Below are 115,343 nucleotides of genomic sequence, written 5' to 3'. Positions count from 1 at the left end.
GGACTTGGCATTTCGCGTAAATCGACTTTTTTAGGTTGAGGGTGAATAATGACTTTACCATCTTTTAAATAACAAATTCCTGGGACTTCTTCAAGGGGTAGTTCGCCATTTAAGTGGAAAAGGAGTTGTTTAAAAGAATATTCTCCTTCACCCATAATGATATAATCCACGTCATTAAGTCTACGAAGCCAATCATGCACATCATAAGATACTTCAGGACCACCAAGAATGATTTTTGTATTAGGACTAACTTTCTTTAACATTCTAATGACGCGAATCGTTTCTTCGATATTCCAGATGTAGCAGCTAAAGCCCACGATATCAGGTTTTTTTTGATAAATATCAGAAACAATATTAAAAGAAGGGTCTTTAATAGTGTATTCAGAGATAATTGGGTCGAATTCGGGTATAGCAAATGATTTTAAATAGCGCAATGCGATATTAGTATGGATATATTTTGCATTTAAAGTAGCTAGTACTATGTTCATATTTGTGAACTCCTTTGGAAAACAGCGTAATGTAGGCTGTTATTAATGAGAAAGTAACATATGTGTAACCGATATTGATTGTAACAATATTGCGAAACTTCTGCAATATAAGTATAAAGACCTATTCCTATATATTATTTTTTATGGAATAATCTGAATATTATATATAAACGTTTGTGTCTCAATTGTGACCTTTTTATTTTCGATTATATTTGCATACTTTTTTAATAGGATGCATAGGGTTATAGAAGTAAACGAAAGGTGCGGTGAAACAGCGTATGACGAGTAGTACTAATCCAACGTTCGACTATTTATTTAAGGAAATAAAAGACCCGCTTACAATTTTAGATACTAATTGCAAAATGGTTAGGATTAATGATTCTGCAAAGGAAATGTTAGCAATAGATCTAAGCATGGATTTAGAAACTATTGTGGAAGAGTCTTTTAAAGCAGATTGGCAACATTTTATTCATGAATTAATCAATGAAAAGCATGCGGCATGCGTACTTAATTTAAATATAAATCAAAGTATAATTGAAGGAGTTAGAATTACAGGATTCCATTATACTAAATTTAATGTCATGATTGTGCGATTCGAACGATCTACTGTAGAATTGCCAACTTTCAGTTTATTAAATGACAGTGAGAAGAAATTCAATCATGTGTTTAATTATTCTACAAATGGCATTATATTAACGGATAAGAACGGTACCATTGTAGAAGTTAATAATCTGGCCGAAGAATTATTACAAGTGTCAAGAAAGGTCCTTCTTGGCAATAAAATACCTGTTTTAATGGAGATATTCCACGGGGAAACAAATGAGATTCGTCATTTCTTTAAACAGCTATTGACGGCAGGCAAAGCTGAACATACTTTTAATATTCAGTTTGCAAATGAATATACTAGGTATCTTAATATTGTGAGCACCTACGATTCGACATCAGAACTTCACATGACTGTTATTCGTGATGACACAGAAATGATGAACTTAAAACAACAAGTGGAACATCAAGATTCACTAAACATTCTAGGAGAGCTTGCTGCTAGTATCGCACATGAAATACGTAATCCGATGACATCCTTAAAAGGTTTTACCGAATTATTGAAAATAAGTGCGACTGAAGAAAATCGCCGTTATTTATCAGTAATTGATAGTGAACTTGAGAGAATGGAAGCAATTCTCAATGAATTTTTAGTATTGTCTAAACCGAAAGAATGGACAAAAAGTATGCTATCTTTAAGTGAAATTGTAACTAAAGTTCTTGAGTTAATGCTACCAAATGCTTTAATGAAAAACGTTAACATTGTGTATAATAAACCGGATTTTGAACCGGGTTATATATATGCGGATGATTTTAAAATCAAACAAGTACTAATAAATCTCATTAAAAATGCTATAGAAGTAATGCCAGATGGTGGCGATATAACGATTACCCAAACTTTTGACTTTATGGGGCAAATGAAGTTAACAATTAAAGACTGTGGTTCAGGTATAAGCGATCTAGAAATCCAAAAGATTTTCATGCCATTCTATTCTACGAAAAGAAGTGGGACAGGTCTAGGTCTGCCATTCGTATTGAAAACAATTGAAGAGCACGGTGGTAAAATTGAAGTGTCTAGTGAATTACAAAAAGGGACAAGCTTTGAAATTACATTGCCATTAGGAGTAGACCCTTCAATTCCTCAGTATGAACCAAAGCCAGAAAGCCTATACACAAGCTAAAAGGGTGTATGGGTTTTTCATTAGTCTATTTTGACAAAGCTTCAACATTATCGATATAATAGCTTTAAATTAAGATAATGGATATGAAGGATGAATTTAAATGACATCAGAAGAAATAAAACAATCGTTAAAACTATTTATCGTTTTATCGAGAGCAAATAAAGCAATAAATGAATGCACAAATCAATTTTTTCAAGATAATGGACTTAACCCTACAGAATTTGCGGTTTTGGAGCTACTTTTCCACAAAGGACGACAACCATTACAGAAAATAGGGAATAAAATCCTTTTAGCAAGTGGATCAATTACTTATGTAATTGATAAATTGGAAAAAAGAGGTTTCCTAAATCGTATATCTTGTCCTTCAGATCGTCGTATCACTTATGCTGAAATTACTCCTGAAGGTGAAGCTTTTATGGAGGAATTGTTCCCTAGACATGAAGAACAATTATACGAGCTTACAAATGCCCTTTCGCCTGAAGAAAAAGATCAGGCAATTACATTATTAAAAAAAATGGGTCTATCTATAAAAGATTTATCTTATTAAAAGAAAAAAACCAATCGATTTTTGATCGATTGGTTTTTTGATAGTTTAAAAATCAATATAGTGGTAATAATAGGAATAATAGTGTTATCATGACAAGGTGAGCGACAATGATAATTGGCATGCTTTTTTTCCATTCATAAAGGAAACCAAAAATAATGCCAGTTATGAAAGCAGCTAATACGCCTAACCAGAAACCACTTACTGCAAGCGACATTGCAAATAAAATCGCTGCTAGAATAACAGCATAAGGCATCTTCATATACTGTTTTAGTTGTTGTTGTACATAACCACGCCAGAATAATTCTTCCGCGGTAGCAATGATCAAAATCAGTAGTATATAGTGCCACAAAGTACTAGGACCGAATGTTTTGATAAATTGATGTACTGTTTTCAGAAGCTCTTCTGATAAGAAAGGTAGTAAACGATAACCTAATGCAATTAGACCATATAAAATCGTTCCAAAACCTATCCCAAATAGTAAGTATTCCCACGTTTTGATTTTGTCTTCAATTTTTCCGAATGCAAATGCAAAAGCCATACCAACCAGCATTGTAAATGTATAGAGATACCAGAATACAGCTTTTTGATCGAAACTAAAGTATAGCAGAACGTATATGAATACCAATGAAAGAATAAGCACTAAAATATTCGTGTGCTTCTTCATATTAATAATCACCTCCAACTGGATATTTAAAGAAGGTCTTTAACTCTTTTTTTTACATTTTGTAGCATTTGTACAAAAGAGACGCCGCCCTTCAAATTCTGAGGGACGGCGCAGACTCAAATACAATCATTGTAGTGTTTTAAATGCCCAATGTCTAGTAATGTATACTGTTAACGAATAGGAATTGCTATAAGTATGTCGCATATGTTACATATGTAATCATAATGGGCGTGGAACATTTTTTTTAAACTTCGTTACTGTATAATATTTTATAACGTTTGTGATTGACCACTGTTTTTTCTTCAACTTCAAGGCTGTTGAAATTTTCCATATAAGTAAGGTTGACGATTACAGAGTTTTCATTTACTTTCTCAACAATGCCTTGTAGACCGTCGTTAAATTCAATGATATTTCCGATTTCAGCGATTTTCATAGAAATTCAGCTCCTTCACCTACTAATACTTTACAGTTTGCACGAAAATACGTCTGAGGTAAAGTATTTTCTATTATTATTTTTTAAAAAAAGAAAATTTCAAACAAAAAGGAAGTTTTAATAGTGAATTCATATAATGATATGTTAGACGAATTGAAAAATGGTACGCGAAAAGATATCACGATTGATAAAAATGAATTTTATGCCTTTAGAGAAGTACTAGTGAAGAGAGAAGACTTCAAACATTTCCGAGGTGTGGCAAAACAAGGTGGTCAAGTTATTTATCAGTACATGGAAGTTGCGAGGAGTTAGTTTGTCGAAAAGTGTCGAAAGTTTCTTCTCCGAAAAAGTGGGAATAATAGTATAATAATGAACAGAATTTAGCTTGAGAGGAGGATGGTAAATGTCTGATTCCATCTTGAAAAAATTAGAATCTACAAGAGAAATGATGATCCGTTCTGGAATTGAACATGGTTTTTCAAATATTGAAACCATCCGCTTAAGTAAAAAGCTAGATCATTTATTAAATATTTATCAACTTCAGAATGTCGACAAGATGAATGATTATAATTTTACAATGGAAAATGTTAAGCATTAGGAGAAGTTCCTAGTGCTCTTTTTTATTTTCTTAATAAATTTTCTAATTTTTCGAAATAAAAGGTTTAAAATTATGCTGGAAGGAAACAATAATTATGAACACAGCAACAATCTCATTTCCCCCTTTCTTTGGCAGATGCAAAAGCATCTGTCTTTTTTTATGTGAGAATATAGAGAAGACATACAATTCGGAAAATTTTCTGATACAATTAAGAGCATATATATAAATATGGAGGAAATTACGATGGCTGAACAATGGAATATTGGGTTTGTAGGTACTGGGGTAATGGGTTCTAGCATTATTAAGCATTTTTTGCATGCAGGTCATATTGTAAATGTTTATACTAGAACAAAAGAAAAAGCTTTACCACTTGTTGAATTAGGTGCAAATTGGTTTCAGACAGCTGGTGGTGTAGCCAGTAACTCAAATATTGTTTTTACGATGGTAGGTTACCCACAAGATGTCGAAGAAGTATATTTCGATGAAAGTGGAATTTTTAAAAATGGACAAGCAGGTTTAATCGTTGTTGATATGACGACTTCCCAGCCCACTCTAGCAAAAAAAATTGCAGATCATGCAAAATCATTACAAATGGATGCTTTAGACGCTCCTGTTTCAGGCGGTGATATCGGTGCACAAAATGGGACGCTATCGATTATGGTGGGTGGAGAACGTGAAGTATTTAATAAAATTACACCTCTATTTAATCTAATTGGAACGAATATTGTTTATCAAGGAGAAGCTGGTGCAGGTCAGCATACGAAAATGTGCAACCAAATCGCGATCGCAACAAATATGATTGGCGTATGTGAAGCAATTGCTTATGGGAAAAAGGCAGGTCTTGATATAGAAGATGTCCTAGTTTCAATTTCTTCAGGAGCAGCTGGTTCCTGGTCATTAAGTAATTTAGCACCACGTATAGTGAACGAAGATTTAGCCCCTGGATTCTATGTAAAGCATTTTATAAAAGATATGAAAATTGCTTTACAAGAAGCAGAACTCATGCAATTAGATTTACCTGGTCTCTCACTTGCAAAGAAAATGTATGATGAATTAGCTAGTAAAGGTTATGAAGATAATGGTACACAAGCACTGATTCGCTATTATAAATAACACTATTCTAAAACCGCTCTGTGGATTTTTCACAGTAGCGGTTTTTAATTATTAATATCAACAATTCTATCAACATATATATGAAGAAATAATTAGTATATGACATTGTTCGATAATTTGGGTAGTTACTCGACTATTGATTGTAAGGTTTTTGTAAATTTACTTTGAAATACAGGACATTCTTCTTGCGATATGGAATAGTTATAAAGATGGGAGTTGAAATGATGAATGTAGGGTCTCAGAAGTCGATATTAAGAAGTCCATGGGGATTATATTTATCGTTACCTATATTGTCATGGGCATTTTATGATTTTGCGAATACTATTTTTTCATCCAATATTAATACGGTATTTTTTCCGTTTTATATGGATGAAATACTTGGAACGAATGAAGTAAAGCAACAAGTTGCCAGTACATTTATTTCCTATGCAAATGCCATAGCGAGCCTTTTTCTAGTTATATTCTCACCGCTTTTTGGTGTATGGATTGATAATACTGGGCTGAAAAAGAGGTTTATCGTATGGTTCGCATCCATTTCCATCATCTTCACTTTTATGATGGGGGTATTTAGTTACTGGCAAACAGATATTACATTTGGTGGAGTACCCATGAGTTTGTTTTTAGTTGTTGTAAGTTTTGTTATAGCAAAGTTCTTTTTTAATTCAAGCTTAGTATTCTATGATGCAATGATGCCAGATTTAGGAACGAAAGAAGAGATGCCCCTTATATCAGGGTATGGGGTAGCGATTGGTTATTTAGGTACGATTATTGGTTTGCTAGTCTATCCATTTGTTAGTGATGGAAATTTCCATCGAGCTTTTATTCCTACGGCGGCATTATACTTGATTTTTTCATTACCATTATTTTTTATTAATAAAGATAAACCAATTCCAAAGGAACAAAGGAAAGTTAATTCTTTCTTATCGGGCTATAAAGAAATTATAAAAACATTTAAAGAGATGCGTGCTTATAAACCTATATTCACCTTTATGATAGCCTACTTCTTTTTAAATGATGCAATTGCAACAACCATTGCTATGATGGCTGTCTATGCAACTGCAATTGTAGGCTTTTCCTCCGGGCAATTTATTATTCTTTACTTAGTATCTACTGTATCTACTATTATTGGCTCACTTGCGTTTGGATACATTACTAAAAGTGTTGGAGCTAAGAAAGCGATAATTTATGTCGCACTGTTAATGATTGTATCCCTTGTCATTGCAGTATTTGCATTAAAGCAATGGATGTTCTGGATTGCGGGTAGTATGTTTGGCGTTTCCTTAGGGTCTATGTGGGTAACATCTCGAACATATATTATCGAACTTAGCCCAATAGAAAAGCAAGGGCAGTTCTTTGGATTATTCGCTTTTTCTGGGAAAGTATCATCAATTATTGGTCCTGCTATTTACGGAACAGTGACTTTGTTACTAAAGGACTATGGTGCGCTTGCTAGCCGTATAGCTTTGTCAACTTTAATTGTATTAACTATAATTGGTCTGATCATCCATATAAGAGTTCGCCCGAATGTCACTAAATCCACATAGGAGTAATGTCCCCTTTATGTTACAATTGGAATAGAGAAAAGTGTGACTCAAGGAGGCAAATCTAATGGTAAAAAGTCAGGGTATTTTGCTAGAGAGCGGGACAAACGAACTTGAAATTGTTGAGTTTGAAGTTGGTTCCAATAAATTTGGTATTAATGTTATTAAAGTAAAAGAAATTATACAACCAATTCCGGTTACATTTATACCTCATGCTCATCCGCATGTTGAAGGAATAATTCAATTACGTGGAGAAGTATTACCAGTTGTAGATATGAAAAAAGTTTTAGGTTTGTCTGGTACTTTTAATGAGCAACAAAAATATATTGTTGCAGAATTTAATCGACAACGCGTCGTTTTCCATGTTGATAATGTGACGATGATTCATCGTATTTCATGGAATCAAATCGAAAAGCCTACTGACATGTATCAGGGTGGTGGTTCGCAAGTTATCGGAGTAATTAAACAAGATGATTTAATGCTGCTACTATTGGACTTTGAAAAGATTATGGTAGATATTAACCCTGATTCGGGTATTAGTGTAGAGTCTGTAAAAAAACTAGGTGATCGTAATCGTTCAGAGAAGAAAATTGTTATCGCGGAGGATTCACCATTACTTCGCAAATTACTGCATGACACGATGCATGAAGCAGGTTATATGAATATAGAATTCTTCGAGAATGGGAAAGACGCCTTAGATTATTTACTTGCTTTAGCAGACAGAGAAAATGATGTTTCGAAGGTTGTGCAATTAGTCGTAACAGACATTGAGATGCCACAAATGGATGGTCATCATTTAACAAAACAAATTAAAACCCATCCCGAATTGTCGAAATTACCTGTTATTATCTTCTCTAGTCTAATAACAGATGATTTAAGACATAAAGGAGATCAAGTTGGGGCTGAAGATCAAATAAGCAAACCAGAGATTGCCGAGCTCATCTTAAAAATAGATCAGTATATCTTATAAGTATATGAATGCAAAAAACCGGATACCTTAATAAATGAGGAATCCGGTTTTATCATTATAATAGCGTCTAGTGTCCGTAAAAATAACTTGTATTATTAACTAAAGGCTTCTTTTTAGGATTAGAAGTACTAACCGTTTCTTTTTTTACTATTTGTTGGGTTTTTATTCCTAAATAGTCTTTTAATACATTTCTAGCTGTGTTTAAGCTCATTTTACGTTGAGGGTTACGATAGCTGTCATCAAGATGTCCTAAATGGGGTAATGTAGCAAAGTCATCTTTTTTGGGTAGAGTATGAAAATAGTAATCTGCGCATTGAATGAGTACTGATGATTGTTGCTTACTAAAACGAGGGTTTTTCACAAAATGTAAACCAATTTTTTTCGCTCTGCTGTCAAGAATCATTTTCTCAAGTGCAAGGCGTTTCAGCTCGTAAAGAGGTTTGTTGTCTGGTGCAGTTTTTGCGTGTCTATTAACAGTATAGATAGCAGTAGCTAGTTGTTCATCACAATATTCTCTTTGCATAAAATACCGCCTTTCTACTTAAGTTAATGTCTGTAATTGATTGTGTTTAGAAGAAAATTCAGAGCATTCAATTTATAATATACATTATAATACCAATATTACTCTCGGTTGTATAGAGAGACAAGAAAAATTCTAAGGATGTGCCCCAAATGACTTATTTTAAAACAGCTATTATCGATATCGGCTCTAATACAATCCGACTTGTACTTTATACGTATGATCCGCTAAGAGGCTTAAAGGAAGTAGAAAATATTAAATCGGTAACCCGTTTGAGAAATTATTTACAAGTTGATAACGTAATGTCTGAAGAAGGCGTGCAGGAACTTGAAGAAGTATTACTTTTTTTTAGAGACATTTTAAATGATTATCACATAGTAGATCTAAGAGCCATAGCTACTGCTGCAATTCGTCAAGCACAAAATAGTTCTGAAATTATTGAGCATATGTGGAAAAATACAGGGATAAAGATTGAGTTATTATCAGGCGAGCAGGAGGCGTATTTCGGTTATTTTGCTGTGGCTCATACATTAAAAACACCATCAGCTATAACAATCGATATTGGAGGTGGTAGTACTGAATTAACCTATTTTAAAGATAAAGAACTACAGTGTTCTCATAGCTTTCCGTTTGGATCGGTGTCCTTAAAGCAACAATTTATCCAAGGTGACACAATGACAAATGAGGCTGGAGAAAAAATATATGAGTTTGCAAAAAGTAACTTTGAGACATTGCTATGGCTAAAAGGTGCTCAGTTGCCTGTTATAGGTATAGGAGGAAGTGCTCGTAACATGGCAAAGCTAGATCAACGTAAAAAGGATTATCCTATTTCAGGTATCCACCAATATGAGATGACGAAAGAGGACTTCACAATTATTAGCAACGAAGTAACATCTTTGACATTCGAAGAATTAAAGCAACTTGATGGGCTTTCAAGTGATCGTGCAGATATTATTGCACCCGTGATCATAGTATTTCAAGCGTTGATGGATGTTGTGGGTAGTGAGACATTTCAATTTAGTAGAAAAGGATTACGTGAAGGTCTTGTCATTGATCGCATACTAAAAGACAATCCAACTGCTTTTAACAAATACAATGTTTTTGAGAGGAGTACAAAATTTTTAGCTGCAGAATTTGATAAACCTTTAGAAAAGACAGCTCATTTTGTACAACTAACGGAAATGGCCTATTTTGAAGTTTGTAAAATAGGGGCATTTTCGTATAATGCAGAAGATTTACATATGTTGAAGCAAGCCGCTAGATTATTTCATATAGGCGAGTACATTGAAGTTGATGCTGCTAGTCAACATACATTTTACTTGCTGTCGAATCGCTCAATTGATGGGATAAGTCATGGTCAGCGTGTTCGTTTAGCGTTAATTGCTTCATACAAGAATAAAGATGATTTTAGCCGTTATTCGGAACCATTTATGGAGTGGTTTTCGAAGGACGAGTTTAAAAAAATGCGTGACATAGGTGCATTACTTAAATTTGTGTATGCATTAGATGCCTCGAAACGAAATATTGTCGAATCGATTGCAATGGAACAATCGGGTGATAATGTAAAACTGAAGATTTACACAAAAGGAAATGCTATGGCTGAAATGTATCAAGCTAACCGCCAAAAAAAGCATTTAAATCGAATTTTTAAAGGGGAAGTATCCATACACTTTATAGAAAAGGAAGGATAGATAATGGAATTAGTCCAAGTTAAGCATACAGAAATTACAAAACCAGAATACTACAACAACCGAGAGTTAAGTTGGCTAGCATTCAATGAACGCGTGTTACAGGAAGCGGAGGATGCACAAAACCCATTACTTGAGAGATTGAAATTTTTGGCGATATTCAGTTCCAATTTGGACGAATTTTTCATGGTACGTGTAGCAGGATTACAAGATCAGGTGAAAGCTGGATTTCATAAACCGGAGAATAAATCAGGATTAACACCAAAGGAACAATTAGCTCGAATTTCTGAGAAAACCCAAGCACTTGTTTCAAGACAAACAGCGATTTACAAAAAATTAATGAAACAACTATTACCGAAAGAGCATGTTTATACGCGCAAAATAGCAGAGCTAAATGAAGAACAAACTAATTTTATCAATGAATATTTCGAAGAAACGATTTTTCCAGTGTTAACACCTGTAGCAGTTGATGCGTATCGCCCTTTTCCAACATTAATCAGTAAAACTTTAAATATGATAATACTTTTGGAACAAGACAATGTAGAACCAGAGTTCTGCGAAAAAGTAGCGGTTGTTCAAGTTCCATCTGTCTTAGAACGTTTTATTCAAGTACCATCCAAAGGGAATGAGATCTCAGTGGTACTTCTTGAAGATATAATTAGTGCAAACATAAATAAATTGTTTTATGGGTATCATGTTAAATCTGTACAATCTTTCCGTCTAACACGTAATGCAGATTTAACTATTCATGAAGAAGGTGCACGTGATTTACTTTTAGAGATTGAAAAAGAATTGAAAAAGCGTAAATGGGGTGCTCTTACTCGTCTAGAAGTTCGTACAGGAGAAATGGATAAAGGTGTACTACAATTTCTGCTGAACGAATTAGAAGACTGGGAAGCGGAAGTGTATAGCGTAGATTGCCCGCTAGATTTAACTTTTCTGTTTTCATTTGTAAAATTTGTAGGTGAAGGCAGAAAGCATTTAGAATATGAAAGTTTCATCCCTCAACCACCACAAGATTTAGGGTCGGATGAAAATATTTTTGAGAAGGCGTTAACTCAAGATATATTCTTTAATCATCCATATGAATCTTTTACACCTATCGTGGAATTTGTCACAGAAGCTGCGAACGATCCTAGTGTTTTAGCCATTAAACAAACATTATACCGTGTCAGCGGGAATTCACCAGTAATTCATGCATTAAAGCTGGCTGCTGAAAATGGAAAGCAAGTAACGGTTCTAGTAGAGTTAAAAGCACGATTTGATGAAGAAAATAATGTGCACTGGGCAAAAGAACTAGAACAATCAGGTTGTCTAGTTATTTATGGCATGCATAATTTAAAAACACATTCTAAAATCACGCTAGTTGTTAGAAGAAGACAAAGTAAAATAGAGCGTTTTGTACATTTAGGTACAGGGAATTATAACGATGCAACTGCGAAAATTTATACGGATATGGGTATTATCACGACGAAAAAGAAATTTGGAATTGATGCGACGAACTTTTTTAATTTCCTAAGTGGATATACGGAAAAGCCAAACTTCCATCACATTGTCGTGTCACCTAATGATATAAGAGTTGAATTTATTAAACTAATTGATGACGAAATCAATTATCATTTGAAGTACGGTAAAGGACATTTCCGTGCGAAAATGAATTCATTAACTGATAAAGAATTGATTATGAAAATGTATGAAGCTTCAATCGCCGGAGTGAAAGTAGATTTAATTATTCGCGGGATATGTTGTTTGCGCCCAGGTATTAAAGGGATTAGTCAAAATATTACAGTTATAAGTATTGTAGGTCGCTTTCTTGAACACTCACGTATTTATTGGTTCCATCATAATGGAGAAAACAAATTATTTTTATCTTCAGCAGATATGATGACAAGAAATATGATCAAACGTGTAGAGATTCTATTCCCAATTTTTGATACTGAAATAAAAAAACGTATTATGAAATCTATGAAGACTCAGTTCCGTGATAATGAGAAGGCACGCATTCAAGATGAGAATGGTGTTTACTATTATAGCGAGAAAAAAGATGGAGATAAATGTATAAACAGTCAAGAAATCTTCTTGAAAGAAGCCTACCGTGTCCTAATAGATGAAGAGTAAAGCATAATATTATTTAAACTAAGACTTTTGTTAATATGGCGAAAGTCTTTTTATCTTAGTCGAATAATCCCGCGTGAAATATACTTTTTTAAAATTATATATAAATAATATGCCAAAAGATATAAAAGAATAAATAAAATTGTATTCAATCGAATAAAAATCAATTATGATAATAAATAGTAGACTACTTCTGTTAATGGAGGCATTATATGTATAATTCATCTTTGAGTCCTCAACAATATCTAGATTTTATACAAAAATTTTCAAGATTGTATCCTGAATCCATGACAATGTTAATAGAACAAGATTCAAACAATCATTATTGGATTACATATGTTAATGAATCGTTTAAAACTTTTTTTGAATATACATTTGAACATAAAATGCTGGCATCATCATTTTTTACACTTCAAATGGGAACTAATCTAGAAGATTTCCTATTACAAGTAGGTGAAGTGGTGGAACCATATACTAAACAGATAACAATAAGAAAGAAAACAATACAACATACCTTTAATGTTCGTATGATTGCAGATACAACAACACAACACAAAGTAATTTGTTTGACATTATCTAAAGTAGTTAGTAATGAATCGCCTTATCACGACCAATTAACAGGCATTTGGAATAAACGCGCACTTCAGGAGCATTTTAAAGAAGAAGAGAGAATTGCCAAGTGTCGGGGTCATCAGATGGCGATATTACTATTAGATTTGGATCGGTTTAAAAAAATCAACGACTCTATAGGCTTCAATAAAGGTGATGAGTTGTTAAAGAAAGTGGTGCAAAGACTTTCTACTCTTTCTGATGCTAATAGCCAAATCTATAGGCAAAATGGTGATGATTTTATCTTTCTTTTACAACAATCGGATGTTAAAAAAACAGAATATTTTGCAGATAAAGTATTAGCATTATTTAAAAAGCCTTTTTGTATAGATGAGCTAGAATTGAATATATCAGGTTCTATAGGCGGTGTTATGTACCCAGCTGATGGAGCGGAATTAGATGAATTACTAAAAAAAGCTGGCCAAGCACTAAGATACGTAAAAGAGAGAGTACCTTCAACATTTCGTTTTTATCATAGTAAAATGCTTGATACCTCTAATAATGGAGCTGTGATGGAATCTCATCTTAGACGTGCAATCGAAAAAAACGAATTATCGATTCATTATCAACCTCAAGTGGATCTAGATACTGGCAAAATAAACAGTTTTGAAGCATTACTGAGATGGAATAATCCAAAGTTTGGTTCAGTTCCCCCAAGTGTATTCATTCCTATTGCAGAAGATTCTGGTCTCATTTTAGAAATAGGTGATTGGGTTCTAAATCAAGTATGTATCCAGTTAAAAGAATGGCAAATTAACGGATTTATAGATGTGCGAATTGCAGTTAATATTTCATCCAAGCAATTTAAGCAAGAAGCTTTCGCTAATGCAATAAAAAAATATATTTACAAATATGAATTGAACCCGCAATCTTTAGAACTTGAAATTACTGAAAGTTCAATGACAAATATCCATGAAACCCTTGCAATTTTACAAGAATTAAAGAAAATGGGTGTTATTATTTCTATTGATGATTTTGGGACAGGATATTCTTCTCTTAGCTATTTGAAAAGATATCCAATTGATATTATTAAAATCGATCAATCTTTCATTAAGGAAATTGAACAAGATGAAAAGGATGAAGCGATAGCGAAAACAATTATTCATCTTGCACATAGTTTAGGTATGAAAGTAATTGCTGAAGGTGTCGAGAAAAAAGATCATGTAGAAATTTTAAAAAAAGTAAATTGTGAAAAGGCACAAGGTTACTATTTTAGCCGACCAGTTCCGATTGAAAGTATCATCGAAATGTATTTTTGTTAGGGATAATAAATACAAACCTTAATGGCTACCATTGGGGTTTTTATTTTTATCCCGAAATAAAGACAGTAATTCCGAAGTATGGTAAAATTATGAATGAATATTCATTCAAAGGGGGAATCGTAATTGTTAAAGGGGAAAACAATTATTATCACAGGCGGTTCAAATGGAATGGGGAAATATATGGCGAAAACGTTTGTAAAAGAAGGTGCAAACGTTGTCATTACAGGTCGTGATTTAGAGCGTCTAAAAAACGCAAAGGATGAAATTTCAAGCGACGGGAACAATATTGCCATCTTCCAAATGGATGTAAGGCAACCTGAACATGTTACTGGAATGTTAAATTTTGCAGTTGATACCTTTGGGCAAGTAGATGGTCTAGTAAATAATGCTGCAGGAAATTTTATCGTTCGTGCAGAGGATTTATCGCCTAATGGATGGAAATCTGTTATTGATATCGTGCTCAACGGCACATTTTATTGTTCAAAAGAAGTAGGAAAGTACTGGATAGATAACAAAATCAACGGTTCCATTCTTAATATGGTCGCAACCTATGCGTGGGATGCTGGTCCAGGAGTTGCCCATTCAGCAGCAGCAAAAGCTGGAGTATTATCTTTAACTCGAACACTTGCGGTGGAATGGGGAAGACAATATGGTATCAGAGTTAATGCGATTGCTCCAGGGCCGATTGAAAGAACTGGTGGTGCTGATAAGTTATGGCAATCCGAAGAAGCTGCGAAACGCACATTACAGTCTGTGCCACTTGGTCGATTAGGAAAACCGGAAGAAATTGCTGATTTAGCAACGTTTATGATGTCAGACAAGGCAGCTTACATGAATGGGGAAGTTGTCACACTTGATGGTGGACAACACTTAAATCAGTACCCATTCTAAAGACTAAAATAGCCAAGTAATGCACATACTTAGCGAAACAATTAAGAAGGAAGTGACGCTATGGATACGTGGACTTGGCCGTTAATGGCAGTAATATTACTTATTTGCGGTATCGGGTATGCTTATACTAGACGTATTGCGAAAATGGAGCAACAGGCTGTTCATAATAATGATCAACCGATTAGTCAGGCTGTTAAAGATAATCCAACGATGCTTAATCCAATTATTTGGGTATATGGCTTAGCATTTGTTTTTGTATTTATTTTAATTTTTTACAATGTCGTGAAATACAAATGGATATAAAGATGTGATGAGGGATTGTTAGTTCCCTCTTCACATTTTTTATTGTTGTATTTACATAAAAATTCATTTTTATGAATTAATATTATATATCTTTAAAAATTTATTTGTAGAAATGGAAATTTTATGAGGGACTGTGATATGATTAATAAGTATTTTGCTGTTCTAAAACGAGGAACAGAAAAAGGAGTAGAATACTATGATGTCCTTAAGTAGCAGAGAGTTCCTTGAAATGCCAATTACTGATTTTATCATTTCTTCAGAGAAAGTTGCACATGTTCAAATGGGGAATAATGCAGAGCACGCCTTGCTAGTCCTAACGAAAACTGGCTATTCGTCTATACCTGTACTTGATGCAAAATACCGTCTGCATGGCATGTTAAGCATGCGTATGATCACAGAACCGATTTTGGGGATGGATCATATAGAGTATGAGAGATTAACAGATATTAAAGTAGATGAAATAATGGATAAGAAAGTAGCTACATTAAACATTGGCGATAATTTCCAACGAGCACTAGACCTTGTAATTAATCATGCATTTTTATGCGTAATTGATGATGAAGGTACCTTCATGGGGATTATGACACGTCGTGTAATTTTAAAACAACTAAAAAAACACATCTATCAATTCAATTCTTAATATGACAAAATGAAAGAAGGTCGCCATTAATGGGGCCTTCTTTATTTATAATAAATGATTTAAGCCCTATAAGGTCGAACAGGAGGTTACTTTTCAATGACTACAACAGAAGCTCAAATTGTAAAAGTATTGTCTGAGGAAGGCAATATGAGAAAAGCAGCTGAACGTTTATTTTTATCCCAACCTGCCCTTTCTCAACGTTTACAATCCATTGAAAAAGATTGGGGAGCACAGTTGTTTTTACGCTCACAAAAGGGATTAACACCTACACCAGCAGGAGAATTGGTCATACAATATGCGATTGATACAATTGCAAAAAAAGAAGAAATTTATGAAATGATTCAGTCGTTGAATTCGAAAGTACACGGTACTTTGAAAATAGCATGTGCTTCGATTGTCGGACATACATGGTTACCTAAAGTATTGAAAGATTTTATGACACAATATCCTGAAGCTAAAATTTCACTAATCACAGGTTGGAGCTCAGAAATTGTTAAATCTCTCTATGAGGGGGAGGCGCATGTAGGTATAGTGCGTGGACATACAGATTGGAAAGGCTCGAAGATTCATTTATTCCGTGATACGTTGTATTTAGTAGATAAAGAAATTAAAGAGATTGATGAAGTTTTCGAAACAGATCGTCCATTTATTCAATTCAAAAGTGATTCTAATTATTATCAAGAAATACAACAATGGTGGCAACGTCATTTTAAGTCAAATCCTCGTCGACAAATTACAGTAGATCAAATTGAGACATGCAAACAGATGGCATTGAATGGAATTGGATACGCCATTTTACCTTCTATCACATTAAGTGGACATGAGGATGTTAATACCATCCCCCTGACGAATAATGAAGAGGAATTTGAGTTAACACGAGATACATGGCTTATTGGTTATGAATCTTCTTTTGAATTGCGCCAAGTGGCAGCTTTTGTAGATCTTGTGAAAAAACACGCTGAATGTCTTTATGATTATTCGAATAGTACGGAAGAAAAGAAATGACAACACTATTATTTTTCGTGTACAATTAGTCCATATTTTCAGAATAGTAGGAGGACGTAACCAATGCAGAAATTAGACGCACAAGAAATTATTGCTTATTTAGCTAATGCCAAAAAAGCAACACCAGTGAAAGTTTATGTAAAAGGTGAAAAAGTAGCAGATCTTTCATTTGGTGAGGGAAGTAAAGTTTTTGGTGAAGGAAGCTCAGCTGTTGTATTTGGCGAATGGGCAGAAATTGAAAAAGCTTTAGTAGCTAACGAAGCACAAATTGCCGATTATGTTGTTGAACATGATCGGAGAAATTCTGCGGTACCAACTCTTGACTTAAAAGGTATCAACTCTCGTATTGAGCCTGGTGCTATTATCCGTGACCAAGTTACTATAGGAGATAATTGTGTCATTATGATGGGTAGTGTCATTAATATTGGAGCTGAAATTGGCGATCGTACAATGATTGATATGAATGTTGTATTAGGTGGGCGTGCAATGGTAGGAAAAGATTGTCACATTGGAGCAGGAGCTGTGCTAGCCGGTGTAATTGAGCCACCTTCCGCATCTCCAGTTATTATTGAAGATAAAGTAATGATTGGTGCTAATGCAGTTGTTTTAGAAGGCTGTAGAGTAGGAGAAGGTGCAGTAGTTGCAGCGGGAGCAGTAGTTACTAAAGATGTGCCACCGTATACAGTAGTAGCAGGGATGCCAGCAAAAGTCATCAAAGATATTGATGAGAAAACAAAATCAAAAACTGAAATTATGCAAGATCTTCGTAAATTATAAGCAGGTGTATAAGATGAAAAGTTTACTGGAAATTAGACGAGAGTTACATAAAATTCCGGAAGTTGGTTTCAAGGAAGAGAAAACCCAAAAGTATTTACTCACGATCATTGAAAAGTTGTGGAAGCCGTACATTCAAATTGACGTTTGGCGAACGGGCATTATTGTGACGATTAATGGCTCTAATCCACAGTTGAAAATTGGTTGGCGATCTGATATTGACGGTCTACCGGTTTCAGAAAATACAGGATTGGCTTATTCTTCAGAGCATCCAGGTTTTATGCATGCATGTGGCCATGACTTCCATATGACTATTGCATTAGGTTTAGTGCAGGCCTTTTCAGAAAATCAACCAGAAAACACCGTAATTATATACTTCCAACCAGCTGAAGAAGGTCCCGGTGGTGCAAAGCCTATGCTTGAATGGCTACAAAGTGAAAGACCTGATTTAGTACCTGACACTATTTTTGCCTTACATATCGCTCCTGAATATCCTGTTGGGACTATCGCTACTAGACCAGGTATGCTATTCGCGAATACCTCTGAGCTTTTTATCGATTTAAAAGGGGTAGGTGGACATGCGGCATACCCTCATAATACGAGAGATATGACAGTTGCAGCTGCTAATCTAATGATTCAACTCCAAACAATTGTCAGTCGGAATATAAATCCCTTAGATAGTGCTGTAGTAACGATAGGTAAGATGACTTCGGGTACTGTTCAGAATATAATTGCTGAAGATGCACGACTAGAGGGTACAATTCGAACGATGTCGGCAGAATCGATGAAATTGATTAAAAAGCGCATAGAAGCACTTTGTAGAGCTACTGAAATAGCCTATGAATGTCAGGTAAGTATTGATTATGGTTCATCTTATTATCAAGTGGAAAATGATGTGCATTGTGCGTATGAGTTATTACGCTTTGCGGAGCAGTTTCCTGGTGTTGTAGCTTATGAATGCCCACCAGCAATGACTGGAGAAGATTTTGGATTCTTTTTAAAAGACTTACCAGGTGCTATGTTCTGGACAGGGGCAAATACGTCATATGGTCTTCATCATTCTGCTATGCAACCAGATGAAGAACTAATTAATGTTAATATACAATTTGTAGAACAATTCTTACGTTCATTTACTTTTTATAAATAATAAAAACCTATAGTGTAATTCTGCACTATAGGTTTTTTGCGTATAAACAGACCATTTTAAATAATAACAAGAAATATTTCCCTTTTTTTATAAAAATATATATTTTTGTTATTTATGCAACCAAATTATTTTAAAAAACGTACTAGTTAAAAAGAAGAAAGAGGGGGGATCTCCATTGCGAAGTAGGTTAATATTACTGGTCTCATGTTTTTTATTAATATTTAGCTTTTTACCAGGTATTCAAATGGAGGCATTTGCGGCACCGAAGCTTGATGTGAAGACATCAGTTGGATTTGCAAATAAAGGTAAATATAATAGAGGATTGCCTCTTACAATAACGGTCAAGAACACAGGAACAGCATTTTCTGGCGACATCGTTATTGACTCAATGCAGGACTATAATACTGGAAGCGGTATCGCCATCCCTGTAGAGATTGGAGAAAATGAAACGAAGTCGATAGAAGTAGCATTTGAACAGTTTTCAGATGCGTATTTTGGTAGTGGATCAAATCAACAAATGATTCACTTTTACGAAGGTGGTTGGAAAAAGGGGAAATCGATTGAGTACATCGGTAATGCAAATGTCAATCCACAACTACTTGAAGCTGATATTCCAATTGTTTTCACATTAACTAGTAATGCTGATCGGTTATTAGGCTTCACTAAACTTGGCAAAAACAATGCAACTAGAATGGAAGTAATTGATGTTGCACAGTTAACAGACTTTACAATACCTTCAAAAGCAGCGTCTTGGTCAGCGGGGGATGTACTTGTTATTGATGAATATAAATTAGCTGACCTAACAGAAGAACAACAACTAGCCATTATTGAATGGGTGAAAAATGGTGGTAAAGCAATTATCGGGGCTTCTATTAACGTAGATGCCGAAGTTGGTTTATTGAAAGAATATTTGCCGTTGACTTTAGGCGAAGAGCGAACAGTATCTAAAGAGACACTCAAAAAGTTAACAAAAGGCGGCAATTTTAAAGAAAACGTAACAGCTTACGAAGCCAAATTAAATAATAATGCAGAAGTGATATTAGAAGCAAATCAATCTCCGCTTGTTGCTACACTTGCTGTAGGTAAGGGGGAGGTTATTCAAACTGCCTTCTCTCTAGGAAATGCTCCTTTGGCAAAAGAAGATGATTACACAAAACTTCTTGAGAAAATAGTACCTTTGAAAGTTAATAACCAATCATTACAATCAACATTAAGTCAAATGAATTGGGAATTAGTCAGTCAAAATGAGATTTTTCCATCATTCCAAGTTTCCGCTATTTTATTACTTGTGATTGTTATCATATATATCTTCATTTTAGGACCAGTACTCTATTTCTTACTAAAAAATAAAGATAAACGAGAACATGCATGGTGGATTATTCCCGTATTAGCAATTGTGACTTCTTTGTTCATCTTTTGGTACGGGGCAAAAGATCGTCTATTAAATCCACAAATTCAGCAAACAACTGTTTTAAAGGTTAATGATGATAATAGCTTATCAGGTATCTATGCATCAGCATTATTATCAAATCGCAGTGGTGATTTTGAAATTACGGCACCAAAAGATACTTCAATGACTATGTCTACTACATATTCAGGTTTCAGAAACTTAAATGATATACATCAAAAAGCGGTATTAGAACAATATGCCGACCATCAATCATTGACGATTCGAAATAGCCGTTATTGGGCTGTAAGTAACTTGGTTGGCCATACGCAAATTAAAGATGTTGGTCGTTTAGATATTCAGTTAGACGTAGAAAATGGGGCTGTGAAAGGTACAGTTAAAAATAACTTCCCATTTAAAGTGAAGGATGTATCAATTTGGTCAGGTGTTAAGTGGTTGGAACTTGGTGATATTGAACCAAATGAGACTATAAAAGTAACTCAAACAATTAATGGTTCAATATTATTGCCTCCAATGCAAATGGGCATGGTAGGAGTAGAACCAGCAAAAAATAAAAAAGAGCTTCTAAAAAATCGCCAGCAGAGTGCTAGAAACTTAGCTTATCAAATGTTAGGTGATAATGATCAACCAGCTATAGTGGCGTGGGTAGATGAAGCGTTATTACCAATTGAATTAAAAACGCAAAAAGCTGAGCAATCTTCTATGAATTTAATTGTCCAAAATTTTAATCCGAAAACTAATTTATCAGGTGAATTCGTATTACCTGCAAATGCAATGACTAAAGAGATTAATTCAACGATGGGTGGCTACGTTGAACAAACCTTTGAGGATAATAATTCTTGGTATTTAGATGATGGCGAATATGATGTGAATTGGACAATACCAGATTCTATATTAGATAAAAAAGTAAAGTGGACAGAATTACAACTAGCCAATACGGATATGCAAACTTTAACAATCAATTTATATAATGTGAAAAAAGATAAGTTTGAAGAAGTAACCGATGCCAGATTTATAGTTGATAAAGATGTTTCGCAATATATTTCAAAAGATGGTCAAGTTATTTATAAATTAATAAAGAATATTGGGAAATATAATGATTCAAGGACCGTGTTACCAGAATTGCAATTGAAAGGAGAGGTCCAAAAATGATAGAAATTAAAGGGCTAACAAAAAAATACGGTTCCTTTTATGCTTTACAAGGACTGGATCTCTCAATTGGTGAAGGAACAGTATTTGGTTTTGTAGGAGCAAATGGAGCGGGTAAGTCAACGACATTCTCTATTTTGTCAACACTACTGCAACCAACAGCTGGTGATGCATGGATTGATGGGAAAAGTGTAACGAAACACGCTGAGGAAATCCGAAAACTAATTGGATATATGCCTGACTTCTTTGGTGTCTATGATCAATTGAAAGCAGATGAATATTTAGATTTCTTTGGTTCAAGTTATGGTATTCCAGCAGCTGAAAGAAAGAAGTTAATTCCACAACTTTTAGAACTAGTCAATTTAACACATAAGCGCTATGAATATGTTGATGTATTATCACGCGGTATGAAGCAGCGTCTTTGTTTAGCTAGAACGCTTATTCATGATCCTAAAGTTCTCATTTTGGATGAACCGGCATCGGGTCTAGACCCCCGTGCTCGAATAGAAATGCGGGATATTTTGAAACAGCTAAAATCAATGGGTAAGACGATATTAATTTCTTCGCATATCCTCCCTGAGCTTGCGGAGATGTGTGATGAAATTGGTGTTATTGATAATGGAAAATTAATAGCTCATGGATCGGTCTCAACTATTCAAACACAATTACAAGGTGAAAAAGTATTGACTGTGAAGCTGCAAGATGATCTTGAAAAAGCTATAAGTTTCTTTGAGGAAAATCCGTTTATAACAGGAATTGAAACAGGTGAACATCAATTAAGTTTCCGTTATCGAGGATCAGATGAAGAACAGATGGAACTATTGAAAAAAGCAGTATTAGCAAATATTCCTATATTATCATTTGCAGAAGAAGAAAAAGACTTAGAAGATGTCTTTATGGCTATTACGAAGGGAGTAGATGAAGCATGAGGTCGATGTTTACTAATCCAGTGCTTATAAAAGAACTTAAGCTAAGATTTCGTGCCTTTAAAAGCTTTTCAGGCATCATGTTTTATTTACTAGCACTCAGCATATTTGTCTTTGGTTTCATTTTTGTATCTATGGAGTTTAATTTAAGTGGTTTCATAAATTCACAAGAAAGCGTATTGTTATTTAGTTTACTGACTTTTGTTCAACTAGCTTTAACATTGTTTATTACACCAGGTATGACAGCCGGTTCAATTAGTTCAGAACGCGAAAAACAAACGTTAAATATTCTCTTAACTACGGCGCAATCTTCTTTCCAAATCATTTTTGGGAAAATGAGCTCATCTATCGTTTTTTTATTACTGTTATTAATTGCAGGTTTGCCAATTTATAGTTTAGTGTTTTTATTTGGTGGTGTTTCACCAACGCAATTACTTGTTATCTTTGCATTTTTGATTTTGACAATGCTTGCTATAGGAAGTATCGGAGTCATGTTTTCGACAATACTTAGGAAGACTATTCTTTCTATGATTGTGACGTATGGATCGATGCTATTTTTAACAGGTGTTACGGCGTTTTTCTTTTTGATCTCAATGAGGATGAATGTATCAAGCACAACGGGTGTGACAAGCCCATCAATTTTTGCTTATTTTTGGGGTACCATTAATCCAATTGCTTTAATGATGACACTCATTAGCCCTGAAATGTTGGAGGAATTCTATGAAGTAACGAAAATTCATTTTCCAATTTGGGCAGGATATTTAATATTCTATTCAATTGTGACCGTTGTCTGCTTGTTTATTGCTATAAAGAGACTACGTGTTAACATGAAAAAAGCGAGATGAGGAGGGTAATCGATGAACGATCAAAGTCGTTTAGCACACGCAGTGAAAAAGGCAAAAACGAGTCTTGTTCTTGAGCATCTATTTACTAAAATTCAGTTGGGACTACTAGTCGCATTGAGTGTTAGTTTTATATTAATGATCGTTTCTCGGTTCTTTGTTTTTCCTTACTATTCTCAAATTGCACTCATAGTATCTATCATGATTTTTGTTTCTTGGGTACTTTATATTTTGTGGACGAAGCCATCAAAAGAGCATTCAATATATGCACTTGATGGCTATTTTCCACATAATCAATTACGTACAGTTTTTTCGATAGACGATACTTCGACGCCATTGTATCAACATTTACTGAAGCAGACAGATGATCATGCTGAAATAGCGTTGCTTAAGTTTAAAGCAAGAGAGAAGAAAATCGTGCATGTACCCTACATATTAGGTAGTTTTTTTATTGCCGTTGCAATTTTCGCTCTTACTTTATTTCCTGCAACAACACAATTAGCTGCAAAAGATGCCGAGCAAGAAAATAAGATCATTACAGACATGAAAAAAGAAGTGAAAAAGCTTGAGAAAAAGGCAAAGTCAAAAGAAGTGAAAAAGGAATTAGCGAAGCTACAGGAAAAGCTAAAAGAAACTAAGACATCTGAAGAAGCGTTACGTGAGTTCGTGAAAAAGCAAAAGGAATTACAATTAAAAGAGCAGCAATTATTAGAAAAAAAGGAACTAGCTAAAAGTGATGAAAAGGGCGAAGTGAAAGGATTATCAAAGGCGGAAGTGAAAGAATTAACCGATTTGCAAAAAGCGAATGACTTATTGATGAATAAGGCGAAAGATGCACAAACTGCGATGAGTCAACAGGGAAAGCCACTATCGCAATCGCTTCAATCCGCGTTACAAAATCAGCAAGCAAATGGTCAAAATCAAAATCAATCGGCTACTTCAAATAGCAATGCTAGTCAGAGTTTTAATCAAAATGGAAGTAGTTCACAAAATAGTAGTACTTCTCAATCAAATACGCAAAGTAGTCCTAATCAGAACGGAAAGAATCAAAGCCAAGGCCAAGGACAGGGTCAAGGACAGGGTCAAGGACAGGGTCAAGGACAGGGTCAAGGACAGGGTCAAGGCCAAGGTCAAGGCCAAGGTCAAGGTCAAGGTCAAGGCCAAGGTAATGGTTCAGGCTCAGGCACTGGTCAGGGGGCAGGACTCGGTCAAGGCAATCGCAATTTGCTAGCGATCCCAGAACGTATTGGCAGTAAAGGGGAAACATCAGTAGACTCCGGTAAAATGGGTGAGGGTAGTGCTGCAGAAATTCATGAAACAGAAAATGGTCCAGTTCACAAAGGATCAATAAGACCTTATGAAGAAGTTGTTGGAAGTTATAAAGATTCGTATTTCCAAACAACAGATCGACTGCAATTACCAAAAGAATTACAGAATATAGTTCAAAATTATTTTTCTACGATTGAAAACAAATAGAGGAGGAAATCCATGTCATACACACCGGAGCAATATGTAGCGATGAGTGAAAAATTACAAGTTGTTCGAGACGAAATTGGCAGCTTTATCGTTGGGCAGGAAGAGGCAATCGATTATACAATGTTTGCTGTTCTTGCTGATGGTCATGCTTTACTAGAAGGGCTTCCAGGATTAGGGAAAACGATGTTGATCCGAACAATTTCTGAAGTTCTTGACTTATCGTTTTCACGTATTCAATTTACGCCAGACTTAATGCCAACGGATATAACAGGTACGAGTGTTATTGAACGTTCAGCAGATGGAAATCAACGCTTTTCTTTCCAAAAAGGGCCTATATTCAGTCAAATGGTTTTAGCCGATGAAATTAATCGTGCAACGCCAAAAACTCAAAGTGCACTACTAGAGGCAATGGGTGAAAAAACAGTAACTGTTCTTGGTGATACAAAGAAAATGGCCAAACCATTCTTTGTATTAGCTACACAAAATCCAATAGAAATGGAAGGAACCTATCCTTTACCGGAAGCGCAAATGGACCGTTTCCTTTGTAAAATACTAGTCCCGACTCCATCAAAAATAGAATTGATGGAAATCATGAAAAGAACGACAGGCTCAATTTCAATTGAATTAAAAAAAATAATGAACGATACAGAAATTGTTGAATTGCAAGAAATGGTGAAAGAAGTAATGATAGCTGATGATATGCTTTCTTATGCGGTGGATTTAGTTGTCGCTACGCATCCAGATAGTCCTGATACGATTGATGAAGTAAAACAGTTTATCGAGTATGGTAGTGGTCCTCGTGGATTGCAAAGTATAGTAAAACTTGCAAAAGCACGTGCACTAATTAATGGCCGCTATCATGTGTCTATTGCAGATATAAAAACTGTAGCAAAACCAGCTCTCCGACATCGATTAATGCTTAATTATGAAGGAGAGGCTGCGGGCTTACAAGTTGACGATGTACTAAATACTTTACTTGAAAAAATGAAACAAGGGCAAGTTGTATGATGCAATCAAATTTTTTGCTGCCAAATGAATGGGCTAGTAAAATTCGCCGGTTGTCTTTAAGTACAGCAACGAAAATACGTGGACATCATAAAGGAACGCATCGGTCACAGCGCTTTGGTGCATCACTAGATTTCTCTGATTTTAGAGAATATCATCCAGGTGACGATGTTCGACAATTGGATTGGAATGTCTTTGCGAGAACTGAGAAATTCTTTATTAAACGCTTTTTAGATGAGCAAGAGATGCGTGTTCATATAGTACTTGATACAACGAAATCGATGGGGGGGGAAGCAAAATGGCTATTCGCAAGACAGCTAACTACCGCGTTTGGCCTTATGGTGTTAAATAAGGATGATCGATTATCATTTTCATATGTATCAGACAAGCCGACACCACCATTTCGTCGCAAGGGGGCAACTTATCAAAAGGCATATGAAAAGACTGTATCAGATTTATCGGAACCAAAGTTCACTAAATCTTTTGCTGAACATGCTTTACAAACTTTGCCTAAGGATGCAACGATATTGATCATCATTTCAGATGTGCTTGAACCACTTGAAAAGTGGAGTGCTTTTTTAAGTAAAACGCCGAGATTTGCAAAGGATGTTCGACTTCTCCAAATACAGTCTGCTGATGAAAAATTACCAACTTACTCTGGGGATGTACGATTAGTTGATGTTGAGACTTCATCGAGTGTTAATGTATCAATGTCACAAAATGTACTTCGATCATATGAAGAGAAACAACAGAGACATCAATTAGAGCTTGAGACAATATGTAGAAAATATGGTGTACAGCAATTAACTGTGCAAGTGATAGATGGGCTCCAACACGTTCTATTTAATCAACTAGTCAAAGCAAAATGGTTACAGTGAGGTGAAGTAAATGGGATTTAATCAACTACCGTTTCTATTAACAGCAATCTTTCCTCTAACGGTATTAATTTATTATTTTTTCCGTAAAAAATATGTGGTGAAACAAATTTCTTCCACGCTTTTTTGGGACGAAGTAATGAAAGAAACAAAAGCTTCACCTTATTTACAGCATTTACAAAGAAATGCCTTATTTTATTTGCAAATGCTTGGCCTTATTTTACTTGTTATCGCATTATTACAACCGTATTGGAAAACAAAATCTATTGCTGGTAATCAAATTATTTGGGTAGTAGATACATCCGCTACAATGCTATCAGAAAATGAAGGGCAAACGATATTTGAGGCACATCAAAAAGAGATGCTAGATTTAACAAATAAGCTCGGTGGGAAGGCTGTTACAATTATTACAACTGGATTAGAACCACAAGTAGTATTGCGTAATGAAACAAATACTAAGACGATTCAAAATGCCGTAAAATCTTTAGAAGTTACATATGCTAATGAACAGTTTCCAACAATGTTAGATTTTTTACAAACATTCATTAGCAAGAAATCAACAGTTATTTATTTGTTCACGGATGCAATAGAACGTGACCAATTACCATTGGAATTACCAGACGTTAAATGGATTGTTAAAGGGGCACCAGATGACCTACAGAACATTTCATTGCAGCGCTTTGGTGCAACAAAAGTAGAAGGTCAGCTAAAGGCAATTACTCAAGTGAAAAATGATACGAGTAAAGAACAACAAGTAACAATTTTAATTACTAATGATACAGGTAAAGAGTTAACAAAAAAGAAAATTACTATCCCTGCAAATAAAGAAGAACGTGTTCTCTTCGATAATCTCCCTAATCAAACAGCTCTAACAGCTAAGTTAAAGGTCAAGGATGACTACAAAGTAGATAACGAAATGACCATTTTGATACAGCAGAATATATCTAAAATTTTAGTCGATCAAGGGTTACAGCAATTAGTACAAAAAGCCTTTCAGGCGATGGATTTCCCAGTAAGCATAGTACCATCATTACAATTAGGTGATTCGAAGGATGATGCAATCATCGTTACAAACCAAACGAGGTTATTAGAACAACAAAAGCAACCAGTTCTTTTAATTGGGCGTGATGATAAAAAAGCAAAAGAAGTAAAGGGAGAACTGAAAACGAAGGATTCTAACCTCTTTGCTTATGCTCCAATAAAGGATGTATACGTCAATGAGTTGTATCCTGCGTTTACAGATTATAAAACAATTGCAACAATTGGAGATGCGCCATTTATTCAAATTTCACCTATAGGACATATTGCCGTCTTAGCGGATATACAAATGACAGATTGGCCGCTTCACCCTTCATTCCCTTTATTCTTATGGAGTGCAAAAGAAAGCCTTGCTAGTAGTGGTAGTGATATTGGCACGTTTTCACCGAATGAAAGACGTATTATTTCTTTGGCAGGAATAGACGGTGGAGAAAAAGGGTATGAAATATATACTCAAGACGGGGAATACATTCGTAGCTTTGAAGATGGTAACAGTTTTATCGCACCTACTAAACCAGGATTCTATATGATGAAATCGGGTAATGAGGAAAAACGCTTCGTAGTTACATTACAGCAGCAAGAAAAAGTAATTGCTAAAGGGACTTCATTTGAATATGGAGAGACTATGGATAAAAAAGCAACAAATTTTATACAGCAACCCCTAGTGCCATTATTATTATTGTTGATTATCACATTATTACTAGTTGAATGGGAGGTGCAACGTCGATATGGATTTACGCATTGATCACCCTCTCTATCTTTTGTTATTCATACCAGTTCTAATGTATTTTGGATGGGCATGGCTACAAAGTAGCAAGCGTTATAATAAAGAACATAAAATTATTTTCTACATGCGTGTAGTAGCAATCAGTTTACTTATTTTTGCATTAAGTGCCCCTTATATTTTATTGCCTGTAAAGGAAGAACAAGTAGTCTTTTTAGTAGATCGGTCTGCCTCAATGAAAGGAACTGAAAAAGATATTGCAAGTTGGATTCAAGAAAGTATTGAAAGTAGTAAGGATTACCAATCTAAAGGGGTTTATAGCTTTGCTTCAGGAGTACAGACTGATCTTGGCTTAACCGCTGATAACATCAATTTGCCAGTATGGTCAGCTTTAAAAGATAGTGGACAAACCAATTTAGCAAATGCCTTACAGCTAGTATCGAATGTAGTAGATCGCAATAAGGCTACTCGTATTGTATTATTTTCAGATGGAGTAGAAACAGCGGGTTCAACAATGGATCAACTTAGTAGGCTACAAAATAGTAATATTCAAATTGATACAGTAAAAGTAGATAAACCAGTAAAACAAGATGTTGCCATTACATCTTTTGAAACGCCACCAGTAGCATATAAAGGTGAACGGCAACAGTTAACGGTACAAATAGAAGCATCGACAAATACGACTGGTGAGTTACTTTTATCGGCGAATGATAAAGTAATTGAAAAACAAAAAGTCCAGTTAGATAGTGGTTCAAATACAGTTACGTTCCGGCATACGGCAAAAGGTGACGGTCTCATTAAATATGATGTACAACTTAAAATGGCAGAAGATGCCTTACTTGAAAATAATGAATTAACGAGTGTAACCACTGTACAAGGAACCCCACGTATATTATTAGTACACGGAGATGATGTGAAATCGAGTAGTCTATCAAATATCATTGACCAGAGTACGATGAAGGTAGATGACATCTCGGCGATAGAATTACCGTCAATGCAGTCATCTTATATTGGCTATGATGCTATTATTTTTGACAATGTCTCAGGGCATTTAGTCGGGGAAAAGAAAATGACTATGATTGAACAGGCAGTGAAAAACTTTGGAATGGGATTTATGATGATTGGTGGGGAAAATAGTTTTGGTCTCGGTGGTTATTTCAAAACGCCGATTGAGACCATTTTACCTGTTGAAATGGAAGTAAAGGGTAAAGAACAGATTCCTTCTCTTGGTTTAACAATTGTCTTAGACCGTTCAGGGAGTATGAGTGGCAACAAAATTAATTTAGCAAAAGAAGCAGCTGCACGATCAGTTGAATTATTACGTGAGGAGGATACGTTTGGATTTATCGCGTTTGACGATAGGCCATGGGAAATTATTCCCCCAACCCCGTTAAAAGATAAAAAGCAAGCTATTGAGCAAATTTTATCTGTCGCACCAAATGGGGGAACTGAAATTTATACATCATTAAGCTTAGCTTATGAACGTATGCAAGATATAAAATTACAGCGCAAGCATATTATATTATTAACAGATGGTCAGGCAGCAACAAATAATTCTTATGAGCAGCTAATTGCGGAAGGTAAAAAAGCGAATATTACACTTTCTACAGTTGCGATTGGACAAGATTCTGATCGGAGTTTACTTCAATATTTAGCAGAAGCAGGTGCAGGTCGATTCTATGATGTAGCAGATGAAGAAACAATTCCATCTATACTTTCTCGTGAAACGTCGATGTTGACTCGCACATATATTGAAGACAATCCGTTTTATCCCATCATTGGTGGAGGGACAAAATGGCAAAGTCTATTTAAAGATGGCGTGCCGAAAATGAATGCTTACATCGCTACTACAGCAAAGCAAACGGCTAATGTCATTGCTGAAAGTGAAAAGGATGATCCAGTCTTTGCTGAATGGAAATACGGTTTAGGAAAGACAATGGCCTTCACATCGGATACAACAGGCAAGTGGAGTGGAGATTGGGCTCGCTTTCAAGGGTGGTCGGATTTTTGGAACACGACTGTGTCGGAGCTACTCCCTGCTTACAATGAGGTACCCTATAATATCCAACAGCAAAGCGATGGTTCTTTTATCGTTTCAGACCCGACAGCACAATCGGCCTTTATGGACATAGTGGTTGTAGATGAAAAAGGTGAAGAGTTATCAATCAATGAAGAACCTTTAGCGCCTGGTAAAACACGTGTGAATTTTGAACATGGACCTGGATTAGTATTCTTCAGAGTTTCAAATGATGAAAAAGGTATGTATCAAGCGGGATTGACTATTCCTTATAGTACAGAATATAAAATACAGCCTGACAATACAAAGTTATTAAAAGAGCTTTCAACAAAAACTGATGGTAAGGAACTAACAGATCCAGCAGAAGCCTTTCGTAAGCTTCCTACATCAAGTTCAAACGAGCAGAGCATTGCACAATGGTTGGTGTTTACTGCGATGTTATTGTTCTTTATTGATATCACATTAAGACGTTTCGGTTTGACTTCATTACTGAATATTCCAAAGGGACTTCGTAGAACAAAAAAAGAAACTAAACATGAAGACCACCTCAATGTTAGTGAACTATTAAAAAATAAAAAAACACGTTAAAAAGGCGGCTCGAGTATGAGCCGCCTTTAAATATATTTAATTAAGCAAGTGTTGCTTTTTTCTTTGACCAAATCGCAGTTAAGGAGAAGCAACTAACAAGAATAATTGTCCCGAAAACATATGGACTATTCATATTCCAATCGAATAATATTCCTGCAAGTGCAGGACCAATCATATTACCTAAACTCATGTATGCATTATTCATACCAGCAGCAAAACCTTGTTCATTACCAGCAGTTTTTGAAATTAGTGTATTAACAGCTGGGCGAATTAAAGTTGTAGCTGTTGAGAATATAGTTGCTACAAGTAACATGATAAAGAATCCACTAACGAATAATATTCCTAGCATACTTATAGATGCAACTGCAAGACCAAATAATATAATCTTCATTTCGCCGAATTTTTTAAATAACGTATTTAATGCAAAGCCTTGGACAATGACACCAACAAAACCACCAACAGTCATTAATATGGCGATATCAGTTGCAGTGTATGCAAACTTATATGTTAAGAACATCGATAATGTCGCTTGGAAATTTGAAATTCCAAATGAGAATACAAAGACAACAATAAGTAGTACAAAGTATGAGGCATGGAATGAACGGGTTAATTGCTTGAATATGTTATCACCTTTTACAGCATTCTGTATTATAGGTTTTGTCGCTGGTAGTAAGATGAGAGATAGCACTCCTGCGAGTATAGAAGCAGACCCTGCAAAATAGAATGGGAAGTGTAAACTAACATTAGACAAAAAGCCTCCAATTCCAGGCCCAATCATAAAGCCTAGTGAAATCGCTGCACCGATTTGACCCATCGCTTTTCCGCGTTCATCAATGGTTGTAATATCTGCTACATAGGCCATAATTGGGGGTACGATAAAGGCAGATCCGACTCCTGTTAAGAATCGACAAACGAATAGCATCCAAAGTTCTGTAGATAAGCCAAAAGAGATTTGTGCAATTCCGTTTAAAATTAAGCCAAAAACTATTAATCTTTTCCGGCCTATTTTGTCAGATAGATTACCTGCGATAGGAGAGAACAGAAACTGTGCAAAAGCTATAATAGCTATTAAAAAGCCGAGTACTTGTCCTGCTGCACCAAACAGTTTTAAATATGTGGGCATAACAGGAATAATAAGACCAACGGCACTCATCGTGATGAACATATTAAACATTAATAAAATCAATGCCAATTTATTAGAGGATTTCATATATTTCACTCTTTCTCGAAGAAGTATTTCGTGTTGCTAATTAATGTCGCTGTTAGAATTATACAGCTTGTTCAGATGTTAAGCAACAAAAGAAGCTCAGTAAGGTTTACACCTACCGAGCTTCTTTATTTTATCGTATGGACATTTTAAATTTCAAGAAAAACTCATTGTACTCACCGATTTTTTCTTTACCTAAATTTTTATACACATGCAAATTATTTCGAACTTCTTTTGATGGATAGTAGCGTTCGTCGTTTACTACTTCCGGATCCATTAATTTTAATGCAGCTTTATTCGGTGTAGAGTATCCTACATAATCTGCATTTTGAGCAGCCACTTCAGGATCTAACATAAAGTTAATGAATTTATGAGCACCTGTGATGTTTTTAGACGTTTTAGGAATAACCATGTTATCAAACCATAAATTCGAACCTTCTGATGGTACATTGTATGTTAAGTCTTCATTCTCATACATCATATCAGCGGCTTGACCTGACCAAGTTAAAGCTACAGAGGCATCACCATTGACCATTAATTGAGTTACTTCATCTCCGATAATAGCTTTGACATTCGGAGCCATTTTTATTAATTTGTCAGTTGCTGCCTTTAATTCATCAGTATCAGTAGAATTAAGTGATTTTCCCATACTGTTTAAGCTAACACCTAAAACTTCACGAGCACTATCAACTAATATCACTTTGCCTTTTAGAGAAGGATCCCAAAGATCATCCCAACTATCAAAATTTTGTCCTTTTAACATTTTTGTATTATAAACAATCCCTACAGTCCCCCAAAAATAAGGGACAGAGTATTTATTCTTCGGATCAAAATCCAAATCCAAGAAATCTTCATCGATATTCTTGATATTCGGAATTTGTTTGTAATCGATAGGAAGTAGTAATTCACGTTCTTTCATTTGCTCGATTGTGTATTCAGATGGCATCGAAATATCATAAGATGTACCACCTTGCTCAATTTTCGTCATCATCGCTTCGTTTGAATCAAATGTTTCATAAATAACGTGAATACCAGTTTCTTTTTCAAATTGTTTCAGTAAGTCAGGGTCAATATATTCGCCCCAGTTGTATATGGTTAAAATATCTTTCCCTGATTTCCCGGAAGTTTGGTCCATTACACTTGCAGCATACATCAGTACTGCGCAAACAAGAATTATGCCAACTGTATAGCGTACTAATGACTTCATTTAGGAACCTCCGATCCACGAGCGCCTTTACTACGGTTTGTGATGAAGTAATAACCGAGCACAAGTAACATCGTAACAAAGAATACTAAGCCTGAGATAGCATTAACAGTTAAAGACACACCAGCGCGTGCCATAGAATAGATTTCAACGGATAAAGTACTAAAGCCATTTCCGGTAACGAAAAACGTCACTGCGAAATCATCAAGGGAATAAGTTAAAGCTAAAAAGAATCCAGCGAAAATACCTGGTTTGATATAAGGTAAAATAACACGAGTTAAAATATCGCGACGTGATGCACCTAAATCAAGTGCGGCATCGATTAGAGAAGAATTCATTTCTTGTAACTTAGGTAAAACCATAATGACAACAATTGGGATACTAAAAGCAACGTGAGCTAATAATACAGAACTAAAGCCTAAATTAACTCCAACCATTGTGAATAAGATCAAGAAAGATGCCCCAATAATAACGTCTGGACTTACAATTAAAATATTATTAAGCGAAAGAACAGTGTTACGTAGTTTGTGATTGCGTATCGAAACAATTCCAATCGCACCAAGAGTCCCAATCATAGTGGAAATGAGTGCGGACAATAATGCTACTACAACTGTATTAATTAAAATGTTGATCAAACGTGTATCATCAAATACAGCTTTATAATGTTCCAACGTAAATGATTCAAAATTTGTCATCGTTCCGCCACTGTTAAAAGAGTAAAATACTAAAAACAGAATAGGCGCATACAAAACGACAAATACCAAAGCTAAATACAGCTTTGAACCTTTACTTAGCTTTTCCATTTTGTGATGCCCCTTTCTCTTTTTGACCAGTGAGTAGCATGATGATGAACATAAATAGTATTAAGAAAACTGCGATTGTCGAACCCATTCCCCAGTTCTGAGTAACCAAAAACTGTTGTTCAATTGCAGTCCCAAGTGTAATAACTCGGTTACCTGCAATAAGTCGAGTTATCATAAATAGAGATAATGAAGGGATAAATACTGCTTGAATTCCTGATTTAACACCGTTCATTGTCAGTGGTAGTATAACTCGACGGAATGTAGTCAGTTTTGAAGCACCTAAATCACGAGAAGCATAAATAAGTGCTGGATTTAATTTATCCAATGCATTGAAAATCGGCAAAATCATAAACGGAATGAAAATATAAACAGCCACAAAAACAAAACTAGCATCAGTAAATAAGATTTGTTGCTCTGGAATGCCAATTGTTTTCAAAACTGCATTAATCGGTCCACTCATACCGAAAATCCCAATAAATGCGTACGTTTTTAAAAGTAAGTTAATCCATGATGGAATAATAATTAATATAAGCCAAAGTTGTTTTTGCTTTGTTTTAGTAATTAAATATGCCGTAGGATAAGAAACTAATAAAGAAAATACGGTAATCAGAAATGCGTACCAAAATGAACTTAGTGTCATTTTTAAATAAACGCCTGTAAAGAAATTCTGATAGTTAGCGAATGTAAAATTACCATTTAAATCAAGAAGTGAGTAATACACAACTAATATAATAGGGGCAATTACAAAGAGAGCAATCCATAAATAATATGGAACGAGTGTAAATGGGCTGTTTTTGTTATTTCTCATCTTCTTCATCTCCATATGATTCTAAACGTTTGTCAAAGTCTTCCTCTGTCTCGTTTAGACGCATAACGTGAATGGCTTCAGGATCAAAATCTAGGCCGATTTTCGTACCAACTGTTGCTTTTTTTAATGAGTGTACAAGCCATTCATTTCCATCTTTATCATAGGTAGATAATTCATAATGTACACCGCGGAATAATTGTGTATCTACAGTTACTTCTAGCTTACCATTTTCAAGTGACGTAATTTCTAAATCTTCAGGTCGAATTACGATGTCTATTTTTTCATTAGGATTTAAACCTTGGTCAACACATTCGAATGTTTTGCCAGCGAATTTCACGACAAAGTCTTCAATCATCGTACCAGGTACTATATTTGATTCGCCAATGAAATCAGCAACGAATCGGTTAATTGGTTCGTCATAAATATCAACTGGCGTACCACTTTGTTGAATAGTACCCTCGTTTAAAACGAAAATTTCATCCGACATTGCTAATGCTTCTTCTTGATCATGTGTGACAAATACAAATGTTTTACCTAGTCGTTGTTGTAATTCTCGCAGTTCATATTGCATCTCTGTACGAAGCTTTAAATCTAATGCTGATAATGGTTCATCTAATAAGATGATTTCAGGATCATTCACGATTGCTCGAGCGATAGCAACGCGTTGGCGTTGACCACCGGACATTTCAGAAATTTCACGATTGCCATAGCCTTCTAAGTTAACGAATTTTAACGCTTCATTTACACGAGTTGTTATTTCAGCATTTTTTAGTTTTTTAATACGCAATCCAAATGCTACATTTTCAAACACATCTAAATGTGGGAATAGGGCATAGTCTTGGAATACAGTATTTACTTGTCTTTCATTTGCAGGAACATTATTGATTTTCTTCCCATTGAAATAAATCGAGCCACTCGTTGGCTCCATGAAACCAGCGATTAGGCGGAGAATTGTTGTTTTACCACAACCAGATGGACCTAGTAGCGTGTAAAACTCACCTCTTTCTAATTCAAAACTGATGTCTTTTAATACGACAGTGCCATCAGAATAAGACTTCGACACGTTTTCAAAGCGGATAATTGAGTTTTCAGTCATGTGGGGCCTCCTAAACTATAAATAAGATTCGGTTGCGACGAGTAAAAGCTCGGTTTTTCCTGCGTGAGCATTAAACAGTTGATGAGTATCTGAAGCATCGAAATAGACCGCATTTCCTGCAGTTGCGATATATTCTTCTTTACCTAATACAAGTCGAACACGCCCAGTTAAAACATAGATAAATGTTTCAGAGAGAGAAGGCTCAAATTGTTTGAATTCACCGTTTTGTTCAAATGTTAAAATGACAGGTTCAATTTCTTTTTCATTAGAAGTTGGAATAAGCCATTGAATACGATATTTTTTATCTTCGTCTGTAAAGATTGTTTGGTCATCATCTGTGTAAACGACCTTTTGTTCTTCTTGTTCATCATCAAAAAAGTCTTTCGGTGTTGAGCCAAGAACTTCTAGTAATGTGAAGAGAGTTTCAATAGAAGGGGAGTTTAAATCTCTTTCTAATTGTGAGATGTAACCTTTGCTCAAATCTGTTCTTTCACCTAACTCTTCTTGGGTAAGACCCTTTTTTAGGCGAAGTCGTTTAATCTTTTTGCCGATTTGCATCTACCTTGCTCCTCGATTGTTTACTATTCGTAAACTTAAAGAATCGAAAGTTTACTTTAACGAAACTTTTAGTTTACTCAAACGATATCTATTATACAAAATTGACAGCATTTTTCAACCGTTTTTAGAAAAAATAATAGCAGTATTGAAAGTTTATGAGAAAATATATGAAGTTTTAAGATGAAAATGGTTATTCTCTATATTTTCATACCCTTAATGGGAAGAAAGTATTCTATTTATATAGGAGATGATTTCTTCAAATTGTTCTAGTAATAAAAAAACCAAGCATATCTAACAAGAGGTTCTCAATTAACCTAATTCATTAAATTTAAAAAACCGAATGCATCTTCGCATTCGGTAGACATTACTAATATTAATCTCAAAACTCCAGAGCTCTCTTCACATCATTAATATAGGTACTACTGACAGGAAGTTCAGTATTATCTTTCAAAACAATCATTAAATTTGATGAGAAATCTCTAGTTATTTTTTGAATAGAGTGGATATTCACTATATAAGAACGGTGAATTCTTAAAAAACAGTCAGGTAAGCGTCTATGTAACTCTTTTAATGTTAAGTTCGTTTTGTATTGTTCACTTTTAGCATAAAACCAGCTTTTCTTATTTAAGCTTTCAAAATGTGAAACTTTTTCAATTGCGATTGGCGCCCATTCATCATGTTGTTTACCAGTTATAAAGCGAAAAGGTTCTTTTACAGCTAAATGATAATTGGGTGGTAATATGACTAATAGTGCTGCATGTTGCCCTTGTAAGTCGATCGGATAACCAATGCAGTAATAGGGTGTACCCAATATCTCTTCTTCTACAACAGCTTCGATCTTTCTTCTTTCTTGAATAACTCGTTCAGCAATGCTCCCTTTTTTTATCCCTTGGCCATTGTTTAAATGTACATCATAATCGCCCGCCACATAATAGATGTAAGAGTCTCCGATAGCAATCGCCAGCGTTGCCTCCTGTGGAACCCAATCCGCTAACAAATTCTTGTATTGATCAACTAAACCTTTTGCAAAACCAACTTTATCCTCAACCATTTGAAGTGCCCCCTCAATTCATCTTGGAAAAACATTCTTTCATCGTAAAAAAATGGGTTTTTGTCGAAAAACAATAACAAAAATTAGAAACTGTTATATATTAATTTATAACAACGTTGTCTGTTATGCAACACTTAATTCAAGCAGATTTTAACGTAAATTAATTGGAAGGTGTGGATTGTTATGGTATCGAGACAACAACAAGTGGAGCTATTAGAAAAGAATTGGTCTGAAGAAGGGCGATGGTTAGGAATTGAACGTCCATATAGTGCAGAAGAGGTAGTTAAATTACGTGGTTCTGTAATTATTGAACATACATTGGCAAAAAAAGGTGCAACACGTCTATGGAAATCTTTACATGAAGAAAATTTTATCAATGCTTTAGGTGCATTGACAGGGAATCAAGCTGTACAACAAGTTAAAGCGGGGTTACAAGCAATTTATCTAAGTGGTTGGCAGGTAGCAGCAGATGCAAACCTTTCAGGTCAAATGTATCCTGATCAAAGCTTATACCCAGCTAATAGCGTTCCTGCGGTTGTTAAGCGTATTAACCAAGCATTACAACGAGCAGATCAAATTGATCATGGAGAAGGGCGCGAAGATGGCTTTGATTGGTTCGCACCGATCGTAGCAGATGCTGAAGCTGGTTTTGGCGGACCTTTAAATGTTTTTGAATTAGTTAAAGGTATGATTGAATCAGGAGCTTCAGGAGTTCACTTAGAAGACCAATTAGCTTCGGAGAAGAAATGTGGTCATTTAGGTGGTAAAGTTTTACTTCCAACACAAAATGCAATTCGCAATCTAATCTCTGCAAGGCTTGCAGCTGATGTTTTAGATGTACCTACAATTTTAATTGCACGTACTGATGCAGATGCAGCAGATATGGTTACAAGTGATATCGATCCAAGAGATGCAGAGTTTATCACAGGGGAACGTACTCCCGAAGGATTCTTCCGTACAAAAGCGGGTATTGATCAAGCGATTGCACGCGGCCTAGCTTATGCACCGTATGCAGACTTAATTTGGTGCGAAACATCAACACCAGACTTAGAAGAGGCAAAGAAATTTGCTGATGCAATTCGTGCAAAATATCCAAATAAAATGCTTGCGTATAATTGCTCACCATCATTCAATTGGAAAGCAAACTTAGATGATGAAACAATCGCTAAATATCAAGTTGAACTAGGTAAGATGGGTTACAAATTCCAATTCGTAACGTTAGCTGGATTCCATGCGTTAAACCACAGCATGTTTGAACTAGCGCATGATTATAAAAACAATGGCATGGCTGCATACTCTAAACTTCAAGAAGCTGAATTCGCTAACGAAACAAAAGGATATACAGCTACAAAACATCAACGCGAAGTAGGAACTGGTTACTTTGATGAGGTGTCACAAGTGATTTCCGGGGGAACATCATCTACAACTGCTATGAAGGGTTCTACAGAAACAGCACAATTTATTTAATCAAAAGGGGGATGGGCTATGAGTACTAAACAAGTAACTTCTCAAGAAATAAAAATTTTAGGGAAACAATCGGCATCTAGCGAAAAAATTTTAAAAATTGAAGCCTTGCAATTTATAGCTTCGTTACACCGCCAGTTTGATCAAAGAAGAAAAGAATTATTAGAAGAACGTCAAAATAGACAACAGCGCATCGATGCTGGTGAGAAACTGGATTTTCTTCCAGAGACAAAAGAAATCCGTGAGGGAGAGTGGACTATTGCTCCACTTCCTGCAGATCTACAAGATCGTCGAGTAGAAATTACGGGTCCTGTTAATCGTAAAATGGTCATTAATGCACTGAATTCTGGGGCAAAAGTGTTCATGGCATGTTTTGAAGATGCAACATCACCAACTTGGGACAATATGATTGAAGGGCAAGTGAATATGCGTGATGCAGTTAGAAAAACAATTTTCTTTACACAATCATCAAATGGTAAAACATATCAATTAAATGACAATCCAGCTGTCTTACTTGTTCGCCCTCGAGGTTTACACTTACTTGAGAAGAATATAGAAATTGCCGGTGAATCAATCTCTGGAGGACTGTTTGATTTCGGTTTATATGTCTTCCACAATGCGAAGGAGTTAGTGGCCCGTGGATCAGGTCCTTATTTCTACTTACCAAAACTTGAAAGCCATTTAGAAGCACGATTATGGAATGACGTATTTATTTATGCTCAAGAGCAACTAGGGCTTCCGCAAGGAACAATTAAGGCTACTGTCTTAATCGAAACGATTACAGCTGCATTTGAAATGGATGAAATTTTATATGAATTGCGTGAGCATTCAGCAGGTTTAAATTGTGGACGATGGGACTACATTTTCAGCTATTTGAAACGATTACGCAATCAACCAGAAGTTATTTTACCTGATCGTGATCAAGTGACAATGACATCGCCATTCATGCGTGCGTACACTTTGAAATGTGTGCAAACTTGTCATAAACGGAATGCACCAGCTATTGGGGGAATGGCTGCGCAAATTCCAATTAAAGATAATCCAGAGGCAAATGAAATCGCTTTTGGTAAAGTGCGAGAAGATAAGCGTCGTGAAGCATCAGATGGTCATGATGGAACGTGGGTTGCCCATCCGGGGTTAGTATCAGTAGCTATGGAGCAATTCGATGAACATATGAAAACACCAAACCAGATTGATAGTAAAAGGGAAGATGTGCATGTTACAGCAGAAGATTTGTTAGAAGTGCCTGTAGGAACGATAACAGAGGCAGGATTACGAGTCAATTGCAGTGTAGGGGTTCAATATATCGCTTCATGGCTACGAGGTAATGGAGCTGCGCCAATCAACCATATGATGGAAGATGTGGCTACAGCAGAAATTTCACGCTCACAAACTTGGCAATGGATTCGTCATCCGCGAGGGGTGCTTGATGATGGTCGTAACATTAATGAGCAACTATTTATAGAAATATTACAACAAGAACTTGCAGAAATTGAGCAACAAGTTGGCCAGGAAAACTTCCAAAATGGTCGTTATGAGGAAGCGGCAGACATTTTCAAATTCTTGACGTTAAAACCGGCGTTTGAGGAATTTCTAACTTTACCAAGCTATAGTCATATTCAATAACAAAAACGGAGGAGATTACAATGAAAACAACGAAACAAGAAGTAGCAAAAAAACATTGTCGTGAATGCGGATGCGTAATTGTTGAGCGTGTTGAATCAACTCTTTATGAGTGTGAGCGCTGCATCGGCATAAACGAAGAATAAAATCAATATTAAAAGTTAAACTCATTAGTCAACAAAAGGCTGATGAGTTTTTTTGTGATTGTTTTAACCATAATCCATATTGTATTTGAAATATAGATTTCCCGACTTTTTAAAACCGCATTCTACATTCCTCATGCTATGTTTAAATAGTACCATTCCGCCATGAAATTAATATATGTACATATGCAATAGTTCACCGAAATGTTCTTGAAAAATAAAAAGTATTATAGAGAAAAATGATGATGATTTATGCTAAACTAGGTGTCTAAGGAGGCGGAAATATTGGGAAAGAAATTGTTTTTTTATCTAGATCCTAAAGAACGACAGGGTGCGGTGAAAGTCCCAAGTGATCCCGTTTTTGAAGGTACATTCCTAATGGTGAATAATCGTTTAATCGATGCGGTTGCATTAGAAGATTATTGTCCTGAATGTTTAGGGTTATTACGTTATTCAGATGATTATGATGCATTATTTTGTGCAAATTGCAATGAATGGAGAGAAGAGGCATGTGAGGATCCCTCCTGTGAAAATTGTAAAGGCCGGCCCAATCGACCTTTGTAATTGTTATTGTAAAATTGACAGTAATTAATCTGTGGATTACTTTTCCATATATAATACGGTTACATTGACAAAAAAGCCTATAATTATAATAATTTCTATCAAATTAAACTCCATTTATGGGGTTTTTTCTTTTGTTATCATTTTTTTAATATAATTAATAAATTCATACAAAGAATAAATTCTTTATTTCTTGGATGCACAAAATGTCGATTATTTGTCACAATAGGAGATAGATTAGAATAATTATTAAGTGTAATTGATTGATTTCACAATGTTGATTTGCTATTGTAGGAATTGGATTATTGTGAAAATTTTATCTTTTCGCAATAGCATACATAACAATATTTGGAGGGATTCAACATGGCAGAACGTTTAGTAGCAAATCAAGCACCTCGATTTGAAATGCAAGCAGTATTAGCTAATAAAGAATTCGGTAAAGTTAATTTAGAAGAAAACATGAAAAACGACAAGTGGACTGTTTTATTCTTCTATCCAATGGACTTCACATTTGTATGCCCAACAGAAATCACTGCAATGTCAGATCGTTACGATGAATTTGAAGATCTTGATGCAGAAGTAATTGGTGTATCAACTGATACAATCCACACTCACTTAGCATGGATCAACACTGATCGTACTGAAAATGGTCTTGGCCAATTAAAATTTCCATTAGCAGCTGACCACAATCAACGTGTATCTCGTGATTATGGCGTGTTAATTGAAGAAGAAGGCGTAGCACTTCGTGGATTATTCATCATTAATCCAGAAGGCGAGCTTCAATATCAAGTTGTTAATCACAATAACATCGGTCGTGATGTAGATGAAACTCTTCGCGTTCTACAAGCACTACAAACTGGCGGTCTTTGCCCAGCTAACTGGCGCCCAGGTCAAAAAACTCTTGAAGTTTAATTTAGAATTCTAACATCAAAAAGGCCTAACAAACGTTAGGTCTTTTTTTAAAAGATGAGAATATACTATGTACGAATTCCATTATGAGGTGATTAAACATGAAACTACGTGCTCAAATGCCTGAATTAGTAGGCGCAACAGCTTGGTTAAACGGTAAAGTATCAAAAGCAAACTTAATCGGTAACAAACCAACTCTAATCCATTTCTGGTCTGTAAGCTGTCATTTATGTAAAGAAGCAATGCCAGATGTCAATAAATTCCGTGATGAATACAGTAAAGAATTAAATGTTGTTGCAGTTCATATGCCCCGTTCTGAAAGTGATTTAGATTTAGACGTTATAAAAGCAACTGCAGCTGAACATGATATTACACAACCAATCTTTGTTGACGGTGAAATGAAGTTAACTGATGCCTTCGATAACCAATATGTACCTGCATATTATGTTTTTGATAAAGAAGGCCAACTTCGTCATTTCCAAGCTGGTGGAAGCGGTATGAAAATGCTTGAAAAACGCGTTAACCGTGTATTAGACGAAGTTCGTAACGCTGAAGCTTAAGCTATTTCGAATATCATAAGAATTGTCCTGTTTTTATAAGGATAATTCTTTTTTTATTGGAAAAAATAGTGATAGTTGCGTTTGTATGCTTAAATGTATTGTGTTACACTATGTCCATTCTTTACAGTATCGGGGGAAATTTTCATGAAAAAAGAATTTGTTGTCATTGGATTAGGTCGTTTTGGCGGCAGTATCGTTTCGGAGCTGATACAACAAGGTGCTGATGTAATGGCAATAGATAAACAACCAGAAAGGGTGGACGAGTTTGCTCCTATCGCTACGCAGGCAGTTGTAGCAGATACGACGGACGAATCTGTTTTGAAGTCACTTGGAATCCGAAACTTTGAACATGTAATCATAGCAATTGGTGACGACATCCAATCGAGTATTTTGACCACATTAATGTTAAAAGAAATTGGAGTGCAGAAAATTACTGTAAAAGCTCAAAATGATTACCATGAAAAAGTATTAAGAAAAATTGGTGCTGATCATGTTGTCCATCCAGAACGTGATATGGGGATTCGTATTGCGAATAATATGATGTCAAATAATGTACTCGATTACTTGGAATTATCTGATGAACATTCAATTATGGAGATTAAGGCAAATCATTTATTAGAAGGCCATACAATCATTAACTTAGATATCAGGGTAAGATATGGTATCAATATTGTAGCGATTAAAAGAGGGCAAGAAATCATCGTTTCACCGCAAGCAGATGAGGTCATTCATGAAGGTGATATTTTAATTGTTATCGGAGCAGATGTTGATATTAGTCGTTTTGAGAAGAAAATGATGAATTAAGAGTAAAAAATTTTTTAAGAATCATTCATTTTTAAGAGCTAGAGATGAATTATCCTTTGGGGTAATTAATATGAACAACATATTTCGTTTTTTTATATTTTCACAATAAAATTATAAAAAGGGTAGAGATTATTAAATCTCTACCCTTTTGTAATCAAACTTCCATGATGATCGGCAAAATCATTGGACGACGTTTTGTTTTTTCAAACAAGTATGGTCCTAATGCATCAGTGATATCATTTTTCAATTCTGACCACTGAGGTGTTTTGTCTTGTAATGTACGTTGTAAGTGACGGTTCAACATTTGTTGAGCTTCATTAATCATCATACCTGATTCACGCATATATACGAAACCACGAGAGATAATATCCGGACCGGAAACAATTTTCTGTGTCTCCATATTCACGCTAACCACAACGATGACTAGACCTTCTTCGGAAAGGATACGACGATCACGTAATACGATATTACCGATATCACCAATTCCATTACCATCAATGTAAACATCACCAGAAGGAATTCGGCCTGATACAGCAGCCGTATTAGGGCTAAGTGCAAGGACGTCACCATTCTCCATGATGAACGTATTGTCTGGTTCTACGTCACAATCAATAGCTAAATCAGCATGCATACGAAGCATGCGATACTCACCATGAATAGGCATAAAGAATTTTGGTTTAATCAGACGAAGCATTAGTTTTTGTTCTTCTTGAGAGCCGTGACCAGAAGTATGAATATTATTCAGTGAACCATGAATAACTTCTGCACCTGCACGGAATAATGAGTTAATTGTTTTATTAACGCTAATAGTATTTCCTGGGATTGGTGAAGATGAAAATACAACAGTATCGCCAGGTTGAATTTGGATTTGACGGTGAGTCCCATTGGCAATACGAGAAAGTGCTGCCATTGGTTCACCTTGGCTACCAGTACAAAGAATCAATACTTCGTTAGCTGGCAAACGATTTAACGTTTGTGAATCAACAAAAGTTTCTTTTGGTGCAGTGATGTAGCCTAATTCACGACCAATTGTAATGGCGTTATCCATACTTCTGCCAAATACAGCGATTTTACGTCCGTGTCTAGCAGCGGCATCTGTAACTTGTTGTAAACGGTGAATATTTGAAGCGAATGTTGCAAAAATAAGACGGCCTTCTACTTTGCGTAGAATTTCATCAATACTTTCTCCAACTTTGCGTTCAGACATTGTGAAATTAGGAACTTCGGCATTTGTACTATCAGATAGTAGACATAACACGCCATCACGTCCGATTTCAGCCATTTTTGTTAAGTTTGCTGGTTCACCAACAGGAGTGAAGTCAAATTTGAAATCTCCTGTATGAACGATATTACCAGGAGGAGTTTTAACGACAATACCGTATGCATCCGGAATACTGTGGGTTGTTCTGAAGAAGCTCACAGAAGTTTTACGGAATTTAATAATGTCCTCTTCTTGGATTTCAATCATTTTTGTTTGGCGAAGTAAACCATGCTCGTCCAATTTATTACGTAACAAACCTAGTGCAAGCTTGCCGCCGTATACAGGAATGTTAATTTGACGTAGCAAATAAGGAATACCACCAATATGATCTTCATGACCATGTGTAATGAAAAGACCTTTAATCTTGTCTACATTTCTTACTAAATAAGTGTAGTCTGGTATAACATAGTCAATACCTAATAGATCATCCTCAGGGAATTTAATTCCTGCGTCAATCAAGATAATTTCATCTTGGAATTGTACGGCATACGTATTTTTACCGATTTCGCCCAGTCCGCCGAGTGCGAAAACCGCTGTTTGGTCGTTTTTGACAAACTTCATACGTTTAGAGTTTCTCCACGTGGAAATGTTCGCTTGCTTGTTCGTACTCTAAGTAGTTTCCTTCAAGCAACTGAACAAACTCGATATTGTAGTTACGGTCTTTAAGTTTTTGACGAACTTCACGCTCGTCTGCCGCTTCTAAGTATAAGCTTTTAGTATTTTCGCGAACTGGTACTTCAAGCGCATTTTCTTGATAATAAACTTTGTAAATCATAATATGCTCTCCTTTAACACGTTCAAAATAATTGCATTTCCTTTATATTATCACGCTAGTAACTTAAAATAAAGAAAAGCCCTCCAAAATTATGAAGGGCAAATAAACTTAAGCGATTGTTTTTTTTCCGAGCAAGCCATTAAGCCGTTTCAACAATTGTTTTTTAAGGCGTTTAAACATGGCATATCACTCCTCGTGGACATTATACAATATTAAGTTATTACTGTAAAGTTATTTTACTTAACAAACGGAAATACAAGAAAAGAGAGGAAGTAATTTAGTATGCAGAAAAGAATATTATTTTTTGATATTGACGGAACACTTTATAATTCGAAAAAAGAAATTCCACAGACAACAATTGATGCGGTAAAAAAAGCAAAAGATAATGGTCATGAAGTGGTTATTGCTACGGGTAGAGCGCCGTTTATGATTCAGGAAGTTCTTGAAACGCTAAAATTAGACTCTTATGTTTGTTTCAATGGCCAATACGTTGTGTATAAGGGGCAGCCCATCTCATTGAAGCCAGTGCCACTCGAACAACTGAAGGTTCTTGTTAACTATGTGGAGAAACAGGACAAACCATTAGTTTTTTTAGATAATCATGAGATGGTTACTTCTGTTCCAGAGCATCATCAGATAAAGGAAAGCTTGACTTCTTTACTCTATCCTATGCCAAGACTTGATAAAGATTTCTACTTAAATCATCCTATTTATCAAGTATTATTATACGTAAGTGTTGAGGAGGAAGAAGAGTATGCAAAGGCTTTTCCTGAATTGGAGTTAGTTCGTTGGCATACTTATTGTTGTGATGTATTAAATAAAGGTGTTTCTAAAGCGTATGGGATTGAACGATTACTTGAATATACAAATTTTGAAATGCAAGATGCGATAGCTTTCGGTGATGGCTTAAATGACGTTGAAATGCTAACAGCAGTTGGGACAGGTGTAGCGATGGGAAATGGTCATGTGAAAGCGAAAACTGTTGCGAGTTTTGTGACTGATCATGTAGATGAAGATGGATTAGTAAAAGCAATGGAAAAATTACAATTGGTATAAAAAACAATAAAAAAGCCTTACTATGATTTTACGACTCATAGTAAGGCTTTTTGTGTTAATTATTTTCAATTGGTTGAGAATTAGGTACATCCGCGAATGGGTTGGATTCATTAATATGATCATAGAACATGACACCATTTAAATGGTCTAATTCATGTTGAAACGCGATTGCGGGTATTCCTTTTAAGCGCATTTTTTTCTCTTCACCATCGAGTGTATGGAATTTAACTGTAATTCGTGCATGACGTGGTACGTAACCAGCTACATTCCGATCAACTGATAAACAACCTTCACCATTTGTTAAATAAGTATTTTCTACTGAATGACTAACGATTTTCGGGTTTACAGCTACGAAACTGATTTGATTGTCATTGTCATCAGGTAAATGAAGTGCAAACATTCTTTTTGATTCATTTATTTGCGGAGCGGCAATACCTATTCCAGAACGCAAGTTATATTTTTCACTTAACACAGGGTCTTGACTATTAATAAGGAATTCAAGTAAGTCTTGACCTAGCTTTTTATCCTCAGGTGATAGGGGGAAAGTTAGTTCTTTCGCGCGGGTACGTAAAGTTGGATGGCCTTCGCGAATTACATTATCCATTAAAATCATTTTTCGTTTCTTCCTTTCGATACAAAATCTATATCCATAGTATAACGAACAACGACAATCGTTCAATGGAAAAGAGAGTTCTTAAAAGATTATTTGTTTAAGTTTATGACATTTGGGAATATTTAATACGAGGTAAAAAGCTGTTCTAGTAAAGGGTGGAAAAAATAATCTGTTGTATAATACAGTTGTCTAAACGTTTATAGTACAGGTTTTTCTGAATAATAAGAATAAAATAATGTAAGCATTATCATAACAATGATTGACCTATTTATTTTAATTCAGTATACTGAGAACGAAGAAACGTTGTATTACTAAAACGAAAAAAATTTATAATACAGACACAGAGGAGATGTGGTAACATGGCTTCACAAAAATCAAAGCAATTCGATCCAGTTGCAAACTTGCATGAGATTGAAGAAAAATTTGAAATGTTTCAGATTTTGAATGAGGAAGGCGAAATTGTTAACGCAGATGCAGATCCGAAACTATCGGATGCTGAATTAGTTGAATTAATGAGCCGAATGGTTTTCACGCGTATTTTAGACCAACGTTCAATTTCATTGAACCGTCAAGGACGCTTAGGATTCTATGCACCAACAGCGGGTCAAGAAGCTTCTCAAATTGCTTCTCACTATGCGCTTGAAAAAGAAGATTATATTTTACCGGGATATCGTGATGTGCCTCAAATTGTTTGGCACGGACTACCGCTTTATAAAGCATTCTTATTCTCACGTGGACATTTCATAGGTAATCAAATTCCTGAGGATGTTAATGTGTTACCACCACAAATTATTATTGGTGCTCAGTATATTCAAACAGCTGGAGTTGCACTTGGTATGCAAAAACGAGGCAAAAAATCCGTTGCTGTAACATATACGGGTGATGGTGGTTCGTCACAAGGGGACTTCTACGAAGGTATTAACTTCGCAGGAGCGTTTCGTTCACCAGCGATCTTCATCGTTCAAAATAACCAATTTGCTATTTCTACACCACGTGAATTGCAAACTGCAGCGAAAACAATCGCTCAAAAGGGTATTGCAGCAGGTATTCCTAGTATCTTAGTAGATGGAATGGATCCGCTTGCAGTTTTCGTAGCAACTCGCGATGCGCGCCAACGTGCCGTAAATGGTGAAGGTCCTTCGTTAATTGAAACAATGTGTTACCGTTATGGTCCACATACTATGGCTGGAGATGATCCAACTCGTTACCGTACTTCTGATACAGATTCACAATGGGAAAAGAAAGATCCAATTGTACGTTTCCGTAAATACCTAGAAGCAAAAGGTTTGTGGAGCGAAGAAAAAGAAGCAGAAGTAATTGAAAAAGCTAAAGAAGAGATTAAAGCAGCTGTCAAAGAAGCGGATGCGGCACCAAAACAAAAAGTAACAGAACTGATCCGTAATATGAATGATGGCGATTTACCATATAATTTACAAGAACAATACGAAATCTTCAAAGAGAAGGAGTCGAAGTAACCGATGGCACAACTGACGATGATTCAAGCAATTACAGACGCACTACGCTGCGAATTAAAAGATGACGAAAACGTTCTAGTGTTCGGTGAAGACGTTGGTGTCAACGGAGGAGTTTTCCGTGCAACTGAAGGTCTTCAAAAAGAATTTGGGGAAGATCGCGTTTTCGATACGCCACTAGCAGAATCAGGTATTGGTGGATTAACAATCGGTCTTGCGCTTCAAGGTTTCCGTCCGGTTCCAGAAATACAATTCTTTGGTTTCATATATGAAGTAATGGACTCTGTAAGCGGTCAATTAGCACGTATGCGTTACCGTACAGGTGGAGCACTTGGTGCACCTGTTACAATCCGTTCTCCATTTGGCGGTGGTGTACATACACCAGAAATGCACTCAGACAGCTTAGAAGGCTTAATGGCATCTCAACCAGGATTAAAGGTAGTCGTACCTTCAACACCTTATGATGCAAAAGGGTTACTAATCTCATCTATTCGTGATAATGACCCAGTAGTCTTCCTTGAGCATTTAAAATTATATCGCTCGTTCCGTGAAGAGGTTCCTGAAGAGTCTTATACTATTCCATTAGGAAAAGCTGATGTGAAGCGTGAAGGAACAGATTTGTCAATCTTTGCATACGGTGCAATGGTACACGAATCACTAAAAGCTGCTGAATTATTAGAAAAAGAAGAGTACTCAGTTGAAGTTGTGGATTTACGAACTATTCAACCGCTAGATATTGAAACAATTATTGCTTCTGTTGAAAAAACAGGTCGTGCAGTTGTTGTTCAAGAAGCACAAAAACAAGCAGGTATTGCTGCTAATGTAGTAGCTGAAATTACAGAGCGTGCTATTCTTAGTCTTGAAGCACCGGTACTTCGTGTAGCAGCACCGGATACAATCTACCCGTTCCCACAAGCAGAAGCAGTTTGGTTGCCGAATGCAAAAGATATTGTTGAAACAGCGAAAAAAGTACTAACATTCTAATTCGTTTTCGAAACAGAAAGGGTGAAACATATGGCATTTGAATTTCGATTACCAGATATTGGTGAAGGAATCCATGAGGGTGAAATTGTAAAATGGTTCGTAAAAGCAGGTGACAAAATTCAAGAAGATGACGTGCTTTGTGAAGTACAAAATGATAAAGCGGTCGTTGAAATTCCTTCTCCGGTAGAAGGTACAGTTGAAGAAGTCCTTGTTGAAGAAGGTGTTCTTACAACAGTTGGTACAGTTTTACTACGAGTAGACGCACCAGGTTATGAAGATATCCAACTAAAAGGTCATCATGATGAAGAAGAAACCGCAAAAGAAGAACCAACAAAAGCTGCAGTTGAAGAAGCTCCGAAAGCAGAAACAACAACAACAGTAGCATCACAACCATCGGTGGAAACTGACCCGAATAAACGTGTTATTGCAATGCCATCGGTCCGTAAGTTTGCACGTGACAATGACATTGATATTAAACAAGTATCAGGTTCAGGTAAAAATGGACGTATTGTCAAAGAAGATGTGGAATCATTTATGAATGGTGGCTCAGCTCAAGCTGCAACGCAGTCAGTTGATGCACCAGTTGCAGAAGAGACTCCAGTTTCTGAAAAAACTAATGAAAAAGCTTCTGTACAACCAGTATTAGAAGGCGACTTCCCTGAAACACGTGAGAAAATGTCAGGTATCCGTCGTGCAATTGCAAAAGCAATGGTTCATTCAAAACAAACAGCTCCACACGTAACATTAATGGACGAAGTGGATGTAACAGAACTTGTAGCACATCGCAAAAAATTCAAAGAAATCGCTCTTGAAAAAGGTATCAAACTTACTTATTTACCGTATGTAGTAAAAGCTTTAGTTAGCGCATTACGTGAATTCCCTGAATTTAATCGATCACTTGATGATGCAACTCAAGAAATTGTTCAAAAACACTATTATAATATCGGTATAGCTGCCGATACAGATAAAGGCTTATTAGTTCCGGTTATTAAACATGCAGATCGCAAATCGGTATTTGCAGTTTCTGACGAAATTAATGAGCTTGCTACAAAAGCTCGTGACGGTAAATTAGCACCAAATGAAATGAAAGGTGCATCTTGTTCGATTACAAACATAGGTTCTGCAGGTGGCCAATGGTTTACTCCAGTAATTAACCATCCTGAAGTAGCTATATTAGGAATTGGTCGAATTGCAGAGAAACCTGTAATAAAAAATGGTGAAATTGTAGCGGCACCTGTGTTAGCATTATCATTGAGCTTTGATCATCGAATGATCGACGGTGCTACAGCGCAACATGCGTTAAATCATATTAAGCGTTTGTTAAGCGAGCCCGAATTATTATTAATGGAGGCGTAAGAAAATGGTAGTAGGAGATTTCCCAATCGAAACAGATACACTTGTAATTGGCGCAGGCCCTGGTGGATATGTTGCAGCAATTCGTGCAGCGCAAACTGGACAAAAAGTAACAGTTGTTGAAAAAGAACACGTAGGTGGCGTATGCTTAAACGTTGGTTGTATTCCTTCAAAAGCATTAATCTCAGTTGGTCACCGTTTAGAACATGCTAAAAACTCAGCAGACATGGGTATTGTGGCTCCTGAAGTTAGCATCGATTTCAAAAAAGCGCAAGAATTTAAAGACGGCGTAGTTAAAAAATTAACTGGCGGCGTATCAAGCTTATTAAAAGGCAACAACGTTGACGTGGTAAGTGGAGAAGCTTACTTTGTAGATGCAAACACAATCCGTGTTATTAACGAAGACTCTGCACAAACGTATACTTTCAAAAATGCGATTTTAGCAACTGGTTCACGCCCTGTTGAAATCCCAACTTTCAAATTTTCTAAACGCGTAATAAACTCTACAGGCGCACTTTCATTACAAGAAGTGCCTGGAAAACTTGTTGTTATTGGTGGAGGTTACATCGGTACTGAGCTTGGTTCAGCATTTGCTAACCTTGGTTCTGAAGTAACAATTCTAGAAGGTGGCAAAGATATTCTAGCTGGCTTCGAAAAACAAATGACAACGATTGTTAAAAAAGGTCTTAAGAAAAAAGGCGTTACAATCGAAACAGACGCACTTGCTCAAGGCGTTGAAGAAACAGAAACTGGTGTTACTGTAAAATACGAAGTAAAAGGCGAAGCAAAATCTGTTGAAGCTGATTACGTATTAGTAACTGTTGGTCGTCGTCCTAACACTGATGAAATTGGCTTAGAAGAACTAGGTCTTGAATTTGGTGAACGTGGACTATTAAAAGTTGACAAACAATGCCGTACAAATATTCCAAACATCTATGCAATCGGTGATATTGTTGCTGGACCACAACTTGCTCACAAAGCTTCTTACGAAGGTAAAGTAGCTGCTGAAGCAATTGCTGGTGAAAAATCAGTAGTAGATTACTTAGCAATCCCTGCTGTTTGCTTCACAGATCCAGAAATGGCAACTGTAGGTCTTTCAGAAGACCAAGCAAAAGCAGAAGGCTATGAAGTAGTAGCTGGTAAATTCCCATTCGGAGCAAATGGTCGTGCATTAGCTCTAAATGAAACTGAAGGCTTCGTGAAACTTGTTTCTCGTAAAGCAGATGGCTTATTACTAGGTGGTCAAATCGTTGGTGCTGGTGCTTCTGATATGATCGCTGAAATTGGTTTAGCAATCGAAGCGGGTATGACTGTAGAAGATATTGCCATGACTATCCATGCACACCCAACTTTAGGTGAAATCACTATGGAAACTGCTGAAGTATTACTTGGAAATCCAATTCACATCGTAGCTAAAAAATAATATGGCTTTGCCAATTAGTAAACCTCTTGAAGTTATTGGACTTCAAGAGGTTTTTTTATGCGAAAATATCTAAAATAATACAATTGAATGGTTATTATAATTAGTTGGATTAAATAGAATATAAATAGAGAGCGAATTTAAGTTAGTTTATTTACGCATTTCGAAAAATTTCCTTCTATATAATATGCAGGTTTATTAGGTATGTAATATTAATAATTAATTTACAAAGTAGCTATATTTAAATATGGTATAATAATCCTGCGTTTATATATAGTGAGTGATAAGGTACTTTTTTATCCGAATTGAATTTATTTATTCAGAACAACAAAGGAGTGCTGAAAAATGGATTTAGGTTTACTAGGAAAAGTAGCGATTGTAACAGGGAGCAGTAAAGGAATTGGTCTTGCAACAGCTTTACAGCTAGCTAATGAGGGTGCCGATGTTACAATTTGTGCACGTAATGAAGAAAATTTAATACATGCAGCGAAAGTAATATTCTTGGAAACAGGACAGAAAGTACATACAGTATGTGCGGATGTATCTATAAAAGAAGATTGCGAAAGAATTATAAATGAAACAATTGAACATTATGGACAACTAAATATTTTAGTTAATAATGCCGGTACAAGTTCTGCTAACTCTTTTGAAAGTGTAGAAAATGAGCTTTGGCAAGATGATCTGGATTTAAAACTTTACGGTGCTGTGAATTGTTCTAAATTTGCGATTCCTCATATGAGGGCGGTAGGTGGAGGGGCAATTGTAAATGTTACTGCTATAAAAGGAAAAGCCCCTTCGGAATCCTCTTTACCAACATCTGTAAGCCGTGCAGCAGGGTTAGCATTAACGAAAGCTATGAGTAAAGATTTAGGGAAAGAGCAGATTCGAGTAAATACTGTTTGTATCGGATTAATTCGTAGCTCACAAATTGAGCAGAAATGGCGAACGAACGCCCCGGGTCTTAGTTGGAATGCATTTTCTGAAGAAATGGGAAAAAATATTCCTCTTGGTCGGATTGGTGAAACTGAAGAAGCGGCAAATGTTATTACTTTCTTAGTATCTGATGCAGCTTCTTATGTTAGTGGTACTGCAGTTAATATCGATGGTGGTTCAGCTCCAGTCCTTTAAATATGAAAAACATGATTTTATGATTTAAATAATGAATATAAGAAATTTATTAATTTACAATGGAAAAAATTTTGATATAAAAAAATAACTACACCACTTGGATGTTTTGTTTAGGCGAAATTCCTGGTGGTGTTTTTATTTTGCGTATTGTTTAAATGTGATAGTACATTCTTCCTTTAATTAAATTTATAGTAAATATGTAATAATCCTTATTAAGGAAGAGTTGTTAAATATGAAATAAATAGACCAATGTAATTATTGCCAGTACACATTTTGTACAAAAAACGTACATAGAACGTTCATAATGATGTGAAATTCTTATGTTAGTGGATAGGTTTTGATTTTCTTATTAAGAATAAGGAGTTATAATTTCATTTGAATCAAGCAAGAGGTTTGATAGTTCCTCTGAAGAGTCTTAGGCGCGAAAACCTGGGTGCCTAATTTCTCCTATTGGAAACGTGAGAATGTATTTAATGCTTTAACTCAATCAAGTAGGCTATTAAAACATTGAGACTACTATGAATTGTCTCATCGTTGTTCCAAACAAAAGGAGTAACCTTCAATAATCTAGCAAATTCAAAATGTGTTTTTTGTTTTGGAATACTAATATTTTTTAGGAGGACAATTTTTTTAAGAACCATTTAATATTCTAAAACACATTACAAGTAAGTTGTTTTTTGAAGGGAGTACAACATGAAGAAAAAAATGCTAATCTTGCCGGCGTTGATGTCAATCATGGCTTTATTCTTATCTGGCTGTGAACCATTAATGATTTTTGATCCAAAAGGTCCAAACGCGAAGACTTTATCAAATACAATCATTCTATCCATTATCGTGATGGCATTTATATTGTTAGTTGTTTATTTATTATTAGCGAATATGCTTTTGAAATATCGAGCATCTAAATTACCTAGTGATTATGAACCACCGCATGAAGAAGGTAGTACAAAACTCGAAATTATTTGGACAGTTATTCCGATTCTTATCGTAACTGCTCTATCAATAGTTACGATTAGCACAACAACAAAAGTTGAAAGTCAACAAACAGGTTATGACAATACAAAACCTCTTGTAATATACGCAGCATCTTCTAACTGGAAATGGCATTTTAGCTATCCAGAAGAAGGCGTCGAGACGGTAAACTATGTCAACATTCCAACAGATCGTCCAGTTGAATTTAGACTGTATTCATTTGGACCAATTACAAGTTTCTGGATTCCCCAATTAGCTGGTCAAAAATATGCAATGAGTGATATGGTCAATAAACTTCATATGGCAGCAGATGTAGAAGGATCATTTTTTGGTAGAAACTCAAACTTTAATGGTAAAGGTTTTGCACAAATGGAGTTTGAAGCACAAACAATGTCTCAACAGAAATTTGACGAATGGGTATCTGACGTAAAAGCGAAAGAGCCTGAGTTAACAGAGAAAACATTCAATGAATTATTAGATACGGACTTTGTAGGCCGTAAAAGTTTCTCTTCTACACATTTAACATTCAGTCCTGCTCCAGAAATGCATCATGGAAAATCATCAGATATGTCTGATGATGCTGAAGAAATGGATGGAATGGATATGTCTGATGGAGAAATGGACCATTCTAATCACTAGATAGCTAGATTAGATGATTGAAAGGAGTTACAAAAATGAGCATGGAAGAATTATTTGAGCCGATGAAAGAACCAATGATCATGGGTGCGGCCGTTAGTATTGTTGTAGGTGCCATTACAATTGTTGCTGGTTTGACTTACTTCAAGAAATGGGGCTATTTCTATAAAAATTGGTTAACTACAGTTGACCATAAAAAAATCGGTGTTATGTATATCATTGTTGCATTAGTCATGCTATTTAGAGGTGGTATTGACGCATTATTAATGCGTGCACAAACTGCTGTTCCTGAAAATAACTTATTAAATGCACAACACTATAATGAAATCTTTACAACTCACGGTTTAGTCATGATTCTCTTCATGGCAATGCCGTTTATTATCGGGTTAATGAACGTTGTAGTACCATTACAAATTGGTGCACGTGACGTTGCGTTTCCACGATTAAATGCACTTAGCTTCTGGCTATTTGCTGCAGGTGCAGGATTATTAAATGTTTCCTTCATCATTGGTGGATCACCAGATGCTGGTTGGACTGCATACTTCCCACTAGCTGGTATTGAATTCAGTCCAAATGTTGGAAATAACTATTATGCATGGGCTTTACAATTATCAGGATTAGGTACGTTAATGACAGGTATTAACTTCATTACTACAATCATGAAAATGCGTGCACCGGGTCTGAAATTAATGAAAATGCCTATGTTTACTTGGTCAGCATTAATTACAAATGTCATCATTACATTTGCTTTCCCTGTTTTAACAGTGGCACTTGCACTTATGACATTAGACCGTCAATTCGGTACTAAATTCTTTGCAATGTCTGACGGTGGAATGGATATGCTATGGGCTAACCTTTTCTGGGTTTGGGGTCACCCTGAAGTATATATCGTTATTTTACCAGCGTTCGGTATTTTCAGTGAGGTAATCTCAACATTCTCACGTAAAAACTTATTTGGTTACAAATCAATGGTTATGAGTATGATCGTAATTTCTTTACTATCATTTATGGTATGGGCTCACCATTTCTATACAATGGGCCATGGCGTTATGGTAAACAGTATTTTCTCAGTCTCTACAATGTTAATTGCTGTACCGACCGGGGTTAAAATCTTTAACTGGTTGCTTACAATGAGGCATGGTAAGATTCAGTTTACAACTCCAATGCTTTATGCGCTTGCATTTATTCCAATCTTCACTATTGGTGGGGTAACAGGGGTAATGCTAGCGATGGCAAGTGCTGACTATCAATATCACAATACGATGTTCTTAGTTGCCCACTTCCACTATGTATTAATTCCGGGTACCGTATTCGGTGTATTAGCAGGGTACCATTTCTGGTGGCCGAAAATATTTGGCTTCCGCTTAAATGAAAAATTAGGGAAAGCTGCTTTCTGGTGCATTGCAATTGGATTCAATGTTGCATTCTTCCCGTTATTCATTCTTGGTTTAGACGGTTATGCACGTCGTATGTTCACTTATTCTGCAAGTACTGGTTACGGTACATTAAATATGATTTCCTTCCTAGGGGCTCTAGGAATGGCAGTCGGATTTGCGCTTATTTGTTATAACATTTACTACAGCTTCCGTCACAGCCCACGCGACGAAAACGGCGACCCTTGGGATGCGCGTTCTCTTGAATGGGCAACACATAGTCCAGTACCTGAATATAACTTTGCGGTTGTACCAGAAGTTAATCAATTGGATGAATATTGGTATGCGAAAAAAGAAGGTCGCGATATTACGGCAGGCGAATATGAACGTATTCATATGCCTAATAATAGTGGTGCTCCAATGTGGATGGCCGGCGTACTATTCCTATTCTCATTCTTCTTTGTATTTAGTGTATGGACAGCTGTTATCGTATTTGGTATAGCTACTCTTGGATTTATGGCATTCCGTTCATTTGAAAAAGATCACGGTCACTATATTGAAGTGGCTGAAATTGAAGCAACTGAACGTCAATTGAGAGGTGACAAATAATGTCTAAAGAAAACACATCACTTCCATTAGAATATCGTACAGAGGAAAATAGATTAAAGGTTTTCGGTTTTTGGATTTTCCTAGGTGCTGAGATTATGTTATTTGCAACTCTATTTACTGTGTACTTTGTATTAACAGATCGCACAGGTTCAGGTCCTGCTGGTATTGACATCTTCGAAATGCCACCAGTTTTACTAGAAACTTTCTTATTATTAACAAGTAGTTTCTTGATTGGACTTGGTGTACATGCGATGAGAATTGGTCGTGTCAAAGCAATGATAGTGTTCTATATCTTGACATTGCTACTTGGCGCAGGCTTCTTGGCTGTTGAGATTATGGAGTTCGTAACATATGTTAATGAAGGTGCAACAATTACAACAAGCGCATTCTTGTCATCATTAATGACTCTATTAGGTACGCACGGTGCTCACGTAACTTTCGGTTTACTATGGGGTATCGCGATTATCGTACAGGTAGTTAAACGTGGATTAAATGCTCAAACTGCAAACAAAGCATTTATCTTCTCGTTATACTGGCATTTCTTGGATGTCGTATGGATCTTCATCTTCAGCTTCGTTTATCTGAAAGGAGTGTTGGGATGATGAAAGAATTATTTCCAAAAGAACATGTTGTAGGTTTTGTTGGCTCCCTTATTTTAACGCTCGCTGCTCTAAGTGTAATTACATTTGATATGTCTAAAGGTATTGCAATGACTATCTTAAGTGTAACTGCACTAGCGCAAGCTGTTGTGCAACTTGTGTTATTCATGCATATCGGAGAAACAGAAGATAAAAAAACCCTATATACAAGTGTCATTTACGCTGTAGTAGTTGGTCTTGTAACAGTCTTTGGTTCATTGTTAACAATGATTTGGGGATATTAAGATAATAATAGAAAAAGCAGTTCGAAGTTTAAATACTTTGGACTGCTTTTTATTTATGGAAAGAAATATTCTACTACTATTACTCAGAGTCTGTTAGTGCGATAATTATAAGCTAACATACATGTCTATATTGTAAGTTCTTAAAGTGGATAAGGGGAGAGATGAAAGTATAGTTTCTAATAATGACCGTCTAGTCATAAATCTTTTTAAAGTCGAGTATAGTGTTTGGAACAAGTGTTAATTCACAAATAATAAAAAGAGATAGTCGTGCATTGTTACGACTATCTCTTTTGTGTTTATGAAAGATGTACTATATATTGTTTTAGTAATAAGGCTAGCCATTGTAAGTTTTCATATTGTTTAAGGTTCGCCATCATTCCATTTAATAAAGCAGGACGAGGATTTGAAAGTTTTAATTCAGCTTCTATTAAAGATAACGTGTCTTCAATGATAGGGTGTCCTTTATAAGTTTCGATCCAACGATTTACTTCTTCTTGTACTTCTAATGCAGTCACAGAATACTCCTGCATGCAATGTGGTTTTGAATTCCATAATTGTTCAGTAAGGAAAGTGTTTTTTGAATGCTCTACAAGGATATCTACTTTTTCAATAAGAGTAGAACTTAATTGAACGAAATCATATGGTTGTCTATGGAAAAGGATAAATTCTGAATATCCATGCATGATTCCTTTTAAAGAAATGAGAATGTCATATTGGAAAGGAGCAATACGCTTTCCATATACTTCTGTTAATAATGCTAGAGTAGTTTTATCACTAAGATCTCTATAATAATTTAATCTTTGAAGAATTTGTTCATTAATTGGATGCATTTGTTCCTTCATAAACATAGATATTAATGGTAATTTTTCTTCAAATAGTTGAAAATGTAAAAGAAAATAGTTTTTGATCTTTTCTTTTGGAGGCATGTCACTTTCTAATAAATCATTATATTGACCAATAATTTCTCGCAAAAAATGTTCGAATATAGCAATGAATAACTCATCTTTTGATTTGAAAGATAAATAAAAGGCACCTTTAGAAATACCGCATGCATCTGTTATATCTTGAATAGAGGTCGATGCTATACTATTTTGCGCAAATAATTCTACTGCCTTTTCAATAATTAATTGTTGCTTAGATATAAAAACTCACTCCCTATCCTTAGTATTTGACAACTGACTAATCAGTCATTATTATATAGAATAGTGACCAAATAGTCAAAAAAGGCGGTGCAAAGGTGCATTCTACAATTAAATTTATGCTAAAAAACAAGCTAGCGGTATGGTTATTAACAATTATCGTAGCAGTGGCTGGGGTTTATGCAGGCTTGAAAATGAAGCTTGAATCAATTCCTGATATTTCAATTCCAATAGTTACAGTAACAACGGTTTATCCTGGTGCTACACCAGAGCAAGTAACAGATGATATTTCAATTCCCTTTGAGAAGGCAGTTAATAATTTAAAATCAGTAAAATCTGTTTACTCAAATTCATATCAAAATGCCTCAAGTCTTCAAATTGAATTTAAATATGGTGCAGATATGAAAGAAGCAGTTGACAATGTAAAGGAAGCAATTGAAAAAATTGATCTTCCTGAAACTGCGCAAGCACCAACCATTGATCGAGTTAACATTAATGCCTTCCCGGTAGTAGCGTTAAGTGTTTCTGATAAAGAAGAAACAATCGATGAGTTAACAAAAACAGTAGAAGATTACTTCGTTCCTAAAATGGAAGCAATCGACGGTGTTGCTTCAGTATCAGTAACTGGTCAACAAGTTGAAAAAGTTCAATTAACATATGACCAAAAGAAATTAGCACAATATGGTCTAGATGAAGCGAAGGTTAAGCAATACATTCAAGCAATGGATATTAAAGTCCCACTTGGTATGTTCCAATTTAAGGATGCGGAGCAATCAGTCGTAGTTGACGGTAAATTAACAACTTTAAAAGAGCTGAAAGACTTAGATATTCCTGTTCAACCTCAAGCAGGAGCTGGATTAACTCAGCAACAATCTCCAGCTGAACCGTTTGTGAAATTAGGTAAACTCGCTAAAATCAAACTGATTGGTGATGTAGAATCGGTTTCTCGTACAAATGGTGAATCGGCAATTGCAGTTCAAATAGTAAAATCGCAAGAAGCCAATACGGTTGAGGTTGTAAATAACGTAAAAGATGCTTCAAAACAATTTGAAAAAGATAATAAAGGCATGAAAATTGATATCACGATGGACCAAGGTGAACCTATTGAGAAGTCTGTATCAACAATGTTAAATAAAGCATTATTCGGTGCTATTTTTGCCGTTATTATTATCATGCTATTTTTACGTAATATTCGTTCTACAATCATATCTATTATATCAATTCCATTATCACTATTAATCTCTGTATTAATTTTGAAACAAATGGATATTACATTAAATATGATGACGCTTGCTGCTATGACGGTCGCGATTGGTCGTGTAATTGATGACTCTATTGTAGTAGTTGAAAATATTTATAGAAGAATATATTTAGAAGGTGAGAAATTACATGGTCGTGCTTTAATTCGTGAAGCAACGATTGAAATGTTCAAGCCAATTCTATCTTCAACACTAGTTACAGTAGCTGTATTCTTACCGCTAGCATTAGTAGGAGGAATGGTTGGCGAATTGTTTATGCCGTTTGCTTTAACAATGGCATTTGCTCTAGGGGCATCGTTAATCGTGGCTATTACTGTTGTGCCAGTATTAGCACATTCTCTATTTAAAAAAGAGCTGTATGGTAAAAAACAAACGAAAAAAGAAGAACATGGCAAGTTATCACAAAGCTATAAGAAATTACTTAGTTGGGTACTTGACCATAAACTAGTAACTTCAATTGGTACAATTGTTATTTTAGTAGCAAGTCTATTTTTGGCTCCGTTTGTAGGGTTTAGTTTCATGCCGGAAGATGAACAGAAAATGGTTTACTTAACGTATACTCCAGAACCAGGAGAAACACGTGACAGCGTAATTAAAGACGTTGAAGAAGTAGAGAAGATAGTAATGGACAAAAAAGATGTTCAAACAGTTCAAGTATCGATCGGTGGAGCTAATCCTATGATGCCAGGTGCTTCGAATGGTGCTTTAATGTACATTATTTATGATCCAGATACAAAAGATTTTGGTAATGTAAAAACTAAATTAGTAGAAGAAATCGTTGCAGTTAAGCAAACAGGAACTTGGAAAAATCAGGATTTTTCTATGTCTGGTTCAAGTAGTGAGTTAAATTATTCAGTTTATGGTAATACGATGGAAGACATCAAACCAGTTGTCAAAAACATCGAAAAAATCATGAACAAACGCGATGATTTAAAAGATGTAAAAGCATCAATTTCCGAAACTTATGATGAACATACATTAGTAATTGACCAAGATAAAGTGAAAAATCTAGGTTTAACTACGGGACAAATTGCTATGGCGATTAATCCGAACGTCCAATCAGAAGTATTAACTTCAATTGATAAGGATGGCAAAAAAATCGAAGTTTATGTTCATAAAGAAACAGCATCACCTGATGATTTTAATGATGTATTGAAACAAAAAATAAAATCACCACTTGGTATGGAAGTTAAACTTTCAGAAGTAGTAGATGTCAAAGAGGGTTCAACTTTATCTCAAATTAATCGTAGTAAAGGAAAACTTTTTGCGAGTGTAACAGCAACAGTCACTTCTAAAGACATTACAAAAGCGTCTAGTGCTGTACAAAAAGACATTGATAAACTAGATTTACCAAACAATGTTGAAGTGAATAGTGGCGGTGTAGCAGAAGATATGGCTGAAGCATTCACTCAATTAGGTTTAGCTATGGTAGCAGCAATTGCGATTGTTTACTTCATCCTTGTAGTTACTTTTGGTGAAGGTTTAGCACCGTTATCAATCCTGTTCTCACTACCATTTACCGTAATTGGTGCTTTAGTAGCGTTATGGATAACTGGCGAAACAATCAGTGTATCTTCAATGATTGGTCTTTTAATGTTAATAGGTATCGTAGTGACAAATGCGATCGTATTAATCGACCGAGTAATTCATATGGAACATGAGGGTATGACAATGCGTGAAGCAATTTTAGAAGCCGGTGCAACACGTCTTCGCCCAATCCTAATGACTGCACTAGCAACAGTTGGCGCTTTAATTCCATTAGCGATTGGTGCAGAAGGAAGCGGCTTGATTTCAAAAGGCTTAGGTGTAACAGTAATCGGTGGTTTAATCAGTTCTACTGTTTTAACATTAATCATTGTGCCACTTGTTTATGAACTATTGTCTAAGATGTTGAAGAAGAATCGTGCAGCAGAAAACTTTGACGATTAATTATTATTAATAAAAATAGGAAAGAAGCTATCTATCATTACATAGTTAATGAAGGGTAGCTTCTTTTTTATTCCAGTTAGATTCATAGACATCTAGGAAAGATAGGCGTACAATATTTCGTATTACTTTATAAACACGGCATGTGTTAAAAGGGGAGTTTCGAAATGCAATCTAAAGTGGGTAATTACAAGTTAGTCAAACACAAAACAAGCAATTATAAGATAGTTAGTAAAGCGTCCGAAGAAAAAGCGGAAGTAAAAGAGCGAGATGTCAATGAAGCAGCGGTAGATGAGTTGGAAATAACTGGACCAGAAGTGGATGAATCTAAAATAAGTGAAATTGCAGAACAGAAATTAGAAGCGGAAAATCTACCAACAACACAACTAGATTCAACGAAATTGAAGCAGAAAAACTCAATGAAAATTAAATTTATAAAACAAAAATCAATAAAATGGGTACGAATAATTTTCCAAATGGTAATACTATACGTTTTTTCTTTTATTGGTACGACTATCGTGAATTTATTAGGGGTCAAATTTCCCGGTAGTATCGTCGGTTTACTCATTTTATTAGCTCTGTTACTTAGTAAAATAATGCCAGTGTCATTGATTGAAGAAGGAGCAGGATTTATGTTAGCAATTTTACCGTTGTTTTTCGTTCCTGCAACTGTAGGCGTTATAAATTATCCTGAATTATTATCTTTGCATGGTATTTTGTTATTACTCACAGTTATAGCTAGTACGATCTGTACAATTATTATTTCAGGTAGAATTTGTAAAATTATAGAGAAGAAAGAAAAGTTAGAAACTAAAGAACTGAAGGAGGTCGTAAAATGAAAGCTGTAGCCATTATTCTAATAACTATTTTTATTTTTTATCTAATGTCAAAATTATATGCTCGTTTTTCGACTCCATTTTTGCTACCAATTTTAACAACGACAATAATCGGTGTTTTTATTTTAGCATTGTGTAATATTCCGTATGAAACATATATGACTGGTGGTAAATGGATTGATGTAATGCTAGGGCCTGCGGTTGTAAGTTTAGCATATCCTTTGTATACACAAAGGCATATGATTAAAACATATAAATTATCTATAATTTCTGGTGTAATTGTGGCTATGATTTCAGGTCTTATTAGTGTTTTTGCTTTGGCGAAGTTAATGCGTTTTGATAATGAAATGGTGAGATCGTTACTGCCGAAATCGATTACAACACCGGTTGCAATGCAAGTAAGTGATTCATTAGGTGGAATTCCGCCTATGACTGCTGTATTTGTTATGGTGGCAGGATTTACTGGTGCCATTTTAGGGCCGTTTATATTCCGCGTTTGTAAAATTGATACTGCGGTGAGCAGAGGAGTTTCAATGGGAGGAGGAGCTCATGGATTCGGTGTTTCAAAACTTACTGAATACGGAGAAAAAACCTTATCCATGGGCTCGGTATCAATGACACTAAGTGCTGTTATTGGAGCATTTATTTGTCCCTTATTTGCAATGCTTATATTCTGAAAATAGCATGTGGAAATTCTTTTTGAATTTTTCACATGCTGTTTTTATTTCTTGGGAAATAAAAATGAAAAAAGGGTTTCTTTAATATTCGGCGAACCAGTTTAATATAGGAAAACAAAGGGGAGTTGTAACATATGAAATGGAAAACAAGAGTGACAGAATTATTAGGTATAGAGTATCCGATCATTCAAGGTGGACTTGCTTATTTAGCATATGCAGATTTGGCTGCAGCTGTGTCGAATGCTGGAGGATTAGGGCAAATTACAGCTATGAGCTTAGAAAACCCAGAAGCACTACGTAAAGAAATTCAAAAAGTACGCCGCTTAACAGATCGACCATTCGGTGTTAATTATGCTATTGGCCAACATGGTCGCTCATTTGAGCATATGTTAGCGGTAGCAATAGAGGAAAAAGTACCGGTTGTATCAATGACAGGTGGAAATCCTGCTCCGATTTTTAAACAATTAGAGGGAACAGATATTAAGAAATTAGTATTAGTTGCTGCACGTAGACAAGCGCAAAAAGCTGAAGAATTAGGTGCAGATGCCGTTATGGTAGTAGGACAAGAAGGTGGAGGTCATCTAGGGCGGGATGATATCGGAACAATGGTACTAGTACCTCAAGTGGTAGATGCTGTTTCTATTCCTGTGATTGCATCAGGAGGTATAGGTGATGGTCGTGGGTGGATGGCAGCGCTTGCGTTAGGTGCAGAAGGTATTGAGATGGGAACGCGTTTTATCGCGACGAAAGAATGTATTGATGCATCCGTTCTGTATAAAAACGCTTTAATTAATAGCACGGAAGCAGACACGACTGTAATTAAACGATCCATAGGTACACCAGCACGCGCTATTAGAAATAGTTGGACAGATCAAATTCATGATATTGAAAAAGTAACTCCAACATATGAAGCTTTAAAAAATTTCATAAGTGGTCAAGCGAATAAAAAATATATATATGAAGGTAAGGAAAATGAAGGGTTTGGTTGGGCTGGACAAGTAACAGGTTTAATCCAAGATGAACCGACTGTGGAGAAACTTATACAGCGAATGGTTGCGCAGGCAACGGAAATACGCTTAAAATGGGGAGAACAATAAAAAGGCTATATTAGCCTGAATCAAAAGGTAGGTAAGAATATGGAATACTCTTATCCGTTCTCAACGGACTGGTCTACAGAAGAAATTGTAGATGTAATTGCGTTCTTCCAAGCAATAGAAAAAGCATATGAAACAGGTGTTCAACGCGAAGATCTAATGTCAAAATATAGACGATTTAAAGAAATCGTGCCAGCGATGGCTGAAGAAAAAACCATTTTCCGCGAATTTGAAGAAGTTAGTGGCTATGTGAGCTATTCAATTATTAAGCAAATGAAAGATGCTCCAGCTGGTTCGAAAATTAAAGGTGAATCAAGAAAAAGAAAGTAAAAGAACAGGCTTATGCCTGTTCTTTTACTTTTTGTTGACCATAGTATTATAAATAGGGAGTAATGCATCAAATGTTTCTTCAGTTAATTTCTCAAATTCCTCAGCAGTTAATTGTACCGCATTTTCTTTTGGGATTTGTAGACCAACTATAAATTCACCTTTTTTTACATCCCGTAAACGTTCAAGTAAACCGACTAGCTGACCATCTTTCAAAGCATCTTTTATATTAATTCCTTCTGGTGAAAAATGATCACCTGATACATAAAAATTTTTTGGTAGCTTTTTAAATAAATTCTGTTTTTTTAGTAAACGATCAGCAATTTCAACTTTACTTGGTGCTTCATAAATAACGCAAAGAATTATGAATAGATGAGTACCAAATAAGCCAAGCTGAAAGTGAGGAATTGATTTATAGCCGCGTTTGTAAGGAGCAAATGCGACCCAGCTATCTTTTGGGGGATTTACTTTACGACGTGCATGCTTTGCTACATGTGGATAAAATTCATCTGCAGTTTTTGCGGAGAAATATGTAGAAAATGTCGTACCTAATTCTTCAAATTTTGGTCTTACGGTATTGATAAGTGCTTCCATTCGTGGTTCTAAGCCATTGATGGAGAAAACGTCGAAATCTTTTTGTGTCCATTTTGTTTTTGGCATAATAATTTAACTCCTTTTGAAAGTTTATGTTTATTTTATTAGAAATTTGGGAAAAAATCTTGTAGAAGGACTTATCATTTTTCACATCATGCATATAATGTAGTAAGACACTTTAAGTCCTAGCTTGCACAAACAAAATAAAAAGGAGCTGGTTAGTATGAAACAGGTAGTACACATTATTCGCAAAGTTGATTATGAAAAGCAATATGTGAAGGGACTGCAATTAGAAATGGATTATGAACTAGCAACATTATTTGATGCTCTGCAAGATGAGGATGTAAAACAAATTGAATTAAGCAAAATTCGCCTTTCTGAACTTCATTTGGAATTGGAGGCATTTCATGCTTTTGCCTAAAGAGAGAATCAATATTCGCCGGTGAACATCTGCTAATCAAATGAGAAGCAGATGTTTTTTTGCTATAATAGAGATAGGCAAAAAACATTTTGTACTTATAGAAATGATGTTTTTTTTGCTTCGAAAGGTGGGGCTATGTTGGAGATTATAGCAATACATGAATTTACAGTTAAAATTATTCATGAAGCAGGCGAACGAATTCGTCAATCACTTTCTGAAAAGTTAGAAATCGAGACAAAGGCAAATGCGAATGATCTTGTAACGAATATTGATCGTGAAACAGAATTATTTTTTATTGAACAAATTCATTCTTATGATCCCGCATTTAAAATTCTCGGTGAGGAAGGGATGGGGGAACCCCTTGAATCATTGGATGGTGTCGTATGGATAATTGATCCGATTGATGGGACGATGAATTTCATACGACAGCATCGTAATTTTGCAATTTCAATTGGCATTTATGTTGATGGCATTGGAAAACTAGGGTACATATACGATGTAATGCGCAATGATTTGTATTATGCTATCGAGGGACAAGGAGCATATATGAATGATCGTCAGTTAGAACGGCTGCAACCATTACCGCTACACGAAGCTATTATTGGGATAAACGCTACTTGGGTTACACCAAATCGCTACATCGAACACAATAAGATGATTGACCTTGTTCATCATGTTAGAGGGACAAGATCGTATGGCTCTGCTACTTTAGAGATTGCTTCAGTAGTATGTGGACGGATGGATGCTTATATGTCTATGCGATTATCACCTTGGGATATTGCTGGTGGTGCAGTGATTGCAAATGAAGTTGGTGCGATTGTGTCAAACTTAGGAAATGAAGCGATTAATTTGGAAGAACAAGATACATTTATTATTGCAAATCCTAAAATTCATAAGACAATCATTGAACAATACGTTGATTTGAAATAGAATATAGATATAAATAAAAAGAATGAACTCGCAAATTGCCAGTTCATTCTTTTTATTTGAGAAGAGTTACAGCAAACCTTTATCACGGAATTGTCGTTTAGTTTTGAAGCCATAGCCCATAATGGCACAAACCAAAATAATGGCACCAAAGATACCAATTACGCTTTTAAAGGCAACTGCAATTCCTATTGAACACATAGCTAGCACTGCAGCTAATGCAAAAAAAGCCATAACGACTTTAGCATTTTTCATTTTAAATCCTCCAGTTGATGAATTTGTTTGACTTATAAGTGATAATAACTTAATGTCGAACTAATAATTATACTGTGAAATAATAAAAAAATTTGAAATACTAGTTGTTAAGAAAAGACAAAAAACATCTCTTGTGTTATAATAACACAGTTATGGACTCGAAAATAGAATGTGGAGTGGAATAATGACAAATTTACGTCAAGACATTAGAAATATTGCAATTATAGCTCACGTTGACCATGGTAAAACGACATTGGTTGACCAATTATTACAACAATCAGGTACTTTTCGTTCAAACGAAAATGTCGCAGAAAGAGCAATGGACTCGAACGACATCGAACGTGAACGTGGTATTACAATTTTAGCGAAGAATACAGCAGTAAACTACGAAGGTACTCGTATCAATATCCTAGACACACCAGGACATGCCGATTTCGGTGGAGAAGTTGAACGTATCCTGAAAATGGTTGACGGTGTACTATTAGTTGTAGATGCATATGAAGGTTGTATGCCTCAAACTCGTTTTGTGTTGAAAAAAGCATTAGAGCAAAAATTAACACCAATCGTAGTTGTAAACAAAGTCGATAAAGATTCAGCTCGTCCTACAGAAGTAGTGGATGAAGTAATTGATTTATTAATCGAATTAGGTGCTGATGAAGATCAATTAGAATTCCCAGTCGTGTTTGCTTCTGGTGTAAATGGTACTGCATCACTTGATTCAGACCCAGCTAAACAAGAAGAAAATATGAAGTGCTTATTTGAAGAAATTATTAGTCACATTCCAGCACCAGCTGATACTAGTGATGAACCTTTACAATTCCAAGTAGCATTACTTGATTATAATGACTATGTTGGCCGTATTGGTATCGGTCGCGTATTCCGCGGTAAAATCCATGTTGGACAACAAGTTGCACTTATGAAACTTGATGGCACTGTGAAAAATTTCCGTGTAACTAAAATCTTTGGTTTCTTCGGATTAAAACGTGAAGAAGTTGAAGAAGCATACTCAGGTGATTTAATTGCTGTTTCAGGTATGGAAGACATTAACGTAGGTGAAACTGTTTGTCCAACTGAGCACCAAGAAGCTTTAACACCTTTACGTATCGATGAACCAACATTACAAATGACTTTCTTAGTAAACAACTCACCTTTTGCAGGTCGCGAAGGTAAATGGGTAACATCACGTAAAATTGAAGAACGTTTACGCGCTCAATTACAAACAGATGTAAGTTTACGTGTAGAAAATACTAATTCTCCAGATGCTTGGACTGTTTCGGGTCGTGGTGAACTTCACCTATCGATTCTGATTGAAAACATGCGTCGTGAAGGTTATGAATTACAAGTATCTAAACCAAAAGTTATCGTTAAAGAAATTGATGGTGTAAAATGTGAACCATTTGAACGTGTACAAATCGATGTACCTGAAGATTCTGTAGGTTCAATTATTGAATCATTAGGTTTACGTAAAGGTGAAATGTTAGATATGGTGAACAATGGTAGTGGCCAAGTTCGTTTAATCTTCATGGTACCTGCTCGTGGATTAATTGGTTATACAACTGAATTTATGTCTTTAACAAAAGGTTTCGGTATTCTCAACCATACATTCGATAGCTATCAACCATTACTAACAGGTAAAATCGGTGGACGTCGTCAAGGTGTACTAGTTTCTATGGAAACAGGTAAATCAACTACTTATGGTATGATGCAAATTGAAGACCGTGGTACACTATTTGTTGAACCAGGTACTGATATTTATGAAGGTATGATTGTTGGTGAAAATACACGTGATGCAGACATTACTGTTAATATCATCAAAATGAAACAAAAAACAAACATCCGTTCAGCTAACAAAGACCAAACGAATGTTATTAAAAAACCTCGTATTTTAACTCTTGAAGAAGCATTAGAATACTTGGCTGAAGATGAGTACTGTGAAGTAACACCAGAATCTATTCGCCTTCGTAAACAAATTCTAAATAAAAACGAACGCGAAAAAGAAGCTAAGAAATCACGTAGCGCTGAGTAATCATTCGCTAAACGAAAGGAAGGAAAGTCTTGGATATTAAATCCGGTTTTTTAAGTGAACTGAATTTTATTCAACTTGCCGCACCTGATGTATCAAATAATGATGCATTTGTATTTGATAAAATGTATCCGGTAGCCAAGTATGTTTATCAAACTGCATCTGATTTTAGTGTTGCTAGTAATATTTTGTTAGTGGTTATTTTTGCATTGTCGATTGTTGTTTACAATCTAGGATTCGCGAAAAAACTTAAGTTTTGGCAAAATATCGTTATTTATTTCTTCTTGTTTGTTGGCTGTATCTTTTTGACATTCTTTGCAACTTATTTACCTGTAGTAGAGGGATTATTGATTATCGCACTTGTGCTAATCATGTATAAAATTGGTCTGCGTAGAGATAAAAAAGCACAAACAGTACAATAATAATCTAGTAAACCACATAAAAAAGAGCAATTGAGGACAAGCTAATAGCTGAATCTCAATTGCTCTTTTTATTTTTTTTATTTAACCTACATTACATAGAATAACTAGAATTCATCTTCGACAAGTGAGTGTTTTTTTCTAAAGATAAATCGACCAGTTGCTAAACGGGCATTTGTTCTTTCTGAAATGCGATCATGACATATAGGGCACATATACGTATGGATAGGGCGATTTCGCAATTTTTTTGCTTCTGGTGAATAATCGGGTAATTCATTAATAGAATCGCAAATGACACATTTAACTCGCATCGTTTAAGTCCCTCCTATTCTACTCGAATTGCAACAAGACCTTTAATTGGGTTCTCTACATTTGAACCGTCACCGTTGAGTACATAAACAGGACCGTTATCAGTCAGCATTTTACCGTCTTGGCTATATTTTAAGATAAGGGACTCAGCATCTTCTATGGAGAAGTTATATTCAGAGCCATCTCGGCATTCTAGAATAACTGTAGTCGCACCATCTTTAATTTCTGCATTGTTTAGGAAGGGTTTTAATATAATACCGAATGTGCCGGTCATCATATGTTTTCTCTCGAATTTTCGTTCGGATTTTAAAGTTGGTGGAAATGTTGCACCCTCCATAATTTCACGTGACCAGTGTTTACCTGCTTTTTCCATGTACTCTTCGTCAGCGTTTACAATTACTCGTTCTTCAGTAAAATATGTGTCTAGATCTAATTTACGATCATCAAAAATCCAAACAGTTGGATCTAATGTGATAGCAAAATTCACGGCACCTTTAATTTGAATGATAGATTCCATGTTGATTCCTCCTTGAATAGTACATTCCATATCTCAGTATACCGCTAATTTATGTAGTTAATAAAGAAATAAAATTGGTTACACGGTTTACATAGTTATATACTTGCAATTTTACTGCGCAAAAGATAAACTTTATTAAGATAGAATAGAAGAAATATCAGGTAATGGGGGCGTCCTCATGGATACAAAATCGCAAAGTTCATATCAGGAGAAGGCATTGGAACTCCTTATTGCTGACGCAGATAAAATTGCTAAGCTTATTAGAGTACAGATGGAGCATTTAACAATGCCACAATGCCCACTATACGAAGAAGTTTTAGATACACAAATGTTTGGCTTATCACGCGAAATTGATTTTGCAGTTAAGTTAGGCTTGCTTGAACGTGAAAAGGGAAGAGAGATTCTTGATTCACTTGAAAAAGAATTATCTGTGTTGCATGATGCATTTACAGAGAAATAAGTAGAAAACTCAAACACGCTGTTGTTTGGGTTTTTTTGCTACAAGATGAGTAAAAGAGGTATTCGCATGAAAACATACTTAAAAAATTATTCAAGGAATTTCGATTATCCACTGTTTTTTACATATTTATTACTTTGTCTCTTTGGACTTGTTATGATTTATAGCGCAAGTATGGTATGGGCAGTGAATAAATTAGGATATAGCGCTGACTATTTTTATAAAAAGCAAATTATTAACCTTTGTATTGGGGCTGTTGCTTTTGCGGTGGGTGCTTTTATTCCATACAAAATTTACAAAGAAAATAAAGTACTTTTAGTGATGTTGAGTTTTATGTTCATTTCGCTCTTATCTGTTTACTTTTTTGGCTTTAGTCCAGGAAACTCTGGAGCAAAAAGTTGGATTAATCTAGGTTTTGCAAATATACAGCCATCTGAGTTTGTGAAGATTATTGTCATTTTGTATTTTTCTGCAGTATTTACGAAGAAATACGAAAAGGGAAAAATCGATAATATTAATGAATCTATCATTCCACCTATTTTCGTTCTCTTTGCAGCGGCATTTATGGTCTTTCTTGAACCGGATTTAGGGGGGCTTATGATTATATTCTTTATCGCTATTTCAGTTATTGCAGCGAGTGGAATTAAATTTAAAACCTTTGGTAAAATTCTTGGTGTTTTAGGTGTTTGTATGGCAATTGCGTTAATTGGTATTTTCTTCATAAGAGATAGTTTTTTTACTGAAAAAAGAATGGGGCGAATTAACGCTTTCTTTAATCCTTTTGAGGACGAGCAGTTTTTTGGATATCAAATCGTAAACGGTTATTTAGCAATTGGTGCTGGAGGTATTAAAGGACTAGGGATAGGTCAATCTGTACAAAAAATGGGTTATTTACCAGAGCCACAAACAGACTTTATTTTAGCGATTATTGCAGAAGAATTGGGCACATTCGGGGTCGCAATTGTATTAGGTGGTTTAGGCTTTATTGTCATTCGAGCATTGCTTATTGCCTTACGCACAAAGGATCCAATGGCAAGAATGATAGCAGCTGGTATTGCTAGTATGATAGGGTTCCAAACGTTTATAAATGTCGGTGGATTAACAGGGATTATACCGTTAACTGGTGTTCCGCTACCCTTTATTAGTTATGGCGGAACTTCGATAATTTTGTTATCTTTAGCTATGGGGATTCTCATAAATGTCTCTATGTTTGTTAAAAGGGAAAGGAATAAAGTCTAGGGGGTAAGGGAAATGGCAATTAAAAAAATTCTAGTGGCAAACCGTGGTGAAATTGCAATTCGCGTGTTTCGAGCGTGTACAGAGTTAAATATTACAACAGTAGCAATCTATTCGAGAGAGGATAGTGGCTCGTATCACCGTTACAAAGCTGATGAAGCGTATCTTGTTGGTGATGGTAAGAAGCCTATAGATGCATATTTAGATATAGAAGGAATCTTAGCGATAGCAAAAGATGCAGGAGTGGACGCAATCCACCCTGGTTATGGTTTTTTATCTGAAAATTTAGATTTCGCAAAACGTTGTGAAGAAGAGGGAGTTATTTTCATCGGTCCAACTTCTAATCATTTAGATATGTTTGGTGACAAAGTAAAAGCTCGTGAACAGGCAGTTGCAGCTAATATTCCAGTAATCCCTGGAACAGATGGACCTGTTGCATCTATTGATGAGGTGTTGGCGTTTGGTGAGGAGTATGGCTACCCGTTAATGATAAAAGCTGCACTTGGTGGTGGAGGACGCGGTATGCGCGTTGTACACTCTGCTGATGTTGCTTTAGAAGCTTATGATAGAGCCAAGTCAGAGGCGAAAGCTGCATTTGGATCTGATGAAGTGTATGTAGAGAAATTTGTAGACAAGCCGAAGCATATTGAAGTACAAATTTTAGGAGACAAAGAAGGCAATATTGTTCATCTATATGAACGTGATTGTTCTATTCAACGTCGTCATCAAAAGGTTGTTGAAATTGCACCTTCGAACTCAATTACTCCTGAATTACGTGAAGAAATTTGCCAGGCTGCAATAAAACTAATGAAAAATGTGTCCTACATAAATGCAGGGACTGTAGAATTTTTAGTAGCGGGTAACCAATTTTATTTCATCGAAGTAAATCCTCGTATCCAAGTTGAGCATACGATTACAGAGATGGTAACTGGGATTGATATTGTACATGCACAAATTAAAATTGCAGAAGGTTTATCTTTACATAGTGAAGAAATTGGCATTCCTGAGCAATCACAAATCCCACTTTTCGGATTTGCTATTCAATCTCGTGTAACGACTGAAGATCCATTAAATAATTTCATGCCTGACACTGGAAAATTGATGGTTTATCGTTCAGGTGGAGGTTTTGGAGTACGTTTAGATGCTGGTAACGGCTTCCAAGGTGCAGTTATTTCACCATATTATGATTCATTACTTGTAAAAGTTTCAACTTGGGGAATGACATTTAAAGAAGCAGCAGCTAAGATGGATCGAAATCTACAAGAATTCCGTATTCGTGGTATTAAAACGAATATTCCGTTTTTAGAAAATGTTGTTCGTCATCCGAATTTTATAGATGGTAATTTTAATACAAGTTTCATAGATACAACGCAAGAACTATTTTTATTCTCTCCACGTAAAGACCGTGGTACAAAACTATTAAGTTATATCGGCAATGTTACGGTTAATGGTTTCCCTGGAATTGAATATCAACAGAAGCCAATTTTCTCGAAACCCCATAAACCAGATATTAAAATTGTACAATCAATTCCAGCTGGTACAAAACAAATCTTAGATGAACGTGGTCCTGAAGGTCTTGTTCAATGGATTAAAGAGCAAGATGATGTATTGTTAACAGATACGACTATGCGTGATGCACATCAATCATTGTTGGCGACTCGTGTACGCTCACGTGATATGTTCAATATTGCAGATGAAACAGCACAAATTATGCATAATTTCTTCTCACTAGAGATGTGGGGTGGTGCAACCTTTGACGTTGCATATCGTTTCTTAAAAGAGGACCCATGGGATCGTTTAATTAAATTACGTGAAAAAATGCCAAACGTGCTATTCCAAATGCTATTGCGTGGTGCGAACGCAGTTGGTTACAAAAACTATTCAGATAATGTTATTAGAGAGTTTATCTCAAAATCTTCAGATGCGGGAATTGATGTGTTCCGTATTTTCGACAGTTTGAACTGGATTAAAGGTATGGAAGTAGCCATTGATGCAACAAGACAGTCGGGTAAGATTGCAGAAGCGGCTATTTGTTACACAGGAGATATCCTAGATGACTCTAGAGCAAAATATACAGTGCAATACTATAAAGACATGGCGAAAGAATTAGAGGCTGCTGGGGCCCATATTTTAGCTATTAAAGATATGGCAGGCTTATTAAAACCAGAAGCAGCTTATCGTTTAATTTCTGAATTAAAGGCATCGACAGATTTACCAATTCATTTGCATACACATGATACAAGTGGCAATGGTATCTATTTATATGCTAAAGCAATTGAAGCAGGTGTTGATATTATTGATACAGCGCTAGGCTCAATGGCAGGTCTAACATCGCAACCAAGTGCTAATTCACTTTACTATGCGATGAAGGGTAGCAAACGACAAGTAAGAGCAGACATTGACGGTCTAGAAAAACTTTCATTTTACTGGGAAGATATTCGAAAATATTACAGCGACTTTGAAAGTGGCATGAATAGCCCGCATTCTGAAATATACGTTCATGAAATGCCGGGAGGTCAATATAGTAACTTACAGCAGCAAGCTAAAGGTGTCGGACTTGGCGACCGTTGGGAAGAAGTGAAAAGTATGTATTCCCGCGTAAACTTGCTATTTGGAGATGTTGTTAAAGTAACACCTTCTTCAAAAGTAGTAGGTGATATGGCTTTATTCATGGTTCAAAATGATTTAGATGAAGAAACAGTCATTGAACGTGGTAAAACAATTGATTTCCCAGACTCAGTAATTGAATTCTTCCAAGGTTATTTAGGGCAGCCATATGGTGGATTCCCAGAAGAATTACAAAAAGTTATTTTAAAAGACCGTGAAGCGATTACTGTAAGACCGGGAGAATTATTAGAGGCAGTAGATTTAAAAGAACTTCGCGATGAATTATTTAAAAAATATAATCGTCCAATAACAAGTCATGAAGTACTTGCGACAGCTTTATATCCAAAAGTCTTCGAAGATTACATGAAGACAGTAGATATGTTTGGAGATGTATCGGTATTAGATACGCCAACATTCTTATATGGTTTAAGACTGGGTGAAGAAATTGAAGTTGAGATAGAAAAAGGTAAAACACTTATCATTAAGCTAGTATCCATTGGAGAAGCTCAATATGATGGTACACGTGTCCTTTACTTTGAATTAAACGGTCAACCTCGTGAAATTATTATTCAAGATATGACAGTTGAGGTAGATGGAGATCGTAAAGCGAAAGCAGACCCTGCAAATCCAGATCAAATTGGTGCAACAATGCCAGGTACAGTATTGAAAGTAGCTATTTCTAAAGGTAGCCCCGTAAAACGCGGTGAGCATTTGCTGATTACAGAAGCGATGAAAATGGAAACGACTGTTCAAGCACCTAAGGACGGCGTTATTAAAGAGATTTATGTAGCTGCTGGAGACGCAATTTCAACAGGTGATTTACTAATTGAAATGGAATAACTAGCAAAAAAAACACGCCTTTGCATTTGCAAAGGCGTGTTTTATATTGTTTATTGAAAATACTTAGTTACTTTTCTGATTTTGTCGACTTCTAGATAATAATAGAATCATATAGCACAATAAACCAAATAAAAGTGTGATTAATAGTGAATGTAGTAATGCTAATAAGATATTTAAGCGAGAAAGTACTACAGCCATACCCGCTAATACTTGAAGAGAAACTATTATTAGTGCAATAATCCAACCCCAATAGAGGACTCGTTGTTCTTTATAATGTTTAATAGCATGAATTGCAATGAATAAAATCCAAACGAAGATTAATCCAGCTGCAAAACGATGGCCCATTTGAACCCACTCATAGAAATTAGCAGGTAATCCAATATCTTTGTTATTACATAATGGCCAATCTGGACAAATTAAGCTCGCATTTGTATGACGTACTAAGGCACCTGTATATACTACGAGATAAGAATAGATTGTAACACCTATTGTATGTCTCTTTAGTGTATTGCCAATAATGACCTTGTCCGCATCAAATTTTTGGTCAACTTCGAAAATAATTAATGTGAGTAAGAGTACTGCTGCAAATGAAATAAGTGATATACCAAAATGAAGCGCTAATATAAAATCGCCTTGTCCCCATAAAACTTGAGCAGCACCGATTAAAGCTTGCGCAATCAAGAAGAATAATGCCATGAAAGATAAGAATTTCACTTCACGAATATGTCCTAATACTCTCCAAGACCAAACTGTCAAAATCAAAATAAGAAATGACACGGCTCCAGTAACGACACGATGGGAAAATTCGATCAACACTTCTGTAGTTATTTCTTTTGGTATTAGAGAACCGTTACAATCAGGCCAGTTTCTACCACAGCCCATACCACTATCAGTTTTTGTGACGAGTGCTCCGCCCAGTAAAATGAGCAACATTCCAATTGTTGCAGCAACTGCAAACCATTTCATGTATTTACTATATTGCATAATTGCCACCTACTTTATATATAGTAATCACCTTTTGAAAGGTGGTACCTGCCTTTCTGATGATAGCGAAAATAGGACCAAAAAACAACTTGTATAGAATATTGTCAATCTAAAGAGAAAACGATTTCACAAATTGTTCATAATTTCGTATAAGAACCTTCACAATTAAAACAAGAAAATGATTTACTATAGATATGTTGTGTCAGAGAAACTGGTTCCATCAACCCTTCGACATGAAATTTCACTTTCTGTCTAGAAATCAACGCTATTTTTCGTTATAGTAGGGTTAACGGAATATGCTTATCAATCGAAAGGAGGGGGAATATGTCAAATAGTCGTATATTGTCTGCTAATGGAAACTCGGAACCTGAAACAAGTTCGCTAGTAAAAGATTTTTTTGCACTTATCAAAATTGGGATTGTTAATTCCAATTTAGTTACTACTTTTACAGGACTTTGGTTGGCCTTTCAATTCACTGATAAACATTTTTTACAAGAATTGAATATCATGTTCTTTACTTTAGTAGGTGCGGCATTCATTATTGCAGGATCTGGAGCGATGAATAATTATATTGATCTAGATATTGATCCAATAATGAAACGGACAAAGTCAAGACCGACAGTTACTGGTAGATTTAAACCGAGCCTTGTACTGACAATCGCGCTCTCTCTTTTAATTGTAGGTGAATTTTTGTTATTTATGGCATCTTTTGCTGCCGGTGTGTGGGGACTTGCAGGCATATTATGTTACGTAGTCTTGTACTCCATGTGGTCAAAGAGAAGGCATGTAAGTAATACCGTTGTAGGAAGTATCTCAGGTGCTATTCCACCACTAATCGGCTGGGCTGCTGTTGAACCATCACTTGGTTCCGGTGCATTGGCACTATTTTTGATAATGTTTGTATGGCAACCACCGCATTTTTATGCACTTGCTATGAAACGTACTGAAGAATATAGAGCAGCCAATATTCCTATGCTTCCAGTTGTTAAAGGCTTTGCAAGAACTAAACGTTCAATGTTAGTATGGGTATTATTGTTATTCCCACTACCATTCCTGCTTATGAAGCTCGGAATAGGATTTATTATTCTCGCAACAGTATTGAACCTTGGGTGGTTCGCGCTTGCTTTAACAGGTTTTAAAGCGACAGATGATATAAAATGGGCGAATAAGATGTTTATTTATTCATTAAATTATATGACTATTTTATTTGTTTCAATGATTATTTTTTCTGTCTTTGCCTAACTTTGGGATTCTTTCTTTAAAGGAATTCATATAGAATGAACCACAGTCCTAGTTACACATGTAAATACAACAAAGAAAGAGGGGTTTAATTAAGCTATGATGAAAGGGCTTAAAAAATGGCGTCTATTCGGATTGTTAGCAGCACTAACGATTTTCCTTTCAGGTTGTGGCGAAGAGTATTTATCAACTTTAACTCCAGCGGGTCAAGTTGGTAAAGATCAATACAATCTACTGCTATTATCTACTGCAATTATGACGTTTGTTATTATCGTAGTGGTTATCATCTACGTACTTGCTATTGTTAAGTTCCGACGTAAAAAAGTTGGAGAAAATACAATTCCAAAACAAGTAGAAGGTAGCCATACACTAGAAATTATTTGGACAGCAATTCCAATCGTTTTATTATTAATCTTAGCTGTACCTACTGTAAGTTTAACTTACAAATTCGCTGATACTAAAGCGATGGAAGCGAAAGACGCTGACGGTAACGCGAAAGCGGTTACTGTAAACGTTACTGCTAAATTATATTGGTGGGAATTCGAATACCCTGAACAAGGTATCGTAACTTCTCAAGAATTAGTAGTACCAACAGGTCAGAAAGTTTACTTCAATTTAAAAGCTGCTGATGTAAAACACTCATTCTGGATTCCAGCTATCGGTGGTAAAATGGATACAAACGTTGATAACATCAACAAATTCTATTTGACATTTGATAAAGAATCAGACGGTTTGAAAGATGGAGTATTCTATGGTAAATGTGCTGAACTTTGTGGTCCTTCACATGCTTTAATGGATTTCAAAGTTAAAACATTAAGCCAAGATAACTTCAACAATTGGGTTGATAACATGCAAGCTACTAAAGGGAAAAAAGCTGATAAAAATTCAACTGATTTAGGTGAACAAGTATTCGCTAATAGTTGTATTTCATGTCACGCAGTTTCTGGTGAAGGTACTGGAGGCGGAGTTGCACCTAACTTAGCTGCATTTGGAGATCGTAACCGTGTTGCTGGTTTCCTTGAACACTCAGAAGATGGTATTAAAAACTGGATTAAAAACTCACAAGAGCTTAAACCAGGAAACATAATGCCAGAAGAGAAAGCTTTAAATAACGGTAAAGAATTCACAGATGAAGAGCTTGATGCTTTAGCCGCATACTTAATGGGTCTATCTGTAGAAAAATAATTTGATTTAAATCATATTGAGGGAGGTTAAAGTTGTGAGCTCAACTGCAAAGAAAAAGGGCTTTGGCGCAACTATCTGGGACTACTTAACAACAGTAGACCATAAAAAAATCGCCATTCTTTACCTTATTGCCGGTACGTTCTTCTTCGTAGTCGGTGGTATAGAAGCAATGCTTATTCGTATCCAACTAGCAAAACCAGATAATGATTTTGTGAGTGCGGGTCTTTTCAATGAAATTATTACAATGCATGGTACAACAATGATATTCTTAGCTGCAATGCCATTGTTATTCGCATTTATGAACGCCGCTGTACCACTACAAATTGGTGCACGTGATGTTGCTTTCCCATTCCTAAACTCTTTAGGTTTTTGGTTATTCTTATTTGGTGGTATTTTCTTAAACCTTTCATGGTTCTTAGGTGGAGCTCCTGATGCAGGTTGGACTTCTTATGCATCATTATCTCTAGCATCACCAGGTCATGGTATTGACTTTTATGCTTTAGGTTTACAAATTTCAGGTGCGGGTACACTAATCGCGGGGATTAACTTCCTTGTAACGATTATTAACATGCGTGCACCAGGTATGACATATATGCGTATGCCATTATTCACATGGACTACATTTGTAGCGTCTGCTTTAATTTTATTCGCGTTCCCTCCACTTACTGTGGGATTATTCTTCATGATTTTCGACCGTATGTTTGATGCGAACTTCTTTGATCATATTAATGGTGGTAATACAGTTATCTGGGAGCATTTATTCTGGATCTTTGGTCACCCTGAAGTATATATCTTAGTACTTCCTGCATTCGGTTTATTCTCTGAGATTTTCGCGACATTCGCAAGAAAACGTTTATTCGGATACTCTTCAATGGTATTTGCGACTATCTTAATCGGTTTCTTAGGCTTCATGGTATGGGCTCACCATATGTTTACTGTAGGTCTTGGACCAACTGCAAACGCAATCTTCGCAGTAGCGACAATGGCGATTGCTGTACCAACAGGTATGAAAGTATTTAACTGGTTATTAACAATTTGGGGCGGTAACATCAAAGTTACAACACCAATGCTTTATGCATTAGGTTTCATCCCATCTTTCGTAGCTGGTGGGGTTACAGGGGTAATGCAAGCATCTGCACCTCTTGATTACCAACTACATGATTCTTACTTTATCGTAGCTCACTTCCACTACGTTATCGTTGGTGGTATCGTATTAGCATTATTTGCTTCAGCCCATTATTACTGGCCTTTAATGTTTAACCAAATGTTAAATGAAACTCTTGGTAAGATTACATTTGTATTCTTCTTCATTGGGTTCCACTGTACATTCTTTGTTCAACATTTCTTAGGATTAATGGGTATGCCACGTCGTGTGTTCACATTCATGGGCGGACAAGGTTGGGACCAATTCAACTTAATTAGTACGGTTGGTGCTTTCTTAATGGCAATCGGTGTTATTTTACTAGTAGTAAACGTAATTATCACTGCTATTAAAAATGAACCAGCTGGACGCGATCCATGGAAAGATGGACGTACTCTTGAGTGGGCTATTCCACAACCAGTACCATATTATAACTTTAAACAAACTCCACTTGTTCGTGGATTAGATACTTTTTGGATTGAAAAAATGGAAGGAAACAAAGAGGGGATGACATATGCTGAGCCAATTTCAGATATCCATATGCCAAACAACTCATTTATTCCATTCATGATTTCACTTGGTTTATTTGTTGCAGCATTTGGTGCACTTTATCACCAAGATACAGATAAAACTTGGTCAATTCCAGTATTAATTATTGGTTTAGCGATTACATTCGCTTCTATGATTACACGTTCTCTTAAAGATGATTTAGGTTATCATATTCATAAAGAGGAATTAATGAATGAAAAAGGGGGTAAACACTAATGGATTTAAATAAGAAATTTACCCCACAATCTTGGCCAGCACATCCCGAGAACTCTACACTTGAAGGGAAAAACAAAACACTTGGTTTTTGGATTTTCCTTGGTGGTGAAACAGTTTTATTCGCTACTTTATTTGCGACTTTCTTAGCACTAAAAAATAAAGGGCCAGCTGGAATGGAATTCTCAACTCAAAGTCTTTTTGAGTTACCACTTGCTTTCATTATGACGATGTTACTTTTAACTTCTTCATTAACAAGTGTTTATGCTATGTATCATATGAAAAACTATAATTTCAAAGCAATGCAAGCTTGGTTAATCGTTACTGTTTTATTAGGTTTAGGATTCCTTGGTCTTGAAATTTATGAGTTCTATCACTATGTACACCTTGGCTTTACATTTACTCAAAGTGCATTCGGTTCTTCATTCTACACTTTAGTAGGTACTCACGGATTGCACGTAATTATAGGTTTAGCTTGGTTTATCCTGTTAATGCTGCGTAACTCTAAACGTGGCTTAAACCTTTATAATGCTCCTAAGTACTACTTAGCTTCATTATACTGGCACTTTATCGACGTAGTTTGGGTATTCATCTTCACTGTAGTTTACTTGATGGGAGTGTTGGGCTAATGTCACATGACGTTGAAGCACGTACAAGAAGTAAACACGAGTATGAATATGCTCGTAAACGCGCAAACCAAGGTATGCGTAATCAAGTAACAGTATTTGCGATTATGATCTTCTTAACATTCATCGCATTTGCTGCAGTTCAAGCAGGAATGTCTGCTTACTTAGTTGCACCACTTATTTTATTATTTGCGGCTGTACAAGTAGCACTACAATTGTATTACTTTATGCACTGGAGCGAAAAGGGTCATGGAATGGCACAATTCTTCATGTACTCTGCTGCATTCATCGCTTTTACAATGATTCTTGCATTTGTAACAATCATTTGGTGGTAAGAACCAGAGCAAAAAGACCGAGTCTATTACAGGCTCGGTTTTTTGCTTTTTTGCTAGATAGTGTTTAAGGCTGGAAGATGTAATCAAGCATTAAGTATAAAGTTTCACATCGTTTTTTCTCGATCAAAGTCTGGAAAGATGCTTTCGAAAGTTCCAGTGCCGATCGAGGGCCCACAGGATGTGGGTCACGTAACCGTTACGGCAGGACGCCGCGAACTTAGGTTACGTTCCTTAAGTGAGATATCCAGCTTTGTGCGTTAGCGGCTCGAGGTCACTTCCATTTTCTCGGTCAAAGTCTGAAAAGATGACTTTGATTCGAAAATTCCAGTACTTGTCGAGGGCCCACAGGATGTGGGTCACGTAACCGTTGCAGCAGGACGCCGCGAACTTAGGTTACGCTCCTTAAAACGAACGCGCAAAGCATTTAATAAGATATCCAGCTTCAGGCGCTAGCTACTCGCGACGTTTCGGCCGGGCGCTCAAAGTCAAAAGGCGACTTTGGCTTCCGTCCTCCAACGTGTTTCGTAGCTGAACGAGCGCCTTCAGCATTTAGGTATATCCAGCTTTGCGCGTTAGCGGCTCGAGGTCACTTCCATTTTCTCGGTCAAAGTCTAAAAGATGACTTTGATTCAAAAATTCCAGTGCTTGTCGCCGCTGAACGAACGCGCAAAGCATTTAATAAAAAAATTGTCATGATTCGTTCATTGAAGTTCGTGGGGTTGGGACTTATAATGGAGGTATTGAGACTAAAGGAGCGAAATACTATGCCTCTAAGTATATTTGGATTTCAAGCAATGTGGAGCCCTTATTTAATAGGCGTCATTTTGTTTTTAACTGTTCTATATTTTCTTATTACTGTTAAATGGAGAACGGACTTCAAAGTGAGTGAACCTTTGAAGAAACGTGAGGCGATCAATTTCGTAATCAGTATGATATTGCTATATATTGTTATGGGTTCGCCAGTCGATTTAATGGCTCATATTATGTTTACAATGCATATGGTGCAAATGGCTTTACTACTTTTATTAATACCGATTTTCTTGATTCAGGGGATCCCAAATTGGTTATGGAAGTATGTCATTGAATTACCTTATATCAAACCTGTATTTCATTTTATGACTAAGCCCATGTTTGCTTTAGCATTTTTCGTTGCATTATTCTCTTTTTATCATATTCCAATGGTTTTGGACTATATAAAACTAAATGAAACGATACATGGATTGTATACATTACTTCTGTTTGTATCAGCATTATTTATGTACTGGCCACTTATTAATTCTGTAGAGGGACAACCTCGTATGAAGGATCTACACAAAATTGGTTATATTATCGGGAATGCGGTGCTTATCACGCCTGCTTGTGCGTTAATTATTTTTGCTTCAACGCCATTCTATGCTACATATACAGATGGTGAATTGTGGATGAAAGCAATGGAATTATGTGTACCTGTATCAACATTAGCAGGACTATCTTTATCGGGGCCAGAATTATTTACTAATATGGACCCTATGTACGATCAACAGCTAGGCGGAGTCATTATGAAAATTATTCAAGAAATTATCTTTGCAGCTGTATTAGGTAAAGTATTTGTTAAATGGTATCGTAATGAACAAGAGAACGCGGAAGAAATTACGCAAAAAGCTTTATTGGAAAGACAACAATTAAATGCTAATCAGTATAATTAATAACAAAAAGATTGTTAGGAGAAAAACGCATGAATGTACCTATTTTACCTACAATTAGTACAACTTTTATTGCATTAAGTGCTATTTTAGTAGCAATTGGTTGGGCACTAATTAAACAAAGAAAAATTGAAGCGCACAAGAAAACCATGATTGCAGCTGCAATATCTGCAATGTTATTCTTTATTATTTACGTATCACGTACTGTATTTATTGGTAATACAGCATTTGGTGGACCAGATAATTTGAAAATTTATTATACAATTTTCCTTGTATTCCATATTTGCTTGGCAACTACAGGTGCCGTTTTCGGTATCGTAACATTATTAGCAGGATTCAAAAATAACCTTGTACGTCATCGTAAAATTGGACCGATTACAAGTGTGATTTGGTTCTTCACAGCCATTACAGGCGTAGCAGTATATATATTACTTTATGTATTATACAAAGGTGGAGAAACAACCTCAGTTATTAAAGCTATTTTAAGTCAGTAAAGATAAAAAGCTGTTCCCTTATTATTTTTTGGGGAACAGCTTTTTTATTTGATAAATTTACTTAGTAATCCAGCTTCCTTAGCTGTTATAAATACCATGACAATTAATGGACCTATAAAAAAACCTAAGAACCCAAATAATTGTAAGCCGATATACATACTAATTAATGTAGCAAGTGGAGGTAATCCGATTTGAGCACTCATAACCTTCGTCTCTAATATTTGGCGGAGAATTATAATGACAATCGCTAATGCTGCCAATTTGATACCCATTGCCATTTGACCAGTAAGCATAGCGTAAATGGCCCAAGGAGCTAAAATAACAATGGCACCTAAAATAGGTAATAAATCGACGAACCAGATGATTAAAGCCATTATAATGGCGTATTTAGGGACGATGAATAGTAAAGCGCAAAAAGTAACAACTAAAATACATAAGCTAACGATTAATTCTGCTTTAATATAACCAAATAATACAATATGGAGTTTTTGAAAAAGTACTTTCCACTTTTCCGCCTTATTTTGAGAAATATATGAATTAAACTTTTTTTTGAGTTTCGGCATTTCAGACATAAATAAAAATAGAGCAAACATATAAACAAGTAAATTGAGTAAAAAAAACGGTAGCTTAGATACGATCATTTTTAATCTATCGTAGTTAAAGAACTCGATGAATGAGGATTGAAGTCTTTCAATTACTCTGTCAATACCAAGTTGAATCTCAGTAATTACTTCAATAGGTAGATCGTGAGTGATCTTTGCTAATCGATTTTGAAGGTTCATCCAAGATGCGGTTAATTGGTCGAAAAGTTCAGGAGCTATTTTTGATAAATGAGAGACTTGAGTGATAGCATTTGTGATGGAGAAGTACAGGATACTTGATAATACGATTAAAAAGAGAGAGAATACAATGATGACTGAAAAACGTCTGGATTTAATCCATTTTCGTTGTAGAAGTTGTATAAGTGGCTCAAGTAACAGAGCGGTCACAAGAGATAGTAAAATTGGTATAGATGCTGGTATCAAAATGTATAATAGTAATAGAACTATAATGGTTAGTAAGATTTTTTTTAATATACTAAAAAAATTGGATTTAGCCAATCAAATCACCTATCTTTTAAATTTACGCTCATAGTATGGATAAATTTCTAATTTTTATCCAATGAAAAAAGTGCTGAAAGATATCAGCACTTAAATAAAACTATTAAGCATGAATTTCAAATGATTTAATTTGTTTTTCAAGAGATTTCAAAATTTCTTGGCAAGATTTTACTAGATGAGCAGGGAATACTTCACCTTCACCATATTCTACACCGTGTGGAAAGTAGTGTTTACCAAGAGCTGGTTTTAATAGTGTAATCATTGCATCATTAGCGCCGATGTCACCGTCTTTTGTGAAACCGAATACACGTAGGTAGAATGTACCTTCACGTACATCAAAGCGTCTGTCCCAAGTTACGCGTTCGTAGTCCCAGCCTGTAGCACGGATTAAACCATGTTCGCGCATAAGATCATCAAGAAGTGTAATGTCAGCTAAAGTGTTTTCAAGTCCTGTATTTTCGAAATACATAAATTTCGTCCTCCTTTGACTCATCGTACCATATATACGTTCCATTTTATAATAGAGCAAAAATGCATCGGTTGCAATGACAACATTGTGAATACATCACGGCAATTGGTATAATAAAATAACTAAACAAATTGGGGAGAGGCCATGTGAAAGCGTTATTTCGAATATTAATTATATTAGCAGCTATATTAGTTGTTTTCTTCTATACAAATCAGTCCGTAAAGGAAAATGAACTATTAACAGCTCCAAATTCACAAGGAAAAGTAATACCTAATCAAGATGTTCCAAATGTGAATGATAAGGCTATACCTAGACCGAAAGATGGATTATCTACATTAGTAGGAAAGTCTACTAATGCATTAGAAAAATTAGAAGGCAAGCCAAGCCGAGTAGAACCTTCTGCTTATGGTTATGAATGGTGGGTATACGATGAGGGTTATGATGATTATTTAATGGTTGGTGTAGAGGGACGTAAAGTAACACAAGTGTATATTGCTGGTGTTAATGGTGCAGCGACACCTTTTAAAATAGGTCAGTCATTAGATGATATATATCGTTCTACTATTATTGATACGGAAGTCAATGTGCAAATTGACGAAAATATTTACACTTTTATTTTGGATGAAGAAGATATGAAAACACGTATTTTAACGATGTATGATGGTTTATATGCTCAAATGTATTTTGACGCGAAAGATCAAACCTTACAGGCAGTACGCTTCATAGATGGAGAAACACTCGTGAAACAGCAGCCGTATGATATGACATATGTCGGCGACATGATTACATCAAACGTACCTTCATCTTATTTACAAGTTGAAATAGATTTAGCGAATCAGCGACAACTTTTTGATTTGACGAACGTTTATCGGACTCAAAAAGGTTTGCCAGCTTTAAACGCAGCAATTGATTTAAATAGTATAGCTCAAAGTCATGCTGCAAGTTTAGCGCTTGGCAATTTTTCAAAAGAGGGCGTTCAGCCAGATACTTTAAAAGAGCGATTAAAAAATGCAGTTGTTAATTTTGATATGGCAGCAGAAAATATTGCGGAGGATTACCTAGATGCTCCCGAAGCAATTAATGGATTACTTAATTCAGAGAAACACCGAGACACATTATTAAATGAAGATTATAATCAGCTCGGATCGGGTGCTTTTGGTAAACACTTTTCACAGGTGTTTATTCAAAGTATAGATAGTATATCGGATGAGCCATGATGAATAGCAGGTATGATTAGTGTTCCTTGGTCCATAGAAAAAGTATTTCGAATATGCAGTGTGAGATGGTGTTTTTCTGCCGTCTCCGCTGCTTTTTTTTGCACTATTGGATGGTTATCATTGAGTAATTCGTGGAATTCGGGATACGTTAATTTTGAAATTAATTCCGCGTTAGCATTAACTTTAGGATTGTAAGTCATAACTCCAGGAACGTCTTTATAGTATTCAATAAATTGTGCCTTCAAGGCAGCTCCAAGTAGCGCCGCGGTTAAATCACTACCTCCACGTCCTAAAGTAGTAATATCTCCCTCTGCAGTGGAACCTTGAAAACCAGGTACGATGACGCAAGAAGTCTCGCTTAGAGCTTTTTCTATGGCTGTTGTGTGAACAGCATGGATTTCTGCGTCACCAAAGTTATCGGATGTTTCAATGCCAATCCCTTGACCATACAACAAAGTATTATCGATACCACATTGTTCTAATTCAGCTGAAATGACTGCTGCGGCAATCATTTCTCCACATGCTGCAACGAGGTCTTTTGATTTAGAATCGTTTTTAAAAGCACTTGTTAAGGTTAACAAGGTATCAGTGGCATAAGCATCTCCACCGCGGCCCATAGCTGAAACAACGATAACTGCCTTTTCAAATTTATGAATAGCCTTACGTATATGAAGGATGCAATGTTTACGCGAAGCTTCGGATTGCATTGCGATTCCACCAAACTTTTGAATAATCATAGTGAATACTCCCATCTTTCTTCGTGTCATTTTGTGCACTCTCTTCATACGATACAAGTGAATAGCGGATTGTAATAATGTATTCGATGATGTTAAAAACGTGCAGGAGGAAAGCAGTTGATCTTAGCAGAGCTTATTAAGGATTGGCCTTGTGAAGTACAGGGCGGCTCGATACGTGTAGAAATTAGTGGAATAACTGATGTTGCAGAACAAATCCAGCCAGGTAATATTTTCGTTGCAAGGAAAGGAAAACAGCATAATGGTTGGCATTTTGTTTCCGAAGCAGTGGCAAAAGGAGCAGTAGCCATTGTGTATGATCAAGACCAGCCAATTGAACATTTAGAAGTGCCTCATGTTTGGGTACCTGATTGTTCAACCTTTTTATCCTATGCATGTAAAGCTGTTGTAGGGGATAAAATTGAATTATTGACTGTCATTGGGGTGACCGGAACAAATGGCAAGACAACTGTAACGCATTTTATTGGGCAGATATTACAAAAGCTTGGAGCTAAAGTAGCTGTACTTGGCACATTAGGATTATGGATAAATGGTGAGCGTCAGGATCAGAATACTTCTTCTATGACCACACCACCTCCAACCTATTTGTACCCGATTTTTGCGCAATGCGTAGAATTGGGCGTGAAGTATATTATTATAGAAGCATCTTCTTTAGGATTGTCGCAACATCGATTAGATCATTGCCCAATTGATTACGGCGTATATTTAAATATGAGTAGAGATCATTATGACGAACATGGTAGTAAGGAAAAGTATGAATTAGCCAAGAGAAAATTGGCTACTTTAGCAAATAAAATAATTGTTAATGCTGACGATCCATTTTGTTTAAATATGAAACAGCATCATGTAAGATCCTTTACTTTTGGTCGACATCGAACCGCGGACATTAGCGTCATTCATAAAGAGATAAATGGTACTTCCACCGTTTTACTTGTGCAATATTTGGAAAATCCAGTTGAAATAAAGATGCCATTTGTAGGAGAGCATCACCAACAAAATGTATTAGCAGCAGTGGCAACTGTACAACAACTTGGATATCCGCTTCAAACCATTGCTCCAAGTATTCCTTACCTCACATTGCCTTCAGGAAGACAACAAGAAGTAGAGAATGATCTTGGTATACGAATATTCATTGACTACGCTCATACACCGAGTGCTCTTGTAGCTGTTTTACAATCTCTTAAATTAATATCTAAAAAGAAATTAATAGTAGTTTTTGGCTGTGGGGGAGACCGGGACCAAGGAAAACGTCGTGAAATGGGAAAAGTAGCAGATAGTTATGCTCATAAAATATGGTTAACAAGTGACAATCCTCGCAGAGAACAAGCGGATATGATCATTGCCCAAATTGCACAGGGCATTGATCTGACACCATATGCAATTAAAATTAATCGAAAACAAGCGATAGAAAGTGCAATAGCTGAGGCTAATCCTGGGGATACTGTTTTAATTGCGGGAAAGGGGCATGAAACGACTCAAATAATTGGTAATGAAGTCGTCCCATTCTCAGATTATGAAATTGCTAAAGAATATATAAAACTATTAAAAACGCGGCTCAATGACGAAAAATGAGGAAGTTATGAATGAGGCATGTTAGCCAACTTTCTTTTCAATTGAAAATTAGAGTTACCTTAGTACGATTACCTTGATGAATAGATTTAGTTTTGCAATTAATATATTTTGATAGAGGTTTTCACATAATGCAATGTTAGATTACTCGTATCTACACGGTAACCATCTGCTACAAAGTGATTGGCATATGTTTCTATACAAGTTTATCAATAGTAGTTGCAATGATATTAACATTTGGTAGGATAGCAAGTGAAATTGGAATAGAAATTGTTCTAATACTACTATGGCATGTGCTTCTGAAGCATTCGTTAAAATAATGTGAAGTAATTTCCAACTCGCCTATTGAAAGTCTCTTTGAATAAATAATAGTGAGATCCTATTTTTACAGAATACCCCTTATTTTTTAATGTAATAACCGTAGAAAACAGACGTATTCGGCTTTACTTAAAATTTATTTTGCTTGACCTAGATCTAGAAGTACCTGAAATTATTTATGGGAAAACCACAATGCATTAATAACTAGTATCAAGACGGAGGATGGAAATTGACATCCTTCGTTTTTTTATTGTTTAGTAATTGTTTTGGTAAATTGATTTATTTATGGTAAAGATGAAAAATGCTTTAGTAAATAAATGATTAGAGCTAGGTTTAATTATTCTTAGAATTTTCTTTTTTTAAATTGTCGTACAAGTAATGCGCCTTGAATATGATGCAAAGACACTATTATATCGGAGGGGTATTTCATGAATTCCATACTTCCATACTTCTTTTTAGGGGTATCTTTAGCCACACCAATTGGCCCTGTTAAAGCAACTTTATTAAATACAGGTATTAAAAATGGATTTTTCCATGCTTGGTTTTTCGGTCTTGGTGCAGTCGTCACCGATATTTTATATATGGTCATGGTGTACTTTGGCATTGGACACTTTATAGAAATACCTTTAATAAAAACGCTACTTTGGTCATTCGGCTTTTTCGTACTTATGTACACAGGTATTGAGAATCTACTGACATTACATACTATTGAGATGGATTCAAAATTTGGAAAAGTGGTTCGTTTAAGACATTCATTATTATCAGGTTTTTTAATGGCATTGTTAAATCCATTAACAATCCTTTTTTGGTTAGGTATATATGGATCGGTTCTTGTAGGAGGAGCGGGAACATTATCAGGGGTAGAAATAATTCTCTATAGTGTATTCATATTACTGGGCATTTCTTTAGTCGATTTAATAATGGCCTCTATATCAGGGGGGTCACGGAAAGTTTTATCGTCATCTTTTTTGAGAATCGTTTCCGTTATTTCATCTTTATCAATGATCGGGTTCGGTATTTATTTTGGTATTCAAGCTTACCATTCAATTTTTTAATTTGTCTAGATGTTCACAACGCTCTTTTTCCTTAATGTACATAATGTGTATCCAAACGCATAAAAAAAATAAGCAAGGAAATCATACCTTTAATAATTGAAAATAATCTAACAATTAATAGAGGTGTATGGATGGGGAATGTTGGTAATCGTAAAGACAATGTCAGCCTCTGGTGTATAATCAGTTTGGCATCAATTCCATTAGTTATGACACTTGGGAATTCTATGTTGATTCCAGTGTTACCGATTTTGGAGAAAAATGTAGGGATTTCTTCTTTTCAATCAAGTATGATTATCACCAGTTATTCAGTAGCGGCAATTATTCTCATTCCAGTTGCAGGCTACTTATCGGATCGTTTTGGGAGAAAAATGGTCATCTTACCGAGTTTAATCTTAGCGTTAATCGGTGGTCTAATAGCTGGTATAGCCTCTTGGAAAATGGAAAATCCGTATATGGGTATTATTATCGGAAGGATTTTACAAGGTGCAGGAGCATCAGGTGCTATGCCGATAGTATTACCGCTAGTAGGTGATTTATATAAAGATGATGATGAAAAAACAAGTTCATGTTTAGGAATTATTGAAACGTCAAATACGTTCGGAAAAGTATTAAGTCCAATTCTAGGTTCATTGTTTGCAGCTTTCATATGGTTTTTACCATTCTTCTCTATATCTGCTTTTAGCTTAATCTCTATCGTACTAATTTTCTTCTTTGTGAAAGTACCTAAAGAAAAAGACGAACCAGTAAAACTAAAAGAATTTTTGACCAATGTTAAAACCACATTTAAGCAAGAGGGAAAGTGGTTATTCACCGTATTTCTAAACGGGGCATTTGTTATGCTTATTTTGTTTGGTGCATTATTTTTCTTATCTGAAAATCTTGAAAAAACACACGATATTAAAGGTGTTAAAAAGGGATTTGTGTTAGCTATTCCTTTAATGATGCTCTGTATCGCTTCTTTTATTACTGGCAGGAAGATAAAAGGGGATATGAAGCTCATTAAGAAGCTGATGATTATCTGTTTAATTGTTCTTTCTATTAGCGTTGTGTTTGTTGGATATACAGCAGAAAAGTTGGTTCTATTGTTAGTGGTGACCAGTATTGTGGGCATTGCAATCGGAGCAATATTACCAGTGTTAGATGCCATCATTACCGAAAATATTCGAAAAGAGGAGAGAGGTACTGTCACTTCTTTTTATAGTTCAGCCAGATTTATCGGTGTTGCAGCAGGTCCACCAGTCATGTCACTTGTTATGGAGAAATATCTAAATATGAGTTATATTTCAGCAGGTGTTATAGGGCTTATTATCTTGTTTTTAGTATTTAAGTTCATACAAATTGATAAAATCGGGCAAAAAAACAGTGCCACATAATAAAAAGGAGCGATCAGTTAACTTAGCTGAATCGTTCCTTTTTACTTTTTATATGAAAATACATGATGTTTTTACTTACTTGGAATTCAAACTGAAAAGGATGAGGAAAATACCTGAGAATAGACAAACCATTTTGAGCAACGAAACTTTTTCGGCTAAGCCTAATAAACCAATACCAGTCGTAACAATTAAAACAGTAGGTCCAACTAACGCAAGGAGAGTATTGATATAAAATGCTTTTTCTAAATCATTGTACTTAAACATAAAAAGTGCTGCTGTCACCTCAATACTCCCTGAACATAGTCTTAACAAAATCATTAAAAGAAGTGCTTTTTCGATAAAAATGACCACCTTATTTTTTCATATTCATCGTAAGTAGATAACTTAGCTCGTACAGAAGTAGTGAAAACTGGATAAGAGAAATATGTAAATTTAGTTTATTGGTAACTATCATTTTAGCTTTTCTATAGTGTATGTATGCTTTTCCACTATTATCAATAAGTCATGCTTTTTGATAAGATAGTTGCAACAGTTAATAAATGGGATGAGTTGTTCATATTTTTAGTGCAGTCGTACAAAGGAGATTTAGATTTAGTTTGAAGAAAAATACGAAAAAGACTAAGGGGTTTAAGTGAATAACTTTTTTTCAATCGCTAACTTAACAATCAAACAGTAAATCTGTTATGATATTAATGGAATGGAGGAATGAAATATGATGATGACTTCTGAGTGGGCAGAAATCCTTGATGAAGTAGATGTCCTGAGTAAAATGATACGATCCTCCAAAGAAATAGCAACGTTGCAGCATGCCTACAACAGTGTTTATTCCGATGTTGAACTTGTAGAAGAAATTGCTTCATTCCAACGGATGAAAGAGCAATACGAAGATGTTCAACGTTTTGGGAAGTATCATCCGGATTACCAAACAATAATGAAATCGATCCGTTTGCAAAAACGTAAACTCGATTTAAACGATAAAATAGCAGCTCTGAAAGTTGCCGAAAATGATTATCAAGATTTATTAGATGAAATCAGTTTGTTAATTGGCAAAACGGTATCAGAGGCTGTAAAAGTGCCTGTTAGTAACCCGTTCTTAAACTCTAGTTCATCATGTGGTTCGGGTTGTGGAACTGGCGGTAGTTGTTCTTGTTCAGCATAAGAAAAAAGACTTATACGAATTTCGTATAAGTCTTTTTTTTATATAACTCTGTTATTCATTTAATAGTTCAACTGCTAAATCAGGGCGATCAGTAACAATACCTTTGGCACCTGCTGCTAGTAATTGTTCCATTGTTGATACGTCGTTGATTGTCCAATAATGTACTGGAATATTCAAGTTTTCTAAGAAACGTATAAAGTTAGCATTATCTAAAGCAAAAACACCAAATTTCGATGGAATTTGGAATACGTCAACTTTTGGATGATATAGATGGCCAAATTGACTAGTGAAAGAAGTATAAGCCTTTTTTACTTCACCTTGACCAGCACCTAAAGCAACCTTATTTTGAGCATAAAGATTAAATCGATCGATTTGTTCGTCGAAGAAGCTTGTCACAACAACACGATTTTCGACACCTAACTCTTCGATTAAACGCCAAAGTTTTGAAGGCATTAATCCTCCCTCATATGTATCTGGCGCATCTTTCATATCAATATTTACGAGCATTTGAGGAAATTCTTCTAACAATGAACGTAATGTAACAATTGATTGTTTAGCCTCTCGATATGGTAAGTAACCATCCAAATCAACAAAATTATAGCCAAAGTTTAATAACTGTAATTCTTCTAAAGTTAAATCTGCTACGCGACCTGATCCATCACAAGTACGATCTACATACTCATCATGGAAAACAATGATTTCTTCATCTTTTGTTAAACGAATATCGATTTCGAAGCCGTGAACACCGAGTTCTGCTGCTTTACGGAATGCAGCCATCGTATGTTCTGGTGCTAAATGTGAGCCGCCACGATGTGCAAGTACAATAGGGTGGTCATATTGTAATGCATCTTTATCGCTTCGTTTTTGAGGTTTTGAAAGAGCTTTTGAACCTGCCCATGCTGCTGCGCTTGCCGCTGCAATTGCGATTGCAACTTTCGTTTTCTTTCCCATTATAGTCCTCCTCTAAATGCAGACTTCTAATTTTATTATAACGGATAAACCATATCTCTGTCAGCTAAACTTGGTTGCGATTGAATTCCAAGCTATGGTATTCTTGTTTGTAAGAAAAGAGGGAATCCATATGAAAGACCGACAAGGCCTGATTGTGTATGTCCATCATTTAAAACAAGCAAAATCTTTGCGAAGATATGGACATGTACACTATATTTCAAGAAAATTAAAATATGTTGTACTTTATTGTGATCAAGATGAAATTGAAGCGACGATGGCCAAAATGATACGACTTCCGTATGTTAAAAACGCAGTGCCTTCATATCGTCCTTTTGTATCAACTGAGTTTGAAAATGCGAAACCTGATAAGGCAAAAGAATACGATTATAAAACTGATTTATAAAACTTTGGTTATATTTGTCGATAAAAAGAACATCCAGTATATTGTTGTCAAACTGAATGGAAATTGATGAAACGTATCAGTTAGTGCATGGATGGGATATAATGATTGAGACGCATAATACCAATAAGATATTGGTAATAGAGAGTATTTTCTGCAAATTCAGATGAGTGTTTTACGTTTAACGTAATTGCTTGTCTGCCGATTTCAGTTATTTTATTTTCGAATAGTTGAACTCGTTTAGAAGGCTTTGTTTGTGAATGCGAAATACCTTCTCTACAAATATAAAGTGGTGTAAATTTACTTTCACCAACTGGATTAAAAGCTACTGCAAGAGAAGCTACACTTTTGCCGTTATGTTCAGATACAAGTATGAAGGCATTACGATAGCGATGCTGATTTGTTTCTGCAAGTTCGCATAGTTCAAAAACGTCACCAAAACCTTTGCCGAGTTCAATAAATTGTTGAATCATTGTTCGTACACATCCTTTCCTAACACATAGTATCATGATGCAGGAGGATTAGCACATGAAATTTGCTGCCAGCTTATTTTCAATTTTATTATTTTTAAACGGCATAATGTTAACTTTTCAGTACCATGTCTTTTCGGATCAATTGTCTGAGGAGGATAAGGTATTTAACTATGACCAAGAAATAGAAGTGATTTATCGTAAAGGAAAGTTGATAGTGAACCATCACTTTACCGACCTCCCACAAGATAATGTGAAGCTTATTTGGCCAACTAAGAGTAAGAAAAAGGCATGTCTCTTAGACGATGTAAAAAGTTGTGAACGTTTAAATGAGCAACTAACTCAGCTGAAAGCAGGAGATGAAGAGAAACAATCCATCTCTTATGAAATTCCAATATCTAAAAAAGGGCTTACTTCAGGTGAAATTTTACGTAACATTTTTTTAACTCTACAAAATGGGACCCCAGTACATACACAGGTTCACATTTCTGATGAGACAAAATCGGGTGGTCAATGGTTTACTGGTCTACAATTAGTAGGTCAAAAAACACTAGATCTAGTAGATTATTCAATGTATAGCGGTTACGGAGCAGTGACTGATTTATATTGGCAAAAGCAAAAGTTGAAAACTGTCTTTGAAAATGAACAAGTTACTTTATATAGTGACAAGGCGATATCGAAAGATTTAAAAACAGAATTAAATGACTTTTCTTTGGATGGCTTTAATCATGTAGCGATTATGCAAAGTTCAAAGAAAAACTCAGCAACACGAATTTTATTTACACCAGTATTTAATGTTGGGTCTATTGAAAAGAAAATCGTCATGTCTCAGATTGGACAACAATATGACTTCGTAAGTAATAACAATTGGTTGCCAATTGCCGTTGCGTCCTTTATAACGGGGAAAGAAATTGGTTCTGATAAGGCACATGAAATCACTCAGATTGTAAATAAGTACATGACAAACGAACAATCAAAAGTATGGAAAAAAAGTTTGATTGCTCAAAAAGGTGAAGTAATCTCACCAAAAGTACTCGACAAATTGTTGTCAAAAACACTGGATTTACAAACGTCATTTTTTGAAATGAATGACAATGATCGTACTGAGATTGCTCCGTTGTTATTTGAAGATGCGCGACATGTGTATTTGAAAGATAATGAGGATGAAGATACGCAAGTTATTTTCAAAGATGGTCGTATTTTTTTATAAAGCGGTACCGGTATTAAATGGTCTTGGTTATGAAGTAAGTACGGGGAAAAATGGATTGTATATAGAAAGTGATACGCGAAATTTCAGATTCCCAATGAGTGAGTCATTCTATGTATATAATCAAAAACGCTATAATATCATTTCGCAACCTTTCGAAAAATTTGGTGACGATTATTATGTGGAAGAAGCATGGCTTGTTAGGTTATTCTTGGTCGATGTAGAAAAGTCGGATGACAAAATTAATATTGCGCCATCCGCTATTTTGAATTAAAATCGATTAAAAATGTAAGTAAGAGAAGGTTTGGTGAAACAATGAGAGTGATTGCTGGTGACAGAAAAGGGATGCCCTTAAAAGCGGTATCTGGCACAACCACTAGACCAACAACAGATAAAGTTAAAGAATCATTATTCAATATATTAGGTCCGTTTTTTGATGGTGGTACCGTTTTGGACTTATTTGCAGGTAGTGGTGGACTTGGTATTGAAGCCATTAGTAGAGGAATGGATAAAGGTATTTTCATTGAAAAAGATGGACGCGCCTTCCAAAATCTAAAAGAAAATATACAAAAATGTCGTTATGAAGAACAGACTGAGCTTTTTCGAAACGATGCGGTTAGAGCTATGAAAGCCCTTATAAAAAAGGGAGTACAAGTTGACTTAATCTTTTTAGACCCACCTTATAAAAAACGAGCATATTATGATTTAGTAGAAGAAATAGTATCAAATAATGTTATCTCAAGCTCAGGCACGATTGTTTGTGAGCATGATCGTGATACAGATTTACCAGACAACTTCCTGCATTTCGAAAAAATACGTGAAGAGAGTTATGGTAGCATTATTATTTCATTTTATCGCTCGGTGAAGGAAGAAGGAGAATCCATTGAATAAAATAGCTGTTGTACCAGGGACTTTTGATCCAATTACGAACGGACATTTAGACATTATTAAACGTGCCGCCGATATTTTTGATGAAGTTTATGTTGCTGTGATGAATAATTCCTCGAAAAAACCATTATTTAATGTGGATGAAAGAATGGATTTAATTTCACAAGTAACGTGCGACATGCCAAATGTTAAAGTGGATTCATCCTCTGGTTTATTAATCGACTATGCAAAAAAGCGCAATGCAGATGCCATAGTACGAGGTTTGCGTGCAGTTTCAGACTTTGAGTATGAAATGCAAATCACATCGATGAACCGCTTCCTTGACGAGAAAATTGAAACGTTTTTCATCATGACAAAAAATCAATACTCATTTTTAAGTTCTAGTATTGTAAAAGAAGTATCACAATATGGTGGAGATATCCATGGGTTAGTACCAGATATCGTTGAAGTTGCATTAAAAGAAAAGTTCAACTCGAAATAAAAGTAAGGCTGTTCTATGATGTACATCATAAAACAGCCTTTTTTGCGGTGATTTTCATAAGAAAATCACCCAGTATAGTAGAGGGAGTATAGGTATCATAATCAAGCGTAATAAAAAGTATGGAACAAGAGGGATATCAGCGTCCTTAGCTAAAACTGCAACTTGCAAATGAATACTTAAACCTTGAACCGCTAGAATAGTTATGAGCCATAAAGGTAAGTAAGCAGAACTTGCAAATGATTGTGTTGCAATATGTAAGCTAGAAGTCATTTCTAACACTGCATATAAAGAAACGGCCAAAACTGTAGGCAAATCGTGAAAGAAATGAAGTAATGTCTTTGCGATCACATGGCTAATTGTAGTGAAAAATATAACAGTTGTACCAACCAAAAGGACAGTCGGAATACTACCTTTCATACTTTCAATTAAAGGGAATGAATCACGTTTTAATTCCTTTTTTATGGACGTTGTTTCAGTTGGGCGTTTAGAAAACAATATGAAAATACCAAGTGTTACTAAATTTACACTATGTATTAGCAGTAACATTTGCCAACCAATAGAGGCATTTTCAAGTAATTCATAACCAACAAAGCCAATCATAAAGAGTGGACTAGGGGCATGACAAATAGCAAGTAAAAACTTACTTTCTCGCAGTGTTAATTGTTGTTCCTTTGTCATAAAAGCAATTGTAGCAGCGCCAGTCGGAAATCCTCCTAATGCACTTATGCCATATGCTTTTAAGTAAAGAGCAGTTTTAGAAGAATTACTACCGCCTTGATTTGTCAGGCGTAGTAACCATTGGGTCAATATTAAATAGGGCAATAAATAAGGGAAGAGTGCATTCATAAATAATTTGATGCCCACATCTGCCCCTTCATGAGCAATACCTGGTTGCAAAAGTAATAAAGCAATAAGTACCCAACAAATAATGATGTTCATACGAGAAACGAGAATTAGCTCCACCCATTCTTATCTTTTTATAAGTCAAATTCACAAATGCTAAAATTATTTTTAAAAAAATCGAACAAACCTTCTAATGTTTCGTCATATACATAGCTTAAGAGTTTGTTAATTGGAGGTGCATGTCTTGAATATCAAGAAATTTATAGGTTTTATAGTCATCGCTGCAATTGCGGTTTTAGGTTTTGTCTATCCATTACCTTATTATATTATGCAGCCAGGTGGAGCTTATGAGCTTTCTCAATTTGTAGAGGTAGAAAATGCAAAATTAGACAGCGAAGGAACAATGAGTCTCATGACTGTATCGATGTCTAAAGCAACGCCCTTTACTTATGCTGGTGCTAAGTTAAGTAGTCGAAAAGATTTGCTTCCGGAAACGCAAGTTAGAAGTCCGCATGAGAGTGAGGACGAATATAATTTACGTCAATTAAAACTTATGACAGATTCACAATTTAACGCCAAATATGTTGCTTTCAAAAAGGCAAATAAAGAATATGAGATTAAGTATAACGGTGTTTATGTTGTGTATGTTTTAGAAGATGGTGCAAGTGACGGTATTTTAAAGCCCGGTGACGAAGTGATTGGAATAGATGGAAAAAAAATTATTCGTCAAACAGAATTGATTGACTACTTAGCAGAAAAAAAATCCGGTGATAAAGTAAAACTTACTATCATTAGAGATGAAAAAGAGCAAACAAAATCTGTTACTTTAAAAGAAATACCTGGGACAAAAGGGAAAGTAGGTATTGGCATTACTTTCACAGAAAATAAATCAATTACAACTAACCCAAAAGTAAAAATCGAAGCGGATAAAATTGGTGGTCCTTCTGCAGGGTTAATGTTCACTTTAGAGATTATTGATCAATTAACAGAAGGAGATTTAACGAAAGGCTATAACGTAGCAGGTACAGGTGAAATGTTAGAATCGGGTGAAGTTGGCCGGATTGGTGGTATTGATAAAAAAATAATTGCTGCAGATGACGGTGGTATCGAAATTTTCTTTGCTCCAGACGATAAAATAACGGATGAAGTAAAAAAATTAAATCCTGGAATCAAAACAAATTATGAAATAGCTGTTGAAACCGCAAAAAAAATAGACACGAAAATGAAAATCGTGCCTGTAAAAACAGTGGATGATGCTCTAAAATATTTAGATGACTTAAAACAAAAATAATCTTTATACACGAATGGGCGGGGTTTTATAATCCAAGCCCATTCTTTTTGTATTTGCAGGTCCGCTAAGCGCAAGCATGTACAAATCGGTGGCATGGATATCTTGCATTAACATTGCATCGTTAGAGCTCGCTGCACGGCTAATAATAGGTAATGTAAAATCCTTTTTCTTTGTGGATAAATAATTTTGACCATTTCTAGTCATCCCTAACAAGCGAATATATGAAGGCTGCTTAAAGGATTTTAAACACTCCCACGTAAAGCCGGTAAAAATATGTGTAAGCATACGTTGTATACGTGTCCATGTGTAGCGTTTCGATTTAACTTTTTGCATAAACGACACAAAAGATTCACTTTCTCTTGCAGCACGTAGTAGCAAGTATTCAATGCCTTCCGTCACTTCTGCGAAATTTGCGAGTTCTTGTGGTGTATGACGAATGATTGTAAAGCGTAATAATGGCCAGAAAGTCTCCCAACTTCCAAAAGAAATATTTGATTTACGCCATTCTTCTAATCCTTTAAAGGAATCTAAAGGCATGTAGGAGACGATTGCATCTATAGAATTCTCTTCAAAAATGGCTTGTCTAATTCCGGTAGCACTGGCAATCGTTGAATCTGCTTCAATTGCATCATGATAACCAGCTTTAATACGCTGGATTGTTACAGCTTTTATATTTGAATGAATTTTATTTGCTTCTTCAATATAATGAAAACCTAAAATATTATTTGGTTTTGATAAATCTACGAATGACAGTTCATTTGTTGGGATAAGCTGTTTATATGCCGTATTTAACGCTTGAGGATAGCTTATACCTGTTTGAATAGCATCCCTTATCATTTGCTGTAAAGTATCGTTCTGCTCCTGTAACAGGCTATAACTGTTTAAAAACGGTGTTATATTGCCTTCTTCACTACCGAATGAGAAATAGTCACAGCACATAGCGTCTAATATGCTTATACCACCTTTAGCAAAATCGGATGCTTGAGCGGTTGCGTACACATAAGGTAATTCGACAACAAGATCTGCACCTGAAGCTAGAGCCATCTTTGTTCTCGTCCATTTATCGACAAAAGAAGGTTCACCTCTTTGTAAAAAATGACCACTCATCACTGCAATGACAATATCTGCATTTGTCTCTTTACGTGATTGTCTGATATGATGTAGGTGGCCGTTATGAAAAGGATTGTATTCTACAATTACACCGGTTGCTATCAAATCTTCACCCCATTTACACTCTATATCCGTAATTATACGGAGAGTTTGTAGTAGTGACAAGAAAATATCTTGACATCTATAATTTAGCATTATATAATCAACTTTGTTGTCTTGAGGTGATAAACGTATGAAATGGGCAATCCCACAATTATCTAAATATCGCCAAAACGGGATGCCGATTGACGAATTAGTTCAATTGGATGATGTGATGAAACGTAACCCGGACATCCGTCAGATTACACCTGTTCATGTAAAAGGGCACTGTACATTTGGTGCATCCCAAATCACTTGTCATTTTCAATTGACAGGCACGCTAACACTTCCTTGTGCACGAACATGGGAAGACGTTGAGTTTTCATTTGATATCGAGTCCGACGAAATATTCAGTTGGTCAGAAACTGCTAATGAAACAGACTACGATAATCTTCACATTGTAGAAGGTGAAGTAGTAAATGTTGACCCTGTGTTAGAAGAACTAATTTTATTAGAAATTCCGATGCAAGTGTATAAAGAAGATGCGACAATTCCGACACCTAAGAATAACTCTGATTGGAGTTTTTCAACGGAGGACGAGTTAGCCTATCAAAAACAGAATGACACAAAAAAAATAGATCCAAGACTTGCTGATTTAGCAAAGTATTTTGATCAAACAGACGAATAACCGATCTGTAAGGAGGTGCCATCGATGGCTGTACCATTTAGAAGAACTTCTAAAACTGCGAAACGTAAACGTCGCACACATTTCAAACTAGCTCTACCAGGTATGGTTGCTTGCCCAAACTGTGGTGAAAGTAAATTGGCTCACCACGTATGTAAAGCATGCGGTCAATACAAAGGTAAAGAAGTTGTGAGCAAATAATTCAGTATTTGTTCTGGAAAAGACTACTAGAGAGACCATGGCTCTCTAGTGGTCTTTTTTTATTTGTTTTTAATGCTGAAGGCTCTCTTTGAACCGCGATAAGCACTGATTTTAAAAAATATTAAATGTGACATATATAATTGTTTAATCTTATCTTTATTTACAGCAGCCTTCAGGTTGCTGTTTTATTTTTTGGCTATTTTTTTGAAAAAATTCCTTTCGGTAATGTTTGAATTTAGCAGCTCTTTTATACGCTGATAAAGTGAACTGGACTTGTGGGGCTCATTGCATCAGCCAATTAAAACAGGTATGATGATATTATTTCTATTTTCTAATTATTCTAAAAGGAGTAGAGTTAAATGGCGTATCATTTTCAAGAACAAGATGGAGTATTAACATTTACTATTGATCGTCCAGAACGACGTAATGCTATAAATGATGAAGTGATGGAAGGTTTTAAAAAAGTAATTACATATGTACATGATCATGATACCGTACGTTTTTTAGTCATTACGGGAGCAGGGAATCACGCATTTTGCTCCGGAGGGGATTTAGCAGAGTTTCATTCCTTAACAACTGAAAAGCAAGCTTTTGGAATGCTAAGTAAAATGGCTAAAATTCTTTATGATCTGGCGACTTTACCAGTCCCAACAATTGCCTTAGTTAATGGTGCTGCTGTTGGTGGAGGTTGTGAAATTGCGACAGCTTGTGATTTCCGTTTAGTAGCTTCAGAAGCAAAATGTGGTTTCATTCAAGGAACTTTAGCGATTACATCTGGCTGGGGTGGCGGAACATATTTATTTGAACGTGGATTACGTCATGATCGCGCCTTGAAAATGTTAGTAGACGCTAAAGCATATCCAGCTGGACTTTTATATGAAATCGGATGGGCTATGCGTGTATTTGAAGGGGATAAAGAAGCAGCACTTGAGGCGTTTATAGAGGACATGCGTAAAGTCCATCCTTCAGTTCATAAAGCTTATAAAGAAATGGAGCTACGCAAATGGAGAGAAATGGAGCTGTTTGATCGCGTTATGGAGGAAGTTCACACCTGCGCAAAATTGTGGGAAAGTGATGCACATCATGAAGCTGTAAATCGTTTTCTATCAAAATCAAAATAACTTCTAAAATTGAAAAACTCGCATATAGTAATAAAAATGCGAGGTGATTGAGATAGAAGTTAAAAAAAGAAAAGATCAATGGTTAGCTGTAGATGATACACGTTTGGTGGAAATTATATTAATGGCAGTTCGTGAAGGTCGCTCACAGCTTGCAGGTTTTGAAGAAGCAGCTGAAGAGTTAGGCCGTACAAAGCAAGCTTGTGGCTTTCGATGGAATAAAACATTAAGAGCGCAATATGAAGCTGAATTGGAAGATGCTAAAACAAGACCAAAGCAAATGATGCGGTCGCATCTAAAGCAAGCGCTTATGAGCTTTGATCAATTATCTGAAGCTTATCAATCATTGAAGAAATCTCATGAAACATTAAGGCATGAGCATGATGAGTTAGTAAAATGGCTCGAACAAGGTTTAGAGAAGGTTAGACAATAAAAATGCAGTTGAATATTTCGTATGGAAGGTCATTCTAAAGCTATTTTGGAATGATCTTTTTATTGTGAATAAAATAACAAAGATGAAAAAATACTCAATAATACGTAAAATTTGCTAGTTAATAGTTGAAATCGCTTTCTTATTTCGTTTAGACTAATAAGGAAAGGGAGAAACGGTTCAAGCAAAGGGGGATGAATATGCGCAAAGTTCTAATTGCCAATCGTGGGGAGATTGCGAGAAGAATTATCTCGACATGCCACAAGCTAGGTATTGAAACAGTTGCTATCTATTCAGATGCAGATCAAGATTTACCTTTCGTTAAAGAAGCGACAAATGCTGTTCGTATAGGTGGAAATCAGGTTGTACAGTCTTATTTGAAGGCTGATGATATTATTCAACTTGCCATTGAGCATCAGGTAAGTGATATTCATCCAGGTTACGGGTTGTTATCAGAAAATGCGGATTTTGCTAGAAAAGTAGAGGCTGCGGGAATTCGCTGGATTGGTCCAAATGCAAATGTAATCGAGCAAATGGGTGATAAAATTCAAGCGCGCCAAACGATGAAAAGTGCCGGTGTTCCAGTTGTACCAGGTTCAGAAGAAGGCCTAACTTCATTAGAAGAGGCACTACAGTTTGCTAGTCTAATTGGATACCCTGTAATGCTGAAGGCGTCAGCTGGCGGAGGCGGTATTGGCATGGTGTGCTGTGAAGATGAGCAAGCGCTCAGTCAAAGCTTTGAAAATGTAAAAAAACGTGCACAATCGTATTTTAAAAACGATCTCGTGTTTATTGAGAAGTATATTCCGAATGCGCGCCATATCGAAGTGCAAATATTTGGCGATGCTGAGGGGAATATAGTTCATTTATTTGAACGAAATTGTTCGATTCAACGACGTCACCAAAAGGTTATTGAAGAATCGCCATCACCTAATTTTCCGCAAGAGGAGCGCGTAAAATTATTGCAAGCTGCTGTGGATGCAGCAAAAGCTGTTCGTTATACCAATGCAGGAACAGTAGAATTTATAGTGGATGCGGAAAATCACTTTTATTTTCTCGAGATGAATACACGTTTACAGGTTGAGCATCCAGTTACTGAGGCTATTACTGGATTTGATCTTGTTGAGTGGCAATTGCAAGTAGCTGAAGGCAAGACATTACCTGTAAAAGACCAAACAGCTATAAAGTGCACTGGCCATGCAATTGAATATCGTATTTACGCAGAGGATCCAGAGAGGTTTTTGCCATCACCGGGTAAGTTGCAAGTATTGAAGTTCCCGCGAAAAGGTAATTGTCGAATAGATAGTGGTTACGTTGAAGGGAATGCAGTATCACCGTTTTATGATCCGCTTATTGCGAAACTTATCGTGTTTGGGGAAACAAGAGAGCAAGCATTGGCTAATTCTGAAACGGCTATCAAGGGCATAGATATACAAGGGGTAAAATCAAATCTGTTATTATTTGATCGATTATTGCAAGATGTAATGTTCCAATCAGGAGTTTATCATACAAGTTCGCTAACAGAATGGTTAGCCAATCACAAGGGGGATAAGATTTATGGGGGAAATTAAAGCATCAATGGCAGGTACTGTATTTCGTGTAGAGGTAAAAGAAGGAGACGCAGTAACTGCTGGTCAAACTGTCATCGTTTTAGAGTCTATGAAAATGGAAATTCCAGTAGATGCTGAAGTATCAGGCGTAGTTGCTGAAGTGAAGGTCAACGAAGGCGACTTCGTTAACGATGAGGATGTACTAGTCGTCTTAGGCTAATGTAGATGTAAGTGTAGAACACAAAGGGGAGGCCTTGATATGACTGAACAAACAGTATATAACGAACGTCTAGCCAACAAACTTGAGGGAATTTTTGCAGGTGGACATCCGAAATATCATGAAAAACTAAAAGAAACAAATAAATTGTTCGTACGAGATCGTTTAACGCTTCTTTTTGATAATGGAGAATATGAAGAGGATGGACGTTTTGCGAATTGTGAAGCAGTCGATTTACCTGCAGATGGCGTGGTCACTGCAATGGGAAAGGTGAATGGTCAAACAGTTTGCGTTATGGCGAATGATTCAACTATAAAAGCGGGTTCGTGGGGTTCTCGTACTGTAGAGAAAATTATCCGTATCCAAGAAGTGGCAGAAAAAAATCAAGTACCTATGATTTATTTAGTAGATTCAGCAGGAGCACGTATTACGGATCAATTGGAAATGTTTCCTGGGCGTCGTGGAGCAGGACGTATTTTCCACAATCAAGTGAGAATGTCAGGAATGATTCCGCAAATTTGTTTATTGTTTGGTCCTTCTGCTGCAGGTGGAGCATACATACCGGCGTTTTGTGATATTGTTGTTATGGTAGAAGGTAATGCTTCCATGTACTTAGGTTCACCTCGTATGGCTGAGAAGGTTATTGGGGAAAAGGTGTCGCTTGAGGAGATGGGTGGAGCACGTATGCATTGTACTGTTAGTGGGTGCGGAGATGTACTTGTTTCGACTGAGGAGGAAGCTATTTCCGAAGCACGTCGATATTTAACTTATTTTCCAGCGAATTTCGCTGATAAACCAGCAGTAATTGATGGAAAACAACCAAAACAGGGTCGCAAATTAGAAGAAATAATTCCTGAAAATCAAAACGCACCTTTTAATATGTATGAAGCGATTGATCAGTTAATAGATGAGGGAAGTTTTTTTGAAATAAAAAAACTTTTTGCACAGGAATTGATTACTGGTTTAGCGCGTATGGATGGTCAAGCGGTGGGAATTATTGCGAACCAACCGAAAGTAAAGGGCGGCGTATTGTTTGTTGACTCGGCAGATAAGGCGGCTAAATTCATTAATTTATGTGATGCATTTTCAATTCCATTATTGTTCCTAGCTGATGTGCCAGGCTTCATGATTGGTACAAAAGTAGAACGTGCGGGTATTATTCGCCATGGTGCGAAGTTAATTTCAGCGATGAGTTCGGCAACAGTACCTAAAATTTCAGTAGTTGTACGTAAAGCTTACGGAGCAGGACTATATGCAATGTGTGGTCCGGCATTTGAACCTGATGTCTGTATTGCACTTCCAACTGCGCAAATTGCGGTAATGGGTCCAGAGGCGGCAGTTAATGCCGTTTATTCAAATAAAATTGAAGCTATTGAAGATCCGAAAGAACGAATGCTGTTTGTAAAAGAAAAACATGATGAATATAAAAAGGAAATTGATATATACAAAATGGCATCCGAAATGATTGTCGATGAAATCGTAGCGCCATGTGATTTAAGAGCGGTCATTACGAAACGTTTGACTTATTATGACTCAAAACAAATCATGCTGCCATATCGAAAACATCCTGTTTATCCTGTATAATAAGTGTTGCAATTGAGGTCTGCCTGTCTAAGGTGGACCTCAGTCTATTTTTATTGAAAGGAGATATCGATATGCAAATTGTTGTTGTAGGTGGAGGAGCGGTTGGTTTGCTGCTAGCATCCTTGCTACAAAAAGATCACACCCAGATGAATATTCTTGTTCACCGAGAAACTCAAGCAAGTGAACTTAATGACAAAGGTCTACAGCAAATCGATGTCTTGCAACAGTCGCACCATACATATATTAAAGCTTCACATGACTTTAAAGTATTTCCGACAGATGCAATATGGATAATTGCCGTAAAATATCATCATCTAGCAAGTTTACAATCTCTATTTAATTCGTTACCAGAAAGCACGCCTTTACTTTTTATTCAAAATGGTGTGAAACATTTTCAATTTGCAAAGAACTTGAAACAGAAGCATATTGCTTTTAGTTCAGTAGAGTTTGGAGCTGAGAAACTATCGAATTCAAGTGTTGCACACAGAGGGTTTGGCAAGATGAAAATAGCTGTAGAAAGAGGAGATGGACAACCGTTTAAAAAGTTTTTTCAACTATCAGATTCTAAACTACCGATTGAATGGATAGAAAATGCAGAACAAATGTTAATACGAAAAGCACTATTAAATTGTCTTATTAATTCTTTAACGACTATACTAAATGTTAAAAACGGTTATCTTATTACGAATGAGCAAAGTTTAATATTATTAGAGAAATTATATAAAGAACTCATGGAAGCCTTCCCGGAACAACAGGATCAACTTCTATTTGAGGATGTACTTGCTTTATGTACAAAAACAGCAACTAATACATCTTCTATGCTTACAGATCGATTAAATGGAAGGTTAATGGAAGTAGATACGATTGTTGGTGGGATATTAGAGATAGCGCAAAATCGTGGTCACGAAATGTCTACATTAAAAACTCTTTATATTATATTAATGGCAGTGCAACAAGGCGGTGTAGAAAGATGATATATATACTGTCAATTTTTGGGCATTTCATTATACTTTGCCCAGTCATCTTATTTCTCATTATTTATTCACTTCTTAAAAAATTATCTAAGAAGCGAGTAAAAGTATTTGGTAGGGCAGCAGATATGACGACGTTTATACTGTTTTTTTCTGTGCCAGAATCTGTGAGTTTTTTATGGGGATATGATATCGGGTTTATAACTTTTATCGTTGCAATAATAATTGCGATAGTTTTTACGATAATTGAATGGCGCTCGACAAAAGAAATTGAAATACTACCGTTATTCAGGAAAATTTGGCGCTTCTTATTTTTAGCATTAACCATTACTTATGTGGTTATTTGGATTATTATAATAGTCCAAAGAATCATTTTATATGTGACGATGACGTGAGCGTATTTTTTCAATCCAATCGATTAAAATGCTATACTCGAAAGTAGTTAACAATATAGAGGAGTTTATACTAATATGAAACTGGAACAAATAGATGTACCGGTAACGAATCAATTATTGGTAGATTATCGTAATCAAGAATCAACAATCTCGTCGTTTTTTCATTATACAAATGAAGATGAATCTTTCGAAAAACGCTTTGAAGAACTAAAAAATCATCCGATTCGTCGAGCTGAACTCGTAAAAGTTATCCGTGAATTTATGGAACCGCTAGAGAAATCGGTAAAAGTGGAACAACATTTGAAGGAATTAGAAGACAATGCAGTTGTTGTAGTTGGTGGACAACAAGCGGGCTTATTAACAGGACCGTTATATTCCGTTCATAAAGCTATTTCTGTTTTACTATTAGCTAAAGAACAGCGTGCAAAATTAGATATTCCAGTCGTTCCGGTATTTTGGATTGCTGGCGAAGATCATGATATTGATGAAATCAATCATACATTTACAGTATTAAATGGTCGTTTGCAAAAACATATTCATCCTGACCGTTCAAAGAAGAAGACGATGGCTTCAACAACAATTTTAGATATTGAAGATACACGTAAATTTATAAAAAACGTCTTCCAACAATATGGTGAAACTGCATATACAGAAGATTTGTTGGCGAAAATTGATACATTTTTAGTAAAGAGTCATACATATACTGACTTTTTCGCTCAATTAATGCACTGGTTCTTTAAAGAAGAAGGATTACTTCTATTAGATGCAGCCGATCCGAAGCTTCGTGCTTATGAAGCGCCGTATTTCGAGAGATTAGTGAATCACTCGGAAGAGATTGCAGCTGTTGTTTCAAACCGAGAGGCGCTTTTGGCCGACAATGGTTATGGTACGCCAATTGGTGCAACAAAAGAAAATGCCAACCTTTTTTACGTCAAGGAAGGCGAGCGCTTCTTATTAGAGCGTAAAGATGGCAAGTTTATTAATGACGTAGCGAATGTCCAATTTACGAAAGAAGAACTACTACAACTAGCAACAGAACAACCTGCTTGTCTAAGTAATAATGTAGTAACAAGACCGCTTATGCAGGATATGGTCTTGCCTGTACTTGCATTTGTTGGTGGACCAGGAGAGCTTGCATATTGGTCTACATTAAAAGACGCATTCGAGTTACTTGGTATGAAGGTGCCGGTTTTTGTACCGCGTATGAATATGACACTTGTTAATCGCCAGGTGGGACACTTAATAGAAGATCATGATTTAACTATTACTGAAGTATTAAGTGGTAAAGTGGCCCAAATGCATCAGAAATTTGTAAATGAAGTATATGATGACGCTGCAAAAGAGACTATTGAAAAAACAAAAGCGTTGCTACAGCAGCAATATGTGGAATTGCAAAAGCATTTGCATAACAATAACGTACACCTAGATAAAGTAGTCATAAAAAATCTAGATATTCATGAAAATCAATTAGACTTCCTATTGAAGAAAATAGAAGCAGAAGTATTGCTTCAGCATGATGTTACTATTCGTAAATTTACCGAGATGGAAGGCCATCTGATTCCAGAAGGAAATTTAATGGAACGTATATTTAATCCATTCCAATATATGAATGAATATGGCATGACTTTAATTGATGATATTTTACAATTGCCACTAGAAGTTAGTGAATTGCATCAAGTAATATATATATAATTTGGAATAATCCGGATTAAAAAGTGGTATTTTTTAAAAATATAATAGATATAATATTACCCTAATCATAGGGTATTAAAAGCTATCTCAATCGAGATAGCTTTTTTTATTAAAAATATCAAAAAAATACTACTGTTTGGTAATAAAATAATAAAATAATAATAAGAAGTATGAAGTTTTTTAAACAAAAAGGGAAAAATTAGTAGAAATACTGTTGTTGATAAGGACGATTTACGCATTTTAATGTAAACACCCTTATTTTCCAATGAATTAGTGGTGGAATGTGGGGGGATGTGGTACATTAATTTCATATAGTGGGGTGAGTAATATGTTCATGGGAGAGTATCAACATAGTATTGATGCGAAGGGCCGATTGATTATACCTGCTAAGTTCCGTGAACATCTTACGGAAGGCTTTGTAATAACTCGTGGATTGGATAATTGTTTATTCGGGTATCCTATTTTGGAGTGGCGCAAGCTGGAAGAAAAACTGAAGCAATTACCTGTAACTAAGAAAGATGCCAGAGCTTTTACGCGTTTTTTCTTTTCAGGTGCTACAGAGGTGGAAGTGGACAAGCAAGGCCGTATTAATATCCCAAGTAACTTATTAACACACGCTAATGTTCAAAAGGATTGTGTAGTACTCGGCGTTTCTAATCGTATTGAAATTTGGTCCAAAGAGTCTTGGCAAAATTATTTTGCTGAATCTGAGGAATCCTTCAATGACATTGCTGAGAATATGATTGATTTTGATATATAACCAATTTAGAGGAGGGACAAACCTTGTTTAATCATACGACTGTATTATTAAAGGAAACCGTTGATGGATTGAACGTTCGTCCTGACGGCATTTATGTAGATTGTACTTTAGGTGGGGCTGGACACAGTGAATATTTAGTTAGCCAATTATCATCAAAAGGTAGACTTATTTGCTTTGATCAAGATACTTCAGCCATTGAAAATGCTAAAGAACGTTTAGCACCATATTTAGATAAAATAACTTTCGTACATTCAAACTTCCGTTATCTGAAGGAAGAATTAGAAGCATTAGGCATAGATAAAGTTGACGGGATTTTATACGACTTAGGCGTATCATCTCCTCAATTAGATAACGCAGAACGAGGATTTAGTTACCATCAAGATGCACCACTTGATATGAGAATGGATACAACAGCTGAACTTTCCGCATTTCATGTTGTGAATGAATGGTCATTCGAAGATCTTGTACGTATTTTCTATCGATACGGTGAAGAAAAGTTCTCGAAACAAATTGCCAGAAAAATTGAAGAAGCTAGAAAGACTAGCCCTATTGAAACCACGGGTGAACTAGTAGATTTAATTAAGGAAGGTATCCCAGCTGCAGCAAGACGTAAAGGCGGACACCCAGCGAAACGTGTATTCCAAGCCATTCGAATTGCTGTAAATGATGAACTTGGTGCAGCGGAAGATTCGTTAATACAAGCACTTGAAGTCATTAATGTAGGTGGACGAGTTAGTGTTATTACTTTCCACTCATTAGAAGACCGATTATGTAAAACTATCTTCAAAGAAGCATCCTCTTTGCCTGAATTACCACCAGGTTTACCTGTTATTCCCGAAGAATTAGCTCCAGGGATAAAACTTGTTACTCGTAAACCGATATTACCTTCAGAGCAAGAATTAGAAGAAAATAATCGAGCTCGCTCAGCGAAACTAAGAATAGCTGAAAAAATCAAAGAAAAAGGGAAGTGATTAAATGGCATTGCTTAATCGGCAACAACAACAAACGTACATCCAGCAGCCACAGCCAACAGTACCGGAGAGACCCGTCCAGCAGCCAACACCAAGACCTTCCAAAAGAATATTGTCTAAGGGGGAAAGAGTTCTCCTTGTGGCCATGGTGACAATAATAGCATTATTGTCAGTTATGAACTTAAATACGCAATCTGCAATTAATACAACATCTGTTGAAATTCAAAATATCGAAAATAAAATTGATGAAACGAAGAAACAAAATGCGGAATTGTCCATCGAGGTAAGCGAACTCTCTACATATGAGCGTATTTGGAATAAAGCGAAAGAATTAGGCTTGAAGCTAAACGAAAAAAACGTGAAAGTAGTGTCTGGACAATGAAGAGAAAGTTTCGATTTCAATGGGGAGCCTTTCTAATGTTAATCGTTTATGGAGGGCTCTTTTTTGCTATGTTTTTCCGTATATTTGTAATCCAAGCTTCTGGTCAAGTAGAGGGGCAAGCTTTGGCAGCAAAAGCGGCAGCAAAATATGAAAGATCAAAAGTAATTTCAGCCAATAGAGGTAAAATTCTAGATCGGCAAGGACAAGTGATAGCAGAAGATACTATTAACTATCGCTTAGTAGCTGTAATTAGTCCTAAGGCATCTGAAGGAACTAAAACTCTTATGCACGTCGCAGATAAAGAGAAAACTGCCAAAATATTAGCGAAATATCTTTCTATTAGCGAAAAAGATATATTTGATAAATTAAATTCAAAAGCGAAGAATGCACAAGGTAATGAAATTCGCCAAGTAGAATTTGGTGCTGCAGGTCGTAATATTAGCCATGGCGTAATGGAGAAGATTAGTAGTGAAAAGTTACCAGGCATCATTTTTATGGAAGAAACAAAGAGATTTTATCCAAATGGTACCTTTGCATCAAACTTAATCGGCTTAGCACAAAGGGATACTCAGCAAGATGGACAAACTAGAACTGTAGGTAAAATGGGCCTAGAATCCATCTATAACAAAGAATTATCCGGTACTGATGGAAGGGTTCAATATAAGAGTGATTTATGGGGCTATCTGCTACCTAATAGCGATAAGATGGTAGAACCTGCAAAAGATGGTGCGGATGTATATCTAACGATAGATAAAACTATACAAAACTTTTTAGAAGATTCAATGTCTAAAGTTTATAAGAAATATAATCCTGAATCGATGGTAGCAGTTGTTGCCAATCCGAAGACGGGAGAAATACTTGCTGTTTCGCAAAGACCTACATACAACCCACAAGATGGTACTGGACTAGAAAATAGCTGGTTAAACCAGTTAACAGAATTGACGATTGAACCGGGTTCAACAATGAAAACATTTACATTAGCAGCTGCAGTCGAAGAAGAGAAATGGTTCCCGAATGCTACATTTCAGTCTGGTCAGTATACTGTGCTCGATCGAACTATTCGAGATAGTAACCAAGTTGGATGGGGAAATATTTCGTATTTAGAAGGGATCCAACGTTCTTCAAATGTAGGTATGGCTCACTTATTGAAGTTAATGGGCGATGATACCTTTATTTCTTATATGAAAAAGTTTGGTTTCGGAGAAAAGACAGGAATTGATTTACCAAATGAAGCGACGGGGCAAATTTTGGATAAATATCCAATTAATCGTGTCACAACTACTTATGGGCAAGGATCTACTGTTACCCCTATACAATTAATTCAGGCTGTTTCTGCCATCGCAAACGATGGTAAAATGATGCAACCGTATGTAATTGAGAAAATCGTGAATCCTAATACGAAAAAAATCGTCAAAGAGAACACCCCAACAATTAAAGGGCAGCCTATTTCTGGAAAAACGGCTAAGGAAGTTAGGGAGATTTTAGCTTCTACCATTTATTCTGAAAAAGGAACTGGTCAAAACTTTGCAAGTAAAGAATATGAAGTATCTGGTAAAACCGGTACAGCTCAAATTCCGAATGCATCTGGTGGGTACTCTTGGGGGAAAAATGAATTCTTGTATTCATTTTTAGGTATGGCTCCTGCAAATGACCCTCAGTTAGTTATGTACATTGCTGTGGAAAAACCTAAGCTTGGACCTACAGAATTCGGCTCAGAACCAACAGCAACCGTATTTAATACAGTTATGGGAAGTAGTTTAAAATACTTAAATATTAAGCCACAACAAATTAAGAAAACAAATTCTTTAACTATGGAGAACTTAAATGGTCAACTTGTTGAAGAAGTTGAAAAAGAATTTGAAGAAAATGGCATAGAAACGGTTATCATAGGTAATGGCGATAAGATTATAGATCAATATCCTGCAGAAAAATCAGAAGTCTTATCTGGTGGTTATGTATTCTTAAAGACAGATGGGGATTCAAAAGTACCTGATTTTACAGATTGGTCACTCCGAAACGTTCTTACGTATCAAACAATGTCAGGTGCCAATATAGAAATTAATGGTGAAGGCTATGTACAGAAACAAAGTATTAAAGCTGGTACTGTACTAAATGCAAACAAGAAAATTATTTTGAAGATGAAAAAACCAGAGGAAAGTTACAAATAGTTCATATGATTTCGCAAAGAATTTGAATAGTACGGGGAGTCATATCATACTTTGTAAGAAAAAAAGGTGTGATATGTCGAACAATGTGGGCCACTAAAAGTACAAAAAAACGAATGCAGTGGATGTGGATTGTCTTTGTTGTTTTATTCATTATGCTTATAGGGAAATTAGTACATGTACAGTTTATACAACATGATTTGTTAACAAAAAGGGCAGAAGAAAGCTGGGATCGTGAAATACCAGTTTCAAGTTTAAGAGGGAACATAGTAGATCGTAATGGTAAGTTAATCGTCGGTAATAAACTAGCCCCAACATTGTATTTTATGCCAGCTCAAAATGATAAACCTTTAGAGGCTGCAAAAGAGTTGGCATCGATACTAGGGGTAGATGAGCAAGTGTTAGCAAAAAAAATGCAACAAAAAACGTCTATAGTAAAGCTTGCTCCTGAAGCTAAAAACATATCAAAAGAACTTGCTGAAAAAATACAACAAAAAAATATACCAGGAATTTATGCAGGGCTTGATTACATACGTTATTATCCGTATGATCAATTACTCTCTAGGCTAATTGGTTTCACTGGTTATGATCAGCAAGGATTAGCCGGATTAGAGTATCAGTATGATGATTTATTGATGGGAAAAGCTTCAGCAATCCGCTTATTTACAGATGCGAAAGGTGCAGCATTGCCTCATGTCCAAGATAGTTGGAAAGAAGGTCAAGATGGTGCAACAATGGAACTGACCATTGATGTTGATGTTCAAAAGGTCG

General features: G+C 35.8%; 114 protein-coding genes and 1 pseudogene (2 of these 115 cut by a window edge). 86 read left to right on the top strand and 29 right to left on the bottom strand.

Annotation, left to right across the window (positions count from 1 at the left end):
- On the bottom strand, nt 1–488 hold the 5' end (the start) of the coding sequence (locus tag AMD00_RS14020) for a B12-binding domain-containing radical SAM protein (RefSeq protein ID WP_053417635.1). Its footprint begins 1,261 nt before the window's first position; 488 of the gene's 1,749 nt are visible here — the first part of the coding sequence; the start codon lies at nt 486–488; its stop codon lies beyond the left edge, outside the window.
- A 266-nt stretch (nt 489–754) separates the two neighbouring features.
- On the opposite strand from AMD00_RS14020, the gene AMD00_RS14015 reads away from it, so the two are divergent.
- Nucleotides 755–2,212 carry a PAS domain-containing sensor histidine kinase gene (locus tag AMD00_RS14015; RefSeq protein ID WP_211258649.1) on the top strand — a complete coding sequence of 486 codons (1,458 nt, stop codon included), beginning with the start codon at nt 755–757 and terminating at the stop codon, nt 2,210–2,212.
- Nucleotides 2,213–2,312: 100 nt separating this feature from the next.
- Nucleotides 2,313–2,759 carry a MarR family winged helix-turn-helix transcriptional regulator gene (locus AMD00_RS14010; protein ID WP_053417633.1) on the top strand — a complete coding sequence of 149 codons (447 nt, stop codon included), beginning with the start codon at nt 2,313–2,315 and terminating at the stop codon, nt 2,757–2,759.
- 52 nt (nt 2,760–2,811) lie between these two features.
- Here the strand turns inward: AMD00_RS14010 and AMD00_RS14005 are convergent, their stop codons facing one another.
- Together AMD00_RS14005 and AMD00_RS14000 are read right to left on the bottom strand one after the other, a co-directional pair.
- Nucleotides 2,812–3,423: a CPBP family intramembrane glutamic endopeptidase gene (locus tag AMD00_RS14005; protein WP_053417632.1), complete on the bottom strand. Its 612-nt coding sequence runs from the start codon at nt 3,421–3,423 to the stop codon at nt 2,812–2,814.
- A 244-nt stretch (nt 3,424–3,667) separates the two neighbouring features.
- Nucleotides 3,668–3,856, bottom strand: a complete 189-nt coding sequence (locus AMD00_RS14000) for a YkvS family protein (RefSeq protein WP_038183507.1) — start codon at nt 3,854–3,856, stop codon at nt 3,668–3,670.
- A gap of 123 nt (nt 3,857–3,979) precedes the next feature.
- On the opposite strand from AMD00_RS14000, the gene AMD00_RS13995 reads away from it, so the two are divergent.
- From AMD00_RS13995 to AMD00_RS13975, 5 genes are all read left to right on the top strand, one after another.
- The gene (locus AMD00_RS13995) at nt 3,980–4,168 is read left to right on the top strand and encodes a hypothetical protein (RefSeq protein WP_053417631.1); all 189 of its coding nucleotides are present in this window, start codon (nt 3,980–3,982) and stop codon (nt 4,166–4,168) included.
- Nucleotides 4,169–4,259: 91 nt separating this feature from the next.
- Nucleotides 4,260–4,454, top strand: coding sequence for an aspartyl-phosphate phosphatase Spo0E family protein (locus AMD00_RS13990; RefSeq protein WP_038183512.1), 195 nt, complete (start codon nt 4,260–4,262; stop codon nt 4,452–4,454).
- 243 nt (nt 4,455–4,697) lie between these two features.
- Nucleotides 4,698–5,567 (top strand): NAD(P)-dependent oxidoreductase, encoded by an 870-nt coding sequence (locus tag AMD00_RS13985; protein ID WP_053417630.1) that lies wholly within the window; start codon nt 4,698–4,700, stop codon nt 5,565–5,567.
- A gap of 221 nt (nt 5,568–5,788) precedes the next feature.
- Nucleotides 5,789–7,111, top strand: coding sequence for an MFS transporter (locus AMD00_RS13980; RefSeq protein WP_053417629.1), 1,323 nt, complete (start codon nt 5,789–5,791; stop codon nt 7,109–7,111).
- A gap of 64 nt (nt 7,112–7,175) precedes the next feature.
- Nucleotides 7,176–8,078 (top strand): chemotaxis protein, encoded by a 903-nt coding sequence (locus AMD00_RS13975; protein ID WP_053417628.1) that lies wholly within the window; start codon nt 7,176–7,178, stop codon nt 8,076–8,078.
- A gap of 67 nt (nt 8,079–8,145) precedes the next feature.
- Here AMD00_RS13975 and AMD00_RS13970 read toward each other — a convergent pair whose 3' ends face one another.
- The gene (locus tag AMD00_RS13970) at nt 8,146–8,601 is read right to left on the bottom strand and encodes a YkyB family protein (RefSeq protein WP_053417627.1); all 456 of its coding nucleotides are present in this window, start codon (nt 8,599–8,601) and stop codon (nt 8,146–8,148) included.
- Nucleotides 8,602–8,750: 149 nt separating this feature from the next.
- On the opposite strand from AMD00_RS13970, the gene AMD00_RS13965 reads away from it, so the two are divergent.
- The 17 genes from AMD00_RS13965 (at nt 8,751) to AMD00_RS13885 (ending at nt 31,080) form a co-directional block, all read left to right on the top strand.
- Nucleotides 8,751–10,289 (top strand): Ppx/GppA phosphatase family protein, encoded by a 1,539-nt coding sequence (locus AMD00_RS13965; RefSeq protein ID WP_053417626.1) that lies wholly within the window; start codon nt 8,751–8,753, stop codon nt 10,287–10,289.
- Nucleotides 10,290–10,292: 3 nt separating this feature from the next.
- Nucleotides 10,293–12,404: an RNA degradosome polyphosphate kinase gene (locus AMD00_RS13960; protein ID WP_053417625.1), complete on the top strand. Its 2,112-nt coding sequence runs from the start codon at nt 10,293–10,295 to the stop codon at nt 12,402–12,404.
- Nucleotides 12,405–12,613: 209 nt separating this feature from the next.
- Nucleotides 12,614–14,272 carry a putative bifunctional diguanylate cyclase/phosphodiesterase gene (locus AMD00_RS13955; RefSeq protein WP_053417624.1) on the top strand — a complete coding sequence of 553 codons (1,659 nt, stop codon included), beginning with the start codon at nt 12,614–12,616 and terminating at the stop codon, nt 14,270–14,272.
- A gap of 123 nt (nt 14,273–14,395) precedes the next feature.
- The gene (gene fadH / locus AMD00_RS13950) at nt 14,396–15,163 is read left to right on the top strand and encodes a 2,4-dienoyl-CoA reductase (protein WP_083446230.1); all 768 of its coding nucleotides are present in this window, start codon (nt 14,396–14,398) and stop codon (nt 15,161–15,163) included.
- A gap of 60 nt (nt 15,164–15,223) precedes the next feature.
- Complete coding sequence (locus AMD00_RS13945; RefSeq protein ID WP_053417623.1) at nt 15,224–15,466, top strand: hypothetical protein; 243 nt, start codon at nt 15,224–15,226, stop codon at nt 15,464–15,466.
- Between the two features lie 196 nt (nt 15,467–15,662).
- On the top strand, nt 15,663–16,106 hold the full coding sequence (gene cbpB / locus AMD00_RS13940) for a cyclic-di-AMP-binding protein CbpB (protein WP_053417622.1): 444 nt from the start codon (nt 15,663–15,665) through the stop codon (nt 16,104–16,106).
- A gap of 96 nt (nt 16,107–16,202) precedes the next feature.
- Complete coding sequence (locus tag AMD00_RS13935; RefSeq protein WP_053417621.1) at nt 16,203–17,111, top strand: LysR family transcriptional regulator; 909 nt, start codon at nt 16,203–16,205, stop codon at nt 17,109–17,111.
- Between the two features lie 63 nt (nt 17,112–17,174).
- Nucleotides 17,175–17,888 carry a 2,3,4,5-tetrahydropyridine-2,6-dicarboxylate N-acetyltransferase gene (gene dapD, locus AMD00_RS13930; RefSeq protein WP_053417620.1) on the top strand — a complete coding sequence of 238 codons (714 nt, stop codon included), beginning with the start codon at nt 17,175–17,177 and terminating at the stop codon, nt 17,886–17,888.
- A 13-nt stretch (nt 17,889–17,901) separates the two neighbouring features.
- Entirely contained in the window at nt 17,902–19,032 is a 1,131-nt protein-coding gene (locus AMD00_RS13925; protein WP_053417619.1) for an N-acetyldiaminopimelate deacetylase, read from the top strand.
- A gap of 175 nt (nt 19,033–19,207) precedes the next feature.
- On the top strand, nt 19,208–21,592 hold the full coding sequence (locus AMD00_RS13920; RefSeq protein ID WP_053417618.1) for a DUF7408 domain-containing protein: 2,385 nt from the start codon (nt 19,208–19,210) through the stop codon (nt 21,590–21,592).
- Entirely contained in the window at nt 21,589–22,518 is a 930-nt protein-coding gene (locus AMD00_RS13915; protein WP_053417617.1) for an ABC transporter ATP-binding protein, read from the top strand. The genes AMD00_RS13920 and AMD00_RS13915 overlap by 4 nt, the downstream gene beginning before the upstream one ends.
- Nucleotides 22,515–23,360, top strand: coding sequence for an ABC transporter permease (locus AMD00_RS13910; RefSeq protein WP_053417616.1), 846 nt, complete (start codon nt 22,515–22,517; stop codon nt 23,358–23,360). Before AMD00_RS13915 ends, AMD00_RS13910 begins: the two co-directional genes overlap by 4 nt.
- Before the next feature lie 12 nt (nt 23,361–23,372).
- Complete coding sequence (locus AMD00_RS13905; protein WP_053417615.1) at nt 23,373–24,833, top strand: hypothetical protein; 1,461 nt, start codon at nt 23,373–23,375, stop codon at nt 24,831–24,833.
- Between the two features lie 12 nt (nt 24,834–24,845).
- Nucleotides 24,846–25,841 (top strand): AAA family ATPase, encoded by a 996-nt coding sequence (locus AMD00_RS13900; protein WP_053417614.1) that lies wholly within the window; start codon nt 24,846–24,848, stop codon nt 25,839–25,841.
- Nucleotides 25,838–26,716, top strand: coding sequence for a DUF58 domain-containing protein (locus AMD00_RS13895; RefSeq protein WP_322787047.1), 879 nt, complete (start codon nt 25,838–25,840; stop codon nt 26,714–26,716). Before AMD00_RS13900 ends, AMD00_RS13895 begins: the two co-directional genes overlap by 4 nt.
- 10 nt (nt 26,717–26,726) lie before the next feature.
- The gene (locus AMD00_RS13890; protein ID WP_053417613.1) at nt 26,727–28,496 is read left to right on the top strand and encodes a vWA domain-containing protein; all 1,770 of its coding nucleotides are present in this window, start codon (nt 26,727–26,729) and stop codon (nt 28,494–28,496) included.
- Nucleotides 28,480–31,080: a VWA domain-containing protein gene (locus tag AMD00_RS13885; protein ID WP_053417612.1), complete on the top strand. Its 2,601-nt coding sequence runs from the start codon at nt 28,480–28,482 to the stop codon at nt 31,078–31,080. The genes AMD00_RS13890 and AMD00_RS13885 overlap by 17 nt, the downstream gene beginning before the upstream one ends.
- 40 nt (nt 31,081–31,120) lie before the next feature.
- Here AMD00_RS13885 and AMD00_RS13880 read toward each other — a convergent pair whose 3' ends face one another.
- The 7 genes from AMD00_RS13880 to AMD00_RS13850 all read right to left on the bottom strand — a co-directional run bounded on the left by AMD00_RS13880 (nt 31,121) and on the right by AMD00_RS13850 (nt 37,807).
- A complete protein-coding gene (locus tag AMD00_RS13880; RefSeq protein ID WP_053417611.1) occupies nt 31,121–32,290 on the bottom strand; it encodes an MFS transporter in 1,170 nt (389 codons plus the stop codon).
- Between the two features lie 130 nt (nt 32,291–32,420).
- Nucleotides 32,421–33,494, bottom strand: coding sequence for an ABC transporter substrate-binding protein (locus AMD00_RS13875; protein WP_053417610.1), 1,074 nt, complete (start codon nt 33,492–33,494; stop codon nt 32,421–32,423).
- Complete coding sequence (locus AMD00_RS13870) at nt 33,491–34,294, bottom strand: ABC transporter permease (protein ID WP_053417609.1); 804 nt, start codon at nt 34,292–34,294, stop codon at nt 33,491–33,493. The genes AMD00_RS13875 and AMD00_RS13870 overlap by 4 nt, the downstream gene beginning before the upstream one ends.
- Nucleotides 34,278–35,102, bottom strand: a complete 825-nt coding sequence (locus AMD00_RS13865; protein WP_053417608.1) for an ABC transporter permease — start codon at nt 35,100–35,102, stop codon at nt 34,278–34,280. The genes AMD00_RS13870 and AMD00_RS13865 overlap by 17 nt, the downstream gene beginning before the upstream one ends.
- Nucleotides 35,092–36,198, bottom strand: a complete 1,107-nt coding sequence (locus AMD00_RS13860; protein ID WP_053417607.1) for an ABC transporter ATP-binding protein — start codon at nt 36,196–36,198, stop codon at nt 35,092–35,094. Before AMD00_RS13860 ends, AMD00_RS13865 begins: the two co-directional genes overlap by 11 nt.
- Nucleotides 36,199–36,213: 15 nt before the next feature.
- Nucleotides 36,214–36,756 carry a helix-turn-helix domain-containing protein gene (locus tag AMD00_RS13855; protein ID WP_053417606.1) on the bottom strand — a complete coding sequence of 181 codons (543 nt, stop codon included), beginning with the start codon at nt 36,754–36,756 and terminating at the stop codon, nt 36,214–36,216.
- A gap of 379 nt (nt 36,757–37,135) precedes the next feature.
- On the bottom strand, nt 37,136–37,807 hold the full coding sequence (locus tag AMD00_RS13850; protein ID WP_053417605.1) for a LytTR family DNA-binding domain-containing protein: 672 nt from the start codon (nt 37,805–37,807) through the stop codon (nt 37,136–37,138).
- Nucleotides 37,808–37,990: 183 nt separating this feature from the next.
- Here AMD00_RS13850 and aceA point away from each other — a divergent pair, with 183 nt between their 5' ends.
- From aceA to AMD00_RS13820, 7 genes are all read left to right on the top strand, one after another.
- The gene (aceA, locus tag AMD00_RS13845; protein ID WP_053417604.1) at nt 37,991–39,274 is read left to right on the top strand and encodes an isocitrate lyase; all 1,284 of its coding nucleotides are present in this window, start codon (nt 37,991–37,993) and stop codon (nt 39,272–39,274) included.
- Nucleotides 39,275–39,292: 18 nt separating this feature from the next.
- The gene (gene aceB / locus AMD00_RS13840; protein ID WP_053417603.1) at nt 39,293–40,897 is read left to right on the top strand and encodes a malate synthase A; all 1,605 of its coding nucleotides are present in this window, start codon (nt 39,293–39,295) and stop codon (nt 40,895–40,897) included.
- A gap of 20 nt (nt 40,898–40,917) precedes the next feature.
- Nucleotides 40,918–41,040 carry a YhfH family protein gene (locus tag AMD00_RS23710; protein WP_200866437.1) on the top strand — a complete coding sequence of 41 codons (123 nt, stop codon included), beginning with the start codon at nt 40,918–40,920 and terminating at the stop codon, nt 41,038–41,040.
- 282 nt (nt 41,041–41,322) lie between these two features.
- Nucleotides 41,323–41,601 (top strand): hypothetical protein, encoded by a 279-nt coding sequence (locus tag AMD00_RS13835; RefSeq protein ID WP_053417602.1) that lies wholly within the window; start codon nt 41,323–41,325, stop codon nt 41,599–41,601.
- Between the two features lie 360 nt (nt 41,602–41,961).
- Nucleotides 41,962–42,510, top strand: a complete 549-nt coding sequence (locus tag AMD00_RS13830) for a peroxiredoxin (RefSeq protein WP_038183596.1) — start codon at nt 41,962–41,964, stop codon at nt 42,508–42,510.
- 98 nt (nt 42,511–42,608) lie between these two features.
- On the top strand, nt 42,609–43,067 hold the full coding sequence (locus AMD00_RS13825) for a TlpA family protein disulfide reductase (RefSeq protein WP_053417601.1): 459 nt from the start codon (nt 42,609–42,611) through the stop codon (nt 43,065–43,067).
- Between the two features lie 144 nt (nt 43,068–43,211).
- Nucleotides 43,212–43,871 (top strand): potassium channel family protein, encoded by a 660-nt coding sequence (locus AMD00_RS13820; protein WP_053417600.1) that lies wholly within the window; start codon nt 43,212–43,214, stop codon nt 43,869–43,871.
- A 154-nt stretch (nt 43,872–44,025) separates the two neighbouring features.
- Here the strand turns inward: AMD00_RS13820 and rnjA are convergent, their stop codons facing one another.
- Nucleotides 44,026–45,693 carry a ribonuclease J1 gene (gene rnjA / locus AMD00_RS13815; RefSeq protein ID WP_038183613.1) on the bottom strand — a complete coding sequence of 556 codons (1,668 nt, stop codon included), beginning with the start codon at nt 45,691–45,693 and terminating at the stop codon, nt 44,026–44,028.
- 4 nt (nt 45,694–45,697) lie between these two features.
- Entirely contained in the window at nt 45,698–45,907 is a 210-nt protein-coding gene (locus AMD00_RS13810) for a DNA-dependent RNA polymerase subunit epsilon (protein WP_053417599.1), read from the bottom strand.
- 282 nt (nt 45,908–46,189) lie between these two features.
- On the opposite strand from AMD00_RS13810, the gene AMD00_RS13805 reads away from it, so the two are divergent.
- Complete coding sequence (locus AMD00_RS13805) at nt 46,190–46,963, top strand: Cof-type HAD-IIB family hydrolase (RefSeq protein WP_053417598.1); 774 nt, start codon at nt 46,190–46,192, stop codon at nt 46,961–46,963.
- A gap of 55 nt (nt 46,964–47,018) precedes the next feature.
- On the opposite strand, the gene def is transcribed toward AMD00_RS13805, so the two are convergent.
- The gene (def, locus tag AMD00_RS13800; protein ID WP_053417597.1) at nt 47,019–47,576 is read right to left on the bottom strand and encodes a peptide deformylase; all 558 of its coding nucleotides are present in this window, start codon (nt 47,574–47,576) and stop codon (nt 47,019–47,021) included.
- 359 nt (nt 47,577–47,935) lie between these two features.
- On the opposite strand from def, the gene pdhA reads away from it, so the two are divergent.
- The 9 genes from pdhA (at nt 47,936) to qoxD (ending at nt 58,406) form a co-directional block, all read left to right on the top strand.
- Complete coding sequence (gene pdhA, locus AMD00_RS13795; protein WP_053417596.1) at nt 47,936–49,051, top strand: pyruvate dehydrogenase (acetyl-transferring) E1 component subunit alpha; 1,116 nt, start codon at nt 47,936–47,938, stop codon at nt 49,049–49,051.
- 3 nt (nt 49,052–49,054) lie between these two features.
- Nucleotides 49,055–50,032, top strand: coding sequence for an alpha-ketoacid dehydrogenase subunit beta (locus AMD00_RS13790; RefSeq protein ID WP_053417595.1), 978 nt, complete (start codon nt 49,055–49,057; stop codon nt 50,030–50,032).
- 30 nt (nt 50,033–50,062) lie between these two features.
- Entirely contained in the window at nt 50,063–51,388 is a 1,326-nt protein-coding gene (locus AMD00_RS13785; RefSeq protein WP_053417594.1) for a dihydrolipoamide acetyltransferase family protein, read from the top strand.
- 4 nt (nt 51,389–51,392) lie between these two features.
- On the top strand, nt 51,393–52,808 hold the full coding sequence (gene lpdA, locus AMD00_RS13780; RefSeq protein WP_053417593.1) for a dihydrolipoyl dehydrogenase: 1,416 nt from the start codon (nt 51,393–51,395) through the stop codon (nt 52,806–52,808).
- A gap of 342 nt (nt 52,809–53,150) precedes the next feature.
- The gene (locus AMD00_RS13775; protein WP_053417592.1) at nt 53,151–53,933 is read left to right on the top strand and encodes an SDR family NAD(P)-dependent oxidoreductase; all 783 of its coding nucleotides are present in this window, start codon (nt 53,151–53,153) and stop codon (nt 53,931–53,933) included.
- A 693-nt stretch (nt 53,934–54,626) separates the two neighbouring features.
- Entirely contained in the window at nt 54,627–55,544 is a 918-nt protein-coding gene (qoxA, locus tag AMD00_RS13770; protein ID WP_053417591.1) for a cytochrome aa3 quinol oxidase subunit II, read from the top strand.
- Nucleotides 55,545–55,579: 35 nt separating this feature from the next.
- Complete coding sequence (qoxB, locus tag AMD00_RS13765) at nt 55,580–57,523, top strand: cytochrome aa3 quinol oxidase subunit I (RefSeq protein WP_053417590.1); 1,944 nt, start codon at nt 55,580–55,582, stop codon at nt 57,521–57,523.
- A complete protein-coding gene (gene qoxC / locus AMD00_RS13760) occupies nt 57,523–58,125 on the top strand; it encodes a cytochrome aa3 quinol oxidase subunit III (RefSeq protein ID WP_053417589.1) in 603 nt (200 codons plus the stop codon). Before qoxB ends, qoxC begins: the two co-directional genes overlap by 1 nt.
- Nucleotides 58,125–58,406, top strand: coding sequence for a cytochrome aa3 quinol oxidase subunit IV (gene qoxD / locus AMD00_RS13755; RefSeq protein WP_053418304.1), 282 nt, complete (start codon nt 58,125–58,127; stop codon nt 58,404–58,406). Before qoxC ends, qoxD begins: the two co-directional genes overlap by 1 nt.
- Nucleotides 58,407–58,702: 296 nt before the next feature.
- Here the strand turns inward: qoxD and AMD00_RS13750 are convergent, their stop codons facing one another.
- Both AMD00_RS13750 and AMD00_RS24310 read right to left on the bottom strand, forming a co-directional pair.
- Nucleotides 58,703–59,377, bottom strand: a complete 675-nt coding sequence (locus tag AMD00_RS13750) for a hypothetical protein (RefSeq protein WP_053417588.1) — start codon at nt 59,375–59,377, stop codon at nt 58,703–58,705.
- 24 nt (nt 59,378–59,401) lie between these two features.
- Nucleotides 59,402–59,527, bottom strand: a pseudogene (locus AMD00_RS24310) (TetR/AcrR family transcriptional regulator); the annotation flags it as partial.
- Nucleotides 59,528–59,643: 116 nt separating this feature from the next.
- Here AMD00_RS24310 and AMD00_RS13745 point away from each other — a divergent pair.
- From AMD00_RS13745 to AMD00_RS13725, 5 genes are all read left to right on the top strand, one after another.
- Nucleotides 59,644–62,733 carry an efflux RND transporter permease subunit gene (locus tag AMD00_RS13745; RefSeq protein ID WP_053417587.1) on the top strand — a complete coding sequence of 1,030 codons (3,090 nt, stop codon included), beginning with the start codon at nt 59,644–59,646 and terminating at the stop codon, nt 62,731–62,733.
- Nucleotides 62,734–62,897: 164 nt separating this feature from the next.
- The gene (locus AMD00_RS24010) at nt 62,898–63,569 is read left to right on the top strand and encodes a CidA/LrgA family protein (protein ID WP_245639523.1); all 672 of its coding nucleotides are present in this window, start codon (nt 62,898–62,900) and stop codon (nt 63,567–63,569) included.
- The gene (locus AMD00_RS13735; RefSeq protein WP_053417586.1) at nt 63,566–64,243 is read left to right on the top strand and encodes an LrgB family protein; all 678 of its coding nucleotides are present in this window, start codon (nt 63,566–63,568) and stop codon (nt 64,241–64,243) included. Before AMD00_RS24010 ends, AMD00_RS13735 begins: the two co-directional genes overlap by 4 nt.
- A gap of 134 nt (nt 64,244–64,377) precedes the next feature.
- On the top strand, nt 64,378–65,340 hold the full coding sequence (locus AMD00_RS13730) for an NAD(P)H-dependent flavin oxidoreductase (protein ID WP_053417585.1): 963 nt from the start codon (nt 64,378–64,380) through the stop codon (nt 65,338–65,340).
- A 39-nt stretch (nt 65,341–65,379) separates the two neighbouring features.
- The gene (locus AMD00_RS13725) at nt 65,380–65,667 is read left to right on the top strand and encodes a UPF0223 family protein (RefSeq protein ID WP_053417584.1); all 288 of its coding nucleotides are present in this window, start codon (nt 65,380–65,382) and stop codon (nt 65,665–65,667) included.
- 24 nt (nt 65,668–65,691) lie between these two features.
- Here AMD00_RS13725 and AMD00_RS13720 read toward each other — a convergent pair whose 3' ends face one another.
- Nucleotides 65,692–66,324, bottom strand: coding sequence for a YktB family protein (locus AMD00_RS13720; RefSeq protein WP_053417583.1), 633 nt, complete (start codon nt 66,322–66,324; stop codon nt 65,692–65,694).
- Between the two features lie 157 nt (nt 66,325–66,481).
- On the opposite strand from AMD00_RS13720, the gene AMD00_RS13715 reads away from it, so the two are divergent.
- A complete protein-coding gene (locus tag AMD00_RS13715) occupies nt 66,482–66,679 on the top strand; it encodes a hypothetical protein (protein ID WP_038183657.1) in 198 nt (65 codons plus the stop codon).
- Between the two features lie 138 nt (nt 66,680–66,817).
- Nucleotides 66,818–67,609 carry an inositol monophosphatase family protein gene (locus AMD00_RS13710; protein ID WP_053417582.1) on the top strand — a complete coding sequence of 264 codons (792 nt, stop codon included), beginning with the start codon at nt 66,818–66,820 and terminating at the stop codon, nt 67,607–67,609.
- A gap of 66 nt (nt 67,610–67,675) precedes the next feature.
- Here the strand turns inward: AMD00_RS13710 and AMD00_RS13705 are convergent, their stop codons facing one another.
- The gene (locus AMD00_RS13705) at nt 67,676–67,861 is read right to left on the bottom strand and encodes a DUF5325 family protein (RefSeq protein WP_053417581.1); all 186 of its coding nucleotides are present in this window, start codon (nt 67,859–67,861) and stop codon (nt 67,676–67,678) included.
- 184 nt (nt 67,862–68,045) lie between these two features.
- Between AMD00_RS13705 and typA the strand changes: the two genes are divergently transcribed.
- Nucleotides 68,046–69,887, top strand: a complete 1,842-nt coding sequence (typA, locus tag AMD00_RS13700) for a translational GTPase TypA (RefSeq protein ID WP_053417580.1) — start codon at nt 68,046–68,048, stop codon at nt 69,885–69,887.
- A 29-nt stretch (nt 69,888–69,916) separates the two neighbouring features.
- Nucleotides 69,917–70,306 (top strand): YlaH-like family protein, encoded by a 390-nt coding sequence (locus tag AMD00_RS13695; protein ID WP_245639522.1) that lies wholly within the window; start codon nt 69,917–69,919, stop codon nt 70,304–70,306.
- 104 nt (nt 70,307–70,410) lie between these two features.
- On the opposite strand, the gene AMD00_RS13690 is transcribed toward AMD00_RS13695, so the two are convergent.
- On the bottom strand, nt 70,411–70,614 hold the full coding sequence (locus AMD00_RS13690; RefSeq protein ID WP_053417579.1) for a YlaI family protein: 204 nt from the start codon (nt 70,612–70,614) through the stop codon (nt 70,411–70,413).
- A 14-nt stretch (nt 70,615–70,628) separates the two neighbouring features.
- Nucleotides 70,629–71,129 carry a hypothetical protein gene (locus AMD00_RS13685; RefSeq protein ID WP_053417578.1) on the bottom strand — a complete coding sequence of 167 codons (501 nt, stop codon included), beginning with the start codon at nt 71,127–71,129 and terminating at the stop codon, nt 70,629–70,631.
- Between the two features lie 178 nt (nt 71,130–71,307).
- On the opposite strand from AMD00_RS13685, the gene AMD00_RS13680 reads away from it, so the two are divergent.
- The 3 genes from AMD00_RS13680 to pyc all read left to right on the top strand — a co-directional run bounded on the left by AMD00_RS13680 (nt 71,308) and on the right by pyc (nt 76,269).
- Nucleotides 71,308–71,589: a YlaN family protein gene (locus tag AMD00_RS13680; protein ID WP_038183678.1), complete on the top strand. Its 282-nt coding sequence runs from the start codon at nt 71,308–71,310 to the stop codon at nt 71,587–71,589.
- Between the two features lie 66 nt (nt 71,590–71,655).
- Nucleotides 71,656–72,825 carry an FtsW/RodA/SpoVE family cell cycle protein gene (locus AMD00_RS13675; protein ID WP_053417577.1) on the top strand — a complete coding sequence of 390 codons (1,170 nt, stop codon included), beginning with the start codon at nt 71,656–71,658 and terminating at the stop codon, nt 72,823–72,825.
- A 12-nt stretch (nt 72,826–72,837) separates the two neighbouring features.
- Complete coding sequence (gene pyc, locus AMD00_RS13670) at nt 72,838–76,269, top strand: pyruvate carboxylase (protein WP_053417576.1); 3,432 nt, start codon at nt 72,838–72,840, stop codon at nt 76,267–76,269.
- Nucleotides 76,270–76,332: 63 nt separating this feature from the next.
- On the opposite strand, the gene AMD00_RS13665 is transcribed toward pyc, so the two are convergent.
- A complete protein-coding gene (locus AMD00_RS13665) occupies nt 76,333–77,253 on the bottom strand; it encodes a COX15/CtaA family protein (protein WP_053417575.1) in 921 nt (306 codons plus the stop codon).
- Between the two features lie 324 nt (nt 77,254–77,577).
- On the opposite strand from AMD00_RS13665, the gene cyoE reads away from it, so the two are divergent.
- The 7 genes from cyoE to AMD00_RS13630 all read left to right on the top strand — a co-directional run bounded on the left by cyoE (nt 77,578) and on the right by AMD00_RS13630 (nt 84,717).
- On the top strand, nt 77,578–78,495 hold the full coding sequence (cyoE, locus tag AMD00_RS13660; RefSeq protein WP_053417574.1) for a heme o synthase: 918 nt from the start codon (nt 77,578–77,580) through the stop codon (nt 78,493–78,495).
- A gap of 96 nt (nt 78,496–78,591) precedes the next feature.
- Nucleotides 78,592–79,677: a cytochrome c oxidase subunit II gene (gene coxB, locus AMD00_RS13655; protein ID WP_053417573.1), complete on the top strand. Its 1,086-nt coding sequence runs from the start codon at nt 78,592–78,594 to the stop codon at nt 79,675–79,677.
- Between the two features lie 34 nt (nt 79,678–79,711).
- A complete protein-coding gene (gene ctaD, locus AMD00_RS13650) occupies nt 79,712–81,583 on the top strand; it encodes a cytochrome c oxidase subunit I (RefSeq protein ID WP_053417572.1) in 1,872 nt (623 codons plus the stop codon).
- Nucleotides 81,583–82,209 carry a cytochrome (ubi)quinol oxidase subunit III gene (locus tag AMD00_RS13645; RefSeq protein WP_053417571.1) on the top strand — a complete coding sequence of 209 codons (627 nt, stop codon included), beginning with the start codon at nt 81,583–81,585 and terminating at the stop codon, nt 82,207–82,209. The genes ctaD and AMD00_RS13645 overlap by 1 nt, the downstream gene beginning before the upstream one ends.
- Nucleotides 82,209–82,541: a cytochrome C oxidase subunit IV family protein gene (locus AMD00_RS13640; protein WP_038183700.1), complete on the top strand. Its 333-nt coding sequence runs from the start codon at nt 82,209–82,211 to the stop codon at nt 82,539–82,541. The genes AMD00_RS13645 and AMD00_RS13640 overlap by 1 nt, the downstream gene beginning before the upstream one ends.
- A 764-nt stretch (nt 82,542–83,305) precedes the next feature.
- Nucleotides 83,306–84,226: a cytochrome c oxidase assembly factor CtaG gene (gene ctaG, locus AMD00_RS13635; protein WP_053417570.1), complete on the top strand. Its 921-nt coding sequence runs from the start codon at nt 83,306–83,308 to the stop codon at nt 84,224–84,226.
- Between the two features lie 29 nt (nt 84,227–84,255).
- The gene (locus AMD00_RS13630; RefSeq protein ID WP_053417569.1) at nt 84,256–84,717 is read left to right on the top strand and encodes a DUF420 domain-containing protein; all 462 of its coding nucleotides are present in this window, start codon (nt 84,256–84,258) and stop codon (nt 84,715–84,717) included.
- Nucleotides 84,718–84,761: 44 nt separating this feature from the next.
- On the opposite strand, the gene ytvI is transcribed toward AMD00_RS13630, so the two are convergent.
- A complete protein-coding gene (gene ytvI / locus AMD00_RS13625; RefSeq protein WP_053417568.1) occupies nt 84,762–85,817 on the bottom strand; it encodes a sporulation integral membrane protein YtvI in 1,056 nt (351 codons plus the stop codon).
- 103 nt (nt 85,818–85,920) lie between these two features.
- Nucleotides 85,921–86,286, bottom strand: a complete 366-nt coding sequence (locus tag AMD00_RS13620; protein WP_053417567.1) for a YugN family protein — start codon at nt 86,284–86,286, stop codon at nt 85,921–85,923.
- Between the two features lie 146 nt (nt 86,287–86,432).
- Between AMD00_RS13620 and AMD00_RS13615 the strand changes: the two genes are divergently transcribed.
- Nucleotides 86,433–87,503: a CAP domain-containing protein gene (locus tag AMD00_RS13615; RefSeq protein WP_053417566.1), complete on the top strand. Its 1,071-nt coding sequence runs from the start codon at nt 86,433–86,435 to the stop codon at nt 87,501–87,503.
- Here AMD00_RS13615 and AMD00_RS13610 read toward each other — a convergent pair.
- Nucleotides 87,470–88,240, bottom strand: a complete 771-nt coding sequence (locus AMD00_RS13610; protein ID WP_053417565.1) for an amino acid kinase family protein — start codon at nt 88,238–88,240, stop codon at nt 87,470–87,472. The genes AMD00_RS13615 and AMD00_RS13610 overlap by 34 nt on opposite strands.
- 117 nt (nt 88,241–88,357) lie before the next feature.
- Between AMD00_RS13610 and AMD00_RS13605 the strand changes: the two genes are divergently transcribed.
- From AMD00_RS13605 to AMD00_RS13595, 3 genes are all read left to right on the top strand, one after another.
- Entirely contained in the window at nt 88,358–89,830 is a 1,473-nt protein-coding gene (locus AMD00_RS13605) for a UDP-N-acetylmuramoyl-L-alanyl-D-glutamate--2,6-diaminopimelate ligase (RefSeq protein WP_053417564.1), read from the top strand.
- A 743-nt stretch (nt 89,831–90,573) separates the two neighbouring features.
- Nucleotides 90,574–91,200 carry a LysE family transporter gene (locus AMD00_RS13600; protein ID WP_053417563.1) on the top strand — a complete coding sequence of 209 codons (627 nt, stop codon included), beginning with the start codon at nt 90,574–90,576 and terminating at the stop codon, nt 91,198–91,200.
- Nucleotides 91,201–91,331: 131 nt separating this feature from the next.
- Nucleotides 91,332–92,573 carry an MFS transporter gene (locus AMD00_RS13595; RefSeq protein ID WP_053417562.1) on the top strand — a complete coding sequence of 414 codons (1,242 nt, stop codon included), beginning with the start codon at nt 91,332–91,334 and terminating at the stop codon, nt 92,571–92,573.
- A 75-nt stretch (nt 92,574–92,648) separates the two neighbouring features.
- Here AMD00_RS13595 and AMD00_RS13590 read toward each other — a convergent pair whose 3' ends face one another.
- Nucleotides 92,649–92,924 carry a YqhV family protein gene (locus tag AMD00_RS13590; protein ID WP_245639521.1) on the bottom strand — a complete coding sequence of 92 codons (276 nt, stop codon included), beginning with the start codon at nt 92,922–92,924 and terminating at the stop codon, nt 92,649–92,651.
- 361 nt (nt 92,925–93,285) lie between these two features.
- Here AMD00_RS13590 and AMD00_RS13585 point away from each other — a divergent pair, with 361 nt between their 5' ends.
- Nucleotides 93,286–93,732, top strand: a complete 447-nt coding sequence (locus AMD00_RS13585; RefSeq protein ID WP_053417560.1) for a YlbF family regulator — start codon at nt 93,286–93,288, stop codon at nt 93,730–93,732.
- A gap of 51 nt (nt 93,733–93,783) precedes the next feature.
- On the opposite strand, the gene AMD00_RS13580 is transcribed toward AMD00_RS13585, so the two are convergent.
- On the bottom strand, nt 93,784–94,683 hold the full coding sequence (locus AMD00_RS13580; RefSeq protein WP_053417559.1) for a glycerophosphodiester phosphodiesterase: 900 nt from the start codon (nt 94,681–94,683) through the stop codon (nt 93,784–93,786).
- Nucleotides 94,684–94,813: 130 nt separating this feature from the next.
- Between AMD00_RS13580 and AMD00_RS13575 the strand changes: the two genes are divergently transcribed.
- Complete coding sequence (locus tag AMD00_RS13575; protein WP_053417558.1) at nt 94,814–95,086, top strand: YlbG family protein; 273 nt, start codon at nt 94,814–94,816, stop codon at nt 95,084–95,086.
- Between the two features lie 80 nt (nt 95,087–95,166).
- Here the strand turns inward: AMD00_RS13575 and AMD00_RS13570 are convergent, their stop codons facing one another.
- Nucleotides 95,167–95,556, bottom strand: a complete 390-nt coding sequence (locus AMD00_RS13570) for a DUF7147 family protein (RefSeq protein ID WP_053417557.1) — start codon at nt 95,554–95,556, stop codon at nt 95,167–95,169.
- Between the two features lie 55 nt (nt 95,557–95,611).
- Between AMD00_RS13570 and AMD00_RS13565 the strand changes: the two genes are divergently transcribed.
- Genes AMD00_RS13565 through coaD form a run of 4 tightly spaced genes read left to right on the top strand, consistent with a single transcriptional unit; the run spans nt 95,612 to nt 98,129 of the window.
- Entirely contained in the window at nt 95,612–96,763 is a 1,152-nt protein-coding gene (locus AMD00_RS13565; RefSeq protein WP_053417556.1) for a hypothetical protein, read from the top strand.
- Nucleotides 96,744–97,034, top strand: coding sequence for a hypothetical protein (locus AMD00_RS13560; RefSeq protein ID WP_053417555.1), 291 nt, complete (start codon nt 96,744–96,746; stop codon nt 97,032–97,034). Before AMD00_RS13565 ends, AMD00_RS13560 begins: the two co-directional genes overlap by 20 nt.
- Before the next feature lie 41 nt (nt 97,035–97,075).
- Nucleotides 97,076–97,651 (top strand): 16S rRNA (guanine(966)-N(2))-methyltransferase RsmD, encoded by a 576-nt coding sequence (gene rsmD, locus AMD00_RS13555; RefSeq protein ID WP_053417554.1) that lies wholly within the window; start codon nt 97,076–97,078, stop codon nt 97,649–97,651.
- Nucleotides 97,644–98,129 (top strand): pantetheine-phosphate adenylyltransferase, encoded by a 486-nt coding sequence (coaD, locus tag AMD00_RS13550; protein WP_053417553.1) that lies wholly within the window; start codon nt 97,644–97,646, stop codon nt 98,127–98,129. Before rsmD ends, coaD begins: the two co-directional genes overlap by 8 nt.
- A gap of 54 nt (nt 98,130–98,183) precedes the next feature.
- Here the strand turns inward: coaD and AMD00_RS13545 are convergent, their stop codons facing one another.
- Nucleotides 98,184–99,068 carry a hypothetical protein gene (locus AMD00_RS13545; protein ID WP_053417552.1) on the bottom strand — a complete coding sequence of 295 codons (885 nt, stop codon included), beginning with the start codon at nt 99,066–99,068 and terminating at the stop codon, nt 98,184–98,186.
- A gap of 148 nt (nt 99,069–99,216) precedes the next feature.
- Between AMD00_RS13545 and AMD00_RS13540 the strand changes: the two genes are divergently transcribed.
- The gene (locus tag AMD00_RS13540; protein ID WP_245639520.1) at nt 99,217–100,263 is read left to right on the top strand and encodes a SepM family pheromone-processing serine protease; all 1,047 of its coding nucleotides are present in this window, start codon (nt 99,217–99,219) and stop codon (nt 100,261–100,263) included.
- Between the two features lie 3 nt (nt 100,264–100,266).
- Here the strand turns inward: AMD00_RS13540 and AMD00_RS13535 are convergent, their stop codons facing one another.
- Nucleotides 100,267–101,478 (bottom strand): nucleotidyltransferase, encoded by a 1,212-nt coding sequence (locus tag AMD00_RS13535; RefSeq protein WP_053417551.1) that lies wholly within the window; start codon nt 101,476–101,478, stop codon nt 100,267–100,269.
- A gap of 127 nt (nt 101,479–101,605) precedes the next feature.
- On the opposite strand from AMD00_RS13535, the gene AMD00_RS13530 reads away from it, so the two are divergent.
- From AMD00_RS13530 to AMD00_RS13460, 15 genes are all read left to right on the top strand, one after another.
- Nucleotides 101,606–102,139: a YceD family protein gene (locus AMD00_RS13530; RefSeq protein ID WP_053417550.1), complete on the top strand. Its 534-nt coding sequence runs from the start codon at nt 101,606–101,608 to the stop codon at nt 102,137–102,139.
- Between the two features lie 24 nt (nt 102,140–102,163).
- Nucleotides 102,164–102,337: a 50S ribosomal protein L32 gene (gene rpmF, locus AMD00_RS13525; protein WP_038183775.1), complete on the top strand. Its 174-nt coding sequence runs from the start codon at nt 102,164–102,166 to the stop codon at nt 102,335–102,337.
- 359 nt (nt 102,338–102,696) lie between these two features.
- Nucleotides 102,697–103,458, top strand: coding sequence for an enoyl-CoA hydratase/isomerase family protein (locus AMD00_RS13520; RefSeq protein WP_053417549.1), 762 nt, complete (start codon nt 102,697–102,699; stop codon nt 103,456–103,458).
- Nucleotides 103,459–103,501: 43 nt separating this feature from the next.
- Nucleotides 103,502–103,888 (top strand): transcriptional regulator, encoded by a 387-nt coding sequence (locus AMD00_RS13515; RefSeq protein WP_227752001.1) that lies wholly within the window; start codon nt 103,502–103,504, stop codon nt 103,886–103,888.
- Between the two features lie 197 nt (nt 103,889–104,085).
- Nucleotides 104,086–105,456 (top strand): acetyl-CoA carboxylase biotin carboxylase subunit, encoded by a 1,371-nt coding sequence (locus AMD00_RS13510; protein WP_053417548.1) that lies wholly within the window; start codon nt 104,086–104,088, stop codon nt 105,454–105,456.
- Nucleotides 105,443–105,655, top strand: coding sequence for an acetyl-CoA carboxylase biotin carboxyl carrier protein subunit (locus AMD00_RS13505; protein WP_053417547.1), 213 nt, complete (start codon nt 105,443–105,445; stop codon nt 105,653–105,655). The genes AMD00_RS13510 and AMD00_RS13505 overlap by 14 nt, the downstream gene beginning before the upstream one ends.
- A gap of 39 nt (nt 105,656–105,694) precedes the next feature.
- A complete protein-coding gene (locus AMD00_RS13500) occupies nt 105,695–107,236 on the top strand; it encodes an acyl-CoA carboxylase subunit beta (protein ID WP_053417546.1) in 1,542 nt (513 codons plus the stop codon).
- A 71-nt stretch (nt 107,237–107,307) separates the two neighbouring features.
- Nucleotides 107,308–108,210 (top strand): ketopantoate reductase family protein, encoded by a 903-nt coding sequence (locus tag AMD00_RS13495; protein ID WP_053417545.1) that lies wholly within the window; start codon nt 107,308–107,310, stop codon nt 108,208–108,210.
- Entirely contained in the window at nt 108,207–108,602 is a 396-nt protein-coding gene (locus AMD00_RS13490) for a DUF3397 family protein (protein ID WP_053417544.1), read from the top strand. Before AMD00_RS13495 ends, AMD00_RS13490 begins: the two co-directional genes overlap by 4 nt.
- Before the next feature lie 75 nt (nt 108,603–108,677).
- The gene (gene bshC / locus AMD00_RS13485) at nt 108,678–110,294 is read left to right on the top strand and encodes a bacillithiol biosynthesis cysteine-adding enzyme BshC (protein ID WP_053417543.1); all 1,617 of its coding nucleotides are present in this window, start codon (nt 108,678–108,680) and stop codon (nt 110,292–110,294) included.
- A 328-nt stretch (nt 110,295–110,622) separates the two neighbouring features.
- Complete coding sequence (gene mraZ, locus AMD00_RS13480) at nt 110,623–111,054, top strand: division/cell wall cluster transcriptional repressor MraZ (protein ID WP_038183816.1); 432 nt, start codon at nt 110,623–110,625, stop codon at nt 111,052–111,054.
- A 23-nt stretch (nt 111,055–111,077) separates the two neighbouring features.
- Nucleotides 111,078–112,025 carry a 16S rRNA (cytosine(1402)-N(4))-methyltransferase RsmH gene (gene rsmH, locus AMD00_RS13475; protein ID WP_038183819.1) on the top strand — a complete coding sequence of 316 codons (948 nt, stop codon included), beginning with the start codon at nt 111,078–111,080 and terminating at the stop codon, nt 112,023–112,025.
- Between the two features lie 4 nt (nt 112,026–112,029).
- A complete protein-coding gene (gene ftsL, locus AMD00_RS13470; RefSeq protein ID WP_053417542.1) occupies nt 112,030–112,407 on the top strand; it encodes a cell division protein FtsL in 378 nt (125 codons plus the stop codon).
- Nucleotides 112,404–114,575: a penicillin-binding transpeptidase domain-containing protein gene (locus AMD00_RS13465; RefSeq protein WP_245639519.1), complete on the top strand. Its 2,172-nt coding sequence runs from the start codon at nt 112,404–112,406 to the stop codon at nt 114,573–114,575. Before ftsL ends, AMD00_RS13465 begins: the two co-directional genes overlap by 4 nt.
- A 113-nt stretch (nt 114,576–114,688) precedes the next feature.
- Nucleotides 114,689–115,343 carry the 5' end (the start) of a stage V sporulation protein D gene (locus tag AMD00_RS13460; RefSeq protein WP_245639518.1) on the top strand. 1,229 nt of this gene lie beyond the right edge of the window, so the window shows 655 of its 1,884 coding nt (coding positions 1–655); its start codon is at nt 114,689–114,691; the stop codon falls past the right edge of the window.

This window comes from Viridibacillus arvi, assembly GCF_001274945.1.
In the GTDB taxonomy this organism is placed as follows: domain Bacteria; phylum Bacillota; class Bacilli; order Bacillales_A; family Planococcaceae; genus Viridibacillus; species Viridibacillus arvi.
The sequence above is the reverse complement of the archived record's forward strand: the minus strand, read 5'-3'. Positions and strand labels throughout refer to the sequence as shown.

What these genes read in the sequence shown, in the direction of transcription:
- AMD00_RS13925 (WP_053417619.1), top strand. Translation starts at nt 17,902, where the DNA reads ATGAAAAGTTTACTGGAAATTAGACGAGAGTTACATAAAATTCCGGAA.
- AMD00_RS13570 (WP_053417557.1), bottom strand. Translation starts at nt 95,556, where the DNA reads ATGATTCAACAATTTATTGAACTCGGCAAAGGTTTTGGTGACGTTTTT.
- AMD00_RS13495 (WP_053417545.1), top strand. Translation starts at nt 107,308, where the DNA reads ATGCAAATTGTTGTTGTAGGTGGAGGAGCGGTTGGTTTGCTGCTAGCA.
- AMD00_RS13690 (WP_053417579.1), bottom strand. Translation starts at nt 70,614, where the DNA reads ATGCGAGTTAAATGTGTCATTTGCGATTCTATTAATGAATTACCCGAT.
- AMD00_RS13725 (WP_053417584.1), top strand. Translation starts at nt 65,380, where the DNA reads ATGGAATACTCTTATCCGTTCTCAACGGACTGGTCTACAGAAGAAATT.
- ctaG (WP_053417570.1), top strand. Translation starts at nt 83,306, where the DNA reads ATGCCTCTAAGTATATTTGGATTTCAAGCAATGTGGAGCCCTTATTTA.
- AMD00_RS13520 (WP_053417549.1), top strand. Translation starts at nt 102,697, where the DNA reads ATGGCGTATCATTTTCAAGAACAAGATGGAGTATTAACATTTACTATT.
- AMD00_RS14000 (WP_038183507.1), bottom strand. Translation starts at nt 3,856, where the DNA reads ATGAAAATCGCTGAAATCGGAAATATCATTGAATTTAACGACGGTCTA.
- AMD00_RS13915 (WP_053417617.1), top strand. Translation starts at nt 21,589, where the DNA reads ATGATAGAAATTAAAGGGCTAACAAAAAAATACGGTTCCTTTTATGCT.
- AMD00_RS13490 (WP_053417544.1), top strand. Translation starts at nt 108,207, where the DNA reads ATGATATATATACTGTCAATTTTTGGGCATTTCATTATACTTTGCCCA.
- AMD00_RS13810 (WP_053417599.1), bottom strand. Translation starts at nt 45,907, where the DNA reads ATGATTTACAAAGTTTATTATCAAGAAAATGCGCTTGAAGTACCAGTT.
- AMD00_RS13595 (WP_053417562.1), top strand. Translation starts at nt 91,332, where the DNA reads ATGGGGAATGTTGGTAATCGTAAAGACAATGTCAGCCTCTGGTGTATA.
- qoxB (WP_053417590.1), top strand. Translation starts at nt 55,580, where the DNA reads ATGAGCATGGAAGAATTATTTGAGCCGATGAAAGAACCAATGATCATG.
- AMD00_RS13985 (WP_053417630.1), top strand. Translation starts at nt 4,698, where the DNA reads ATGGCTGAACAATGGAATATTGGGTTTGTAGGTACTGGGGTAATGGGT.
- rpmF (WP_038183775.1), top strand. Translation starts at nt 102,164, where the DNA reads ATGGCTGTACCATTTAGAAGAACTTCTAAAACTGCGAAACGTAAACGT.
- AMD00_RS13675 (WP_053417577.1), top strand. Translation starts at nt 71,656, where the DNA reads ATGAAAACATACTTAAAAAATTATTCAAGGAATTTCGATTATCCACTG.
- AMD00_RS13855 (WP_053417606.1), bottom strand. Translation starts at nt 36,756, where the DNA reads ATGCAAATCGGCAAAAAGATTAAACGACTTCGCCTAAAAAAGGGTCTT.
- AMD00_RS13720 (WP_053417583.1), bottom strand. Translation starts at nt 66,324, where the DNA reads ATGCCAAAAACAAAATGGACACAAAAAGATTTCGACGTTTTCTCCATC.
- AMD00_RS13805 (WP_053417598.1), top strand. Translation starts at nt 46,190, where the DNA reads ATGCAGAAAAGAATATTATTTTTTGATATTGACGGAACACTTTATAAT.
- aceB (WP_053417603.1), top strand. Translation starts at nt 39,293, where the DNA reads ATGAGTACTAAACAAGTAACTTCTCAAGAAATAAAAATTTTAGGGAAA.
- AMD00_RS23710 (WP_200866437.1), top strand. Translation starts at nt 40,918, where the DNA reads ATGAAAACAACGAAACAAGAAGTAGCAAAAAAACATTGTCGTGAATGC.
- AMD00_RS13905 (WP_053417615.1), top strand. Translation starts at nt 23,373, where the DNA reads ATGAACGATCAAAGTCGTTTAGCACACGCAGTGAAAAAGGCAAAAACG.
- AMD00_RS13565 (WP_053417556.1), top strand. Translation starts at nt 95,612, where the DNA reads ATGAAATTTGCTGCCAGCTTATTTTCAATTTTATTATTTTTAAACGGC.
- AMD00_RS13955 (WP_053417624.1), top strand. Translation starts at nt 12,614, where the DNA reads ATGTATAATTCATCTTTGAGTCCTCAACAATATCTAGATTTTATACAA.
- pdhA (WP_053417596.1), top strand. Translation starts at nt 47,936, where the DNA reads ATGGCTTCACAAAAATCAAAGCAATTCGATCCAGTTGCAAACTTGCAT.
- AMD00_RS13885 (WP_053417612.1), top strand. Translation starts at nt 28,480, where the DNA reads ATGGATTTACGCATTGATCACCCTCTCTATCTTTTGTTATTCATACCA.
- AMD00_RS13990 (WP_038183512.1), top strand. Translation starts at nt 4,260, where the DNA reads ATGTCTGATTCCATCTTGAAAAAATTAGAATCTACAAGAGAAATGATG.
- AMD00_RS13785 (WP_053417594.1), top strand. Translation starts at nt 50,063, where the DNA reads ATGGCATTTGAATTTCGATTACCAGATATTGGTGAAGGAATCCATGAG.
- AMD00_RS13530 (WP_053417550.1), top strand. Translation starts at nt 101,606, where the DNA reads ATGAAATGGGCAATCCCACAATTATCTAAATATCGCCAAAACGGGATG.
- qoxA (WP_053417591.1), top strand. Translation starts at nt 54,627, where the DNA reads ATGAAGAAAAAAATGCTAATCTTGCCGGCGTTGATGTCAATCATGGCT.
- dapD (WP_053417620.1), top strand. Translation starts at nt 17,175, where the DNA reads ATGCAGAAATTAGACGCACAAGAAATTATTGCTTATTTAGCTAATGCC.
- AMD00_RS13600 (WP_053417563.1), top strand. Translation starts at nt 90,574, where the DNA reads ATGAATTCCATACTTCCATACTTCTTTTTAGGGGTATCTTTAGCCACA.
- AMD00_RS13910 (WP_053417616.1), top strand. Translation starts at nt 22,515, where the DNA reads ATGAGGTCGATGTTTACTAATCCAGTGCTTATAAAAGAACTTAAGCTA.
- AMD00_RS13960 (WP_053417625.1), top strand. Translation starts at nt 10,293, where the DNA reads ATGGAATTAGTCCAAGTTAAGCATACAGAAATTACAAAACCAGAATAC.
- cbpB (WP_053417622.1), top strand. Translation starts at nt 15,663, where the DNA reads ATGATGTCCTTAAGTAGCAGAGAGTTCCTTGAAATGCCAATTACTGAT.
- AMD00_RS13685 (WP_053417578.1), bottom strand. Translation starts at nt 71,129, where the DNA reads ATGGAATCTATCATTCAAATTAAAGGTGCCGTGAATTTTGCTATCACA.
- AMD00_RS13865 (WP_053417608.1), bottom strand. Translation starts at nt 35,102, where the DNA reads ATGAGAAATAACAAAAACAGCCCATTTACACTCGTTCCATATTATTTA.
- AMD00_RS13545 (WP_053417552.1), bottom strand. Translation starts at nt 99,068, where the DNA reads ATGAACATCATTATTTGTTGGGTACTTATTGCTTTATTACTTTTGCAA.
- qoxC (WP_053417589.1), top strand. Translation starts at nt 57,523, where the DNA reads ATGTCTAAAGAAAACACATCACTTCCATTAGAATATCGTACAGAGGAA.
- AMD00_RS13465 (WP_245639519.1), top strand. Translation starts at nt 112,404, where the DNA reads ATGAAGAGAAAGTTTCGATTTCAATGGGGAGCCTTTCTAATGTTAATC.
- AMD00_RS13775 (WP_053417592.1), top strand. Translation starts at nt 53,151, where the DNA reads ATGGATTTAGGTTTACTAGGAAAAGTAGCGATTGTAACAGGGAGCAGT.
- pyc (WP_053417576.1), top strand. Translation starts at nt 72,838, where the DNA reads ATGGCAATTAAAAAAATTCTAGTGGCAAACCGTGGTGAAATTGCAATT.
- AMD00_RS13715 (WP_038183657.1), top strand. Translation starts at nt 66,482, where the DNA reads ATGAAACAGGTAGTACACATTATTCGCAAAGTTGATTATGAAAAGCAA.
- AMD00_RS14005 (WP_053417632.1), bottom strand. Translation starts at nt 3,423, where the DNA reads ATGAAGAAGCACACGAATATTTTAGTGCTTATTCTTTCATTGGTATTC.
- bshC (WP_053417543.1), top strand. Translation starts at nt 108,678, where the DNA reads ATGAAACTGGAACAAATAGATGTACCGGTAACGAATCAATTATTGGTA.
- AMD00_RS13895 (WP_322787047.1), top strand. Translation starts at nt 25,838, where the DNA reads ATGATGCAATCAAATTTTTTGCTGCCAAATGAATGGGCTAGTAAAATT.
- AMD00_RS13790 (WP_053417595.1), top strand. Translation starts at nt 49,055, where the DNA reads ATGGCACAACTGACGATGATTCAAGCAATTACAGACGCACTACGCTGC.
- AMD00_RS13875 (WP_053417610.1), bottom strand. Translation starts at nt 33,494, where the DNA reads ATGAAGTCATTAGTACGCTATACAGTTGGCATAATTCTTGTTTGCGCA.
- lpdA (WP_053417593.1), top strand. Translation starts at nt 51,393, where the DNA reads ATGGTAGTAGGAGATTTCCCAATCGAAACAGATACACTTGTAATTGGC.
- AMD00_RS13500 (WP_053417546.1), top strand. Translation starts at nt 105,695, where the DNA reads ATGACTGAACAAACAGTATATAACGAACGTCTAGCCAACAAACTTGAG.
- AMD00_RS13965 (WP_053417626.1), top strand. Translation starts at nt 8,751, where the DNA reads ATGACTTATTTTAAAACAGCTATTATCGATATCGGCTCTAATACAATC.
- mraZ (WP_038183816.1), top strand. Translation starts at nt 110,623, where the DNA reads ATGTTCATGGGAGAGTATCAACATAGTATTGATGCGAAGGGCCGATTG.
- cyoE (WP_053417574.1), top strand. Translation starts at nt 77,578, where the DNA reads ATGTCAAATAGTCGTATATTGTCTGCTAATGGAAACTCGGAACCTGAA.
- AMD00_RS13630 (WP_053417569.1), top strand. Translation starts at nt 84,256, where the DNA reads ATGAATGTACCTATTTTACCTACAATTAGTACAACTTTTATTGCATTA.
- AMD00_RS13945 (WP_053417623.1), top strand. Translation starts at nt 15,224, where the DNA reads ATGGATACGTGGACTTGGCCGTTAATGGCAGTAATATTACTTATTTGC.
- def (WP_053417597.1), bottom strand. Translation starts at nt 47,576, where the DNA reads ATGATTTTAATGGATAATGTAATTCGCGAAGGCCATCCAACTTTACGT.
- AMD00_RS13560 (WP_053417555.1), top strand. Translation starts at nt 96,744, where the DNA reads ATGGTCGTATTTTTTTATAAAGCGGTACCGGTATTAAATGGTCTTGGT.
- AMD00_RS13640 (WP_038183700.1), top strand. Translation starts at nt 82,209, where the DNA reads ATGTCACATGACGTTGAAGCACGTACAAGAAGTAAACACGAGTATGAA.
- ftsL (WP_053417542.1), top strand. Translation starts at nt 112,030, where the DNA reads ATGGCATTGCTTAATCGGCAACAACAACAAACGTACATCCAGCAGCCA.
- rsmD (WP_053417554.1), top strand. Translation starts at nt 97,076, where the DNA reads ATGAGAGTGATTGCTGGTGACAGAAAAGGGATGCCCTTAAAAGCGGTA.
- AMD00_RS13820 (WP_053417600.1), top strand. Translation starts at nt 43,212, where the DNA reads ATGAAAAAAGAATTTGTTGTCATTGGATTAGGTCGTTTTGGCGGCAGT.
- typA (WP_053417580.1), top strand. Translation starts at nt 68,046, where the DNA reads ATGACAAATTTACGTCAAGACATTAGAAATATTGCAATTATAGCTCAC.
- AMD00_RS13645 (WP_053417571.1), top strand. Translation starts at nt 81,583, where the DNA reads ATGGATTTAAATAAGAAATTTACCCCACAATCTTGGCCAGCACATCCC.
- AMD00_RS13680 (WP_038183678.1), top strand. Translation starts at nt 71,308, where the DNA reads ATGGATACAAAATCGCAAAGTTCATATCAGGAGAAGGCATTGGAACTC.
- AMD00_RS13890 (WP_053417613.1), top strand. Translation starts at nt 26,727, where the DNA reads ATGGGATTTAATCAACTACCGTTTCTATTAACAGCAATCTTTCCTCTA.
- AMD00_RS13935 (WP_053417621.1), top strand. Translation starts at nt 16,203, where the DNA reads ATGACTACAACAGAAGCTCAAATTGTAAAAGTATTGTCTGAGGAAGGC.
- qoxD (WP_053418304.1), top strand. Translation starts at nt 58,125, where the DNA reads ATGAAAGAATTATTTCCAAAAGAACATGTTGTAGGTTTTGTTGGCTCC.
- AMD00_RS13620 (WP_053417567.1), bottom strand. Translation starts at nt 86,286, where the DNA reads ATGTATTTCGAAAATACAGGACTTGAAAACACTTTAGCTGACATTACA.
- AMD00_RS13610 (WP_053417565.1), bottom strand. Translation starts at nt 88,240, where the DNA reads ATGATTATTCAAAAGTTTGGTGGAATCGCAATGCAATCCGAAGCTTCG.
- AMD00_RS14010 (WP_053417633.1), top strand. Translation starts at nt 2,313, where the DNA reads ATGACATCAGAAGAAATAAAACAATCGTTAAAACTATTTATCGTTTTA.
- AMD00_RS13980 (WP_053417629.1), top strand. Translation starts at nt 5,789, where the DNA reads ATGATGAATGTAGGGTCTCAGAAGTCGATATTAAGAAGTCCATGGGGA.
- AMD00_RS13880 (WP_053417611.1), bottom strand. Translation starts at nt 32,290, where the DNA reads ATGAAATCCTCTAATAAATTGGCATTGATTTTATTAATGTTTAATATG.
- AMD00_RS13860 (WP_053417607.1), bottom strand. Translation starts at nt 36,198, where the DNA reads ATGACTGAAAACTCAATTATCCGCTTTGAAAACGTGTCGAAGTCTTAT.
- AMD00_RS13825 (WP_053417601.1), top strand. Translation starts at nt 42,609, where the DNA reads ATGAAACTACGTGCTCAAATGCCTGAATTAGTAGGCGCAACAGCTTGG.
- AMD00_RS13510 (WP_053417548.1), top strand. Translation starts at nt 104,086, where the DNA reads ATGCGCAAAGTTCTAATTGCCAATCGTGGGGAGATTGCGAGAAGAATT.
- AMD00_RS13735 (WP_053417586.1), top strand. Translation starts at nt 63,566, where the DNA reads ATGAAAGCTGTAGCCATTATTCTAATAACTATTTTTATTTTTTATCTA.
- AMD00_RS13585 (WP_053417560.1), top strand. Translation starts at nt 93,286, where the DNA reads ATGATGATGACTTCTGAGTGGGCAGAAATCCTTGATGAAGTAGATGTC.
- AMD00_RS13870 (WP_053417609.1), bottom strand. Translation starts at nt 34,294, where the DNA reads ATGGAAAAGCTAAGTAAAGGTTCAAAGCTGTATTTAGCTTTGGTATTT.
- AMD00_RS13850 (WP_053417605.1), bottom strand. Translation starts at nt 37,807, where the DNA reads ATGGTTGAGGATAAAGTTGGTTTTGCAAAAGGTTTAGTTGATCAATAC.
- AMD00_RS13970 (WP_053417627.1), bottom strand. Translation starts at nt 8,601, where the DNA reads ATGCAAAGAGAATATTGTGATGAACAACTAGCTACTGCTATCTATACT.
- AMD00_RS24010 (WP_245639523.1), top strand. Translation starts at nt 62,898, where the DNA reads ATGCAATCTAAAGTGGGTAATTACAAGTTAGTCAAACACAAAACAAGC.
- aceA (WP_053417604.1), top strand. Translation starts at nt 37,991, where the DNA reads ATGGTATCGAGACAACAACAAGTGGAGCTATTAGAAAAGAATTGGTCT.
- AMD00_RS13665 (WP_053417575.1), bottom strand. Translation starts at nt 77,253, where the DNA reads ATGCAATATAGTAAATACATGAAATGGTTTGCAGTTGCTGCAACAATT.
- AMD00_RS13830 (WP_038183596.1), top strand. Translation starts at nt 41,962, where the DNA reads ATGGCAGAACGTTTAGTAGCAAATCAAGCACCTCGATTTGAAATGCAA.
- AMD00_RS13900 (WP_053417614.1), top strand. Translation starts at nt 24,846, where the DNA reads ATGTCATACACACCGGAGCAATATGTAGCGATGAGTGAAAAATTACAA.
- AMD00_RS13580 (WP_053417559.1), bottom strand. Translation starts at nt 94,683, where the DNA reads ATGGGAAAGAAAACGAAAGTTGCAATCGCAATTGCAGCGGCAAGCGCA.
- AMD00_RS13505 (WP_053417547.1), top strand. Translation starts at nt 105,443, where the DNA reads ATGGGGGAAATTAAAGCATCAATGGCAGGTACTGTATTTCGTGTAGAG.
- AMD00_RS13705 (WP_053417581.1), bottom strand. Translation starts at nt 67,861, where the DNA reads ATGAAAAATGCTAAAGTCGTTATGGCTTTTTTTGCATTAGCTGCAGTG.
- rnjA (WP_038183613.1), bottom strand. Translation starts at nt 45,693, where the DNA reads ATGAAGTTTGTCAAAAACGACCAAACAGCGGTTTTCGCACTCGGCGGA.
- AMD00_RS13975 (WP_053417628.1), top strand. Translation starts at nt 7,176, where the DNA reads ATGGTAAAAAGTCAGGGTATTTTGCTAGAGAGCGGGACAAACGAACTT.
- coxB (WP_053417573.1), top strand. Translation starts at nt 78,592, where the DNA reads ATGATGAAAGGGCTTAAAAAATGGCGTCTATTCGGATTGTTAGCAGCA.
- AMD00_RS13575 (WP_053417558.1), top strand. Translation starts at nt 94,814, where the DNA reads ATGAAAGACCGACAAGGCCTGATTGTGTATGTCCATCATTTAAAACAA.
- AMD00_RS13730 (WP_053417585.1), top strand. Translation starts at nt 64,378, where the DNA reads ATGAAATGGAAAACAAGAGTGACAGAATTATTAGGTATAGAGTATCCG.